Source organism: Ruegeria sp. YKSF070, from assembly GCF_059612725.1.
The window spans coordinates 56,719-167,105 of the sequence record NZ_JBXWRD010000001.1 but is presented as its reverse complement, the minus strand read 5'-3'; the positions used below and the strand labels follow the sequence as shown (position 1 = coordinate 167,105).

117 protein-coding genes, 1 tRNA gene and 1 pseudogene (2 of these 119 only partly in view) are annotated in these 110,387 nt (G+C 63.9%); 45 read left to right on the top strand and 74 right to left on the bottom strand.

All coding sequences use genetic code 11. The annotated features are described in order from the left end of the window. The 4 genes from AC2FL1_RS00870 to AC2FL1_RS00855 form a co-directional block, all read left to right on the top strand. Positions 1 to 255, top strand: partial view of a peroxiredoxin gene (locus AC2FL1_RS00870; RefSeq protein WP_496875683.1) — the 3' portion only. Its footprint begins 207 nt before the window's first position; the window shows 255 of its 462 coding nt (coding positions 208–462); its start codon lies beyond the left edge, outside the window; the stop codon is at positions 253 to 255. Positions 256 to 272: 17 nt separating this feature from the next. Continuing rightward, positions 273 to 1,088: a ferritin-like domain-containing protein gene (locus AC2FL1_RS00865; protein WP_496875711.1), complete on the top strand. Its 816-nt coding sequence runs from the start codon at positions 273 to 275 to the stop codon at positions 1,086 to 1,088. Positions 1,089 to 1,277: 189 nt separating this feature from the next. After that, positions 1,278 to 2,606 carry a DUF5930 domain-containing protein gene (locus AC2FL1_RS00860; RefSeq protein WP_234183357.1) on the top strand — a complete coding sequence of 443 codons (1,329 nt, stop codon included), beginning with the start codon at positions 1,278 to 1,280 and terminating at the stop codon, positions 2,604 to 2,606. Next, complete coding sequence (locus AC2FL1_RS00855; RefSeq protein WP_234143949.1) at positions 2,596 to 3,111, top strand: bactofilin family protein; 516 nt, start codon at positions 2,596 to 2,598, stop codon at positions 3,109 to 3,111. Before AC2FL1_RS00860 ends, AC2FL1_RS00855 begins: the two co-directional genes overlap by 11 nt. Before the next feature lie 133 nt (positions 3,112 to 3,244). Here AC2FL1_RS00855 and AC2FL1_RS00850 read toward each other — a convergent pair whose 3' ends face one another. The 3 genes from AC2FL1_RS00850 to AC2FL1_RS00840 form a co-directional block, all read right to left on the bottom strand. Beyond that, the gene (locus AC2FL1_RS00850; RefSeq protein WP_496875682.1) at positions 3,245 to 4,210 is read right to left on the bottom strand and encodes a DUF3179 domain-containing protein; all 966 of its coding nucleotides are present in this window, start codon (positions 4,208 to 4,210) and stop codon (positions 3,245 to 3,247) included. Positions 4,211 to 4,331: 121 nt separating this feature from the next. Then, the gene (locus AC2FL1_RS00845) at positions 4,332 to 4,877 is read right to left on the bottom strand and encodes a peptidylprolyl isomerase (protein WP_496826167.1); all 546 of its coding nucleotides are present in this window, start codon (positions 4,875 to 4,877) and stop codon (positions 4,332 to 4,334) included. Beyond that, complete coding sequence (locus AC2FL1_RS00840) at positions 4,870 to 5,376, bottom strand: peptidylprolyl isomerase (RefSeq protein ID WP_234136959.1); 507 nt, start codon at positions 5,374 to 5,376, stop codon at positions 4,870 to 4,872. Before AC2FL1_RS00840 ends, AC2FL1_RS00845 begins: the two co-directional genes overlap by 8 nt. 132 nt (positions 5,377 to 5,508) lie before the next feature. On the opposite strand from AC2FL1_RS00840, the gene AC2FL1_RS00835 reads away from it, so the two are divergent. Further along, positions 5,509 to 6,705 carry a phosphoglycerate kinase gene (locus AC2FL1_RS00835; RefSeq protein WP_496826169.1) on the top strand — a complete coding sequence of 399 codons (1,197 nt, stop codon included), beginning with the start codon at positions 5,509 to 5,511 and terminating at the stop codon, positions 6,703 to 6,705. 1 nt (position 6,706) lies between these two features. On the opposite strand, the gene AC2FL1_RS00830 is transcribed toward AC2FL1_RS00835, so the two are convergent. Further along, the gene (locus AC2FL1_RS00830) at positions 6,707 to 6,880 is read right to left on the bottom strand and encodes a hypothetical protein (protein WP_496826171.1); all 174 of its coding nucleotides are present in this window, start codon (positions 6,878 to 6,880) and stop codon (positions 6,707 to 6,709) included. Continuing rightward, positions 6,880 to 7,128, bottom strand: a complete 249-nt coding sequence (locus tag AC2FL1_RS00825; protein ID WP_496826173.1) for a DUF465 domain-containing protein — start codon at positions 7,126 to 7,128, stop codon at positions 6,880 to 6,882. The genes AC2FL1_RS00830 and AC2FL1_RS00825 overlap by 1 nt, the downstream gene beginning before the upstream one ends. 133 nt (positions 7,129 to 7,261) lie before the next feature. Between AC2FL1_RS00825 and AC2FL1_RS00820 the strand changes: the two genes are divergently transcribed. The 6 genes from AC2FL1_RS00820 (at position 7,262) to AC2FL1_RS00795 (ending at position 13,187) form a co-directional block, all read left to right on the top strand. Further along, on the top strand, positions 7,262 to 8,194 hold the full coding sequence (locus tag AC2FL1_RS00820; RefSeq protein ID WP_496875681.1) for a hydrogen peroxide-inducible genes activator: 933 nt from the start codon (positions 7,262 to 7,264) through the stop codon (positions 8,192 to 8,194). 123 nt (positions 8,195 to 8,317) lie between these two features. Continuing rightward, complete coding sequence (locus AC2FL1_RS00815; RefSeq protein WP_234136965.1) at positions 8,318 to 8,617, top strand: FtsB family cell division protein; 300 nt, start codon at positions 8,318 to 8,320, stop codon at positions 8,615 to 8,617. Positions 8,618 to 8,793: 176 nt separating this feature from the next. Beyond that, complete coding sequence (gene pdhA, locus AC2FL1_RS00810) at positions 8,794 to 9,786, top strand: pyruvate dehydrogenase (acetyl-transferring) E1 component subunit alpha (protein ID WP_496826177.1); 993 nt, start codon at positions 8,794 to 8,796, stop codon at positions 9,784 to 9,786. Between the two features lie 14 nt (positions 9,787 to 9,800). Continuing rightward, the gene (locus AC2FL1_RS00805) at positions 9,801 to 11,183 is read left to right on the top strand and encodes a pyruvate dehydrogenase complex E1 component subunit beta (protein WP_496875680.1); all 1,383 of its coding nucleotides are present in this window, start codon (positions 9,801 to 9,803) and stop codon (positions 11,181 to 11,183) included. A 12-nt stretch (positions 11,184 to 11,195) separates the two neighbouring features. Then, a complete protein-coding gene (locus AC2FL1_RS00800) occupies positions 11,196 to 12,515 on the top strand; it encodes a pyruvate dehydrogenase complex dihydrolipoamide acetyltransferase (RefSeq protein ID WP_496875679.1) in 1,320 nt (439 codons plus the stop codon). Between the two features lie 183 nt (positions 12,516 to 12,698). Further along, the gene (locus tag AC2FL1_RS00795) at positions 12,699 to 13,187 is read left to right on the top strand and encodes a GFA family protein (RefSeq protein WP_496875678.1); all 489 of its coding nucleotides are present in this window, start codon (positions 12,699 to 12,701) and stop codon (positions 13,185 to 13,187) included. A gap of 185 nt (positions 13,188 to 13,372) precedes the next feature. Here AC2FL1_RS00795 and cysK read toward each other — a convergent pair whose 3' ends face one another. Both cysK and cysE read right to left on the bottom strand, forming a co-directional pair. Next, complete coding sequence (cysK, locus tag AC2FL1_RS00790; protein ID WP_496875677.1) at positions 13,373 to 14,437, bottom strand: cysteine synthase A; 1,065 nt, start codon at positions 14,435 to 14,437, stop codon at positions 13,373 to 13,375. Positions 14,438 to 14,716: 279 nt separating this feature from the next. Then, positions 14,717 to 15,529: a serine O-acetyltransferase gene (gene cysE, locus AC2FL1_RS00785; protein WP_496875676.1), complete on the bottom strand. Its 813-nt coding sequence runs from the start codon at positions 15,527 to 15,529 to the stop codon at positions 14,717 to 14,719. A gap of 84 nt (positions 15,530 to 15,613) precedes the next feature. Between cysE and AC2FL1_RS00780 the strand changes: the two genes are divergently transcribed. Further along, the gene (locus AC2FL1_RS00780) at positions 15,614 to 15,952 is read left to right on the top strand and encodes a TraR/DksA family transcriptional regulator (protein WP_496875675.1); all 339 of its coding nucleotides are present in this window, start codon (positions 15,614 to 15,616) and stop codon (positions 15,950 to 15,952) included. Here AC2FL1_RS00780 and AC2FL1_RS00775 read toward each other — a convergent pair. The 18 genes from AC2FL1_RS00775 to AC2FL1_RS00690 all read right to left on the bottom strand — a co-directional run bounded on the left by AC2FL1_RS00775 (position 15,933) and on the right by AC2FL1_RS00690 (position 30,199). Further along, entirely contained in the window at positions 15,933 to 16,229 is a 297-nt protein-coding gene (locus AC2FL1_RS00775; protein WP_496826189.1) for a DUF7742 family protein, read from the bottom strand. The genes AC2FL1_RS00780 and AC2FL1_RS00775 overlap by 20 nt on opposite strands. A gap of 3 nt (positions 16,230 to 16,232) precedes the next feature. Then, positions 16,233 to 20,159 carry a baseplate multidomain protein megatron gene (locus AC2FL1_RS00770; RefSeq protein WP_496875674.1) on the bottom strand — a complete coding sequence of 1,309 codons (3,927 nt, stop codon included), beginning with the start codon at positions 20,157 to 20,159 and terminating at the stop codon, positions 16,233 to 16,235. Continuing rightward, the gene (locus AC2FL1_RS00765) at positions 20,159 to 20,605 is read right to left on the bottom strand and encodes a C40 family peptidase (protein ID WP_496875673.1); all 447 of its coding nucleotides are present in this window, start codon (positions 20,603 to 20,605) and stop codon (positions 20,159 to 20,161) included. The genes AC2FL1_RS00770 and AC2FL1_RS00765 overlap by 1 nt, the downstream gene beginning before the upstream one ends. Then, entirely contained in the window at positions 20,602 to 21,489 is an 888-nt protein-coding gene (locus AC2FL1_RS00760; protein ID WP_496875672.1) for a phage/gene transfer agent baseplate hub protein, read from the bottom strand. Before AC2FL1_RS00760 ends, AC2FL1_RS00765 begins: the two co-directional genes overlap by 4 nt. Next, entirely contained in the window at positions 21,489 to 22,121 is a 633-nt protein-coding gene (locus AC2FL1_RS00755) for a phage distal tail protein, Rcc01695 family (RefSeq protein WP_496875671.1), read from the bottom strand. The genes AC2FL1_RS00760 and AC2FL1_RS00755 overlap by 1 nt, the downstream gene beginning before the upstream one ends. Positions 22,122 to 22,137: 16 nt before the next feature. Then, a complete protein-coding gene (locus AC2FL1_RS00750) occupies positions 22,138 to 22,800 on the bottom strand; it encodes an RcGTA-type gene transfer agent tail tape measure protein (RefSeq protein ID WP_496875670.1) in 663 nt (220 codons plus the stop codon). Then, entirely contained in the window at positions 22,787 to 22,996 is a 210-nt protein-coding gene (locus AC2FL1_RS00745) for a rcc01693 family protein (protein WP_496875669.1), read from the bottom strand. The genes AC2FL1_RS00750 and AC2FL1_RS00745 overlap by 14 nt, the downstream gene beginning before the upstream one ends. Further along, on the bottom strand, positions 22,993 to 23,313 hold the full coding sequence (locus AC2FL1_RS00740) for a gene transfer agent family protein (protein WP_496875668.1): 321 nt from the start codon (positions 23,311 to 23,313) through the stop codon (positions 22,993 to 22,995). The genes AC2FL1_RS00745 and AC2FL1_RS00740 overlap by 4 nt, the downstream gene beginning before the upstream one ends. 2 nt (positions 23,314 to 23,315) lie before the next feature. Then, on the bottom strand, positions 23,316 to 23,729 hold the full coding sequence (locus AC2FL1_RS00735) for a phage major tail protein, TP901-1 family (RefSeq protein ID WP_011047978.1): 414 nt from the start codon (positions 23,727 to 23,729) through the stop codon (positions 23,316 to 23,318). A 24-nt stretch (positions 23,730 to 23,753) separates the two neighbouring features. Next, a complete protein-coding gene (locus AC2FL1_RS00730; protein ID WP_496826201.1) occupies positions 23,754 to 24,167 on the bottom strand; it encodes a DUF3168 domain-containing protein in 414 nt (137 codons plus the stop codon). Next, the gene (locus AC2FL1_RS00725) at positions 24,164 to 24,502 is read right to left on the bottom strand and encodes a phage head closure protein (protein ID WP_496875667.1); all 339 of its coding nucleotides are present in this window, start codon (positions 24,500 to 24,502) and stop codon (positions 24,164 to 24,166) included. Before AC2FL1_RS00725 ends, AC2FL1_RS00730 begins: the two co-directional genes overlap by 4 nt. Further along, on the bottom strand, positions 24,499 to 25,098 hold the full coding sequence (locus AC2FL1_RS00720) for a head-tail connector protein (protein WP_496826205.1): 600 nt from the start codon (positions 25,096 to 25,098) through the stop codon (positions 24,499 to 24,501). Before AC2FL1_RS00720 ends, AC2FL1_RS00725 begins: the two co-directional genes overlap by 4 nt. A gap of 164 nt (positions 25,099 to 25,262) precedes the next feature. Further along, entirely contained in the window at positions 25,263 to 26,441 is a 1,179-nt protein-coding gene (locus AC2FL1_RS00715; protein WP_496875666.1) for a phage major capsid protein, read from the bottom strand. Positions 26,442 to 26,474: 33 nt separating this feature from the next. Beyond that, the gene (locus AC2FL1_RS00710; protein WP_496875665.1) at positions 26,475 to 27,032 is read right to left on the bottom strand and encodes an HK97 family phage prohead protease; all 558 of its coding nucleotides are present in this window, start codon (positions 27,030 to 27,032) and stop codon (positions 26,475 to 26,477) included. 28 nt (positions 27,033 to 27,060) lie between these two features. Further along, positions 27,061 to 27,285: a GTA head formation protein, RCAP_rcc01685 family gene (locus AC2FL1_RS00705; RefSeq protein WP_044029238.1), complete on the bottom strand. Its 225-nt coding sequence runs from the start codon at positions 27,283 to 27,285 to the stop codon at positions 27,061 to 27,063. Continuing rightward, positions 27,278 to 28,450, bottom strand: a complete 1,173-nt coding sequence (locus AC2FL1_RS00700) for a phage portal protein (protein ID WP_011047985.1) — start codon at positions 28,448 to 28,450, stop codon at positions 27,278 to 27,280. Before AC2FL1_RS00700 ends, AC2FL1_RS00705 begins: the two co-directional genes overlap by 8 nt. Positions 28,451 to 28,575: 125 nt before the next feature. Next, positions 28,576 to 29,946 (bottom strand): DNA-packaging protein, encoded by a 1,371-nt coding sequence (locus AC2FL1_RS00695; protein WP_496875664.1) that lies wholly within the window; start codon positions 29,944 to 29,946, stop codon positions 28,576 to 28,578. Continuing rightward, positions 29,855 to 30,199, bottom strand: a complete 345-nt coding sequence (locus tag AC2FL1_RS00690) for a hypothetical protein (RefSeq protein WP_044028337.1) — start codon at positions 30,197 to 30,199, stop codon at positions 29,855 to 29,857. Before AC2FL1_RS00690 ends, AC2FL1_RS00695 begins: the two co-directional genes overlap by 92 nt. A 256-nt stretch (positions 30,200 to 30,455) precedes the next feature. Between AC2FL1_RS00690 and AC2FL1_RS00685 the strand changes: the two genes are divergently transcribed. Beyond that, entirely contained in the window at positions 30,456 to 30,842 is a 387-nt protein-coding gene (locus AC2FL1_RS00685; RefSeq protein ID WP_496826213.1) for a metallopeptidase family protein, read from the top strand. A 64-nt stretch (positions 30,843 to 30,906) separates the two neighbouring features. Here AC2FL1_RS00685 and mltG read toward each other — a convergent pair whose 3' ends face one another. The 7 genes from mltG to fabD form a co-directional block, all read right to left on the bottom strand. Then, entirely contained in the window at positions 30,907 to 32,061 is a 1,155-nt protein-coding gene (gene mltG, locus AC2FL1_RS00680) for an endolytic transglycosylase MltG (protein WP_496875663.1), read from the bottom strand. Beyond that, a complete protein-coding gene (gene fabF, locus AC2FL1_RS00675; RefSeq protein WP_496875662.1) occupies positions 32,061 to 33,326 on the bottom strand; it encodes a beta-ketoacyl-ACP synthase II in 1,266 nt (421 codons plus the stop codon). Before fabF ends, mltG begins: the two co-directional genes overlap by 1 nt. 135 nt (positions 33,327 to 33,461) lie before the next feature. Beyond that, positions 33,462 to 34,205 (bottom strand): 1-(5-phosphoribosyl)-5-[(5-phosphoribosylamino)methylideneamino] imidazole-4-carboxamide isomerase, encoded by a 744-nt coding sequence (locus AC2FL1_RS00670; RefSeq protein WP_496826219.1) that lies wholly within the window; start codon positions 34,203 to 34,205, stop codon positions 33,462 to 33,464. A 94-nt stretch (positions 34,206 to 34,299) separates the two neighbouring features. Beyond that, the gene (locus AC2FL1_RS00665; protein WP_496826221.1) at positions 34,300 to 34,839 is read right to left on the bottom strand and encodes a GNAT family N-acetyltransferase; all 540 of its coding nucleotides are present in this window, start codon (positions 34,837 to 34,839) and stop codon (positions 34,300 to 34,302) included. Between the two features lie 140 nt (positions 34,840 to 34,979). Beyond that, positions 34,980 to 35,213, bottom strand: coding sequence for an acyl carrier protein (locus AC2FL1_RS00660; RefSeq protein WP_005982462.1), 234 nt, complete (start codon positions 35,211 to 35,213; stop codon positions 34,980 to 34,982). A 211-nt stretch (positions 35,214 to 35,424) separates the two neighbouring features. Continuing rightward, entirely contained in the window at positions 35,425 to 36,162 is a 738-nt protein-coding gene (gene fabG / locus AC2FL1_RS00655) for a 3-oxoacyl-ACP reductase FabG (RefSeq protein ID WP_234137000.1), read from the bottom strand. Positions 36,163 to 36,219: 57 nt separating this feature from the next. Beyond that, positions 36,220 to 37,170, bottom strand: a complete 951-nt coding sequence (gene fabD, locus AC2FL1_RS00650; protein ID WP_496875661.1) for an ACP S-malonyltransferase — start codon at positions 37,168 to 37,170, stop codon at positions 36,220 to 36,222. A gap of 161 nt (positions 37,171 to 37,331) precedes the next feature. Between fabD and AC2FL1_RS00645 the strand changes: the two genes are divergently transcribed. Continuing rightward, positions 37,332 to 38,555, top strand: a complete 1,224-nt coding sequence (locus AC2FL1_RS00645; protein ID WP_496875660.1) for a cytochrome b/b6 domain-containing protein — start codon at positions 37,332 to 37,334, stop codon at positions 38,553 to 38,555. Positions 38,556 to 38,624: 69 nt separating this feature from the next. On the opposite strand, the gene AC2FL1_RS00640 is transcribed toward AC2FL1_RS00645, so the two are convergent. Both AC2FL1_RS00640 and AC2FL1_RS00635 read right to left on the bottom strand, forming a co-directional pair. Next, positions 38,625 to 39,215 (bottom strand): YceI family protein, encoded by a 591-nt coding sequence (locus tag AC2FL1_RS00640; RefSeq protein WP_234183331.1) that lies wholly within the window; start codon positions 39,213 to 39,215, stop codon positions 38,625 to 38,627. A gap of 137 nt (positions 39,216 to 39,352) precedes the next feature. Continuing rightward, complete coding sequence (locus AC2FL1_RS00635; protein ID WP_496826228.1) at positions 39,353 to 39,871, bottom strand: hypothetical protein; 519 nt, start codon at positions 39,869 to 39,871, stop codon at positions 39,353 to 39,355. A gap of 290 nt (positions 39,872 to 40,161) precedes the next feature. Here AC2FL1_RS00635 and rpsF point away from each other — a divergent pair, with 290 nt between their 5' ends. From rpsF to AC2FL1_RS00600, 7 genes are all read left to right on the top strand, one after another. After that, positions 40,162 to 40,515, top strand: a complete 354-nt coding sequence (rpsF, locus tag AC2FL1_RS00630; RefSeq protein ID WP_011048000.1) for a 30S ribosomal protein S6 — start codon at positions 40,162 to 40,164, stop codon at positions 40,513 to 40,515. A gap of 28 nt (positions 40,516 to 40,543) precedes the next feature. Continuing rightward, complete coding sequence (gene rpsR / locus AC2FL1_RS00625) at positions 40,544 to 40,771, top strand: 30S ribosomal protein S18 (protein WP_008328567.1); 228 nt, start codon at positions 40,544 to 40,546, stop codon at positions 40,769 to 40,771. A 12-nt stretch (positions 40,772 to 40,783) separates the two neighbouring features. Then, the gene (rplI, locus tag AC2FL1_RS00620) at positions 40,784 to 41,389 is read left to right on the top strand and encodes a 50S ribosomal protein L9 (protein ID WP_234218216.1); all 606 of its coding nucleotides are present in this window, start codon (positions 40,784 to 40,786) and stop codon (positions 41,387 to 41,389) included. Positions 41,390 to 41,576: 187 nt separating this feature from the next. Further along, positions 41,577 to 42,050: a lytic transglycosylase domain-containing protein gene (locus AC2FL1_RS00615; RefSeq protein WP_496826234.1), complete on the top strand. Its 474-nt coding sequence runs from the start codon at positions 41,577 to 41,579 to the stop codon at positions 42,048 to 42,050. Between the two features lie 354 nt (positions 42,051 to 42,404). Next, positions 42,405 to 42,848 (top strand): helix-turn-helix domain-containing protein, encoded by a 444-nt coding sequence (locus AC2FL1_RS00610; protein ID WP_496875659.1) that lies wholly within the window; start codon positions 42,405 to 42,407, stop codon positions 42,846 to 42,848. A gap of 39 nt (positions 42,849 to 42,887) precedes the next feature. Beyond that, on the top strand, positions 42,888 to 43,589 hold the full coding sequence (locus AC2FL1_RS00605) for a LuxR family transcriptional regulator (RefSeq protein WP_496826238.1): 702 nt from the start codon (positions 42,888 to 42,890) through the stop codon (positions 43,587 to 43,589). Positions 43,590 to 43,695: 106 nt separating this feature from the next. Further along, positions 43,696 to 44,538: an acyl-homoserine-lactone synthase gene (locus AC2FL1_RS00600; RefSeq protein ID WP_496875658.1), complete on the top strand. Its 843-nt coding sequence runs from the start codon at positions 43,696 to 43,698 to the stop codon at positions 44,536 to 44,538. 91 nt (positions 44,539 to 44,629) lie between these two features. Here the strand turns inward: AC2FL1_RS00600 and tig are convergent, their stop codons facing one another. From tig to AC2FL1_RS00580, 4 genes are all read right to left on the bottom strand, one after another. After that, a complete protein-coding gene (tig, locus tag AC2FL1_RS00595; protein ID WP_496826242.1) occupies positions 44,630 to 45,961 on the bottom strand; it encodes a trigger factor in 1,332 nt (443 codons plus the stop codon). A 190-nt stretch (positions 45,962 to 46,151) separates the two neighbouring features. Then, positions 46,152 to 47,345, bottom strand: coding sequence for a porin (locus AC2FL1_RS00590; protein WP_496875657.1), 1,194 nt, complete (start codon positions 47,343 to 47,345; stop codon positions 46,152 to 46,154). 255 nt (positions 47,346 to 47,600) lie between these two features. Further along, positions 47,601 to 48,707 (bottom strand): porin, encoded by a 1,107-nt coding sequence (locus AC2FL1_RS00585; RefSeq protein WP_496875656.1) that lies wholly within the window; start codon positions 48,705 to 48,707, stop codon positions 47,601 to 47,603. Positions 48,708 to 49,036: 329 nt separating this feature from the next. Next, positions 49,037 to 49,121, bottom strand: a tRNA-Leu gene (locus AC2FL1_RS00580). A gap of 209 nt (positions 49,122 to 49,330) precedes the next feature. Between AC2FL1_RS00580 and AC2FL1_RS00575 the strand changes: the two genes are divergently transcribed. After that, entirely contained in the window at positions 49,331 to 49,840 is a 510-nt protein-coding gene (locus AC2FL1_RS00575) for a Hint domain-containing protein (RefSeq protein WP_496875655.1), read from the top strand. On the opposite strand, the gene AC2FL1_RS00570 is transcribed toward AC2FL1_RS00575, so the two are convergent. Next, positions 49,837 to 51,480, bottom strand: coding sequence for an NAD(P)H-hydrate dehydratase (locus AC2FL1_RS00570; RefSeq protein ID WP_496875654.1), 1,644 nt, complete (start codon positions 51,478 to 51,480; stop codon positions 49,837 to 49,839). The two genes, AC2FL1_RS00575 and AC2FL1_RS00570, sit on opposite strands and share 4 nt — an antisense overlap. A 170-nt stretch (positions 51,481 to 51,650) precedes the next feature. Between AC2FL1_RS00570 and AC2FL1_RS00565 the strand changes: the two genes are divergently transcribed. Both AC2FL1_RS00565 and glnA read left to right on the top strand, forming a co-directional pair. Beyond that, positions 51,651 to 51,989, top strand: coding sequence for a P-II family nitrogen regulator (locus AC2FL1_RS00565; RefSeq protein WP_496826252.1), 339 nt, complete (start codon positions 51,651 to 51,653; stop codon positions 51,987 to 51,989). 32 nt (positions 51,990 to 52,021) lie between these two features. After that, the gene (gene glnA / locus AC2FL1_RS00560; protein WP_234140698.1) at positions 52,022 to 53,428 is read left to right on the top strand and encodes a type I glutamate--ammonia ligase; all 1,407 of its coding nucleotides are present in this window, start codon (positions 52,022 to 52,024) and stop codon (positions 53,426 to 53,428) included. 113 nt (positions 53,429 to 53,541) lie between these two features. Here the strand turns inward: glnA and AC2FL1_RS00555 are convergent, their stop codons facing one another. Together AC2FL1_RS00555 and AC2FL1_RS00550 are read right to left on the bottom strand one after the other, a co-directional pair. After that, the gene (locus AC2FL1_RS00555) at positions 53,542 to 54,780 is read right to left on the bottom strand and encodes an adenylate/guanylate cyclase domain-containing protein (protein WP_496826254.1); all 1,239 of its coding nucleotides are present in this window, start codon (positions 54,778 to 54,780) and stop codon (positions 53,542 to 53,544) included. 104 nt (positions 54,781 to 54,884) lie between these two features. Next, complete coding sequence (locus AC2FL1_RS00550) at positions 54,885 to 55,136, bottom strand: DUF4242 domain-containing protein (RefSeq protein WP_496875653.1); 252 nt, start codon at positions 55,134 to 55,136, stop codon at positions 54,885 to 54,887. Between the two features lie 564 nt (positions 55,137 to 55,700). Here AC2FL1_RS00550 and AC2FL1_RS00545 point away from each other — a divergent pair. The 3 genes from AC2FL1_RS00545 (at position 55,701) to AC2FL1_RS00535 (ending at position 58,479) form a co-directional block, all read left to right on the top strand. Then, positions 55,701 to 56,537 carry an amino acid ABC transporter substrate-binding protein gene (locus AC2FL1_RS00545; protein WP_496875652.1) on the top strand — a complete coding sequence of 279 codons (837 nt, stop codon included), beginning with the start codon at positions 55,701 to 55,703 and terminating at the stop codon, positions 56,535 to 56,537. A 19-nt stretch (positions 56,538 to 56,556) separates the two neighbouring features. After that, positions 56,557 to 57,360: a lytic murein transglycosylase gene (locus AC2FL1_RS00540; protein WP_496826259.1), complete on the top strand. Its 804-nt coding sequence runs from the start codon at positions 56,557 to 56,559 to the stop codon at positions 57,358 to 57,360. Positions 57,361 to 57,537: 177 nt separating this feature from the next. Further along, the gene (locus AC2FL1_RS00535; protein WP_496875651.1) at positions 57,538 to 58,479 is read left to right on the top strand and encodes a hypothetical protein; all 942 of its coding nucleotides are present in this window, start codon (positions 57,538 to 57,540) and stop codon (positions 58,477 to 58,479) included. A 50-nt stretch (positions 58,480 to 58,529) separates the two neighbouring features. On the opposite strand, the gene AC2FL1_RS00530 is transcribed toward AC2FL1_RS00535, so the two are convergent. After that, the gene (locus AC2FL1_RS00530; protein ID WP_496875650.1) at positions 58,530 to 59,267 is read right to left on the bottom strand and encodes a heme-dependent oxidative N-demethylase family protein; all 738 of its coding nucleotides are present in this window, start codon (positions 59,265 to 59,267) and stop codon (positions 58,530 to 58,532) included. 129 nt (positions 59,268 to 59,396) lie between these two features. Here AC2FL1_RS00530 and dddP point away from each other — a divergent pair, with 129 nt between their 5' ends. Further along, positions 59,397 to 60,740 carry a dimethylsulfonioproprionate lyase DddP gene (dddP, locus tag AC2FL1_RS00525; protein WP_496875649.1) on the top strand — a complete coding sequence of 448 codons (1,344 nt, stop codon included), beginning with the start codon at positions 59,397 to 59,399 and terminating at the stop codon, positions 60,738 to 60,740. A 188-nt stretch (positions 60,741 to 60,928) separates the two neighbouring features. Further along, positions 60,929 to 62,149 (top strand): bifunctional alpha/beta hydrolase/OsmC family protein, encoded by a 1,221-nt coding sequence (locus AC2FL1_RS00520; protein WP_496875648.1) that lies wholly within the window; start codon positions 60,929 to 60,931, stop codon positions 62,147 to 62,149. 9 nt (positions 62,150 to 62,158) lie between these two features. Here the strand turns inward: AC2FL1_RS00520 and AC2FL1_RS00515 are convergent, their stop codons facing one another. The 5 genes from AC2FL1_RS00515 to AC2FL1_RS00495 form a co-directional block, all read right to left on the bottom strand. Then, the gene (locus AC2FL1_RS00515) at positions 62,159 to 62,446 is read right to left on the bottom strand and encodes a hypothetical protein (RefSeq protein WP_234183321.1); all 288 of its coding nucleotides are present in this window, start codon (positions 62,444 to 62,446) and stop codon (positions 62,159 to 62,161) included. A gap of 10 nt (positions 62,447 to 62,456) precedes the next feature. Beyond that, positions 62,457 to 63,020, bottom strand: a complete 564-nt coding sequence (locus tag AC2FL1_RS00510) for a hypothetical protein (RefSeq protein ID WP_496875647.1) — start codon at positions 63,018 to 63,020, stop codon at positions 62,457 to 62,459. A 113-nt stretch (positions 63,021 to 63,133) separates the two neighbouring features. Further along, on the bottom strand, positions 63,134 to 63,721 hold the full coding sequence (locus AC2FL1_RS00505; protein ID WP_496875646.1) for a biotin transporter BioY: 588 nt from the start codon (positions 63,719 to 63,721) through the stop codon (positions 63,134 to 63,136). A gap of 76 nt (positions 63,722 to 63,797) precedes the next feature. Beyond that, a complete protein-coding gene (locus AC2FL1_RS00500) occupies positions 63,798 to 64,220 on the bottom strand; it encodes a DUF6314 family protein (RefSeq protein WP_496875645.1) in 423 nt (140 codons plus the stop codon). Next, a complete protein-coding gene (locus AC2FL1_RS00495; protein WP_496826273.1) occupies positions 64,217 to 64,549 on the bottom strand; it encodes a hypothetical protein in 333 nt (110 codons plus the stop codon). The genes AC2FL1_RS00500 and AC2FL1_RS00495 overlap by 4 nt, the downstream gene beginning before the upstream one ends. An 88-nt stretch (positions 64,550 to 64,637) precedes the next feature. Between AC2FL1_RS00495 and purB the strand changes: the two genes are divergently transcribed. The 6 genes from purB (at position 64,638) to AC2FL1_RS00465 (ending at position 70,012) form a co-directional block, all read left to right on the top strand. Continuing rightward, the gene (gene purB / locus AC2FL1_RS00490) at positions 64,638 to 65,942 is read left to right on the top strand and encodes an adenylosuccinate lyase (RefSeq protein WP_496875644.1); all 1,305 of its coding nucleotides are present in this window, start codon (positions 64,638 to 64,640) and stop codon (positions 65,940 to 65,942) included. Positions 65,943 to 66,044: 102 nt separating this feature from the next. Beyond that, on the top strand, positions 66,045 to 66,209 hold the full coding sequence (locus tag AC2FL1_RS00485) for a hypothetical protein (protein WP_496826276.1): 165 nt from the start codon (positions 66,045 to 66,047) through the stop codon (positions 66,207 to 66,209). 94 nt (positions 66,210 to 66,303) lie between these two features. Then, on the top strand, positions 66,304 to 66,858 hold the full coding sequence (locus tag AC2FL1_RS00480; RefSeq protein ID WP_496826278.1) for a tetratricopeptide repeat protein: 555 nt from the start codon (positions 66,304 to 66,306) through the stop codon (positions 66,856 to 66,858). A gap of 67 nt (positions 66,859 to 66,925) precedes the next feature. Beyond that, on the top strand, positions 66,926 to 68,050 hold the full coding sequence (locus tag AC2FL1_RS00475; RefSeq protein ID WP_496875643.1) for a flagellar motor switch protein FliG: 1,125 nt from the start codon (positions 66,926 to 66,928) through the stop codon (positions 68,048 to 68,050). Positions 68,051 to 68,221: 171 nt separating this feature from the next. Beyond that, entirely contained in the window at positions 68,222 to 69,076 is an 855-nt protein-coding gene (locus AC2FL1_RS00470; RefSeq protein WP_496875642.1) for a DMT family transporter, read from the top strand. Between the two features lie 9 nt (positions 69,077 to 69,085). Beyond that, positions 69,086 to 70,012 carry a lysophospholipid acyltransferase family protein gene (locus AC2FL1_RS00465; protein WP_496875641.1) on the top strand — a complete coding sequence of 309 codons (927 nt, stop codon included), beginning with the start codon at positions 69,086 to 69,088 and terminating at the stop codon, positions 70,010 to 70,012. On the opposite strand, the gene AC2FL1_RS00460 is transcribed toward AC2FL1_RS00465, so the two are convergent. Continuing rightward, entirely contained in the window at positions 70,013 to 70,711 is a 699-nt protein-coding gene (locus tag AC2FL1_RS00460; protein ID WP_496875640.1) for a DUF1223 domain-containing protein, read from the bottom strand. It lies immediately after the preceding gene. Between the two features lie 251 nt (positions 70,712 to 70,962). On the opposite strand from AC2FL1_RS00460, the gene acnA reads away from it, so the two are divergent. Continuing rightward, positions 70,963 to 73,653 carry an aconitate hydratase AcnA gene (gene acnA / locus AC2FL1_RS00455; RefSeq protein ID WP_496826288.1) on the top strand — a complete coding sequence of 897 codons (2,691 nt, stop codon included), beginning with the start codon at positions 70,963 to 70,965 and terminating at the stop codon, positions 73,651 to 73,653. Positions 73,654 to 73,883: 230 nt separating this feature from the next. On the opposite strand, the gene AC2FL1_RS00450 is transcribed toward acnA, so the two are convergent. The 10 genes from AC2FL1_RS00450 to yajC form a co-directional block, all read right to left on the bottom strand. Next, positions 73,884 to 74,423 (bottom strand): DsbE family thiol:disulfide interchange protein, encoded by a 540-nt coding sequence (locus tag AC2FL1_RS00450; RefSeq protein WP_496826290.1) that lies wholly within the window; start codon positions 74,421 to 74,423, stop codon positions 73,884 to 73,886. Next, positions 74,416 to 74,574 carry a heme exporter protein CcmD gene (gene ccmD / locus AC2FL1_RS00445; RefSeq protein ID WP_496875639.1) on the bottom strand — a complete coding sequence of 53 codons (159 nt, stop codon included), beginning with the start codon at positions 74,572 to 74,574 and terminating at the stop codon, positions 74,416 to 74,418. Before ccmD ends, AC2FL1_RS00450 begins: the two co-directional genes overlap by 8 nt. Beyond that, a complete protein-coding gene (ccmC, locus tag AC2FL1_RS00440) occupies positions 74,571 to 75,344 on the bottom strand; it encodes a heme ABC transporter permease CcmC (RefSeq protein ID WP_496826294.1) in 774 nt (257 codons plus the stop codon). The genes ccmD and ccmC overlap by 4 nt, the downstream gene beginning before the upstream one ends. A 45-nt stretch (positions 75,345 to 75,389) precedes the next feature. Beyond that, on the bottom strand, positions 75,390 to 76,046 hold the full coding sequence (gene ccmB, locus AC2FL1_RS00435; RefSeq protein WP_234168846.1) for a heme exporter protein CcmB: 657 nt from the start codon (positions 76,044 to 76,046) through the stop codon (positions 75,390 to 75,392). Continuing rightward, positions 76,043 to 76,657: a heme ABC exporter ATP-binding protein CcmA gene (gene ccmA, locus AC2FL1_RS00430; RefSeq protein WP_496875638.1), complete on the bottom strand. Its 615-nt coding sequence runs from the start codon at positions 76,655 to 76,657 to the stop codon at positions 76,043 to 76,045. The genes ccmB and ccmA overlap by 4 nt, the downstream gene beginning before the upstream one ends. Before the next feature lie 140 nt (positions 76,658 to 76,797). Continuing rightward, positions 76,798 to 77,151: an Mth938-like domain-containing protein gene (locus AC2FL1_RS00425; protein WP_496875637.1), complete on the bottom strand. Its 354-nt coding sequence runs from the start codon at positions 77,149 to 77,151 to the stop codon at positions 76,798 to 76,800. 2 nt (positions 77,152 to 77,153) lie between these two features. Continuing rightward, entirely contained in the window at positions 77,154 to 77,909 is a 756-nt protein-coding gene (locus AC2FL1_RS00420) for a sulfite exporter TauE/SafE family protein (RefSeq protein ID WP_234143855.1), read from the bottom strand. A gap of 69 nt (positions 77,910 to 77,978) precedes the next feature. Then, positions 77,979 to 78,947, bottom strand: a complete 969-nt coding sequence (secF, locus tag AC2FL1_RS00415; protein WP_496875636.1) for a protein translocase subunit SecF — start codon at positions 78,945 to 78,947, stop codon at positions 77,979 to 77,981. 1 nt (position 78,948) lies between these two features. After that, positions 78,949 to 80,610, bottom strand: coding sequence for a protein translocase subunit SecD (secD, locus tag AC2FL1_RS00410; protein WP_496875635.1), 1,662 nt, complete (start codon positions 80,608 to 80,610; stop codon positions 78,949 to 78,951). A 29-nt stretch (positions 80,611 to 80,639) separates the two neighbouring features. Next, positions 80,640 to 80,924, bottom strand: a complete 285-nt coding sequence (yajC, locus tag AC2FL1_RS00405) for a preprotein translocase subunit YajC (RefSeq protein ID WP_234136337.1) — start codon at positions 80,922 to 80,924, stop codon at positions 80,640 to 80,642. A gap of 177 nt (positions 80,925 to 81,101) precedes the next feature. Between yajC and AC2FL1_RS00400 the strand changes: the two are divergent. From AC2FL1_RS00400 to serS, 4 genes and pseudogenes are all read left to right on the top strand, one after another. Further along, positions 81,102 to 82,613: pseudogene (locus tag AC2FL1_RS00400) on the top strand (mechanosensitive ion channel family protein); the annotation flags it as partial. A 25-nt stretch (positions 82,614 to 82,638) separates the two neighbouring features. After that, positions 82,639 to 82,737, top strand: coding sequence for a hypothetical protein (locus AC2FL1_RS00395; RefSeq protein ID WP_496826303.1), 99 nt, complete (start codon positions 82,639 to 82,641; stop codon positions 82,735 to 82,737). Positions 82,738 to 82,972: 235 nt separating this feature from the next. After that, entirely contained in the window at positions 82,973 to 83,389 is a 417-nt protein-coding gene (locus tag AC2FL1_RS00390; protein WP_234136335.1) for an SET domain-containing protein, read from the top strand. A 140-nt stretch (positions 83,390 to 83,529) separates the two neighbouring features. After that, on the top strand, positions 83,530 to 84,822 hold the full coding sequence (gene serS / locus AC2FL1_RS00385; protein ID WP_496875634.1) for a serine--tRNA ligase: 1,293 nt from the start codon (positions 83,530 to 83,532) through the stop codon (positions 84,820 to 84,822). Positions 84,823 to 84,861: 39 nt separating this feature from the next. Here the strand turns inward: serS and AC2FL1_RS00380 are convergent, their stop codons facing one another. The 5 genes from AC2FL1_RS00380 to AC2FL1_RS00360 form a co-directional block, all read right to left on the bottom strand. Then, positions 84,862 to 85,503 (bottom strand): helix-hairpin-helix domain-containing protein, encoded by a 642-nt coding sequence (locus AC2FL1_RS00380; protein WP_496875633.1) that lies wholly within the window; start codon positions 85,501 to 85,503, stop codon positions 84,862 to 84,864. Between the two features lie 100 nt (positions 85,504 to 85,603). Beyond that, positions 85,604 to 86,587, bottom strand: coding sequence for a fatty acid desaturase (locus tag AC2FL1_RS00375; protein ID WP_496875632.1), 984 nt, complete (start codon positions 86,585 to 86,587; stop codon positions 85,604 to 85,606). Positions 86,588 to 86,787: 200 nt separating this feature from the next. After that, positions 86,788 to 88,260, bottom strand: a complete 1,473-nt coding sequence (der, locus tag AC2FL1_RS00370) for a ribosome biogenesis GTPase Der (RefSeq protein ID WP_496875631.1) — start codon at positions 88,258 to 88,260, stop codon at positions 86,788 to 86,790. Between the two features lie 49 nt (positions 88,261 to 88,309). Then, the gene (locus AC2FL1_RS00365) at positions 88,310 to 89,626 is read right to left on the bottom strand and encodes a PQQ-like beta-propeller repeat protein (RefSeq protein ID WP_496875630.1); all 1,317 of its coding nucleotides are present in this window, start codon (positions 89,624 to 89,626) and stop codon (positions 88,310 to 88,312) included. 64 nt (positions 89,627 to 89,690) lie between these two features. Then, positions 89,691 to 90,362, bottom strand: a complete 672-nt coding sequence (locus AC2FL1_RS00360) for a hypothetical protein (protein WP_496875629.1) — start codon at positions 90,360 to 90,362, stop codon at positions 89,691 to 89,693. 237 nt (positions 90,363 to 90,599) lie between these two features. Between AC2FL1_RS00360 and AC2FL1_RS00355 the strand changes: the two genes are divergently transcribed. The 3 genes from AC2FL1_RS00355 (at position 90,600) to AC2FL1_RS00345 (ending at position 96,097) form a co-directional block, all read left to right on the top strand. Then, a complete protein-coding gene (locus AC2FL1_RS00355; protein ID WP_496875628.1) occupies positions 90,600 to 91,841 on the top strand; it encodes an efflux RND transporter periplasmic adaptor subunit in 1,242 nt (413 codons plus the stop codon). Further along, the gene (locus AC2FL1_RS00350; RefSeq protein ID WP_496875627.1) at positions 91,838 to 95,629 is read left to right on the top strand and encodes an efflux RND transporter permease subunit; all 3,792 of its coding nucleotides are present in this window, start codon (positions 91,838 to 91,840) and stop codon (positions 95,627 to 95,629) included. The genes AC2FL1_RS00355 and AC2FL1_RS00350 overlap by 4 nt, the downstream gene beginning before the upstream one ends. Before the next feature lie 237 nt (positions 95,630 to 95,866). Beyond that, positions 95,867 to 96,097: a VPEID-CTERM sorting domain-containing protein gene (locus AC2FL1_RS00345; protein ID WP_496826321.1), complete on the top strand. Its 231-nt coding sequence runs from the start codon at positions 95,867 to 95,869 to the stop codon at positions 96,095 to 96,097. 9 nt (positions 96,098 to 96,106) lie between these two features. Here the strand turns inward: AC2FL1_RS00345 and xrtE are convergent, their stop codons facing one another. The 3 genes from xrtE to AC2FL1_RS00330 form a co-directional block, all read right to left on the bottom strand. Continuing rightward, positions 96,107 to 97,690 (bottom strand): exosortase E/protease, VPEID-CTERM system, encoded by a 1,584-nt coding sequence (gene xrtE, locus AC2FL1_RS00340; RefSeq protein ID WP_496875626.1) that lies wholly within the window; start codon positions 97,688 to 97,690, stop codon positions 96,107 to 96,109. A gap of 109 nt (positions 97,691 to 97,799) precedes the next feature. Beyond that, entirely contained in the window at positions 97,800 to 99,626 is a 1,827-nt protein-coding gene (locus AC2FL1_RS00335; protein ID WP_496875625.1) for an ABCB family ABC transporter ATP-binding protein/permease, read from the bottom strand. Positions 99,627 to 99,697: 71 nt separating this feature from the next. Next, the gene (locus AC2FL1_RS00330) at positions 99,698 to 101,446 is read right to left on the bottom strand and encodes a LysM peptidoglycan-binding domain-containing protein (protein WP_496875624.1); all 1,749 of its coding nucleotides are present in this window, start codon (positions 101,444 to 101,446) and stop codon (positions 99,698 to 99,700) included. 126 nt (positions 101,447 to 101,572) lie between these two features. Here AC2FL1_RS00330 and AC2FL1_RS00325 point away from each other — a divergent pair, with 126 nt between their 5' ends. Beyond that, on the top strand, positions 101,573 to 102,124 hold the full coding sequence (locus AC2FL1_RS00325; protein WP_496826329.1) for an LOG family protein: 552 nt from the start codon (positions 101,573 to 101,575) through the stop codon (positions 102,122 to 102,124). On the opposite strand, the gene rarD is transcribed toward AC2FL1_RS00325, so the two are convergent. The 3 genes from rarD to AC2FL1_RS00310 form a co-directional block, all read right to left on the bottom strand. Further along, complete coding sequence (gene rarD / locus AC2FL1_RS00320) at positions 102,061 to 102,981, bottom strand: EamA family transporter RarD (RefSeq protein ID WP_496875623.1); 921 nt, start codon at positions 102,979 to 102,981, stop codon at positions 102,061 to 102,063. The two genes, AC2FL1_RS00325 and rarD, sit on opposite strands and share 64 nt — an antisense overlap. 121 nt (positions 102,982 to 103,102) lie before the next feature. Continuing rightward, a complete protein-coding gene (locus AC2FL1_RS00315; protein WP_496875622.1) occupies positions 103,103 to 103,873 on the bottom strand; it encodes an enoyl-CoA hydratase-related protein in 771 nt (256 codons plus the stop codon). Between the two features lie 182 nt (positions 103,874 to 104,055). Further along, the gene (locus tag AC2FL1_RS00310) at positions 104,056 to 104,655 is read right to left on the bottom strand and encodes a superoxide dismutase (RefSeq protein WP_496875621.1); all 600 of its coding nucleotides are present in this window, start codon (positions 104,653 to 104,655) and stop codon (positions 104,056 to 104,058) included. Positions 104,656 to 104,756: 101 nt separating this feature from the next. Between AC2FL1_RS00310 and AC2FL1_RS00305 the strand changes: the two genes are divergently transcribed. Further along, on the top strand, positions 104,757 to 105,509 hold the full coding sequence (locus tag AC2FL1_RS00305) for an FkbM family methyltransferase (protein ID WP_496859835.1): 753 nt from the start codon (positions 104,757 to 104,759) through the stop codon (positions 105,507 to 105,509). 180 nt (positions 105,510 to 105,689) lie between these two features. Here AC2FL1_RS00305 and AC2FL1_RS00300 read toward each other — a convergent pair whose 3' ends face one another. The 5 genes from AC2FL1_RS00300 to AC2FL1_RS00280 form a co-directional block, all read right to left on the bottom strand. Beyond that, the gene (locus tag AC2FL1_RS00300) at positions 105,690 to 106,256 is read right to left on the bottom strand and encodes a sarcosine oxidase subunit gamma (RefSeq protein WP_496875620.1); all 567 of its coding nucleotides are present in this window, start codon (positions 106,254 to 106,256) and stop codon (positions 105,690 to 105,692) included. Then, the gene (locus AC2FL1_RS00295) at positions 106,249 to 109,281 is read right to left on the bottom strand and encodes a sarcosine oxidase subunit alpha family protein (RefSeq protein ID WP_496875619.1); all 3,033 of its coding nucleotides are present in this window, start codon (positions 109,279 to 109,281) and stop codon (positions 106,249 to 106,251) included. The genes AC2FL1_RS00300 and AC2FL1_RS00295 overlap by 8 nt, the downstream gene beginning before the upstream one ends. Before the next feature lie 45 nt (positions 109,282 to 109,326). Then, entirely contained in the window at positions 109,327 to 109,656 is a 330-nt protein-coding gene (locus AC2FL1_RS00290) for a sarcosine oxidase subunit delta (protein ID WP_496826343.1), read from the bottom strand. Between the two features lie 4 nt (positions 109,657 to 109,660). Continuing rightward, on the bottom strand, positions 109,661 to 109,990 hold the full coding sequence (locus AC2FL1_RS00285) for a TfoX/Sxy family protein (protein ID WP_496826345.1): 330 nt from the start codon (positions 109,988 to 109,990) through the stop codon (positions 109,661 to 109,663). 79 nt (positions 109,991 to 110,069) lie between these two features. Beyond that, positions 110,070 to 110,387 carry the final stretch of a sarcosine oxidase subunit beta family protein gene (locus tag AC2FL1_RS00280; protein WP_496875618.1) on the bottom strand. The gene runs 927 nt beyond the window's last position, so 318 of the gene's 1,245 nt are visible here — the last part of the coding sequence; its start codon lies off the right edge, out of view; the stop codon is at positions 110,070 to 110,072.

The window sequence follows — 110,387 nt, the reverse complement described above, 5'->3', positions numbered from 1 at the left end:
CGCGATACGGTGGCCAAACATGACAAATTCGTCGCCAAGCACGGGCTGACCACGCCGCTGCTGTCCGATGCCGAAAGCGATGTTTGCGAGCGCTACGGCGTTTGGGTGGAAAAGAACATGTATGGCAAGAAATCCATGGGGATCGAACGGTCGACCTTTCTGATCGACGCCGAGGGCCGGATCGCGCGCGTCTGGCGCAAGGTCAAGGTTGCCGGTCATGTGGACGAGGTGCTGGACGCGGTGCGCGCCCTGTGAGCCTGACCCTGACCGAAATGGCCGTCGAGGTGCTGACCACCGCCGACGGACGCGCCAAGACCGAGCTGTCGCGCCGCCACGCGAGCGCCTGGTTTGCCGCCCGTAAGGGTGAAGCCGACCCGATCGCGGTGGGCACTGCGCACCCGCCGCTGCATCCCGCCCGGCCCGAGCGGCCCGAACTGCTCAGCCCCCGCGACGTGCCCCGCAGGCGTCCGGGGTCCGAGGCCGGGCGCATCGCACTGTTGCATGCGGTCGCGCATATCGAACTGAACGCGGTCGACCTGCACTGGGACATCATCGCGCGCTTCGGCCATGTACCGATGCCGGTTGGGTTCTACGACGACTGGGTGAAATGCGCGGACGAGGAATCCAAGCATTTCAATATGGTCTGCGATGTTCTTGAGAATATCGGCAGCCATTATGGCGCCCTTCCGGCCCATGCCGGCATGTGGCGCGCCGCCGAAGATACCGCCGAAGACCTGATAGGCCGGTTGGCGGTGGTGCCCATGGTGCTCGAAGCGCGCGGGCTGGATGTGACCCCGGGGATGATCGACATTTTCCGCAAGGCCGGGCTGACACAGGCGGTCGCCGCGCTCGAGGTGATCTATGCCGAGGAAGTGGGCCATGTCGCCTATGGCTCGAAATGGTTCCACTTCCTGTGTGGGCGCGAGAATACCGATCCCAAGGACGCGTTCCACGCGCTTGTCCGGCGCTATTTCCACGGCGCGCTGAAGCCCCCCTTCAACGAGGAAAAACGCGCCGAGGCGGGGCTTCCGCCCGATTTCTACTGGCCGCTGGCCGAGGAAACACCGCAGCGCAATCGCGACATCTAGCCGGATGACCCCATGCAAACGCATGGTTTCGGCGGATTTTCGCCGAAACCGGACCGCGATGGGCGCGCTTTCCCCTCATCTGGTAAAGAAACTTGCCCGATCGGCACCACGCCGGTATTCACACGGGCCAAGGCCCCGGCACCACTCACATCCCGGGGACTTGCGAGGGGACAACACAGGGATGGGCGCGTGCGAACACGTCTGGCAATCAAAATCCACGCGTTTCTGGAAAGCAGGTTTCCCGAACGCCGTGTCTTTCTGAAATCCGACAGCGATACCCGGTTCATCCGGCTCCGGTCCGAAACACAGCTGATCGCCTTTGGGGGGGCGACATTGCTGGTTGCCTGGACCATCGTCGCCACCGCCATCCTGTTGATGGACAGCATCGGTGCCAGCAATTTCCGCGAACAGGCCAAGCGTGATCAGGCCACCTATCAGGAACGTCTGAACGCCCTCTCGCAAGAGCGCGACGCCCGCGCCGACGAGGCGGTCGCGGCACAGCAACGGTTCAACGCCGCCCTGACCCAGATTTCAGCGATGCAAACGGAACTGCTCGCCTCGGAGAACCGCCGGCGCGAGCTGGAAACCGGGGTCGAAGTGATCCAGACAACCCTGCGCGCCACCATGCGCCAGCGCGAAGTGGCACGCGCCGAGCTGGAACGGCTGCTGGACGAGAAGGGCGATACCGCCGCCGTCGAGCAGGTCGCCGCCGAGGTTCCCGCGCAGATGGATTTCATGGCCGCAGCACTGGAACGCACCGCCGAACAGCGCGACCAGATCCGCGCCGATGCGCAATCGGCGCTGGCAGCCCGCGCCGAGCTGGAGCTGGAAATCAAGCTGATGGAAGAGCGCAACGACCAGATCTTCCGCCAACTCGAAGAAGCAATGACCATTTCGCTGGAACCGCTGGACAAGATGTTCCGCAGCGCCGGCATGCCCACCGACCGTATCATCGAAGAGGTGCGGCGCGGCTATAGCGGCCAGGGCGGGCCGCTGACCCCTTTATCCTTCAGCACGCGCGGTGAAGAGCCCTCGGCCGACGAGTTGCGCGCGAACCAGCTGCTGCAACAGATGGATCAGCTGAACCTCTACCGGATTGCCGCCGAACAGGCGCCCTTTGCCTCTCCGGTGCGCGCGGCGGTGCGCTTTACCAGCGGCTACGGCTATCGGCGCGACCCCAAGACCGGCGGCAAGCGCATGCATAATGGGTCGGATTTCGCGGGCAAGCATGGAACCGACATCCATGCCACCGCCGATGGCGTGGTCACCCATGCGGGCTGGCAGTCGGGGTTTGGCAAGCTGATCAAGATCCGCCACGCCTTTGGGATCGAGACCTATTACGCCCATAACTCGCAACTCCGTGTAAAGGTCGGCCAAAGGGTCTCGCGCGGGGATCATATTGCTGATATGGGTAGCACCGGTCGGTCCACCGGGACGCATCTGCACTATGAGGTGCATGTCAACGGCAGACCCGTTAACCCCATGACTTACATCAAGGCTTCACGCAATGTTTTCTAAGAGCAAAATCAACGAGCCCGCCCCCAAGGCCCCCGAGGCGGCCAAACCCGCCGCGCCCGCGGCTCCTGCCGCGCCCGCTCCGAGCGATTACAAGGCAGCTGCGCCCAAGCCCAAGCCGCCGGCGTCGATCCTGTCCTCGGATCTGCATATCACCGGCAATATCAAGACCACCGGTGACATCCAGGTCGAAGGCTCGGTCGAGGGCGATATCCGCGCGCATCTGCTCACCATCGGCGAGACCGCCACCATCAAGGGCGAAGTGACCGCCGATGACGTGGTGATCAATGGCCGGATCGTGGGCCGGGTGCGGGGCCTCAAGGTGCGCCTGACCTCGACCGCGCGGGTCGAGGGCGATATCATCCACAAGACCATCGCGATCGAGAGCGGTGCCCATTTCGAAGGCTCGGTGCAGCGTCAGGACGACCCGCTGAACCCGGGCCGCGCCGCCAAGCCCGCCGCCAACCCGGCCGCGGCCGCACCCGCGCCCAAGCCTGAAAGCGCCTGAGGCCTCTCTCTTTCAGAGCAAACAAAGCGCCGTGGGCCGTCCGCGGCGCTTTTGATTTGGCGCAATGTCCGACCCGGGCGGCGCCAGATTTTTCGTCGAAAAATCTCGGCCCGCCCGGCCGCGCCGGATCGCGTCAATCCGCCCCCAGCATCCATTCGCCCCCGGGCCAGAACGCGTGAAAGGCAAAGGCGAACATCACGTCATGGGCAATGTCGCGCCCCTGCATGTCGCGGACCCGGATCGACCCCACATCGCGCCCCTCGCCAATTTGCGCCGTATCAAGGGCCGAGGCCTGGCCGGCGCGCCATTCGAACCGCACACCAGCCTCCTCCAGCACCCCGGCTTCGGCCACCCGCGTCAGCGGCCAGGCACGTTCACCCACCCGAACCACCCGCGCCAGTGCCGGGACGCCATGCGGTGGTGCCTCACCATCATAGAGAAAGGGGCGTCGGGCGCTGTCATAGCTCACATAGGGGTTGCGGCCATAGGCGCGGCGAAATGCCGGTTCGGCCATCACCTGCCCGTCGGGATAATGGGCGCGGAACTGGTCCCAGCTCTCCATCCAGCTGGGCAGCGGCGTCAGTTCGGTCCCCGTCAGCCTGCCCACGATCGCCAGCCCCTGCGCCTGCTGCCACCAGCTCTGGGTCTGGCGGTCATACATCACCATGTCTGAGTTGCGCAGCTTGCCGGTCACCCCGAACTCCAGCTCTCCCGCCGGGCTGCGCCGGTCGAAGGTCAGGCCCGAATTGCACAGCGGGCAGAAGGTCACCGCCACCGGCACCGTGCCGATGCGGTCATTGACGATCTCGTGCCACATCAGATAGCGCAGCGGATAGGCCCGCGCGACCTCTCCGGGGAGCGCAACGGTGATCACCGGCTCTCGCCCTTCCAGGCCCTTCGCTGCAGCGGAGCTCAGAAAGGCGGGATCGCTCAGCGCCGGGATACCGTCCTTGGGCGGCCCGCCCGACAGGATCTCGCCCCAATGCGCAACGCTTGTCTTGCCAAAATCGGTGTCGGGCCATTCATGGCGCCAGACCTCAGGACCGGCCAGGGCTGGCAAAGCCAGCCAGATCGCAAGAAAGAGGGGAAGAAGGCGCATGCCGGAGCCTCTCGGGTTCGCAAATCGACCCAAGGATCGCCGTCAAAACGGGATCGCGCCACCCCACACACGCAAACGTGAAACCGCCGGCGCCCCGATACCGGGCGCCGGCGGCATTGGATCAGTCGGTCACGGTGACCGACTTCATCTGATCGGGCTGGCCGATCACCGAGCCGTTGGGACCGGTGCCGCGCTTGATCGCGTCAACCACGTCCATGCCGCCAGTCACCTTGCCCACCACGGTATATTGACCATCCAGGAACGGGCCGGGGGCGAACATGATGAAGAACTGGCTGTTGGCGCTGTTGGGGTCCTGCGCGCGCGCCATGCCCACCACACCGCGTTCATAGGTGATATCCGAGAACTCGGCCGGCAGGTCAGGCCGGTCGGACCCGCCCCGCCCAGCAAGGCGCATGTCGCCTCCCATGCGGCCATATTGCACATCGCCAGTCTGGGCCATGAACCCGTCGATCACCCGGTGAAACACCACCCCGTCATAGGCGCCCGAAGCCGCCAGCGCGGTGATCTGTTCCACATGTTGGGGGGCCACATCCTCGAGCAGGTCGATGGTGACGGTGCCATTGGCCTCGCCCGCCACCTCGATCTTGAGGCCGGTCGCGCTCGCCGGAACGGCGAACAGCGCCAGAAGGGCCGCAAGCTTATACATCTGCGGCCACCTTGACGCTGATCATGCGATCGGGATTCGCGGGCGGCTCGCCGCGGGTGATGGCATCCACATGTTCCATGCCGGAAATCACCCGGCCATAAACGGTATACTGGCCGTTCAGGAAATGGTTGTCCTTGAAGTTGATGAAGAACTGGCTGTTGGCCGAGTTCGGATTGGCCGAGCGCGCGGCGCCCAGGGTGCCCCGGTCATGCGGCAGTTTCGAGAATTCGGCCGGCAGGTCAGGCAGCGAGGAACCACCGGTGCCCGCGCGACGGATGTTGAACCCGTCTTCCATGTCGCCATTGGCCACATCGCCGGTCTGCGCCATGAAGCCGTCGATCACACGGTGAAAGCAGACATTGTCATACTCGCCGGCGCGCGCCAACTCCTTCATCCGCTCGGAATGTTTGGGCGCCACGTCGGGCAGAAGTTCGATGACGACATTGCCGTCCTTCAGCTCGACGATGATCGTGTTTTCGGGATCCTTGATTTCGGCCATCGGGCCCTCCTGTCACTATGTTTGCCGGGAACCTAACCATCGCGCGCGGGATGGACAAGGCACGCCATTGACGGGGGCGCCCATTCGGGTAGAGAAACCGGCAAACGCATTGCAGCAAGGAGATTACGGCTGATGGGCTGGAAAACACTCGACGACATGGACCTGAACGGCAAGCGCGTGCTGGTGCGGGTCGATATCAACGTGCCGATCGTGGACGGGGTGGTGACCGACTCGACCCGCATCCGCCGCCTGATGCCCACCATCCGCGATATCCTTGCCGCCGGGGGCCGCCCCATCCTGCTGGCGCATTTCGGCCGCCCTGGCGGCGAGCGGCGCAAGAACCTGTCGCTGAGCCAGCTGGTGCCAACACTGGAACGCGCCTTTGAAACCAAGGTGCTGTTTGCCGATGATTGCGTCGGCCCCGCCGCCGAAGAGGCCGCCGAGGCCTTGCAGCCCGGCCAGGTGCTGCTTTTGGAGAACACCCGCTTTCACGCCAGCGAAACCAAGAACGATCCCGAACTGGCCGCCGGCATGGCGCGGCTGGGCGATATCTATTGCAACGACGCCTTTTCCGCCGCACACCGCGCCCACAGCTCGACCGAGGCAATCGCGCGCCTGCTGCCCTCTTGCGCCGGGCGGCTGATGCAAGCCGAACTTGAGGCGCTGGAAAAGGCCTTGGGCAAGCCCGAACGCCCGGTGACGGCAGTCGTGGGCGGGGCCAAGGTCTCGACCAAGCTGGAGTTGCTGGGCAACCTGATCGAAAAGGTCGATTACCTGGTGATCGGTGGCGGCATGGCCAACACCTTCCTGGTGGCAAAGGGGATGCCGGTGGGTAAATCGCTGGCCGAACGCATCATGAAAGATACCGCTGCCGAGATTCTGGCCAAGGCTGAGGCGGCGGGCTGCACCATCGTGCTGCCCAGCGATGTGGTGGTGGCCGAGAAATTCGAAAGCCATGCGCCGCATCAGATCCTGCCCGCCGACCGCTGCCCCGACGAGGGCATGATCCTCGATGCAGGCCCCGACAGCCTGGCGGCGATCAAGGCGATTTTCGAGAAGAGCCGGACCCTGATCTGGAACGGACCGCTGGGCGCATTCGAGCTGGAACCCTTTGACGCGGCAACCAATGCCGCCGCGCTGAAGGCGGCGGCATTGACCCGGGCAGGCAAGCTCATCTCGGTCGCCGGAGGCGGCGATACGGTGGCCGCGCTCAACGCCAGCGGCGCGGCGGGGGATTTCACCTATATCTCGACCGCAGGCGGCGCGTTTCTGGAGTGGATGGAGGGCAAGACCCTGCCCGGTGTCGCCGCCCTGATGCAGGCCGGCTGACTCAATTCACCGCAAGCCCGCGCGCCATTTGCACCCGCGCGCGGGATCCGGCGGGGCGGATGCCACCGCCATCCGGCCCGTCGTCATCCTCGGACAGGATGGCGTTGCGCATGTCGCCCAGATCCGGGCTGTGTAGCCAGCGCAGGCCCGTCGTCATGAAAACCAGTCGAAACATCACGCTCTCTCCATCGGCTGTTCACGTTGCGGACCCATCGCATCCAGCGTACGCAGCAGGCCCTCGTGGCGGGCCAACTCGTCTTTCAACGACAGCTTGCGCCGCTTGAGCATGCGCAGCGTCTGGGCGCAGGGCGCCGGGCGCTTGAGCTCGGTCAGGATACGCTGTTTCAACTCGGCCCGACGCTCGTTCAGCACCGCCATCCTCAGCTTCAACGAGAAAGCGCGAACTCTGCTTGTCGCGGTCATCTATGGTCTCCTCCGGTTGTGAACGCTGCCGCGACATATCGCGGCCTGTGCCAAAGATGGGGGGCGCTCATCTGGAAAGAACCCAATGCCCGCATAGATTAAGATAGGTTTTACCTATCAAAGAGAAATCCGTATGCCGCCCGACATCACCCTGCGCCAACTCACCTATTTCTCGACCCTGGTGGCGGCCGGACAATACCGGCGCGCCGCGCGCAGCCTGGGCATCAGCCAGCCTTCACTCAGCCTGCAAATCGCGGCGCTGGAAAAGGCGGTGGGCGCACGGTTGCTGGAGCGGCGGCGCAGTGGTCTGATCCTGACCCCCGAGGGCCGCGACGTATCCGAGATGGTGGCGCGTATCCTGCGCGAGGTCGAGGCGCTGACCCTCTATGCCAGCCCGATGCGGGACAACATGACCGGCACGCTGCGGCTGGGCTCGACCCCGACCATCGGCCCCTATCTGCTGCCACGGGTGCTGCGCCAGTTGCATCGCCAGTATCCAAGGTTGAAACTGGCGATCCGTGACGGCGCCCCCCGTGACCTGGTCGAGGATCTGGCCGCTGGCCGCTATGACCTGATCCTGACCCAGCTCCCCGTCGGGCGCGACGATATCCGCGTGGCGCCGCTGTTTCGCGAACCGCTGGAACTGGCGGTAGATCCTGCGCACCGGCTGGCAGGCGTGCCCCAGGTCCGGCAAACCGATCTGGCGGGCGAAACCATGCTGGGTCTCAGCCCCGGCTATGCGCTGCACGGACAGGTTCAGGGCCTGTGCGAAACCGCCGGGGCCCGGCTAAGCACGGAATTCGAGGGCACCAGCCTGGACGCCCTGCGGCAGATGGTGTCGCTGGGCATGGGGATCACCCTGCTGCCCGCGCTCTATGTCGCCTCGGAAGTCCGCGCGACCGGCGCCGATGTCACCACTCGGCCGCTGCGACCCGCGATGCACAGAACTGTCGGGCTGGCCTGGCGCACAGCCACCGGCACCCCGCCCGCGATCGACCGCTTCATCCAGCTGACCCGGCAGGTGATCCACGACGAGATGAGCGGCATCCTGCAACCTGTCAGATGACAAGGAAAAACCCTAAAAACACGTGGAGAAGGGGGATTCACAACGGGATCCGCCTGTGTCATACTAAGGTCACGTGCCCGCCAGAGGCGCGAGCAGAGGCAATCTAGACGGCAGGTATCCCGCGTGTCACGGACAACCAGACCCAGCATCGGCGCGATCGCGTTTTTCGCGGTCTCTTTCGCGCTGGCGATCTATTTCACCTTTGCCGCTGTGCAGGGCGATTTCGGCCTGTTCCGCCGGGTCGAGATTGCCGCGGAGCGCGAGGTGCTGTCGCGCGACCTCGCCAAGGTCGAAGAACAGATCGACCGGATGGAAAACCTGACCCGGCGCCTGTCCGACGATTACCTGGACCTTGACCTGCTGGACGAACAGGCCCGCTCGGTGCTGGGACTTCTGCGCGCCGACGAGATCGTGATCCGCTGAGGCGCAGCGCCCGGATCTTTCGTAGAAAAATCTTCCAGATTCGAAAATCTCCTGCGAAGATTTTCGCGGTTCCGCCCCGCCTTGCCGCCGCGTCATATTAGCACTCGTCAGGCGGCAAAAAATGCTTTATTAGATAGTTTAATGCTAAACTATTTCACCGACAGAGGAATGGCGCCGTGACCGCGACGAGAAAGACCTCAAGAAAATCAAATACTTCCGCCGAAGAACTGAAACACTATTATCGCGAGATGCTGCTGATCCGCCGATTCGAGGAAAAGGCCGGCCAACTCTACGGCATGGGTCTGATCGGTGGTTTCTGCCATCTCTATATCGGCCAGGAAGCGGTTGTCGTTGGGCTTGAGGCCGCCGCCGAGGAGGGTGACAAGCGCATCACTTCGTATCGCGATCACGGCCACATGCTGGCTTGTGGCATGGATCCGGGCGGCGTCATGGCCGAACTGACCGGGCGCGAGGGCGGCCTGTCCAAAGGCAAAGGCGGCTCGATGCACATGTTCTCGAAAGAGAAGCATTTCTATGGTGGGCATGGCATCGTCGGCGCCCAGGTGCCGCTGGGCGCGGGCCTGGCCTTTGCCGACAAGTACCAGGAGAACGGGCGCGTCACCTTCACCTATTTCGGCGATGGCGCCGCCAACCAGGGCCAGGTCTATGAGACCTTCAACATGGCCGCCCTGTGGAAACTACCGGTCGTCTTCGTGATCGAGAACAACCAATACGCCATGGGTACCGCCCAGAAACGCTCGACATCCTCGCCCGATATCTACACCCGGGGCGAGGCCTTCGGCATTCCCGGCGAGACCGTCGACGGCATGAACGTGCTCTCGGTCAAGGAAGCCGGCGAAAAGGCCGTGGCCCACTGCCGCGCCGGCAAGGGCCCCTATATCCTTGAGGTCAAGACCTATCGCTATCGCGGCCACTCGATGTCGGACCCGGCCAAGTACCGCACCCGCGAAGAGGTGCAGAAGGTGCGCGAGCAGAGCGACCCGATCGAGATGGTGCGCGAGATGCTGCTGAGCGGCAAGCACGCCACCGAAGATGACCTGAAGGCGATCGACAAGGAGATCAAGGAGATCGTCAACCAGGCCGCCGAATTCTCGAAAGAAAGCCCCGAGCCGTCAGTCGACGAGCTCTGGACAGACATCTACGCCTGAGAGGACCTCACGACATGGCAACCGAAATCCTGATGCCCGCCCTGTCCCCCACCATGGAGGAAGGCACCCTGGCGAAATGGCTGGTCAAGGAGGGCGACACCGTCTCGTCCGGCGATATCCTGGCCGAGATCGAAACCGACAAGGCCACGATGGAGTTCGAGGCGGTCGACGAAGGCATCGTCGGCAAGATCCTGATCGCCGAAGGCACCGAAGGGGTCAAGGTCAACACCCCTATCGCCGTCCTGGTGGAAGAAGGCGAAAGCGTCGATGCGGCGCTGTCGGCCGCACCAGTGGCCGACGCGGGCAACGAGGCGGCCCCCGTAGGGGGCTCCGAGGCGCCCGCAGCCCCTGCCCCGGTCACAGCCCCCGCCGCCCCCAAGGTGGACCTGTCGCCCGACTGGCCGGCGGATGCTCCGATGAAATCGCAGACCGTGCGCGAGGCGCTGCGCGACGCGATGGCCGAAGAGATGCGCGCTGACGAGGCTGTCTATCTGATGGGCGAGGAAGTCGCCGAGTATCAGGGCGCCTACAAGATCAGCCAGGGAATGCTGGACGAGTTCGGCTCCAAGCGGGTAATCGACACGCCGATCACCGAGCACGGGTTTGCCGGGATCGCCGTCGGTTCGGCTTTTGGCGGGCTCAAGCCCATCGTCGAATTCATGACCTTCAACTTCGCCATGCAGGCGATCGACCATATCATCAACTCGGCTGCCAAGACGCTCTACATGTCCGGCGGCCAGATGGGCTGTCCGATCGTGTTCCGTGGCCCCAACGGCGCCGCCGCCCGCGTCGCCGCCCAGCACAGCCAGGACTATGCCGCCTGGTACATGCAGATCCCCGGCCTCAAGGTGGCGATGCCCTATTCGGCCGCCGATTACAAAGGCCTGATGAAATCGGCGATCCGCGATCCGAACCCGGTAATCTTCCTGGAGAACGAGATCCTCTATGGCCGCAGCTTCGAGGTGCCGCAGGTCGATGACCTGGTGGTGCCCTTCGGCAAGGCGCGGATCTGGCGCGAGGGCACCGACGTGACTATCGTCAGCTTCGGCATCGGCATGCAATACGCGCTTGAGGCCGCCGAGCGGTTGGCCGGCGACGGCATCAGCGCCGAGGTCATCGACCTGCGCACCCTGCGCCCGATGGACCTGCCCACCGTGATCAACTCGGTGATGAAGACCAACCGTCTGGTCACTGTCGAGGAAGGCTGGCCGCAAGGTTCCGTCGGCAGCTATATCGCGTCCGAGGTGATGCAGCAGGCGTTCGATTATCTCGACGCGCCGATCATCACCTGCACGGGCAAGGACGTGCCGATGCCCTATGCCGCGAACCTGGAAAAACTGGCGCTGATCACCACCGACGAGGTGGTCGCAGCCGTCAAACAAGTGACCTATCGGTAAGGAGCGACAGAGATGCCCACCGAAATCCTGATGCCCGCCCTGTCTCCCACCATGGAGGAAGGCACCCTGGCGAAATGGCTGGTCAAGGAAGGCGATAGCGTCTCCTCGGGCGACCTGCTGGCCGAGATCGAGACCGACAAGGCGACGATGGAGTTCGAAGCCGTCGACGAAGGCATCGTCGGCAAGATCCTGGTGCCCGAGGGCACCGAAGGGGTCAAGGTGAACACCCCCATCGCGGTACTGCTGGAAGAGGGTGAAAGCGCGGGAGATATAGCCAGCGCGCCCAAGGCGGCCCCGGCCGCCGCCGCGGGCAACGAGGCCGCCCCTGCGGCGTCCGAGGCGCCCGCAGCAGCCCCCACCGCGGCCCCGGCTGCACCCAAGGGTGCTGATGGTGGCCGCGTCTTCGCCTCGCCATTGGCGCGCCGGATCGCCGCTGACAAGGGGCTTGATCTGTCGCAAGTCGCAGGCTCCGGCCCGCATGGCCGGATCGTCAAGGCAGACGTGGTTGGCGCCACCGCCCCGGCAGCGGCGCCTGCCCCCGCTGCTGCGGCCCCTGCCCCCGCAGCCGCAGCTGCCGCTCCTGCCGCAGCAGCCCCCAGCGGACCCAGCGCCGATATGGTTGCCCGCATGTACGAGGGTCGCGAGTACGAAGAGGTCAAGCTCGACGGCATGCGCAAGACCATCGCCGCGCGCCTGTCCGAGGCCAAGCAGACGATTCCGCATTTCTACCTGCGCCGCGATATCAAGCTGGATGCGCTGATGAAGTTCCGCGCCCAGCTGAACAAGCAGCTCGAAGGGCGCGGCGTCAAGCTGAGCGTCAACGACTTCATCATCAAGGCGGTCGCCAACGCGCTGCAACAGGTGCCCGACTGCAACGCGGTCTGGGCCGGTGACCGGGTGCTGAAGCTGAAACCCTCGGACGTGGCCGTTGCCGTCGCCATCGAGGGCGGGCTGTTCACGCCGGTGCTGAAGGACGCCGACATGAAGTCGCTCTCGGCACTGTCGACCGAGATGAAGGATCTCGCCACCCGCGCCCGCGACCGCAAGCTGGCACCGCAGGAATACCAGGGCGGCAGCTTTGCCATCTCGAACCTGGGCATGTTCGGCATCGACAATTTCGACGCCATCGTGAACCCGCCGCATGCGGGTATCCTGGCGGTCGGTTCCGGCGTCAAGAAACCGGTGGTCGGCGCCGATGGCGAGCTGACCGTGGCCACCGTGATGTCGGTGACCATGTCGGTCGATCACCGGGTGATCGACGGGGCGCTTGGAGCACAGCTGTTGCAGGCGATCGTCGACAACCTGGAAAACCCGATGGTGATGCTGGCCTGAGAGGCCATCATTGTTAAATAGACAAAGCCCCGGCCCCATCGCCGGGGCTTTGATTTTTATACAACCGCTGTTTTCTTATGCACGCAAAGAGCCCTGATCGGCCTGACCAAAAGAACACCGGTACCGCCGAGCCCTGGACATGCTAGAAGGGAGTATCTTTGGGCGATATGAAAGGGTTTAGATATGTCGGAAGGGCATATGGGCCGCTGCCTTTGCGGAAATATAGCATACAATACGGGCAGCGAACCCCTTTGGGTGACAATTTGCTACTGCCGTTTCTGCCAGCGCGCTACAGGTTCGGACCGAATGATCGAACCCATATTCGAATACGAAACCTTTGCTTTCACCCGAGGCAATCCGGCCGTGTACACACTCCCTTCAGAAGGTAGCGGAAAAGACGTAAACGTTCACTTCTGCTCAAAATGCGGGACCAAGCTTGCTTTGACTTTCGAGCGCTGGCCCAATCGGCTGGGCATCTATATTGGTACGCTTGATGATCCGAGATCGATTTCGACCACGCCCGAGAACAGCAAGCACATTTTTGTCTCAGAAGCACGCAGTGGAACGATCCTTCCGGCTGGCTTCAAGACTTTCGACCGCCATGCCACAGAAAACGATGGAACGTCGATTGAGCCAACTGTGCATACGTCGCCTTATCTAGTGAGGAGTTGAGGCGCTACACCACCCTAAACCCGATGTCTGTTTTGTCCCGCAAAATGTAGACTGAGGCAAGCCAGCCACAGCACAACCGAGAGTGCCATTGACACTCCAAACGGGAGATCTTGCCTTTCTTCCTTCTCGAGATATTCACCTGCATCACAGCCACCGCCAGCACCAAACCAGCGGCGGCGCGCTGATCAGTATTGATATCCGGGAGTAGAGGCCGACAGCGCCTGCTCGGCCTCGTCCATCTCGGCCGCAATATCCTCGAACAGCGGCGTCGACAGGTACCGTTCGCCGGTATCGGGCAGCATCGCCAGCAGAACCGAGCCTTCGGGCGCGGTCTCGGCGACCTTCATAGCCGCCGCCAGGCTGGCGCCGCCCGATATCCCGGTCAGGATGCCCTCCTCGGCCGCCAGGCGTTTGGACCAGGTGATGCTTTCCGGGCCGCTCACCGGCTCCAGCGCGTCGAAATAGCCCTGATCCAGCGCCTCTTGCAGCACCAGCGGGATGAAATCCGGGGTCCAGCCCTGGATCGGATGCGGGTTGAAGGCGGGATGGGTCGCGGCGGGTTCACCCTCGGCATTGCGCTCTTGCGCCACTCCCGACTGCACCAGCGCGGCATTGGCGGGCTCGCTCAGCGTGATCTTCAGATCGGGCCGCGCGGTTTTCAGCACCCGGCCCAAACCGGTGACGGTACCACCGGTGCCATAGCCCAGCACCACATGGTCCAACCGCTCGCCGTCGAAATCGCCGAGGATCTCTTGCGCGGTGGTGGCCTCGTGGATATCGGCATTGTCCTTGGTCTCGAACTGATGCGCCAGGAACCAGCCATTCGCCTCGGCCAGTTCCTTGGCTTTCACCACCATCCCGACCGCCTTGTCTTCCTTGCGGGTCAACACCACCTTGGCGCCCAGCATCCGCATCAGGCGACGGCGTTCGACCGAAAACCCGTCATGCATGGTGATCACCAGCGGATAGCCCTTGGCGGCGCAGACCATGGCGAGACCAATGCCGGTATTGCCGCTGGTCGCCTCGACCACGGTCTGGCCCGGCTGCAATCGGCCCTCGCGTTCGGCGGCCTCGATGATGTTCAGCGCCAGCCGGTCCTTGACCGATCCCGCCGGGTTGAACGCCTCGAATTTCACGTACATCGTAACATGTCCCGGCGCGATCCTGTTCAGCCGGATCACGGGCGTATTGCCCACCGTTTCCAGGATCGAGCCATATAGCCGCCCGCGGCCCTTGGTCGTGAAGATCATTTTATGCCCCCAAGTCAAACTGCGAAAAGTCTTACCGTTGCATCAGATACTGCGCCGCGCAGGGCGGTACCGCAAGGCGCTCCAACTCAGATAGGACCAACCTCTCTCCATAATGGTCCAAAGCCGGAAGATTCCATTCCCACAACCCGAAAATCAAGATTAACAGTCTCAGGTAAGAGGTTAATTCAAAATATTTTCGCATCGAAACATCAACAGAAGAAGGGGCGCAATGCGCCCCTTTTCACATTCAAGACAAATGAAGTCCCGGCGACACGCGCCTCAGTCCGACCCGTTCGGGAAACGCTGATCCATGTTGATCGAGGGCTGGTCGCAGCCCGCCTCGCCCACGATCTTGGCCGGGATGCCCGCGACGGTCTTGCAGGGCGGCACCTCGCTCAGCACCACCGAACCGGCAGCGATGCGGCTACAATGGCCGACCTTGATATTGCCCAGCACCTTGGCCCCCGCCCCGATCAGCACGCCATCGCCAATCTTGGGGTGGCGGTCCTCTTCTTCCTTGCCGGTCCCGCCCAGCGTCACCGAATGCAGCATAGAAACGTTATTGCCGACGACCGCGGTTTCTCCGATGACGATGGAATGAGCGTGGTCGATCATGATCCCCTTGCCGATCCGGGCCGCCGGGTGAATGTCGACGCCAAAGATCTCAGACACCCGCATCTGGAAGAAATAGGCCAGGTCATAGCGCTTGCGTGTCCACAGCCAATGTGCCACGCGATAGGCCTGCATCGCCTGATATCCCTTGAAATACAGGATCGGCTGCAACAGCCGGTGGCAGGCCGGGTCACGCTCGTAGACCGCCATCAGGTCGGCGCGGGCGGCCTCGACCAACTCGGGCGCGCTGTCATAGGCATCGTCCACAATCTCACGCAGCACCATCATCGACATTTCGTTCGAGCAGAGCTTGGCCGAAATGCGATAGGACAGCGCCCTGTCCAGATTCTTGTGGTGCAGGATACAGGCATGCACCAGCCCACCCATCAGGGGCTCTCTGTCCACAGCGTCCTGCGCTTCGGCGGTGATCCGGTCCCAGACCGGGTCCACGGGTGCAAGTTTCTTGCGCGTTTCCATCATGGCCTGTCATCCTTCTTTGCGACTAATCTAGTCAGTTAGGATCGATTTGACCAACCTCAATACGTGATGGGCGTGGTGACGGAAATGAATGAGACCCAGCTTGCCCGTTTCCGGGCGCTGATTCAGGAGCGCTTGCAGGAACTGGGCGACAGCAGTGCGGTGGGGCAATCGGCGCGGGCGGTGGTCGAGTTGGATCAACAGTCGGTGGGCCGCCTCAGCCGGATGGACGCGCTTCAGAATCAGGCCATTGCCAAGGCCCAGCAGGCAAGGCGCGAGGTCGAGGCCCGCCGCCTGAGGCTGGCGCTCGACCGGATTTCGGTCAGAGAATACGGCTATTGCGACGGTTGTGGCGACGATCTGCCAGAGGAGCGGCTGACCCTCGATCCCGCCGCCACTCTTTGTGTCAGTTGCGCGCGCGGCTGACCTGACGGTCAATCAGCGCGCTCAGCACGATCTCGAAGCACCGGCAATAGCCCGGATCGTCGAACCCGGGCTCATTCGCCAACACCCGCTTGCGCGCCGCAGACATCAAAGAACCATTGCCAAACAGCGGATGGATCCGCCCGGTCGCACGGACATGGGCATCGGCCATCTCCGCCTCGGACAGCATCCGACGGCAGAGCGACCGACGTGTACCGGCGGGAGCGTGCAGCAAGGCCCGCGCCGCCGCGCTGACATCGCCATGCAGAACCGGACGCATCGCTCAGGTCTCGACAGTCAAGCTACGGAACAGACCCGGACCGAACCGGGCCGAAATCTGCGCCACCGACAAATCGAAGGGCCGCGCCACCGCATCCGCCACCTGCGCCGCCGCGCCATAGGTCCAAGCTGCTGACGACACGGTTTCTTCTCGCAGCACGCCACCATCCTTGATCACCCGGACCAGATAGCTTTCGCTTTCTTCGCCCAGGGGCACCTCGGGCAGGCTCCAGTCGTCGCCGTCGATCCGGGTGCGCCGCACCCATGAGAGCTGAATGTCGGCACCGTTCTCGACCGCGCGCAGATGGGCCGGGGCATAGGGTCGAAACCCGATGCCGTCAAACGCCTCGACCCGGTGCACATAGGATGGATCGTCATAACTCCGACGAGACGGGCCGATCCGGTAGTGCCGCGCGATCCGCCGTTCCGAACTGGCCAGGTCAAGCTGTACCACGCGCGGGTCGATCAGCACGAATTGCGAGCCCGCCGGCCAGACGTCGGGCATCAAGGCATCGCTGCCCAACTGTCCCCTCAGCCGGTTGCGCAGCAGATAGGTATCGGGCGCGATCAACTCGGCATCGCGGAACTGGAACAGCTCCCAATTGCCGGTCGAGCCGTCCCCGATCGCCGCCAGATTCTCTCCACTCAGAATGGCCTCGCGCGGGCGCGATTCCAGCTCTCCGGCGACAAGCTTTACCTGGACCGCGTTGCCACGATCCCACAGCCCTGGGCGGGCACGCGCCAGCGGCGTTTCGGTTACCCCGATCACCGCCCGCGCAGCTACGATCTTGTCCAGCCTATAGGCCTCGTCACTTGCCGAGGAATAGATCGCCACCGAGCCCGGCCATGGCTGCGCGGTGATCGCCACATGCGGCGCATGCGGCACCTCGTCCCCGGTCATCAACGGCAGGTCCATCAGCATTGGCAGAACCGGAACCGGGGGTACGAATTCCTGCACCACCGGGCTATCATCCGCCATATCCGCGGTGAGATATACATTCGGCTCAATCCGCACCGCCTCGATCAGCTGCATATGCGCCTGCTCGACCCGGTCGATACGGTAAAGCCCGCCGATCTCGTCTCCGGCCTCAGGCAGACGAATGACATCACCCGCGCCCAGCGCCAGCCGCGAGGGCGGCAACGCAAAACGGATCGTATCGCGACCCAGACGGGCTTCGGCCAGCCAGCGTTCCACCGTCTGACGTCCTTCGGCACGAGTCAGCGCCAGCGGCATCTCGTTCGAGGATACGGCATGGGTGGCATCATCGGGCAGAACCGCCTCTTCGGCCACCACATCATGGTTGGCATCCGCCTGGACAAAGCGAAGCCTAACCCGCCCGCTCAACTCCAGATCAGACTCGCGCCGGTGTTCCAGCGCGCCATCGATCTCTTCGTGAACGGCCAGCAACGCGCGGTCCAGTTCGACCGGGCGCCCCCCGTCACGCAGGCGAAAGACCAGCTTGCCATCGCGTTCGATCGCATCGAACCCGTATCGCAGCATCAGCGGTTGCAGCGCTGATCGGGCATCGCTGACCTGATCGACAGTATAGCCCCGCACGATGCCCCACAGCGCTCCCAGATCCACGGCCTGCACCTTGGCGCGGGCACAGATCTCGCGCACGACCGAGGCCAGCGTCCGGTTGCCAGACCGCCCGTTCAGCCAGTGACCGCGCGCGTAATTCGCCCCATCGGCCCAGAGTTCGCGATTGTTGGGAAAGGCCGGATAAGGCCGCACATCCCAAGCCCAGACATAGGCATTGGCCATGTCGATCATCGGCGCCTGATACTCGACCGAGACCGGATTGTTCCCCGGATCGTTCCAATACCCCAGAACCGCGTTCAGATAGGCCAGCTGCATCAGGTCGTCGCGCGCGCCATTCGAGTATTTCGGCAGGCTCGATTCCGAGGATTTCGGATCGAGGAACTTGTTGGGCTGATTGGTGCCCTTGTCCACAGCCGCGCAGCCAAGCTCGGTAAACCAGATCGGTTTCGATTGCGGCACCCAATCGGTGGGCAAAGCCTGACGGTTGCCCCCGATCCGCTCGTGATGGGGGTTGGCCCACCAGTTGCGGATATCCTTGTAACGCCAGATCCAGGCCTCGCCATGGGCATCATCCGTGATCGGCGTGCGAATCTGCGCCGCCTCCGCCTCGGGCGAATGGTAATACCAGTGATAGCCCTCGCCGCCCTCGACATTGGCGCGCAGATAGTCCTGCTCATAGATGTGGCGGGTTCCGGCCCGGGCATCGGCATGGTCTTCGCCATCGCGCCAATCGGATAGCGGCATGTAGTTGTCGATACCGACAAAGTCGATCTCGGGATCGGCCCAAAGCGGGTCGAGATGGAAATAGCGGTCCCCGCTGCCATCCTGCGGCTGATAGCCGAAATACTCGCTCCAGTCGGCGGCATAGCCCAGCTTGGTTTCCGGCCCCAGAATGGTCCGTACCTCTGCCGCCAGAGCGCGCAAGGCCTGAACGGCCGGAAACCCGGCGGCGCCCCGGATCTGGGTCAGGCCGCGCATCTCGGAACTGATGCAAAAGGCCGACACCCCGCCCGCCGCCTTGCACAACGCCGCATAGTGCAGGATGAACCGACGCAGCCCCCAATCTTCGCCACCGGTATAGGTCACCACCCCGTCGCCGATCACGAAATCCGTGGCCGAGGCCGCGCCAAAGAACGCCGCCACTTCGGCATCCGCTGCCGCGGTACCGTCCGGAGTGCCCGGCTGGGTCGGCGCCAGGCTCAGCGTGATCCGCCCCCGCCAGGGCAGATGCGGCTGCCCCTCCTCGCCCGTCCAAGGGTTGGTCAGCATATTGCCCGCCAGCTGATCCATCAGGATGAACGGATAGAACATCACCCGCTGCCCAGCATCGTTCATGTGCCGGATCGCCTCGACCACCGCCGCGTCGGCCGGAGTCCCACCATAGATCGGGCGGTCTTCGATCCGGGCGATCTCGTCCACCGTGGCCCGGGTCAGGCCCGAGACCCGCCAGGGCATGTTGCTGCCGTCGATATTCTTGCGCTCGACCTTCGGCTTGATCTCACACTCGCCACAGCGCAGATCGCCACCGAACCAAGACACCACCAGCGAGGCGGCGCCAACCCCCGGCAACTCGTCCTCCATCGCCTCCAGCGAGGTGACCAGATCGGTCTGCCCGGACGGAGAGTTGCTGTTGGCCGCCCAATAGCTGCCCGGCCCGTTGGAATAGTTCACCTGAGTGGTGGCCAGCCCGTACTCACCGGTCCCCGGAATCAGCGCGACACCCTTGACCAGCCCCGCCAGCCCCAGCTCGCCAGGATCGGCATCGGGCTGGTCGCCTCGCACCACCTCGAACGAGAATTGCGGCACCCGGTTGCCGAACCGGTCCAAGTCCAGATCCTCGAACACCACATAGGCGGTACCGCGATAGGCAGGCACCAGACCCGCGCCCTCGACCACTTCCATCACCGGGTCAGGCAGTTGATCCGCAGTGCCGCGATAGACGCGCATGTTCAACTCGTCCGGCGCGATCTCGTCCCCATCCGCCCAGACGCGGCGCACTCCGGCAATCTCGCCCTCGCAGAGCGCAACCGCCAGCGACACCGAATAGCTGTACTGCGTGGTTCTCGGTTGTGGGCGCGAGCCCTTGCCCCCGCCACTCGTCGTCGTGGTCTCGACGAAATCCGAGGCCCATATCACCTGACCGCCCACCCGCATCCGGCCATAGACCTGCGCGATGGCATGCCCCTCGCCGGAATTGGTCAGCCGGAACCGGTCGACCTTGCCGGTTTCCACCGCTTCGGCGCCCGAGCCCAGCAACCGCTGGTCCAGAACCCGTCCTACGGTCGCGCCTACGGCTCGCCCCAGCACTGCCGTAGACAGCCCCGCAACGGTGCCGCCGACAGAGCCACCAATCGCCGCACCCGCAGCGGAAAGAAGTATCGTCGCCATCAACTCACCTCCTGAGGAAATTCGAACCGGGACACCACACGCCGCAGCCACGGCGCGCTCAGGGGGCTCTCGACCACGCCATGCCCGGAATAAGCGTGGATGAACCGGGGGCAGGTCCCGATCTCGGACACGATGCCCAGATGTTTGGCGACGCTGCCGCCAAGCATCCGGAACAACAGCACCTCTCCGGGCACCACAGGCCCGGGCGCGGTTTCGATCAGATGTCGACGCGCGGCCAGCCACAGGCGTTCCTCGCCCTGAGGTTCGGACCAGTCCATCGAATAGGCCGGCACGGCTTCAGGCTCACGCCCATAAAGCCCACGCCAGATGCCCCGGATCAGACCCAGGCAATCACTGCCCGCCCCCGGGGTCGAGGCCTGATGCCGATAGGGCGTGCCAAGCCATTTGCGGGCAATGGCAACCGCGTCACAGCCACGCCCGGTCATCTCAGGCTCCCGCCACTATTGGCCCCGGTCCGCTTGGGGCTGGCCATGACCCAATCCTCGCGCGGCAAATCTGGGAAGCCCTGAAAATTCAGCAGGTTGTTGAACTTCAGGCGGCAGGTTTCCATTCGCTTGTCGCAGCCCGCCGTCAACCGCAGCCCGTCGCCCGGGCGCAGCACGGCCCGGATCGGCTCCCACAGCTCGATTTCGCGACCCGCTGCCGTCACCTTGTCCGACTTGATCAGCGCCCACAGTCCCACCGCCGCACCGCCGGTCACATCGAGCCGCCCACGCTGGAACCAGCCCGGCTCAAACCCGGACAGATCGGCCCAGCGAAACACCCGACCCTCGTCGACCTGCTCCACCGTGATCTCTGCCCGGTATCCGGGCTGATCCAGGTCGAACCGGCAGGTGCCATCACCCAGAACCGCCGTACAAGGTTTCTGAAACACTCGGCCCAGCGGCTGGTTCAGCGCATCGGTCAACCCGCGCAACTCTGCCTGAAACGCACCGCCGCCACGACGCAACTCACCGATCGAGCCGCGAAACTGCAACCAGCGCTGCTCCGGCTCGGCCCAGTTGACCAGCCAAGACAGTACCTCGGCCCCGTCGAACCGGCCCGCCTCGATATCCTCCTCGCGCACCGCCGCGTCGCTGAGCGCGCCCAGCGCCTCGGAATTGTCCACCGACAGGCCGGTGCTCTGCTCCAGCGCAGCCGCCGTCAGACCGCTATCGGCCTTGAAGGTGAACCCGTCGAACTCCAGCATGCAGTCGTGATCAGTGAACCCGAACCGCACCCCGTCCTTGCGCAGGATCGCCCAACAGCGACACAACGTGGTCACCCCACTGGCCAGATGCGCCTGCATTGCCTCGCTCGGCCCGCCCATCACACACGCACCTCGACCACCGGTACATTGGGCACGTCGCCCGCGCGGAAACTGGCCACGCTGGTCTGGATCCGGTCGGTGTCGAAGCGCACCGGCACATCGAACTCAAACCCGGCACTGATCTGCACACCAACCGGAGGCGGCGCCTCGAAACGCACAAGACCGGTGGTCACGTCCACCTCGTAATCCACCGCTTCTTTCATCTCGTCCTGATCCAGACCGATCCGGACCGTACCCAATACCGGTTTGCTGATCGGGCGGGCATAGCTGACGGTGCCGGACCGATATGTCTTGACCAGCGGAAAGGCGGTCTCGACCCCGTCGCCCACTGCGATCACCTGATCGTCATAGCGCGGCTCGACCGAGGCGCGGCTCGACTTGAAGTCGGACCAGTCCTTCCACCGGAACCCGTAAACCTGCCCCTGGCGCGCCTCGAAGAACGCGATCAGCGTCTCGATATCGTCCAGCGAGCGCATGCCCACCCCCGCGTCATAGCGCCGGCGCGCATGTGCCCAAGGAGAGTTGCGCTCCTCGAACCCGTTCACCAGCGTCACGATGTCGGTGCGCCGCTCGGGGCCCCCGATCGAGCCAAAGCTCAGATTGGCGGGAAATCTCACCTCGTGGAAATTCATGATCCGCTCCCTCTTGTTACCGATTGCGATTGCCGCGGCCCAGCGCGCGGCCCATCTGGGCGGCGATCTGACCCTGGCTGCGGCGGAACCCCTGCACATCGGGGGTGGTGATGTTCATCACCACGTTCACTGCGCGACCGCCGCCACTGTTGCGCACGCCCAGCTTGCCATCGGCGCCGCGCGCAAGCGGCATGATCGCCTCCGGCCCCGCCTCGCCCATCAACCCCATGCCGCTCCGCATGGGAAAGGCCACCGGCCCGCTCACCACGCCACCGCTGGCAAAGGGCATCACCCGGCCCTGGCTGAACGAACCGCCCTTGGCAAAAGGCAACAGCCCCTCGAACAGTGAGCCCACACCATCCGCGATCAGCCCGCCGAAATGATCGGTCACCGGCTTGATCGCAGCCGAATAGGTGGTCTGGATCATCGACCGGGCCACCGTTTCCAGCGCGTCGGACAGTTTCATGCCGTCCAGCACGACGCCATCGAAGGCGCGGCGCAGCCCCTTGGACAGGCCCCGCTCCAGCGTCTGCACATCCTGCCCGGTGGCTGCCAGCGCGCTGCGCACCCGGCGCAGCTCTGCGTCAAAGCCCGCAGCCATGACGGCGGCATCGCCCAGCGTATCGCCCAGGCTTTCGCCCGTGGCTTCCAGTTCCGAAAACCCGTCAGTCTCCGCCATGATCCTCTCCTTCTGTCTGGTCCGGCCACGCCGCCAGCAGCGCATCAAGTCCGGCGCGGCCCATCGGCGCGGTTCCGGCACCCTGACCCAGCATCAGCCGCAACTCGGCCGGGGTCAGGCGCCAGAACGCCTCGGGCGTCAGCCGCAATCCCAACATCCCGGCCCGCATCAACGCGGGCCAGTCGAACCCGTTCATGTTTCCCCCGGCAGCATGAAGGCGCGCGCCAGAAGTTCCGCCGCCGCCCGCGCCGCCGCGAGCGGCCCACCGGCAATCTCGGCCCGCAGAAGCTGGGCGCGGGTCACATCCGCGCCCCCGCCCCTGAGCCCGGCAACCACCAGCGCCAACAGGTCACGGCTGGAAAACGCTCCCCCCTCGAACCGCTGCACCAGTTCCACCAGCGAGCCGCTCTCCAGCTCGGCCTCAAGCTCGGCCAACGCGCCCAGCGTCAGCTTCAGCACCCGTTGCTGCCCATCGATGACCAGGGCCACCTCTCCCGTCCACGGATTGGCCATGATCAGATCGCGGTAAAGCTGAGGGCACCGGCGCTGGCCAGGCTCACCTCATAGGTCGCCTCGCCATTGTGGCTGCCCGCATAGTCGATGCCGGTCACCTGGAACGGCCCCTCAACAATGCCGAAATCAGGGATGATCACCTGGAAATCAGGCGTCTCGCCGTCAAAGAACAGCTGCCGCGCCCGCTCGTCCGTGCCCGCATCCTTGAACACGCCCGAGCCCGAGATCGAGGCCGATTTGACCCCCGCCCCCGACAAGAGTTCGCGCCAGCCCCCCTGGCTCTCAAGGCTGGTGACATCCACGCTCTCGGCGTTAAAGCTCACGCGGGTGGCACGCAGCCCCGCGATGGTTTCGAACAGGCCCGTGCCGTTCATGTCCACTTTGACCAGCAGGTCCTTGCCGTTCTGGGCACCCATGATGTTACTCCACGTTCAGGTTGATCAATTGTCTTCGACGCGGGCGCGAAACCGCAGGTCGATCTGCCGGACCGCGCCCCCTGTTCCGGTGCGCCGGGCCGAGGCCCGGTCGAACCACAGCCCCACCAGACGCCCACGCGCCAGGCTCAGCGCCGCATCGTCCAGCGCATCGCTCACCGCGCCCGCCAGCGTCTTGGCCCCGGCGAACCCTGCTGCCTCCGAGATCACCGAGACGGTGAGCCGGTGCTCGGCCCCCACGCCGCTCTGGTCCGAGGCGTCGCGCACCTCTTCCGGACCCAGCAGCACATAGGTCTGCGGCAGCGTGCCCGGTGGCAGCGCATCGTAAATGTCCGTCCCCACCAGGGCCGCCACCCCGGTATCCGCCAGCAGGTGCTGATAGACCGCCGTCTGCAACGCCGCCGCCACGCCATAGCTCATGCCGCTACCTCCTCATCCGCAAAACAGGTCAGAAACCGCCCGGCCGGGTCATGCTCGGCCACCGCCCGGATCACGAAAACACGGGCGCCATCGGTGAACCGCTGTTCGGGCGCGGGCCGCATCGAAGACCCTTCGGGCGCCGCGTGCACAGTGATCCGATAGCTCACCCGCGAGCGCGAAGCGCCCGCCTCGAACCGCTCGGCCCCGCTGCGCGCACTGACATCGGCCCAGACCGTGCCAAGGGCCGTCCAGCTCTCGGCATAGCCCCCCGCGCCGTCAGCCACCCGCGCGGGCGTCTCCAGCACCAGGCGCCGGTTCAGATGCGGCGCCCTCATTGCACCACCCCCGAACCGAAACGCACGGTGCGATAGCGCTGAATCAGGCTGGTGACGCCAAAGGGCATGCAGCCATCGCCCAGCGCGGTCTCGTGCCGGTATTCATAGTAATGCGCCGCCAAGAGCAGCACCGCCTGGCCCAGATCGGCCGGCAGCCCGCCCCAATCGGCGGCCATCCCGGCCACCAGCGCGACAACCGCCGCGCCACCGGTGGCCACGGTCGGCAACAGCGCGCCCGCAGGGCGCAACCGCGGCCGCTGGCTGTCGCGCTCCAACCGATAGGCGGCCGGGTCCAGCACCGTGTCCTGCCCGCCCCCATCGCGCAGCGTCACCGAGGTGACCATCTGCACCGGCACCACCGGCAACACTTCACCCGTGGCATCGCGCCAGTTGTAGACGGTCCAGGAAAACTGACGCGAGATCAGGATCTTGCCCGTTCGCGCCTCGATTGCGGCGATGGCTGCGCGCAGGAAACTGCGTAACACCTCGTCCTGCACGTCATCCTCTGCAAACCCGGTGCCCAGCCGCAAATGCGCCTTGAACTGTGCCACCGGCAGCGCGGCGTCCGCAACGGCGGTCTCTTCGATCAACATCATCAATTCACTCCGCAAGCTCGGGCCCCTCCGGGCCGTTCGTCTCAGGTCATGCGGGCCCGCGCCGCCTCACGTTGCTCGGACGGAGGGGAGCAGCTAGACAACGCCAGGAAAACCGGCGCGCGCCCGCACCCGAGGCCGGTTCCCCGGCCCCGGACCCGGCCCCGTTAGACGGTGCCGAATTTCAGCAGCTTGATCGCGGCAAAGTCGCTCACGTCGCCGCCCACGCGCTTCGTGGCATAGAACAGCACGTGCGGCTTGGCGCTGAACGGGTCGCGCAGCACGCGCAGATCCGGGCGCTCGGCCACGGTATAGCCGGCGTTGAAGTCGCCAAACGCGATGGAGTAGCTGTCGGTCGCCGGGTCGGGCATGTCCTCGGCGATCACCACCGGATAGCCCATCAGCCGCGCGGGCTCGCCCGCCGCCAGACCGTCCGACCACAGGAAGCGGCCATCGGCATCCTTCAGCTTGCGGATGGTGCCCGCGGTCTTCGAGTTCATCACAAAGGCGCCGTTGGCCCGGTACTGCGCACCCAGCGCATAGACCAGATCGACGATATCGTCGGCGTCCACGCCACCGGCCACACCCGAGGCGACATAGCCGATATTGCCCCAGGTCCAGCTGTCATTGTCGACCGCGGCATGGTTCAGGAAACCGCGCGGCTTGTTGACCCCGTCCCCGTTGATAAAGCTCTGCGCCTCGGCGCGGGCGAACTTGTTGGCGATACGGTCGGCCAGCCAGCCCTCGATATCGAACGCGCTGTCATCCAGCAGGCGCTGGCTTGCCTTGGGCAGGGCGCTCAGCTCGTGCAGCGGGATCGAGATACGGTCGATCGACGGCGTCCCGGTCTCGCTGGCCGCCGCGGTCTCGTCCGCCCAGCCGGCACCGATATCGGTGTGGTCGATCAGAACGTCGAACGAGTTCGCCTCCACATGCACCACCGAGGCGATCGCGCGGATCGAGGCCGTCGCATGCAGCACCGACTTGATGCGCTCGGCGGTCTGCGGATCGACCAGATAGCCGCCATCGCTGTTGATCGCGGTCGACATCGCCTTGCCTTCCAGGGTCAGACCCCGCAGCGCGTCGTCATCGCCCGAGCGCAGATAGGCGTCAAACGCCTTCTGATGCGGGGCGCCGTCCTCGACGGCGGCGGCCAGATGCGGACGCGCCGCGGTGAGTGATTTACGATCCAGCATGGTCATACGCTCTTCTGTCTGTTTCAGTTTGGTTTCAACTTCGGTGCGAAACCCATTGAATTCATTCACGAAGCCAGTCATCGCCTGCTTCACCTCCTGAACCAGGGGCACACCCTCTCCGGCCAAGGCCGGGATCTCGGTCTTGCTCATCGGCACGTCCTTTTCGGGTGGGTTGCGGCGCGCTTACCTTCGCGCCAGTTCCTGCCGGGCGCTGTCGAACAGCTCGGCAATGCTGCGCCAGGTCTGCTCGACCTCGGGGGATGTCCCCTTGGCTGCGACCCGGGCACTGGGCAGCATGGGAAAGGTCACCAGTGACACTTCCCACAGCTCCAGTTCGGTCAAGAGCCGCTGGCCCTTGTCATTCTTGCTGGCCCGGCGGGTGCGATAGCCGATCGACAGCCCGTCGATGGCGCCCGCACGGATCAGCGCCGCCGCCTCGCGCCCTTTCTGGGTGCTTTCCAGCAGCCGGCCCTTGACCCACAGGCCTCGGCCATCCTCGCGCACCTCGTCCCAGACCCCGATCGGCTGGGCCGGATCGTGCTGCCACAGCATCTTGACCCGCTGTCCCCCGGCCTCCAGCGTCTTCAGCGAGGCCGCATAGGCCCCCGCCTGCACATTGTCGCCGCCCTGATCGGTCTGGCCGAACAGGCTGGCATAACCCTCGATCACCGCATCCTCGCTGACGGTCAGACCATCGCCGAAGCGGGCGAATTTATGTTCAAGTCCGGTGTCCATATCCATGAAACACTCCTTGTAAACCATTGTCATCTCAGGGAGAAATCACCAGGAACGATTGAAAGACCTGGGCCAGGATCGCACCCGCGACACCGTAAACCGTCAGCCACAGCCGCCGTTCCATCCGCTCGATCGCCTCGTCCAGCTGATCCAGCCGGCGGCACAGATGCTCATGCTGCAACGCGGCCACCCGCTCATGCGCTTCCAGCCGCAGCCCCGGCGCGCAGTCAAAGGGCGCATAGCCCGGACCCTCAGCCATCGGCATCCTCCGCCAGCGCCGGCAGGCCCAGCAGCATCCGCTTTTCCGCCCCGGTCAGGAAATCGGCGCGGCTGACCCGCGCCCATTGCGCATCGCGCTCGGCGGCCAGCGCCGGCACCTGGTCCAGGTCGGGCTTCAACAGCACCTCCTCGCCCGACAGGCCCGACAGCCAGTCCGACAGGTTGGCCGCCACCCGCGTCACCAGGGGCAGAACCGTCAGGCGGTAAAACGCCCGATTGGCCTCCTGATAGTTCGAATAGGTCGCGTCGCCCTGGATGCCCAGCAGCATCGGCGGCACGCCAAAGGCCAGCGCGATCTCGCGGGCGGCGGCTTCCTTGGTCTTCTGAAACTCCATGTCCGAGGGCGAAAAACCCATCGGCTTCCAGTCCAGCCCGCCTTCCAGCACCATCGGCCGGCCAGCATTGCGGGCGCCCTGGAAATTCGCCTCGATCTCGTCCGACAGTCGGCGGAACTGGTCCTCGGCCATCACGCCCTGCCCGTCGCTGCCGGTCCAGACCAGCGCGCCCGAGGGCCGCGCCGCATTGTCGAGCAGCGATTTCGACCAGCGCGAGGCCGCGTTATGCACATCCACCGCCATCGCTGCCGCCTGCATCGGCGAAAAGCCGTAGTGATCGTCCTGCGGGTGGAAAGACTTGATATGGCAGATGCTCGCGGCATCGAAACGATGCGACTTGCCGCCTACCGTGTATTCATAGGCCACCGGCCAGCCATCGGCGCCGGGCACCACCCGCATCCGGTCCGAGCGCAGCACATGCAGCTCGATCGGCAGGTCATCGGCGCCGCGCACCGCCTCGACATAGGCATCCCCCGACAACAGCAACTGCCCGAACAGCGCCTCCATCAGCTCGGCCCGGCCCTGCGCGCCATTGGGGCGGCGGATCAGGCTCAGCATCGGGTGCGTCTCATAGCGCTGCATCCGGTCCTGCAACACCAGCGGCAACGCCGCCGCCGCCTCGGAAATCAGCTTGACCGAGCGGAACCCCACCGGATTGCCCGCAAACCCCGTCCGCGTCAGCGAGGCGGTGTCACGCGGGCTCCAGGCGACCCGGCCCGCATTGTGCCAGGCCACCACCGGCCCCGCCGCGCTGGCCTTGGCCTCGGGCGCTTCCGCTCCGGCCCCACGACGCAGGAAATCAAAGATCATGGCAATGCTCCTATCTTCTCGCCCGGCGCCGGATGCGCTGCGGCCTTGTTGATGAGAGTTATCGTCGAAGATTGTTCAGGACCCGGAAACAGACCGTTCGCAGCTAGTGCAACGGCCCGCGCGGCTCACAGCACCCGCACCCGCGGGCGCCTGTAGGCCGCCGCAGGCGCGATCATCAGCTCGTGCAGCGCCCAGACCAGCGCGTCCACCCGGTCGGGCGATCCATGCCCCTCGTAGCCGCGCGCAGTCATCTGGCCCATCTGCTCTTCCAGCGCGGTCAGCCCCGCCACATGGCGCACCCGCTCCTGTTCATAAAGCGCCGCCACCGGCTCGGCCCGCGCCACCTTGCCCCGCGCCGCATGCACCGCCTTGAAGGGCACCAACGGATCCACCTGGCGCAGCACCTCCTCGACCAGCTGGCCGCCCTGATTGACCTCGGCCACCAGCCGCTCGGCGCCAAACGCATCCATCGCGGAAATCGCCGTCTTGGCCCAGGTGGTCGGCCCGGCGCCCTGCACCGTGCGATCCGCCAGCACCCAGGCGCGCCAGTCCTGCGGCGGCCCCTGCATCTGCGCGCCCACAACCACGATGCCGCAGGCATCGCTGCTGGCTCCGCCGCTGACCGACGGGTCCAGTGCCACCACCACCCGATCGAGTTCAGGCACGCTCGACGTGCGCGCGCGGTCCAGCATCTCGGCGGTCCACAACGCCCCCTCGGCATCGGCCAGCAACACCCCGTCCAGCTCCTGCCGCCCCAGCCGCGTGCCCGCATAGCGCGCCCGCACCTCCTCCAGAAAGCTCTCGGCCAGATTGGCCCGGTTCGCCTCGGTCGGCGCATGGGTCTGTACCGTGCTGGGCGCAGCCAGCAGGTCCTTCAGCAGCTTCACGTTGCGCGGCGTCGTGGTCACGCAAACCTGTGGCCGCTCCCCCAACCGCAGCGCAAATTGCAGCATGTCCCAGGTTTCGCCCGCCTTTTTCCACTTGGCCAGCTCATCCACCCAGGCCGCGTCGAATTGCGGCCCGCGTAACCCCTCGGGGTCCTGCGCAGAAAAGGCCTGCGCCTCGGCGCCGTTGGGCCAGATCAGCTTGCGCTCGCTGGCCTTCCAGTGGGGGCGGCGGTCGGGCGGCGAACAGGCCAGGATACCGCTGTCGCCAAACACCATCACATCGCGCACCTGATCATAGGTCTCGCCCACCAGCGCCACCCGCCGCGCGCGCCCCGCATCCAGCGGTCGGGACCCTTCGACCTGGGCGCGCACCCATTCGGCCCCGGCCCGGGTCTTGCCCGCGCCGCGCCCGCCCAGGATCACCCAGGCGCGCCAATCGCCCTCGGGCGGCAGCTGATGCGCCATCGCCCAGAAGTCGAAAAGAAAAGGGAGGGCACATAGCCCCCCCTCCCCGATTTCATTCAGAAACCGCTCCCTCTCGGCAACACTTGCGCAGGCGAGCAAGGCGGCACCCGATCTCAGATCGGGCGCGGTCAAGGTCCAGGGCATATCCGCCCTGGGCAATGCCTGCTTCTCGTCGGACTTGTTCGGCAAAACTGGCCTCCACTTTCTGACACTCACGGATCAGGCTGGCCGCCTGACCCATCTGCTTGCCATATCCGGCAAGATCACCATCCTCCCCGGCTCGGATCCGTTTCTGCAGGTCTTCCGCCGCATTACGCAGATCGCGAATGGAATTTTCCAACGACTGAAGCAGTTCAGCCGTCCGGGAAATCCGCTCCTCCGGGGTAATCAAAGTCATATGTGCTCGTGACCTCATGCGAGAGTGAACTCCGCACGAGAGAGACGAAAAAACGGCCACCGGGGTCACCCCCGGGGCCGTTCGCGCATCTCTTCTAGCATGACACAACCTATACTCGAAACCGCTCTCTGAGTCAAGCGTTTCGCGCAACAGAGCAACAGGCAACGCACTGAAATCGTTAACAAAACCTTATCTGCGTCGAGGCCGCACCCGAAATGGGGTTTTCACCCACCGCAACCACCGCCATATCACGGACATGCGCACCGATCTTGATCATTTCGAAACCGTCGCCCGCCAGACCGTCGACACGATGCCAACCGCCTTTCGCAGCCATGCGCAGGCGGTGCTGCTGCGGGTGGCGGACTGGCCGGATGCCGACATGCTGGATGCGCTTGGCATGGACGACCCGCTTGAATTGACCGGCCTCTACGAGGGCATTCCGATGACCGAGAAATCGGTTGGCGATTTCGCCGCTCCTCCCGACACGGTCTGGCTGTTCCGGGAACCGATCCTGGACGAGTGGCGCGCACGCGGCGATATCGTATTGGACATGCTGATTGCCCATGTGGTGGTACATGAATTCGCGCATCATTTTGGCTGGTCGGACGAGGATATCGCCACCATCGACGCCTGGTGGCTCTGAGCGCCCTGCCCCTCACCCAATGACAAAAACCAAACGCCCGGACCCGAGGGTCCGGGCGCGATCGTCAATTGCCCTGTTGCTGGGCCTCGATCTCGCGCCATTTGGCGACGTTGCGGTTATGCTCTTCCAACGTCTCGGCAAAGGCGTGGCCACCACTGCCGTCGGCAACGAAAAAGACATAATCAGTCGTGTCGGGATTGACCGCAGCCTCTAGGCTCGCCAATCCGGGATTGGCAATCGGCGTCGGAGGCAATCCTTCGATCACATAAGTATTCCAGGGCGTTACGCCACGAAGCTCACTTTGACGCAGCCCCCGGCCCAGCACGCCCTTACCCTTGGTGATGCCATAGATCACGGTCGGGTCCGTCTGCAAACGCATGCCTCGGTCCAGGCGATTGACAAAGACGCTGGCCACCTGGCGGCGCTCTTCGGGCACACCGGTTTCCTTCTCGATGATGGAGGCCAGGATCAGCATTTCCTCGCGGCTCTGCAGCGGCAGGCCGTCTACGCGTGCCTCCCAGGCGGCGTTGATCCGCAGCTCCTGCTTCTCCTGCATCTGGGCCAGCAGCGCGGCACGCTCCATCCCCACCGTCACGTCATAGCTGTCGGGGGCCAGCAGTCCCTCGCGCGGCAGCTCGTCCACCTCACCCGCCAGCACGTCCCAGGCCTTCAGCCCTTCGACCACCTGCCAGCTGGTGACGCCCTCGGCCATGGCCAACCGGTACCGGGTGTCACGCTCGGCGCGTTTCTCGCCATAGACCGCGGGCGCCTCGCCCTCGCTGGGATCAAACTCGACCAGTTCCACGAATTGCTCGGTGGCCGGATCCAGCTCGCGCACTTCCAGCAACAGGCGATTCACGCCGATACGATAGACGATCTCGGTGCCGCAGCTGCTGGCGCCGCCACGGGTGATCTGGTCGATGATCTCCTCCATCGAAGCGCCTTCCTTGACCAGATAGCTGCCCGCCTTCAGTTGTGTCGCCTTTTCGGAGTAGCGCGCACTGATACGGAACATGGCGCCACTGCTGACCGCGCCCGAGGCCTCAAGATCGCGGCTGACGCGAGTCATGTTCGACCCGCTCTTGACCTGAAGACAGATCGCCTCTTCCAGCGGGCCCTGCGCGGTGTATTGCGACTTGCCCCACAGGATCACCCCGGCCAGCAGAAACAGGCCAACCGCCAGCACGGTCAGCATGTTCGACGCGAGAGCACGCCACATCAGTCGACCTTTCCGAAGATCACGCTCGCATTGGTCCCGCCAAAGCCGAAGGAGTTCGACAGCGCCACGTCGATCTTGCGCGCCCGCTTGGCGTTGGGCGCCAGATCAACCGGGGTGTCCACCGCAGGGTTGTCCAGGTTGATCGTCGGCGGCGCCACCTGATCGCGGATCGCCAGGATCGAAAAGATCGCCTCGATCGCGCCGGCAGCGCCCAACAGGTGCCCGGTGGACGATTTGGTCGAGGACATGGTGACATTGGCCGCATGGTTGCCCAACAGCCGCTCCACCGCGCCCAGCTCGATCGTATCGGCCATGGTCGAGGTGCCATGCGCGTTGATGTAATCCAGATCCGACGGCTCCAGCCCGGCGCTGCGCAGCGCGGCGCGCATCGAGCGTTCGGCCCCGTCGCCGGTCTCGGACGGCGCGGTGATGTGATAGGCATCGCCCGACATGCCATAGCCCAAGACTTCGGCATAAATCTTGGCACCGCGCGCCTTGGCGTGCTCGTAATCCTCAAGCACCACGATGCCCGCACCCTCGCCCATCACGAACCCGTCGCGATCGGTGTCATAGGGGCGGCTGGCCGCCTTGGGGTTGTCGGCATATTTGGTCGACAGCGCCTTGCAGGCGTTGAACCCGGCAATACCGATCTCACAGATACAGGCCTCGCCGCCGCCGGCGATCATCACATCTGCGTCACCGGCCCGGATGATCCGGCTGGCATCGCCAATCGCATGTGCGCCGGTCGAACAGGCGGTCACCACAGAATGATTGGGTCCCTTGAACCCGTGGCGGATCGACACCTGCCCCGAGGCCAGGTTGATCAACGCGCCGGGGATAAAGAAGGGCGACACCCGGCGCGGCCCCTTCTCCTTGATCAGGTTCGCGGTATCGGCGATCGAGCCCAACCCGCCGATGCCCGACCCGATCAGAACGCCGGTGCGCAGCCGGTCCTCTTCGTCCTCGGGCAGCCAGTTGGCGTCCTTGCAGGCCATCTCGGCGGCCGCGATCGAATAGAGGATGAAGTCCTCGATCTTGCGCTGCTCTTTCGGCGGCATCCAATCATCGGGATTGAAGGTGCCATCGCTGCCGTCGCCGCGTGGGACCTCGCAGGCATAGGTCGTGGTGACGCCCGACGCCACCGCATCGAACCGCGTGATCGGACCCGCGCCCGATTGTCCGTCCAGCAGGCGGGACCATGTTTCCTCGACCCCGCTGGCCAAAGGAGTGATCAGTCCCAGTCCGGTTACAACGACTCTGCGCATGAATTGCCTCTTGCCTTCTTGGTGTTCGAGAACCGCTCTTACCCTGCCCGGCCCCATATGGGCAAGAGCAAGGGTGCAGGCAAGGCCGGCGGAGCCTTGCCTGCCCGTCTCGATATCCCGAGAGGCCGCGCGGGCCTACTGGAACTGCGCGACCCGTTCATGCGCGCCAGCAGCCAGTTTCAATGCATCGCCCAAAGACAGGGTCTTGCGGAACAGCGCCCGTCCCACCAGCGCGCCTGCGATATTGGGCATATAGGCCAGCCGCGAGATATCGTCGGCCGCACGTACGACACCGCTGGCGATGATCGGTGTGCGAGCATGTACCGCCAGCCCCGAGATCAGGCCCAGTTTGGCCTCGACCTCTTCGACATCGCTGTCGATATCGGTAACCACGATCGCGGCAAAGGGCGTGTCGCTGAACGCGTCGATAAAGGCCTCGGGCGTATAGGCGCTCTGACTGCGCCAGCCATCGGTCATCACATAGCCCTGCCAGACATCGACGCTCAGCACGATCTGGTCAGGGTGCCGCTTGGCCAGTTCCTTGACCAGCGCGGGGTCGCGCGCCGCAAGTGTGCCCACGACAATGCGCCCGGCGCCCTTGTCGATCCAATGCTCGATCCGCTCGCGCGAGCGCATGCCGCCCGCCAGTTGCACCGGGATCTCGGCTTTGCGGATGATCTGCTCGACCAGTTCCGCATTGCCGTCACCGCCTTCGACCGCGTCCAGATCGGTCAGGTGCATCCATTCGGCACCGGCGGATGCCCAGCCGGAAACCGTTTCAAACGGGTCCACATGCCAAAGCATGGGCGCATCCAGCCGCCCCCTTTCCAGGGTCACGCACCGTCCGTTCTGCAACTCCATCGTCGGGTAGATGATCATGGCCGCTCCTCCGCTGAAACATGTCCAGATGACTCTATCGCAGGATGCGTCCCGCCACACTGACCTGAAAGCGGAGTGTCGGATCCCGATTGCGTCACCGGCGCGCGGGCGGGCCATCGCGGCGGAGCAGTGTGACCGGGCGGCCATCGAATTCGGCGTCGCGCATCGGGCGGTATCCCAGCGACTGCGCCAGCCCCAGCGAGGGCGCGTTGTCGGGCGCGATCATCGCCACCAGACGGCCGGGAATCACCCGGTCGAACCAGTCATGCGCCGCCGTCACCGCCTCGCGCCCCAGCCCCTGTCCTTGCGCCTCAGGTGCCAGCACCCAGCCCGCCTCGGGATAAGCGTCGAAATCAGGACCCATGTCGCGGCTCTTGTAGAAAAAACCGGCCTGCCCCACCAAGCGGCGGGTTTTCTGCATCACGACGCCCCACTGACCAAAGCCGGTCATGTGCCAATGGCCTTCGTTGCGCAGGAACGCGTCCCAGCAATCCCCGCGACTGCGGGGCTGGCCGCCGATGTGGCGCACCACCTGCGGATCCGCCCAGATCTCGGCAAACCGGTCGAAATCCTCGTACCGCATCCCGGCCAGACGCAATCTGCCTGTGTTCAAAATAGGAATGGATCGGATCATTTGGCGCCCGTCCTGACTCTGCCTCAACCCCAAGGTGCAAAGCCACGGGGATTCTGGCAACCGGATTCGGGGACACGCACAAAAAAAGGCGCCTCCCGGCGGGAAGGCGCCTGTTTGACCTTTCAGGTCTCAGCGAAGGCTCAGGAGGCTTCGCTGATGAACTTGACGGCGTCGCCGAAGGTCTGGATGGTTTCGGCCGCGTCGTCCGGGATCTCGATGCCGAACTCTTCTTCGAAGGCCATGACCAGCTCGACGGTGTCGAGGCTGTCAGCGCCCAGGTCGTCGATGAACGAGGCGTTCTCGGTCACTTTGTCTTCTTCGACACCCAGGTGCTCCACAACGATCTTCTTAACGCGATCTGCGACGTCGCTCATGTCAGTTCCTCATTCATACGGGGCCGCTGGCCCATTTCTGCCCTTGCCCGCTCGGGGTGGCTTGGTTTTGCCCTGTCCGGGCGGTTCAGGTTCCGGGGTGTCCCGGGTAACGCAGAAGGCCGACCCCATCGACCGGCCTTCCTCAGGATGCGCCGCCTATAACACAGACGCACGCATTGGCAAACGCTTTCGCGTCCGGCCTCAGCGCCGCTCACAACATGGCCATACCGCCATTCACATGCAAGGTGGAACCGGTCACATAAGCGGCCTCGGGGCTGGCGAGATACAGGACCGCAGCCGCGATTTCCTCGGGCGAGCCCATGCGCCCGGCGGGTACCTGCGCCAACAGGCCGGATTTCTGATCGTCTGTCAGCTTGTCGGTCATCGCCGTGGTGATAAAGCCCGGCGCCACCGCATTGACGGTGATTCCCCGGCTGGCGACCTCATAGGCCAGCGATTTGGACATGCCGATGACCCCGGCCTTGGAGGCGGCATAGTTGCCCTGTCCGGGGTTGCCGATGGCGCCCACCACCGACGAGATGTTCACGATCCGGCCCCAGCGCGCCTTCATCATGCCGCGCAGCACGCCCTTGCACAGTTTCATGGTGGCGGTCAGGTTGACGTCGATCACGCTCTGCCATTCATCATCCGACATGCGCATGAACAGGTTGTCACGCGTGATCCCGGCATTGTTCACCAGGATATCGACCGAACCCAGCACTTCGGCGGCCTGTTTCGGCAATGCCTCGACCGCGGCCATGTCGCTCAGATTGCAGGTCAGAACATGGGCGCGCTCGCCCAACTCATCGGCCAGCGCCTGAAGCGGCTCGATCCGGGTGCCCGACAGCACGACCGAGGCACCGGCTGCATGCAACGCGCGCGCGATGGCGCCGCCGATACCACCCGAAGCGCCGGTAATCAGGGCGTTCTTTCCGGTCAGATCAAACATAGACATATTCCTCTCATCCCCGACCTGACAGATCGGGCCTTGCAAATTTAGGTGGGTTCAGGCGTCGCCAGCAAGGATTTTCTGCACATCTTCAGGTGTGCCAGCGGGTTTGCAGGCGATGTCGCGGTTGATCTTGCGCACCATGCCCGATAACGCCTTGCCCGCGCCGATCTCCCAGATCTCGGTCACGCCTTGCGCGGCCATGTATTCGACGCTTTCACGCCAGCGGACCGAGCCGGTGACCTGCTCGACCAGCAGTTGACGGATCAGGTCAGGATCGCTCACCGCCTCCGCGCGCACATTGGCCACCAGCGGAACCGCGGGGGCCTTGATCTCGACCCCGGCCAGCGCCTCGGCCATGGCATCGGCTGCGGGCTGCATCAGGGCACAATGGAACGGGGCGCTGACCGGCAGCATGACGGCGCGCTTGGCACCCCTGGCCTTGGCGATCTCGGCGGCGCGTTCCACCGCCGCCTTGGAACCCGAGACAACCACCTGGGTGGGATCGTTGTCATTGGCGGCCTGGCAGACTTCGCCCTGCGCGGCCTCGGCGGCCACTTCGCGCACTGCCGCCAGGTCAAGGCCAAGGATCGCGGCCATGGCGCCCTGCCCAACCGGCACCGCGCTTTGCATCGCCAGACCACGGGTCCGCAGCAGCCGCGCGGTATCTCCGACGCTCAGCGCACCGGCAGCGGCCAGTGCCGAGTACTCGCCCAGCGAGTGACCGGCGACAAAGGCGGCTTGGGTGATGGCCACACCCTCGGCCACACCCTCGGCCTCAAGCGCGCGCATCGCCGCCATCGAGGTCGCCATCAGCGCCGGTTGCGCATTCTGCGTCAGCGTCAGGGTCTCGATATCGCCTTCCCAGATCAGCGCGCTCAGCTTCTCGCCCAGTGCGGCGTCGACCTCGTCGAACACGGCCTGCGCGGCCGGATAGGCCTCGGCCAGTGCCTTGCCCATGCCGATGGTCTGGGCGCCCTGCCCGGGAAACACGAATGCGGTCGTCATCTCTGTCCCTTCGCTTTCTGCAACGTTAACGCCGGGTGTAGCCGCCCCGCCCGCGCCGCACAAGCTCTGCATCCCGACACGAGAGCTGTGCGAAGGCGCATATTGTACACCGGCGACACAGACAGCAGGTTGCGGAAATCCAAGACCATTCGGAGAGCGCGATGACCCTGACCAACACCCGAAGAAGCTATGGTGGAGTGACCAAAAGCCTCCACTGGCTGACCGCGCTTTTGATCCTGACCCTGCTGCCGCTGGGGTGGATCGCCGATCAGGCGGCAGAACGGGCCACAGCCGGGGGCGCCGGCGCCGAAGAGATCGCGCGCGCCGCCTGGCTGTTCTCGGCGCATAAGACATTGGGGATCGCGCTGTTCGGGATCGCCTTGCTGCGCATGCTCTGGGCACTGACACAAAAACGCCCCGGCCTGCTGAACGCCGACCACCGGGCCGAGGCGCTGGCGGCGGAAACCGTGCACTGGCTGCTTTATGGCGCGCTGGTGCTGGTGCCCCTCAGCGGCTGGATCCATCATGCCGCGACCGAGGGCTTTGCGCCGATCTGGTGGCCCTTTGGCCAATCGCTGCCGATGGTCCCCAAAAGCGCCGCCCTGGCCGAGCTGACCGCCATGCTGCACCGCACCTTTCTGCTCGTGCTGCTGGGCGCATTGGCGCTGCATGTGGCGGGGGCACTGAAACACCACCTGATCGACCGCGACGCGACCCTGCGTCGGATGCTGCCGGGCAGGATCGACCTGCCCACGCCGCCCAAACAGGCCCACAGCGTCGCACCGCTGGTGCTGGCGCTGATGGTCTGGCTGGGCGCCCTTGGCGCGGGTACATGGGTGAACAGTCAATCCACCCCGCACGCACCATCAGGGTTGCAAAGCACGGCGTTGGAAGCGGTTGCGTCCGACTGGAAGGTGAGCGAAGGCACGTTGGCGATCTCCGTCACCCAGCTGGGCAGCGCGGTCAGCGGCAGCTTTGCCGACTGGACCGCCGCCATCCAGTATGATCCGCGCGAGACACCCGGCCCGGCAGGCGAGGTCACCGTCACCATCGCCATCCCCTCGCTGGCGCTGGGATCGGTCACCGCACAGGCGATGGGGGCCGATTTCTTCGACGCGGCACAATTTCCCACCGCAGATTTCACCGCCACGCTGCACCGTACCGAAACCGGCCACGAGGCGCGGGGCATGCTGAACCTGCGCGGTGCCAGCGTCCCGGTCACCCTGCCCTTTGACCTGGAACTTGACGGCGATACCGCTCGCATGCACGGCACCGTCACCCTCGACCGCCGCGATTTCGGGATCGGCGCCAACATGCCGGATGAAAGCTCGCTCAGGTTTCCGGTCACGGTGACGGTCGCCCTCGAAGCGATGCGCGCTCCCTGACCCCGAGGTATGCCAAACAGAAAACGGGCCCGATTTCGGGCCCGTTCGTTCGCCTGATGGTGAACCGGATCAGGTGTTGTCGGCTCCGGCCTTCATGGCCTCGATCGAAATGCGGACCTCGACTTCGTCGCTGACATAGGGTGCAAACATGCCCAGGTTGAAGTCGGAGCGCACCACGGTGGTGGTTGCATCGAACCCGGCCCATGGCTTGTTCGCCATCGGGTGATCGCCCATCTGGTTCAGCACCGCGTCCAGCACCACCGACTTGGTCACGCCGTTCATGGTCAGGTCGCCGGTAATCTTGGCGGTGTTGTCCCCGGTCACCTCGATGCCGGTCGAGACAAAGGTGATCATGTCGCCTTCCTTGGCGCCAAAGAAGTCACCCGAGAAGAAGTGATCTTCGCGCGCTTCCCAACCGGTGAACATCGACAGGACCGGCATCGAAACGGTCACCGACGACGCGGCGGGGTCTTCTTTGTCGAACAGAATCTCGCCCTCGAAGCCCGAGAACATGCCGGTGGTGGTGGAATAGCCCAGGTGGTTGTAGCTGAACACGACCTGGCTGTGGCTGGCATCCAGCAGGTATGTCTCGGGCGCGGCGGTGGCGGCGCCGGCGAGGCCGGCCAGGATCAGCGCTGCGGCAAGGCGGGTGGTCTTCATTCTGTCGCTCCATGTCTTGTCTTGTGGGTTCAGGCGGACGGTTGTCCTGACCTTGACCGAGACATGGGGTATGCAGATTGTGCGGGCAATCTGACAGAACTCCACAGACTCTGTGGAAGAATGAACAGTGGCGGGTGTCAGGCCGAAATGGTCACGAAGCCGCTCAGCTGGCTGCGCAGGGCCTGGCGTATATCGGCCGAAGGGATCGGCAGGCGCATCAGGATCGACCCGTCCACGTCGCAGATCTCCAGGTAGTGCTCGTTGAACCGGGCCGCGCCCAGGCTGTCATAGCTGCGGCGCAGGATGGTCTGGGGACGGCCGCGATTGTTCTTTTGCAGCACCCGAACCTCGCGCCGGATCGGATCGAAATAGGCGTCGGGCTGGTTGTCCTGATGATGGATCATCAAAAGCGCCAGACCACAGAAGAAGAAGAACAGCGACACGCCCAGCTTCATCAGCGCCGCATCGGCACTGTTCTCCGAACCGGGCAGCAACCACATGGCGGCGGCGCCGATCACCAAAGCCGTGCCGATCACCCGAAAGATCACGGTGCGCAGCGGCCAGTTCGGGGCGAAAGTGATCATCAGCGGCACCGTCTCTTCAAAGGACGGAAGCGGCATACGGTTGCGAAGCGTCTGTTGCTGTGCCACGTGCATTTCCTGTCGCGCTCCCTGCGCCAGTTTCTCCGCCGGGTTGTGTCCGACAGGGTTAACGATCGATAAACAATGCGACGGGAATGCGGCAGGCTCGGGGTAATTGAGCGGCATGCCCCCTTGTACAACCCACAAGTGCGTCGCAGCCAAGCCCCTTGCCCCCGGCGCGCAGGCGTGTATATGGGGCCATCCTTTCACAGAATTCGTGAACCGCGCAGTCTCTCGTGGCAGGGCCGTGAAAGGATCAAGGGCCCCGCCTATGAAATGCGCCTAGATAGAAAACAGGAGATCGCATGCCTCTCTACGAGCATGTCATGATTGCGCGTCAGGACCTGTCCAACACGCAAGCCGAAGGCCTCATCGAACATTTCGGTGCCGTACTCAGCGACAATGGCGGCAGCCTGGTCGACCACGAGTACTGGGGCGTCAAGACGATGGCCTACAAGATCAACAAGAACCGCAAGGGCCACTATGCCTTCCTGCGCACCGACGCGCCCGCGTCCGCCGTGCAGGAAATGGAACGCCTGATGCGCCTGCATGACGACGTGATGCGCGTTCTGACCATCAAGGTCGACGAGCACGCCGAAGGACCCTCGGTCCAGATGCAGAAGCGCGACGAGCGCGACAGCCGTCGCGAACGTCGCTGAGCCCCGCATTAGGAAAGGACATCAAGTAATGGCCGCTAAACCGTTTTTCCGCCGTCGCAAGGTGTGCCCCTTCTCGGGCGACAACGCACCCAAGATCGACTACAAGGACACCAAGCTGCTGCAGCGCTATATCAGCGAACGCGGCAAGATCGTGCCCTCGCGCATCACCGCCGTCTCGGCCAAGAAGCAGCGCGAACTGGCCCGTGCCATCAAGCGCGCGCGCTTTCTCGCCCTGCTGCCCTACGCCGTGAAGTAAGGAGATAGGCACATGCAAGTTATCCTTCTCGAACGCGTGGCGAAGCTGGGCCAGATGGGCGACGTCGTCGACGTCAAGCCGGGCTACGCTCGCAACTTCCTGCTGCCTCAGAGCAAGGCGCTGGTCGCATCGGATGCGAATATCGCCCAGTTCGAAGCGCAGAAAGCCCAGCTCGAAGCGCGTAACCTGGAGACCAAGCAGGAAGCCGAGGCCCTGGCCGAAAAGCTCGACGGTCAGCAGTTCATCGTGATTCGCTCGGCATCGGATGCCGGCGCGCTCTATGGCTCGGTCACCCCGCGTGACGCCGCAGACGCCGCCACCGAGGCAGGCTTCTCGGTCGACAAGAAACAGATCGCCCTGATCGCTCCGATCAAGGAACTGGGTCTGCACAGCGTCACCGTCCGTCTGCACCCCGAGGTCGAAGTCGCGATCAACCTGAACGTTGCCCGCTCGCCCGAAGAGGCCGAGCTGCAGGCATCGGGCAAGTCGATCCAGGAACTGGCCGCCGAGGAAGAGGCCGCCGCTGAATTCGAGATCGCCGAACTTTTCGACGATATCGGCAGCGCCGCCTCGGACGACGACGATCAGGCCCCCGTCTCCAGCGACGAAACCGCCTGACGGACAGCCCGCAAGGGACAGGAACAAGATCGAAAGGCCGCGCCATCCGCGCGGCCTTTTTTCTAGGCCGACGCCACGGCACTGGCTGTAATCCGCCCATATGGGCAGGGCCGGTCGAATTCTCTCTTCGCAGACCGCCCCCGAGCGGGTATTTGCCTCGGGGACTGACGCGACCAAGGAGCCCTCGATGCCGCTGACCCGCCGCGCCCTCTTGCTGACCGGCCTCGCCCTTCCCATTGCCGCCTGCGGGCGCGAACCGGAACCGGCAGCGGCCTTCAACCCGCCTCTCTTTCCCAACGAGACGCCCGAGCTGCGTGCCTCGATCAACCGCTGGGCCGATCACTATGAACTTCCGCGCAACCTGGTACACAAGCTGGCGATCCGCGAAAGCACCCACCGGCCCTGGGCGGTAAACCGGCCCTATTACGGGTTGCTTCAGATCCTGCCCGCCACCGCCCGCACCATGGGGTATCGCGGCGCCCCCGATGGGTTGCTGGATGCCGATACCAACCTGAAATATGCCGGCAAATACCTGCGCGGCGCCTGGCTTTTGGCCGACGGTGACCAGGACCGGGCGATCCGCTTCTATGCTTCGGGCTATTACTACGAGGCAAAGCGGCGCGGCATGCTGGTAGAGACCGGACTGCGCCCAGCCTCTTGACGCCACGTCAACAGTTTTCGAATTTTGCAATCCGGACCGAGTGGCGCAAGGATAGCTCTCCGGCCCGCACCGTTGGGCGTCTCGATACCTGAAGGCCAACAAATCCCTTCGCTTCCAGACAGTTCCAACCGGTCGTGGACAAATGCAAACACTGGAAGCTGATCAATTTTCGGCGCGGCCAAGCTGTTGATACCAAATTATTAGTAGAACCGGACACTTCGAAAAACCGCCTCAACGTCACCGCAACTATAACATGAAAACCGTTGCATCCATGCTCGCGTTCGGGCAATCTCGCCGTGAAAGGGGCGAGTGCGATCCAAGCTTGCCGGTGCAATACCTGCCGGAACCGGAATATTGGCACTCGTAAAAAGTATGAACGCAACAGGTGAAGGTATGGATACAGTCGATACCGTAGTAGGGCGCCGCATCCGCGCCAGACGTTCGGCGCTTGGCCTCAGCCAGGCCGAGCTTGGTCGCGCGATCGGTGTGCGGTTTCAGCAAGTTCAGAAATACGAATCCGGTGCGAACAGGGTCAGCGCATCGCGGCTTTGGTCGATTGCCGAAGTGCTCGATGTACATATCAGTCATTTCTTCGAGGGCATTCAGGCACCGGATTCCGGCGTGATCGACGGCAGCGATGCGCCCGTCGACCGGCTGATGTTCCTCAAGGATCGCGACTCTGTCGAAATGGTCGAGATCTATAGCAGCTTGCCTCCGGCGCAAAAGCGTGCTGTTCTTGCCTTTGTCAGAACGATGGCGGTTGATACCCAAGCGTCCGAGGAGAAGGTCCCCGGATAGAATATCGTCCGCCCTGTTCAGACTGAACAGGTGCAGTGTATGGATATTGTCGATCTCGGAACTCTGCCCAAGTCGGAAGCCGTCTATTCGGACTTCCTTCTACAAGTGCGCGAAAAGCTCGAGATGGACCACGCCGCCTATGCCGGGTTGAACCCGGCTGCAGGTGCGATCCACGGCTATGTCACCTATAGTGACGAGTGGAAGCTCCATTATCAGGAGCAGGGCTTTCACATGATCGACCCGACGCTGCACATGAGCCAGCGCAGCATCGCCCCCGTCGACTGGAGCCGCCTTGAGCGAAGCAACGATTTTCGCCGTGTCTTTCGTGATGCCCATGACTTCGGTATCGGCGATCAGGGTCTGACAATACCGGTTCGTGGCCCCTATGGCGATGTAGGCCTGCTCAGCGTCACCCGCGAATGCTCGACCGAGGAATGGCACAAGCTGGTGCGCCACGTGATAGGTGATCTGCAATCGCTGGCCGTGCACATGCACGACACGGTGATGAGTTCGGACATGCTGGGCCGCATCCTCTATCACCCGTCGCTCTCGACGCGCGAGGTCGAGATCCTGCAATGGGTGGCTGCTGGCAAATCGCAACAGGATATCGGTGACATTCTTTCGATCTCGCACCGCACCGTCGAGGTGCATCTGCGCTCGTCCCGCGAGAAACTCTGCGCCTTAACGACCGCACAGGCTGTCGGGCGGGCCGTTGGGCTGGGTCTGATCTACCCCGGCTGAACCATCCAGTACCTTTTTTTCCGCCTCTACGGGAAACCCCCAATAGTCCTGAGCCCCAACTTGGGTAACGATTGGTTCACCGAAATCCACTCGTAGGGGGAAACAAATGATCATCGTGATCGACGCTTTGAACAAGCATCTTTTCGATGGAGTTCTGGATGACATGTTTCGGTTGCGTGCCCGAGTGTTTGGTGATCGTCTGGGATGGGATGTAACGATCGAGGATGGCAAGGAGATCGACCGTTTCGATCACCTTGATCCCGCCTATGTCGTCGGGCTTGACGACGACGGAAATGTGGTGGCGGCGGTCAGGGCGCTTCAGACCACCGGCCCGCACATGCTGGCGGATGTGTTTTCCGACATCCTGTGTGGCGAGCCGCCGATCCGCAGTTCGACAATGTGGGAATCGACCCGTTTCTGTGTCGACACTCAGCGCCTGAACCGAGGCAAGGACCGCAACTCGGTCTCATATGCCACCTGCGAACTGATGATCGGCTCTCTGGAATATGCCCGCCGCGCCGGGATCAGCGACATTGTCACCGTCATCGACCCGGTGATGGACCGGGTGCTCAAGCGGTCGGACAACGCGCCATACGACTATGTCGGCAAGACCGTTCCGATGGGCAAGGTACCGGCGCTGGCCGCCCTTCTTGATACCGGGGAAGAGCGCGTCGAACGCGTTCGCCAGTTCGCGGGGATCGCCCATGACGTGTTTCTGAGCGATGACGAAGCACTGGCCCTGTACAACCGTGCCCATGCCAGGGACGACGAGGACGCGGCCACCGCCACTCCGCTGGAACGCTATCTGAAGGAGCAGATCCAGGCCGCCGTGGGCGAGGAGGAGCTGAAGGCCGTACAGAGCCTGATTGAAGCGCTGGCAGGCTCGCTTGACCCGCGTCGCAAGCAGGGGCTGCTGGACACGCCGAAGCTGGTCGCGCGCGAAGCCTGAGCCACTCCGAACACCAACCATATGCGCGACAAAAAAAGGCCGCCCGAAATCTCGGGCGGCTTTTTGATTTTTCGAGCCGGGAGGATGCGGTTTATTCCGCGTCCAGCTCTTCCAGGGCCTTTTGCAGATCTTCCTTGCTGATCTCTTTCTCGGTCACTTTGGCCTGGGCCACAATGTGGTCGACCACCTTGTCCTCGAAGATCGGCGCGCGCAGCTGCTGCTGCATCTGCGGGTTCTTCTGCACGAATTCAAAGAACTGGCGCTCCTGCCCCGGATACTGGCGGGCCTGGCCCAGGATCGCCTGGGTCATCTCGGCATCGGTCACCTCGACCTCGGCCTTCTGACCCAGTTCGGCCAGCAGCAGTCCCAGGCGCACGCGACGCTCGGCCAGTTTGGTGTGCTCTTCGGTCGCTTCGATCTCACCGTGGTTGTGGTCGTGAACCTCGGGGTTTTCCTCGTGCCACAGCTGATGCGCGATCTGCTTGGCCTCGGCGTCAACCAGGCTCGGCGGCAGATCGAACGAGACCTTGACGTCCAGCGCGTCCAGCAGGCCACGCTTCATCACCGCGCGCGAAGCACCGGCATATTCGGCTTCCAGACGCTCGGCAATCTGGGCCTTCAGCGCCGCCAGATCCTCGGCGCCGAATTTCTTGGCCAGTTCGTCGTTAATCTCGGCAGCAACCGGTTCCTTCACCTCTTTGATGGTGCAGGTGAATACGGCTTCCTTGCCGGCCAGATGCTCGGCGCCGTACTCCTCGGGGAAGGTGACGGTGACGTCTTTTTCCTCTTCGGCCTTCACGCCCACCAGCTGCTCTTCGAAGCCGGGGATGAAGCTGTTGGAGCCCAGAACCAGCGGGTAATCCTCGGCCGAGCCGCCTTCAAACGCCTCGCCGTCGACCTTGCCGACGAAATCCATCACGACCTGGTCGCCGTCCTTGGCCTTGGAACCCTTGCGGCGCGCTTTGAAATCCTGCGCGGTCTCGGCCAGGTTGCCCAGCGCCTCTTCGATGGCGGCGTCGTCTGCCTTGACCACCAGTTTCTCCAGCGCGATGTCGCTCATGTCGATCTCGGGGATCGCGGGCAGCGCCTCATAGGACATCTCGACATGCACGTCGTCGCCCTCTTTCCAGTCCTCGTTGGTCATCTTGACCTCGGGCTGGAGCGCGGGGCGGTCACCGCTGTCCTCGAAATGCTTGTTCATGGCGCCGTCGATGGTTTCCTGCATCGCCTCGCCCAGCAGACGCTGGCCGAACTGCTTTTTCAGCAGCGCCATGGGCACCTTGCCCTTGCGAAAGCCCTTCATCTCGATCTCGGGCTGCGCCTCGACCAGCTTTTCGTTGACCTTGGCGTCCAGCTCAGCCGCGCTCACAACGATGTTGTAGCCGCGTTTCAGACCTTCGTTCAGCGTCTCGGTAACCTGCATATGGTAGTCCCCATAGGATTCTGGGCGCACGCACCGAGGCGCGCGCCATGCACAATTTGTGGCCTTCTATTTGTCCCGAGAGGCCGGTGCAAGGGGGTAGTGCCGCACGGGCCCTTCAATTGGGGGTATGAGACAAAAAACACGCCCCGGGCCAGCCGGGGCGTGTCGATGTCAGACGGTCACGAACCGATCAGAAGCGCCAGCGCGCGCCCAGCACGATGGTGCTGAGGTCCTGATAGCTGTTGGCCGCGTCGTCATATTCATAGTCCTGATAGGTGAAATAGACGTCGGTGTTATAGGCCTCGACCCGCTGCGCGATACCCACGCCCCAGCCCTTGGTCTCTGAGCCAGCGACATTGAAGTCCGACCCGTCATAATAGTGCACGCCGACGCCGGTCTTGCCGAACGAGAACCAGTCGGCGTCATAGGCGACCTTGAAATACAGGTAATCGGGATCGCTGGCGCCTGCGGCGTCGTTGTCGCGGGTGCCGCCCGCAAAGGTGAAGCTGAGCCCGTTCTGAAGCAGGACCGAGGCCGAACCCACCACATCGGAACGATCAACGCCATTGTTGTCGCGCACCTGATAGGCCAGGCCCGCATCCAGCTGCACGCCACCGGCGAACTCGCCCGAATAACGCACCGCTGCGTCGTAGTAATCCGACTGGTCGGCGGTGTTCAGGACGTTCTCGCCATACGCGGCCGAGAAGGTGAACCCGGCGATCTCGGGACTGTCATAGCGGATACGGCCGCGGCGCGAGCCGTCGAACGTGTCGAGCGTATCGCCCACCGCCGGACCGGACAGAACCCCGGCCGTATCGCGGAACAGGAAGGCCGCGTTGGCATCGGCAAGGTAGGAATACAGCGCCACGCCCACATAGGACAGGTCGGATTCGGCGATGCCATCGGCCGCCATGCTGCCCTGACCCAGCGAGACCTTGCCCCAGTCACCTTCGAGCGAGAAATCGATATGGCGCAGGTCGTCCCGGGTCCAGCCGCTGAAATTATCGCCCAGCTGGTTGGTCTCAGTCGAGTTGGGCAGGCCCAACCCGGTCTCGAACCGGAACCGAAAGGTGTTGTCGCCAAAGGGCTGCGTCAGGCGCAGACCCAGACGGCTGCGCGACAGGTCGTTGTCGCGGATCTGGGTTTCGGTCTGCTGGCCGTCATCGACCGAGATCAGGGCCGGGTTGAACTGGCCATACAGCCGGATCGAACCGCCGGACTGGTTTTCATAAAGCAGCTGGGCCGATGCCGGCGCGGCCAGAGCCGCCGCCGCCAGGGCCAGAGCCGAAGTGGTTCTGAGTGTGGTGATCATCTTCTTTCCCATCAGATGGATGAAACGCGGTTGCGTGCCCTCTGATGTGGTGGGGAGGGGTGACGGTTCCATATGCGCGCCCCGGCCCGTGGCCCGCGCGTTGCATCGCTGCTACGCGGCGCGACTCGAGAAAAAGAAAAAACTATTTTATTACATATAGATAAGAAAGTAACGCGAATGCGAACAGCACGTGAAATTCAAAAAAGCGCCCTGCGACATGCCAGCTTTCTGCAAATGCGATGTGCGTTTTTGCACCCATCTCACGCAAGAGTGACGCCCGCCCGCCCCTTGACGGGGACGGGCGGGCGCAAACCCATCGACACCGGATCAGAATTTCCAGCGAGCGCCGAACAGGAACGCGTCCACATCCTGATAGGCAGTACCTGGATCGGACAGTTCGTGATTGCGGTAGCCCAGATAGACTTGGGTGTTGATGCTGTCGAAATTCTGGTTGATGCCCAACCCCAAGGACTTCGACTCGCGGCCGGCCAGCCCGAAATCGTTCCCGTTGTAGTAATCGATCGCAAACGAGGTCATGCCGACCGAAAGGAACCGCGTCTCGTACCCGGCCAGAACATAGGTATAGTCACCGCTGTTCTCGCGGCTGCCGCCAGCCACGGCAAAGTTCAGACCCGAGCGGAACTTGACAGCGACCGAGCCGAACGTGTCGTCGCGGTCGACGCCACCGCTGTCACGACGGGAAAATCCGATGCCGCCCTTGACCTTTGTACCGTCGAACTCGCCCGCATATTTCAGCGCGATGTCGTAATACTTGTCGCTGTTGCCCGGGGTCAGCACGTCGGTACCGGCCGCGACCGAAACAGTGAAGCCATTAAAACTGGGCGTGTCGTACCGCACGCGTCCCTGGCGCCCGCCATCCAGGCTGGGATTGACCGACCCGATGGTGACGCCCGACAGCGCCCCGGCAGCGGTGCGGAACTGGAAACTCCCGGCAAAATCGCCGATGCCGTTATAGGTGGTCATGCCGTTGTTGTTCAGCGTGATGTCCGCGACGCCGTCGCTTGCCATCGACCCCTGTCCCACATAGATCGTACCCCAGCTCTCGCTGGCATAGGAAAAGTCGATCTTGCGCAGGTCGGTCCGGTCCCAATCTGCCCCCTTGGGTGTGTTGGTCTGGCTCACCCCACCCGACGAACGCAGGCCAAGCGCGGTTTCCAGATTGAACTTGAACGTGCCCTGATACATGGGCTGCACCACCCACAGGCCGACGCGGGTGTTGGAATGGGCGTTGTCGACAAAGGTATCCTTGCTCTGCACCCCGTCATCGACCGACTGCCAGGCGGGCGAGACCTGCCCGTAGATCTGAACATATCCACCAGAGGCATTATCCCATTTCAGTTCTGCCGCGGCCGGAACCGCGGTGATCGCGGCCAGCAGCGCCGCACCAGTCGCTGTTTTGATCTGTCTCGTCATATCGTGTCTCCGTTGAGGAGGTTGCTCATTATCCCTCTTCAAATGGAAAAAAGGGGCTCCCACTTCCAGAGAACCCGCCGACACGCGCACCGAGACTGATATTTTCGCAACACGGAATCGTGACGTTCTGTGATGATCCGGTGTAACCACAAGCGCTTATCGCGGAACGCCCCAGCGGCGAAATCACGCGCAAAGCAAAAAACTCCTCGTGGCCATGCAGCCCCTGCATGGCACGCCCCCGCTTGGCGCGACACTCGAAAACCCATGAAATCCAGGGGTGCAATCGCCAGACGGCGATGGGCGCGACATCATTTCTGAAAAAGAGAAGGTGGTGCGGGTGAAGGGACTTGAACCCCCACGCCTTGCGGCGCCAGAACCTAAATCTGGTGCGTCTACCAATTCCGCCACACCCGCAGTCACGATCCGCCGCAGCGGCACCGTGACGCGCTGAATAGCAAAGCTTTCAGCCGAGCGCGAGAGGCAATCTGAATGCTTCCGTCACGATGCCGCAAAGGCACGCTTTCCGGGATTTATCTAAAATCGGCAGCAAATCGCCGCGACAAGTTCACGGTTTTGCCATATTCTGACCAGCAAAAATAACGAGCAGACCAAGGTGATCCATCATGAACGCAAAAGCGGCAGTCCGTGCCGCGGGCAGAGGCTCGCATTTCAATCCCGATATCGCACCCGCGCCCGAGGCCGGATTCCTGGCCGGCACCGTCCTGCTGACACAGGATGGCGAAATGCCGGTGGAATTCCTGTCCCCCGGTGACCGGATCATTACCCGCGACCGGGGCTTTGTTCCGCTGCGTCATCTAACCCACGCATGCCAGACCGTGCGCGCGATCCGCTTTGCCGCCGGATCGCTTGGCGACACGCGCCCGGACTGCGACCTGATCCTGCCCGCTGGCCAACCGGTGCTGATCCGTGACTGGCGGGCGCAGGCCCTGTTCGGGACATCTCAAGCCATGGTACGGGCCGATGCGCTGGTGGATGGAGAGTTCATCCGCGACCTGGGTCCGCGTGAGATGCCGTTGTTCCAGCTGCATTTCGACGCCGCCCATGTGCTCTATGCCGGCGGGCTGGAAGTGGCGGGCCAATGCCTGCCCGCCGCGGGCCGCCTCGCCGCTTAGACGCCCAGTTTACGGAATACTGCCGGCAATTGTTCCGGCAGGTCCTCGGCGATCAGGCCGGGGCCGAATTCCAGCGCGCATTCCACATGCAACCAGGCGGCGGCCTCGGCCGCCCGCATCGGGTCATACCTGCGGGCCAGCAGCCCGGTGATGAAACCCGCCAGCACATCGCCCGATCCGGCGGTCGCCAGCCATGGCGCCGAGCGCTCGTAATGGGCCGAGTTCACCGAACAGCGCCCATCCGGTGCCGCGATCACCGTATCGGGACCTTTGAACAGCACCACACAGCCCGCGCGCTTGGCGGCCTCGCGGGTGGCATCGACCTTGGAATAGGCCGGGCCGCTTTTCGGCTCCTCGCGGAGCCTCTTCGCGATATCCGGGAACAGCCGCGCAAACTCGCCGCCATGCGGGGTGAGGACGCAAGCCTCATGCAACTTGGCAAACAACGCGGCCGGGTCGTCGGCAAAAGCCGTCAGCGCATCCGCATCCAGCACAGTGGCGCGCCGTGCAGCCAGCGCCACCGGCACCAGATCACGCGCCCGCTCGACGCCCATACCGGGCCCCAAGCAGAGCGCGTTGAGGCGGGTATCCTCCAACACCGCCGCAAACCCTTCGACATTCTCGACCCGCGCCAGCATCAGCGCGGTGATCTGGCAGGCAACCTCCTGCTGCGCGCTGGTTGGCACCCCCAGCGTCACCAGACCCGCCCCGATCCGGAGCGCGCCGCGCGCTGCCAACCGCGCCGCGCCGGTCTTGCCGGACCCACCGGAGAGGATCAGGGCATGGCCGTGAGTGTACTTGTGGGACACCGCCGCCTTGTCTGACAGCCTTGGTTGCGCCAGGCGCACAATTTCGCTGGCAAGCTCCCTTGTGGCAGCGCGACTGGATGGCAAGTCATCCAAGCCGATGCTTTTCACCACTGTTTTTCCGCAAAAAGCCGGTCCATCTGAAATTCGATGCCCGACTTTCTCGCGATGAAAGCTCACAGACAGTTCAAATTCCAGCTTACCACGCCCTATCTGTTCCTGGGTATCAATGAGAGGCTTTCCGCTGTCGGCACATAATCCAGAAGGAAGATCAATCGCCACGCGACGTGCGTTGACCACCTGAGTTTTGAGCACACCGATCTTCTCATGCAGCCCCATCTCGCTGCCGAGCGGGCGAACCAACCCAGTGCCAAAAACCGCATCTACTATGAGATCAACCTCTCCGACCTCTCCGGTTTGCCAGTTCCAGTTTTCTGGCTCAAACTTCGCAGAAGCCTTAACCTTCCCCAGCCCCCCCCACCGCTCATAATTAACCCGCGCATCCGGCGGCAGCTTCTCAGGATCGCCGTAGAGAAACACCTCCACCTCCCAACCGCGCTCGTGCAACAGCCGCGCCACCACAAAGCCGTCGCCGCCATTGTTGCCGGGCCCGCAGAGGACCACAGCCCGCCATGCCTCTTCCTCTTGCTGCAAATATCCCGGGGGTGCGGGGGCTGGCCCCCGCTCTTCCGCCAGTTCGGGCCATTCCTCGAAAATCGCCTCGACTACGCCGCGCCCGGCGCGCTCCATTAACTCCAGCCCGGTCACCTCGCCCGAGGCGATTGCCGCCTGTTCAATGGCCCGCATCTGCGCCGCGGTCAGCAGTTCGGTCATGCCCTGCCCCTTCACCGATTCACTTCTGCACAATTCTTGTGCATTTTGCACAAATTTTCACCTGTCGCCCAAAATTGCCGCAGCGCGGCCCGGCCGGTTTCGCATTCGCGTTGAGCCTCTAGCTTAGACGTGATCTGACGCGGGCTGACAAGCTTGCAAGGAGCACCGCGATGAAGAAGATCGAAGCGATCATCAAACCGTTCAAGCTGGACGAGGTCAAAGAGGCGCTGCAGGATATCGGCGTCCAGGGCCTCAGCGTGGTCGAGGTCAAGGGCTTTGGCCGTCAGAAAGGCCATACCGAGCTCTATCGCGGTGCGGAATATGTGGTCGACTTCCTGCCCAAGGTGAAACTCGAAGTGGTGCTGGACGACGACCAGGTCGACGCCGCAATCGAGGCCATCGTGAGCGCCGCCAAGACCGACAAAATCGGCGACGGCAAGATTTTTGTTTCGACCATCGAACAAGCCATCCGCATCCGTACCGGCGAGACCGGTTCGGACGCGCTTTGACCCGAACACACTCTAGCAGAGGACAAGAGAGTATGAGCAAGGACGCAGTTCTTCAGCTGATCAAGGACGAGGGTGCCGAATATGTCGACATCCGCTTCACCGACCCGCGCGGCAAGCTTCAGCACGTGACGATCATCGCCGATCTGGTCGACGAGGACTTTCTGGAAGAAGGCTTCATGTTCGACGGCTCGTCGATTGCCGGCTGGAAATCGATCGAAGCTTCGGACATGAAACTGATGCCCGACACCGAGAGCGCCTATGTCGATCCGTTCTACGCGGAAAAGACCATCTGCATTCACTGCTCGGTTGTCGAGCCCGACACCGGCGAGGCCTATGACCGCGACCCGCGCGGCACCGCCGTCAAGGCCGAGGCCTATCTGAAGGCATCGGGCATCGGCGATGTGGCCTATATGGGCCCCGAGGCCGAATTCTTCCTTTTCGACGACGTGCGCTATTCGAACACCATCAACAAGGTCTCCTACGAGGTCGACGCAACCGACGCGTCCTGGAACACCGATGCCGAGTTCGAGACCGGCAACATGGGTCACCGCCCCGGTCTGAAGGGCGGCTATTTCCCGGTCAACCCGACCGACGAGGCGCAGGACCTGCGGTCTGAGATGCTCTCGACCATGAAGCGCATGGGCATGAAGGTGGACAAGCACCACCACGAAGTGGCCTCGTGCCAGCACGAACTGGGCCTGATCTTCGGCACGCTGACCAAGCAGGCCGACGAGATCCAGAAGTACAAATACGTGATCCACAACGTCGCCCACGCCTATGGCAAGTCGGCCACCTTCATGCCGAAGCCGATCTATGGCGACAACGGCTCGGGCATGCACGTGAACATGTCGATCTGGAAAGACGGCAAGCCGCTGTTTGCCGGTGACAAATATGCCGATCTGAGCCAGGAAGCGTTGTATTTCATCGGCGGCATCCTCAAGCACGCCAAGACGCTGAACGCCTTCACCAACCCGGGCACCAACAGCTACAAGCGCCTGATCCCCGGTTTCGAGGCCCCCGTTCTGCGCGCCTATTCGGCCCGCAACCGCTCGGGCTGCGTCCGTATTCCGTGGACCGAAAGCCCCAAGGCCAAGCGCGTCGAGGCCCGCTTCCCCGATCCGTCGGCAAACCCCTACCTGTGCTTTGCCGCCCTGCTGATGGCCGGTCTCGACGGCATCAAGAACAAGATCGATCCGGGCGAGGCGATGGACAAGAACCTCTACGACCTGCCCGCCGAGGAACTGGCCGACATCCCCACCGTCTGCGGCTCGCTGCGTGAGGCGCTGGAATGCCTGGCCGCCGATCACGACTTCCTGCTGCAGGGCGACGTGTTCACCAAGGACCAGATCGAAGGCTATATCGAGCTGAAGATGGAAGAGGTCCACAAGTACGAGCACACCCCGCACCCGGTGGAATTCGGCATGTACTACAGCTGCTGATCGCAGTCAGTATCTCAGATCGGGGGCGTCCTTCTGGGCGCCCTCTTTCTTTGGTTGGTTGATCGTCCAGCGAACTCAGGGCTGGAAGCGGCAATTGCTCAATCGTCAAGCACTCAAAGCAACTGAGGAGCTTCCGGACTGTCTTCCAGCCTGAAAACCTCGATCGGCTCCCGTATTCCTTTCAGATGCAGGGTACCACGTGAAACCACCCTGAATTCATCTTCGACCGCGATAGCCGCTCTCGGACTCAGAAGGATCTCGCCGTCTTCGGCTTCGTCGCACAGCCTGGAACCGAGGTTTATTGCCGTCCCGGACGCGGTGTAATCAAACCGCCCTTCGGATCCCACCATTCCGACAGTGGCATACCCCAGTGATACGCCGACACCAAATCCCAAACGGTACCCCAGCCGCTTCCACTGCCGGCCAAGGTCCGCCATCCGTTCGTGCATCGCAATGGCCAACCGCACGGCTTGGCCAGCCGGGTTATCGCAGGGTATAGGATCATTGAACAAAACCATGATGCCATCCCCCATCCTGTGATCGACGCCCGCCCCATGGGCATTGATCAGCTTGCCCATCTCCTCGTGATAGGTCTGTAGAACCTCGATGGTCTCTTCGGGTTCGGCGGTTTCGCAAAAGGCGGTAAATCCGCGAATGTCGCAAAACAGCACCCCCAGTAGGGCGCGGTGGCTGGATAACATCCTGTCCGATCCAGAGGAGACGATGGTATTGGCCACCGCCGGCGGCAGGAACCGCTTGAGCCGCCCCATGCGTTCGATCTCGGCAACTTGCGTGTCGACCCGATCTTGCAGCGATTGGTTGAGCGTCTCCACCTCTTCGGTCTTCTCCTTCAGCGCACAAAACTGCCGGACATTCTCGACGGCGATCATTGCGTGGTCGGCAAACAGCTGGATGAGTTCGATATCGGCGCCTGAAAAAGCCTCGGGAACGCGTCCGGCAAGGCTCAGAACGCCGTGACACCGATCACGGGCCAGCAAGGGAACGTGCAACAGACTTCTTGCCGCGCCGGTCTCCTGGTTTGTGTCGACATTCTCGGTATCGGGAATATGAACAACCGTTCTCGATACTGCTGCACGCACCAGCGGATTGCCGACGTCGTCCAATCGGGGCGGTTTCTGGAAATGCAATGCAACCAGCCATTCGTCTTCGCCCTGATAGGCGGCCAGTTGCAGTTCCTGCCCGTCATCCGACAAAAGAAAAAACCCCGCGTGCAGGCTGTCACACAACCGGCGCGCATGGGCCAGGATCACATCGAATACCGGGAGGCTGTCTTCGCGAGAGCGGGTAATGACCTGAAGAATGTCACGCGATGCCGCCTCACGTTCCCGCATGGCTTGAAACGTTGGCACATCGACTTTCGGTTCCGTGTCTGAATTCAACCTTGGGCCCTTGGTCAGGAGATCAAATGAACGTCTTCAAGGCCAATCGTCAAAGACTATGGTGTCAGATCCATCGCCGTAACGATACCGCTATAGGGCAAGCCCGCCTGGTCGTTCAGGGCGCGCACGTCGTCGGCTGTCTCTGCCTCGAAAAGACACATGCAACGTCCGTCCTGTGGCGCAAACGTCGACCGGATGTATCGGATTTCGGTTCCCGCGGCGCGCATTTCCGCCGCCTTCGAAATCGCGGCCTTCTGCGCCCCTGCCAGGTCTTCCATAGCGATCCCCTTGAGATCGCGCTCTACCATGAATACCGGCATCTGCCCCCCATTCCTCGGTTCCTTCGATACCAAATCATACAACAAAGCCTTTGTTGGAAGAACGAGCAATTGAGCATCCTCTCAGTCCCACCAATTGCCGGACGCCCGGTTGCCGCAGCTTAGCGCCGCCGACACCTTCGGCTCTGGTCAGCCAGGTTCAGAACAAAGTGAGAAACTCAGGTCTCCGAACCAAGAGACGGTTCAATGAAAACCAAAATTGCAGTCGGGCACAAGAAGGTGCCTTTGGTCGTGGATGGCCAACCAAACAGGCGAACACCCTCTATGCGCAAAGCTCCGTGTCAGTCCAGGTCGCCGCAGTTGCAGCCACCTATACCATGTCTTCCGGATTGGAGCGGAAATCGTAGGTGATGTCGCTCAAGTGCCGCTGATCCGTGCGATATGAGCGGCCCCTACCCCAAGCCCACCCAATGGCGTGGCGAGGCAACGCAGAGTTCAGCCGAGCCTTTTGACCCGAATAGGGCCCATATTCCCCTTTGAGCCAAAGCCCTGCCCGGCTAGTCTGGCTTCACATTGCTGGCAAAGGACTATTTCATGCGGCTTCTTGCTTTGACCTTGGCTCTCGCCCTGACGACCGGCGCCGTTGCCGCCCAGACGATCGAACGCATTCGCGACACCGGACAGATCAATATCGGTTTCCGCATCGACGCGGCTCCTCTCTCCTTTGCTGATGCCGAGGGCAGGCCTGCGGGCTATGCGCCCCAGTTGTGCGGTCGGCTGGCACAGGCCATGGCCAACAGGCTTGATCTGGGAGAATTGAAAGCCGGCTTTGTCCCGGTCTCTGCATCGGACCGTTTCGAACGGCTTGCCAAGGGTGATATCGACATGCTCTGTGGCGCCGCCACGGTGACACTGGAGCGCCAGAAGTCAGTCGATTTCTCGATCCCGATCTACGTCGACGGCACGTCCGTCATTACCCGCCGCGGTGAAGGTGCCCACCTGTCTGATCTGGCGGGCAAGACCATAGGCTTTCGTGCCGACACAACGACCGAACAAGCCGTGCTGAACTCTTTCGAGGCCGCCGGACTCGAGGCCCGGTTCGAGCGCTTCGCCAATCACAATGCCGGGTTCAAGGCGCTGAACGACGGTGCGCTTGACGCCTATTTCGCCGATCAGTCCATCCTGATCTACAACTACGTCTCCGGCAATATGGGCGAGAAATTCCAGCTTCTGGACGAGATCCTGACGATCGAGAAACAGGCGCTGGCCCTGCCCCGCGGCGACAGCGATTTCCGGCTTCTGGTCGATACGCTGCTGTCCGAGATGTATGCCGACGGCACCATCGACCGTGTTTTCCGTGAGACCCTGCCCGGTGTAGAACCGGGTGCTGCGCTGAAAGCGATGTTCCTTCTCGCACCGACCGTGCCTTGACCCTATGCAGAGCGATATCATGGTTCCCAATATCCGCCCGATCCTTTTGACTTTGCTGCTGTCGCAGCTCCCCTCGGCAGGCGCTGCCCTGAACTGTGGTAACACCGGCGCCGGGTTCGAGGCCTGGAAGTCGGAGTTTGCACAGATTGCGCGCCGCCAGGGTGTCGGCAAGCGCGGGCTCGAGGCGCTGGCCCAGGCCCGCTACGCCACCCGCACCATCGCTGCCGACCGAAATCAGAAAAGCTTCAAATACTCGCTCGAGAAGTTCATGCAGGTGCGCGGCGCCGATACGATTGTCGCCCAGGGCCGCAAGCGCAAGGCGCGCAATCCCGAATTCTACGCCGCGCTGGAACGGCAATATGGCGTGCCCGCCGGCATCCTGATCGCACTGCACGGGATGGAGACCGCCTTTGGCTCCTTCATGGGCGACAGCGCGGTCGTCTCGGCCATTACCACGCTGGCCTATGATTGCCGCCGGTCCGATTTCTTTATCCCGCATGCGCTGGCGGCGCTGGAACTGGTGGACCGCCGCGCCATCAACGGCGCGACCAAAGGCGCAAAGCATGGAGAGTTGGGCCATACCCAGTTTCTGCCGGGCAATGCGCTGGCATATGGGGTGGATGCCACCGGCGACGGGCGGATCGATTTCTATGACATGACCGACGCACTCGCCTCGACAGCGAACTTCCTGCGACAGAAGGGGTGGCGCCCCGGTCAGGGCTACCAGCCGGGAGAGCCGAACTTTGCCGTGATAAAACAGTGGAATGCCGCCTCGGTCTATCAGCAGGCAATTGCGATCATGGCCCGGCGAATCGACAGCTAGAAGTTGCATCGCGTCACCGCGATGCCATCGGACGGACAGAAAGTCGCCATTTTTAGTGATTTTTTAGGGGTATTCTTAGTTTCCGGGCGCTGATCAATGGCGGAAAATTTGTCGAATTGCCCCGTGATGATGCTTTTTCGGCCCCATTTTTTCCACCATACGCCACTAGATTGATCCTTGGCACAACTTGCAATGGAGGAAGTCGCTGTGGCACAAACAGGCACGTATCACGGTGGACTGGTGTTCCTGGGTAACGAGGATGGCGCGATGGACCGGTTCAGCCGGATCGTAACCGCCACGCTAGAAGATTACGGCCATGCGGTCGAACGGCAGTCGCTGTTGAGCGCGCATGAAGCGCGCATTCTGTCCAGTCAGTACATGGTCAGATTGTCGATGGAATCCGCGGTCGAGGATGGCTCTCGCGCCCGTCGGGTCGATGCGGTGGCGGGCTTGAACCGCCGCCTGCACGAGAGCAAGGAGCAGGTCCGCAACCGTCTGGTGATTTCGGTCACGCCGGTTTCCGAGCAGACCGACGACCGCGACGTGACCGAGCTGATGTTGGTGGTGATGCTCTACCGGATGGTGGATCTCTATACCAGCGAACTGATCGAGTGGCTCGACCCCGATGTCCGTCTGACGATAGACCAGTTCCTGGGCGCGTTTTCCAATGTCTCGCCCCGCCGGGTGCGCGGCCGCCAGCAAATCCTGTATCATCAGGGTGAACGGTTCGCACCGATCGACGACACCGCGCCGGACCTGGCAAGTCGCTATGATCGGATCATGGGGCAATACGCCCATCAGGGCGAAACCGGGCTGGTCGCGCTCACCGACCAAGAGGCGCTGGCGCTGGCCTTCCGCAGCGATCCGCGACCCGACGAGCTGGACGGGCTCAGCCCCGAGGAACGGGCACAGACCGATATCCGGCGGCTCGCCAGCTGGGGCATGACCGGCTGTCTGGCCTTCGTCTCGGCGCCGGTCGCGGCCTCGCTTGCCGCTGTCAACCTGATCCGAGGCGAGGATTTCCGCCTGAACACGCAGGTCCTTTCGCTGACCGCGGCGCTGGTGTTCATGCAAAGCTCGGGCGTCATGGCCAGCGTGCTGTCGCTGCTGCCGGTCTGAACACTTCCCGACGACGACATGCCCCGCCCAAGCGGCGGGGCTTTGTCCTCTCAGGCGGGCACCGCCGGTACGTCGCGGCGTGCCAGCACATAGGTATGGATCGAAAAGACCACCGCGCGCGTTTCCGGCAAGCGCAGGATGCATTGCCGCTCGCTGCGCAGATACCCCGCATCCGCCGGTACCGGCGCGCTGCGGCGGTCATGGATGCTGCGCGGCTGGTGCAGCTCGGCATCTGCATACCAGAGCGCGTTGAACCGCCACAGTGGCCGCCCCACCTGCACCCCGTCGAACAGCCGCTGCACCCGCCGCGCGATCCCCGCGTCATAGCTGCCCACAGGCTCGTGGATGGCGATCAACGGGTTCAAGAACTTCTCGGCCAGGGTCCAGCTGGCGGGAAAGCACAGGACAGCCCCTGTCAGCACATGTTCGTCGCCGCGCTTTTCGAGGATGCAGAAATCCTCTTGCACCAGCTGGCCCAGGCTGCGCAGAGGATCGGCACGATCAACCGGGACAGTTGCGCCATCGGGCCGGGTGACCCGATTGCCCGAGCCGGGATAGGCCAGCCCCTGCACCAGGTCGAGCAATTCGACCGCCGCCGGTCGGGCCCCCTCGTCCAGCGCCAGCACCGCGCCCGGCCTCTCGGCCAGCAATGCCGCGCGCCGGGCCATCTGCCCGGCAAAGGCCTCGTCCCGGTGTAACCAGTCCTCCATTTGCAGCGGCGCGATGCCCGGCAATGGCCGGGGGCTGTGGATGTCATATGGCAGGTGGGTTTGCAGGATCTCGGTCATGTGCCCGGCCTAGCATCGCCGAGACGACGGAAACAGGCCAAAAACGACACGAACACCCGTCGCGAAAGGATGCGACTCGCCCCCTTGGCCCCGGTCACAGTTGGGATCAGCATGACAAGGGAGGCCCCGATGACCCAGCATTACCGCGATACCCGCAAGATCGACCCCAGTCGGGGCGCCACGCTGGGTGACGGCAGTCCCAATGACAACGACCGGATCGAGATCGGGCCGACCCAGCTAGCCTTTGCCGAATGGGAACAAGCCGGGCTGGATCTGCCCGACCTGACCCGGATGCGCGAACATCGCTGGAAACGCCTGACCCGCGCCATTGTCGAGCGGGGCTATGGCGGCCTGTTGATGTTCGACCCGCTCAACATCCGCTATGCGACCGACTCGACCAACATGCAGCTGTGGAACACCCACAACCCGTTCCGCGCGGTGCTGCTCTGCGCCGATGGCTACATGGTGATCTGGGACTACAAGAACTCGCCTTTCCTCAGCACGTTCAACCCGCTGGTGCGCGAGCAGCGCTCGGGCGCGGACCTGTTCTATTTCGACCGCGGCGACAAGGTGGATGTGGCGGCGGATGTGTTCAGCAACGAGGTGCGGGTGCTGATCGAGGAGCATTCCGGTGGCAACAAACGACTGGCGGTCGACAAGATCATGCTGCACGGGCTGCGCGCGCTCGAGGCGCAGGGGTTCGAGATCATGGAGGGCGAGGAGGTCACCGAAAAGACCCGCGCCATCAAGGGGCCCGACGAGATCCGCGCCATGCGCTGCGCCCATCACGCCTGTGAAAGCGCCATCGCCGAGATGGAGCGGTTCGCGCGCGCCAATGTCGGTGACGGCAAGACCACTGAGGATGATATCTGGGCGGTGCTGCATGCCGAAAACATCCGGCGTGGTGGCGAGTGGATCGAGACCCGGCTGCTGGCCTCGGGCCAGCGTACCAACCCCTGGTTCCAGGAATGCGGCCCGCGCATCACGCAGAAAAACGAGATCATCGCCTTTGATACCGATCTGATCGGATCCTACGGCATCTGCATCGACATCAGCCGCACGTGGTGGATCGGCGATCGCGCGCCGCGCCCCGACATGATCTATGCCATGCGGCACGCGCATGAGCATATCATGACCAACATGGAAATGCTGAAACCCGGGGTGATGATCCCCGAGCTGACCGCCAATTGCCACCGGCTGGACGACAGATATCAGGCGCAGAAATACGGCTGCCTGATGCATGGGGTGGGCCTGTGTGACGAGTGGCCGCTGGTCTCCTATCCCGACAAGGCTGTGGCGGGTGCCTATGACTATCCGCTGGAGCCGGGCATGGTCCTGTGTGTCGAGGCCTGTGTCGGCGAGGTGGGCAGCGATTTCTCGATCAAGCTGGAAGATCAGGTTCTGATCACCGAGGACGGGTATGAGAACCTGACCACCTATCCGTTCGATCCCGCCCTCATGGGCGCGGACTGACAAGGGATTTCGCCGCGCCTACGGCACGGCGACCGATGCGAGGGGCGCTGCCCCTCGCGCTCCCCGAGGTATTTCAGAACAGAAGAAGCCCATGTCGGCGCGTCACCTCCGCGTGAGGCGTTTGACATGAGGGTTGTAGCCTTAGCCTGTCCTGACCACTCTGGGGGAAACCCATCAGGAGTGACCCCATGCCCACCGAACGGATCACCTTTGCCGGTCATGACGGCAGTCAACTGGCCGCCCGGCTGGACCTGCCGGAGGGGCCGGTGCTGGCCACGGCGCTGTTTGCCCATTGCTTTACCTGTTCCAAGGACATTCCCGCCGCCCGCCGGATCGCGGCGCGGCTGGCGGCGATGGGGATCGCGGTGCTGCGCTTCGACTTTACCGGTCTGGGCCATTCAGAGGGCGAGTTTGCCAACACGACATTCACCTCGAATGTCGATGATCTGGTGGCCGCCGCCACCTATCTGGCCGGGCGCGACATGGCGCCAGCGCTGCTGATCGGGCATTCGCTGGGCGGGGCGGCCGTGCTGCGTGCCCGCGCGCGCATCGCCTCGGTCCGCGCCGTGGTGACCATTGGCGCGCCCGCCGATCCGGGCCATGTGGCGCATCATTTCGAAGCCGCCCTGCCCCGCATCCGGGCCGAGGGCGCGGCCGAGGTCTGTCTGGGCGGGCGGCCGTTCCGGATCGGACGGCAGTTTGTCGAGGATATCGCGGAGAGCGCGCTGCAACCGGCCATTGCCGAGCTGCGGGCGGCGCTTCTGGTGCTGCACGCACCGCGCGACGAGACGGTGAGCATAGACAATGCCGCCCGGATCTTCATGACTGCGAAACATCCCAAGAGCTTTGTCACGCTGGACGATGCCGATCACCTGATCAGCCGCGCGCAGGATGCCGAATATGCCGCCGATGTCATTGCGGCCTGGGTCGGTCGCTATGTGAACCTGTCGCCGCCGGCGCCACCGCCTGGCGCCCCCGAGGGCGTGGTACGCGTCACCGAAGTCTCCGCGAGCGGATTCCTGCAGGATGTACAGTCCGGTCCCGATCACCACACCCAGGCGGACGAACCGCTGTCCTATGGCGGCACCAATCGGGGCATGTCGCCCTATGGTTTCGTCTCGGCGGGCCTTGGCGCCTGTACCTCGATGACCATCCGCATGTATGCGCAGCGCAAGGAGTGGCCCCTGACCGGGATCAATGTCGATGTCTGCCATGACAAGGTGCATGCCCAGGACGCCGACACCGGTGCCAGCGGCAAGATCGACGCCTTCACCCGGGTTATCACGCTTGAGGGCTCGTTGAGTGAAACGCAACGGGCCAAGCTGCTGGAGATCGCCGACAAATGCCCGGTTCACCGCACCCTCGAAGGCGCGGCACGCATCGTCACACGCCTGACCTCCGGGTCCTGACGCGCCTCACTAAAGGCGGGCGGGCATCGGGCGGGCCACGGGCGGCCGGTGGATCGGCGGTCGTGCCACGGGCGGCCGGGCGATCGGCGGAACCGGTTTTGCCGGTGGGCGCGCGATCGGGTGTTCGGGGCGCGGACGGTCGGGCCGGGGCGGACGCGGATAGCCGTAGTAGTAGTCGTTCCAGAGCATCGAGTCGTAATAGACCGAATTGCTGCCGGTCGCGGTCGGATCACACCCCGCAAGGCCCAGAACCGCGACAACGAGACCGGCCGAGAGGGTGAGTTTTGCAAAGCGCATGGCCAACCTCCTAGTTTGCCGCCCGGAACGAGGCGTAGATTGAATTGATATCCTCGACCAGTTCGGGCCGGGCGCCCATCTCGACCACGGCCAGGGAAATCGCCACGCGGCTGCCGGGCAGATCGACCAGAACCGCGGTGAACGTGACGGCATTTCCGTCGCGTCGCCCGGTGCCGACATAACGCGCCGCCGGCAACCCGCCGATGCGGATGCGGCTTTGTTCCCGCAACTCGGGGTCGCTGACCACCGATTTGCCGATGTTGCGCAGGTAGTCTTCGGCCTGGGCAAAGGTCGACACCCCGTTGGGCGACATGAAACCGACCCAGACGCCAGGTTCGGCCTCAGGCTCGAACCCGATCACGCGGTTGATCAGCCGCGCCTCGTCCGACCCCGGCGGGGTCAGCGCCCGCGGACCACCGCTGCGGACCTGCCAGAAATCCGGTGCGCTGAGGTGAAACAACGCCCTGCCGTCAGAAACATAGGTGAGCGGCATGTCAGCTATGGCTGGCAAGGGCAGCAGGCTTGCCGCCAGCGCCGACGCCAGCGCGCGCAAGGGGGCGAAACTCTTTGGCATGGCAAACATCTTTCCTGATCGCGATGGTTTCAGTGTCTTTACCATATCCCGCAAAGGCAACGAAGAAGGCCCGGACAATGTGTCCGGGCCTTTGTCAAAGGTATCGAGCGGGATCAGCCGCGGGCGTTGCCCACCAGTTTCCACAGGCCAGGGACCAGCACGGCGGCCAGCACCAGTTTCAGCGCGTCGCCCACCAGGAACGGGGTCAGACCCCACTGCAGGATCGGCTTGTCCCAGCCATAGAGCTGGCCCAGCCACAACAGGCCCGGCACGTAGATCAGCACATTGGCCAGCACCAGCGCCAGCGCCATCTTGCCAAAGGAGCGGTCCCAACCGCGGGCCGCCAGAGCGCCCAGCATCACGGTGGCCATCAGGTAGCCCACCAGATAGCCGCCGGTGCCGCCCATCATGTAGGTCAGCCCGAATTTCTCGGCCGAGGAGGTGGCGAAGACGTCAAAGCCCAGCGCGCCCACAAGCAGATAACCCAGCATGGTCACCAGACCCAGCCGCGCGCCATAAGCGGTGCCCAGCGTCAGCACGGCAAAGGTGCCCATGGTGATCGGCACCGGCCACATCGGCACCTTGATCTTGGCGGCGATGGCCAGCGCTGCGATGCCCAGCACCACCAGAACCGCTTGCTTTGCCAGACGCGCGGTGCCTTCGCGCGGGCCGATTGCGTCGGCCAGAACAGTCATGCTCATTCGGTTGTCTCCCAGTTCAGACAGGTATTGGCACACAGAAATGCCCTGTCCGCGCGCGCGCCGCAAGACGTTTACGCTATCGCCGCCGAAAATCGGTCACCATCTCGTAATCCTTGCGCGGTCCCTTGACCGTCCAGCGCACCCGCCACAGCGGCCAGCGCGCAAAGTCATATCCCGCATCATAACTGTCGGGCGGGCAGTCATGGTGATCTCCTGGCGCCACTTGACCCAGCGTTAAGTGGTGGAAAAACCTGCCATCTTCAAAATGAATGGCGATGCCGCCCGGACCAGGGCGCCAAAGATAGCGTCGGGTGCCTTTAAAAGGCGGCTGGCCCGGCATGAACAGCGTTACCTGCTCGTCATAGGTCAGCCCGCTCTCGCTGCGGCGCAGCGTCGCGGCCCCTTCGGCGCGCAGTTTTTGCCCCGTCAGACGGTCGTCAATGACGCGATCCAGCAGCCAATCGCCCTCGAATGCTGCAATGTCCTGCGGCAGGGTCATTCGGCATAGGTCCCGTCGGTAATATCGCCGCCCTGCCCGACAAAGCGGACCCTCTCGCCGTCGCTGGCCACCGTGTAACAGGCCCAGAGTTCCGAGGGCGGCCAGATCGAACAGTAAAGATCGCCGCGAAGGCTCCAGCGTCCCTGACTGGACCGGTCGGTCACATAGACCGTCCCGCCCGAGGCGTCAAAACTCTGGCGTGCGCCACCTTCATAGACCAGCTCCCTGCCCGTCAGCGCCGCGCGGATCTCGTCTCCGGCCAGCGGCATGAACCCATCCGCCATCGCCCAGGTGGGCACAGCCGCCAAAATCAGGGCAAACCGTCTCATATTTCCGCTCCTGCCTTGTCCCGCGATGCGGCTGGGTCTATGACCCGCGCCAACAGGTCCTGCCAATCACAAAAAGGTGTCGCTGCCAATGATCCCCCGCTACTCCCGCCCCGAGATGGTTGCAATCTGGTCGCCCGAGACCAAGTTCAAGATCTGGTACGAGATCGAGGCGCATGCCTGTGACGCGATGGCTGATCTGGGCGTGATCCCGCGGGAAAATGCCGAGGCGGTGTGGAAAGCCAAGGATGTGGAATTCGACGTGGCCCGCATCGACGAGATCGAAGCGGTCACCAAACATGACGTCATCGCCTTCCTCACCCATCTGGCCGAACATGTGGGCAGCGAAGAGGCGCGGTTCGTGCATCAGGGCATGACCAGTTCGGACGTGCTGGACACCTGCCTGAACGTACAGCTGGTGCGGGCCGCCGACATCCTGCTGGAGGGCGTCGACAAGGTGCTCGCCGCGCTGAAGAAGCGCGCCTATGAGCACAAGGACACCGTGCGCGTGGGCCGCAGCCATGGCATCCATGCCGAACCCACGACCATGGGCCTGACCTTCGCCCGCTTCTATGCCGAGATGGACCGCAACAAGGCCCGCCTGCAAGGCGCGCGCGACGAGGTCGCCACCGGCGCCATCTCGGGCGCGGTCGGCACGTTTGCCAATATCGACCCGGCGGTCGAAGAGCATGTCTGCGCCAAGCTGGGCCTGCGCCCCGAGCCGATCAGCACCCAGGTCATCCCGCGCGACCGTCACGCGATGTACTTTGCCACGCTGGGCGTGATTGCGTCCTCGATCGAGAATATCGCCATCGAGATCCGCCACATGCAGCGCACCGAGGTGCTGGAAGGCGCCGAATTCTTCTCGATGGGGCAAAAAGGCTCGTCGGCAATGCCGCACAAGAAGAACCCGGTCCTGACCGAGAATCTGACCGGTCTGGCGCGACTGGTTCGTATGGCTGTGATCCCGGCGATGGAGAACGTGGCGCTCTGGCATGAACGCGACATCTCGCATTCCTCGGTCGAGCGCGGCATCGGCCCCGACGCCACCGTGACGCTGGATTTCGCCCTGCATCGTCTCGCCGGCGTGGTCGACAAGATGCTGATCTTTCCCGAGAACATGCTGGAAAACATGAACAAGTTCCCCGGTCTGGTGATGTCCCAGCGTGTCCTCTTGGCGCTGACCCAGGCCGGTGTCAGCCGCGAGGACGCCTATGTCATGGTGCAGCGCAATGCCCTCAAGGTCTGGGAAGACCGGGTCGATTTCCGCGAGCAGCTCTTGGCCGATGCCGATGTTGTCGCCGCCCTGGGCACCGACGGCATCAACGAGAAGTTCGACATGGGTTATCACACCAAGCATGTCGACACGATCTTTGCCCGTGTCTTTGGCGACTGACCGCCGAAACGGACATAACGAGAGACAAATCGGCGTGAGTCCCCTTTGCGCAAGTGGGGCTCTGCGCTACACTCCTTTCCAGTATCAACGGGAGGAGAGATCATGACCCTCAGGACGATATGCTGCGCCACTGCGTTGGCCCTGCTGCCAGTGGCTTCGCTGGCGATGGGCTGTTCCAGCCGTGGCCATGAACAGACCCAATCCTGCGCCCCGGGCATGCAGTGGGACGCCGCCTCGCAAACCTGTGTCGAGGTGATCAACAGCTGAGCCCGCGCCGATCCGGCCGGTTTTCCGGGGGTCTATTACGGCGCCCGAGAAAATTTTGCGTCCCTTACATTAAGCTGATACCGGAGTTCCCCTCATGCGATTGCCTTCCCTTCTTGCCTTGGGTCTGACCCTGCCGCTTGGCGCCTTTGCCGCCGGCGGCGACAGTACAGGTGGCAGCACCTGGACCAACCCGCCCAAGGAAACCCAGACCACCAAGGAATGCAAAGGGGTCAAGGTCTGGGACGAGAAGAAAAAGCGCTGCGTGGCGCCGAAGAATTCCGGCCTGGATGCCGATACGCTGTATAAGGCCGTGCGCGAACTGGCCTATGCCGGGCGTCCCGCCGATGCGCAGGGCGTGCTGGCGGCCATGCCCGACCAGAGCGACGACCGCGTGCTGACCTATTGGGGGTTCACCCATCGCAAGCTGGGCGATCTGGACCGCGCGACCTTCTACTATCAGGCGGCGATCGCGACCAATCCCGACAATATCCTGGCACGCAGCTATATGGGGCAAGGGTTTGTCGAGGCCGGCAAGACCGATCTGGCCATCGCCCAGTGGCGTGAGATCACCGCGCGCGGCGGCGAAGGCAGCTGGGCCGAGGTGTCGCTGCGCGAGGCCATCCGGACGGGCTTGACCTACAACTACTGAGTTCAGCCTTTCTTTACCGCCCGACCGCTAATCTGCCTGCGACTCTGATGACGGATGACGAAGGCAGATGCAGGACGACAATGCGTTGATGCCCCTTGAAGCCGAGATGTTCGATTTCGTCGACGCTCCGGCGGTGACAAGGATGGGCGGCCAGCCGCTGGCCGACGCGCCCCGGCGCGTGCCCCGGCAATTGAGCAATCTGGAAAAGGCTGCTGTGGTCGTGCGGCTTCTGCTGAATGCAGGCGCGCAAATCCCGTTGGAGGAACTGCCAGAGGAGTTGCAGGCCCGGCTGACCAAGCAGATGGGGCGGATGGGGCTGGTCGACCGGATCACGCTGGACGCGGTGGCCGAGGAATTTGCCGAGGCGCTCGACGGGATCGGGCTCAGCTTTCCGCATGGGCTGGCCGGGGCGCTGAGCGCAATGGATGGCAAGATCGCCGCAACCACCGCCGCGCGTCTGCGGCGCGAGGCCGGTGTTCGGCAGATGGGTGATCCCTGGCAGCGGCTGCGCGCCCTGCCGCCCGAGGAACTGGCCGAGATCGCCCAGGCCGAAAGCACCGAGGTCGCCGCCGTGCTGCTGTCGAAACTTGATACCGCCAAGGCGGCGGCGCTGCTTGGGCAATTGCCCGGCCCGGTGGCGCGGCGCATCACCTATGCCATCTCGCAGACCGGCCGGGTGACGCCCGAGGCAGTGGATCGGATCGGCTGGTCGCTGGCCGCGCAGCTGGATGCGCGGCCGATCCTGGCCTTTGCCGACCGGCCCGAGAAACGGGTGGGCAATATCCTGAACCAGTCGGCGCCCGCAACGCGCGACCAGATGATGTCGGCGCTGGACGAAGAGGATGCAACCTTTGCCTCTTCGGTGCGCAAGGTCCTGTTCACCTTCTCCGACATCCCTGCCCGCCTGTCGCCGCGCGACGTGCCCGCCGTGGTGCGCGTGGCCGATCAGGATCAACTGATCCAGGCCCTCGCCGCCGCTACCGAGGGGGACGAGGCCGTGGTGGCGGAGTTCCTGCTCGGCAACATGTCCTCGCGGATGTCCGACAACCTGCGCGACGAGATCCGCGACAAGGGCAAGGTCAAGCGCAGCGAGGGCGAGGCGGCGATGACAACCCTTGTGGGTGTTATCCGTAGCCTGGAGGACGAAGGCGCCCTACGGCTCATCGACCCCGAGGAGGATAGTGACGCTTGATCCCGGCAGGCCGTTTTCCGGCACGGAAAACGGGTCGGAAAGCGGTCGCTTTCCGGGCCGAAATTTTTTCAAAATTCCGGCACCAGGCCGCTGGCTGATGGACAGAACCGAAGCTGGGCGCTATCAGCTTCACATGTTCAACATCCTACTCCAGTCGCGGGCCCAAGCGTAATGGCATCAACGGCGCGTCGGGCCATCGGCTTCATGGTTCTCGCCATCCTGTGCTTTTCGCTCATGGATGCTACGGTCAAGGCGCTGGCGCCGCAGATCGGCGTGATTCCAGCGCTCTGGGCACGCTATGCCGGACAGATGCTATTGGTGCTACTTCTCGTCCTGCCACGCCTGCGAAAGGTCATCCGCACTGCTTATCCGCGCCTGCAACTCCTGCGTTCGCTGATGCTGATGGGGGCGACCGCCTTCTTCTTTCTCGGCATCAGCCGGATCCCGCTGACTGACGCCACCGCCCTTATGTCGGTCAACCCGGTTTTCATCACGCTGGGTGCCGCATTGTTTCTGGGTGAGCGTCTGGGCCCGCGCAGGTTGCTGGGCATCGCCGTGGCCCTGACCGGCGCGCTGATCGTATTGCGCCCGGGGTCGGACGTGTTCCAGCCTGCCGCGCTTTTCCCGCTCGGTGCCGCCGCCTGCTATTCCACTTATGCTCTGCTCACACGCCGCGTCGGCCCGGACGAGGACGTCTGGACCTCGCTCTTCTATACCGGCCTCGTCGGCACCACGTTGCTGAGCCTCATCGTTCCCGGCTATTGGCAGTCGCCCAGCCCCACGGCATGGGGTCTTATTGCGCTGGTCGTTCTTTTCGGCACGCTGGGCCAGCTCTTCCTGATCCGCGCCTTTTCACAAGGAGAGGCGGCCATGCTCGCGCCCTATGCCTATTGCGGACTTGGATTCTCCGCAATCTGGAGCACGGCCTTCTTTGGTGAATATCCCGACATCTGGACTGTCCTCGGTGCGCTTGTGATCGCCGGGGCGGGTCTGTATGTCTGGCATCGCGAGATGCACAGCCGCTAAGAGACCCTGATGCCCGTTGAAAAATCCGAACTCGGCCGAGGTGCGCGCGCCTCTTACTATGCGCAATATCTGCTGCTGCGCGGGCTGATCGGAGGGATGCGGCTTCTGCCCTACGATCGCCGGATCGCGGCGATGGGTCGGCTGATGAGCGCGATTGGCCCGCTGGTGGGGTTCAGCAAGCGCATTCGCGCCAATCTGGCGCTGACCTGTCCAGACCTGCCCGAGGCCGAGATCGCGCGCCTGTGCCGCGCAGTGCCCGATAATGCAGGCCGCGCCATCATGGAACATTTCTCGCCCGACGAATTCACCCGTCGGCAACAGGGGGCACGGGTCAGCGGGCCGGGCGCGGCCGCCTTTGACGCGGCTATTGCCGAGGGCAAGCCGGTGATGCTGATCACCGCCCATTTCGGCCATTACCTGGCCACCCGCGCCGCATTGCAGGCCCGAGGCGGCAAGCCGATCGGCTGTCTCTACCGCCGCATGGCCAACCCCTATTTCAACGAAATCTATGTCGATGCCTTCCTGCGCACCGGCAAACCGATGTTCGAACAAGGCCGGCGCGGCATGATGGAGATGGTGCGCAGCCTGAAACAGGGCGGCATCATCGCCATCGTCTCGGACCTGCATGCCCATGGCGGTGCCGAGCTGAGCTTTTTCGGCAAGCCTGCGGTGACCTCGGTGCTGAACGCGGAACTGGCGCTGAAATATGATGCGGTGATGATCCCCTGCTATTCGGTACGGCAGGACAACGGGCTGGATTTCGAGATCGTGATGCACGATCCGGTCGCCCATAGCGATCCGGTCACCATGACCCAGTTCCTGAACGATGATCTGGAAAAGATGGTGCGCCAGCATATGGGGCAATGGTTCTGGATCCACCGGCGCTGGAAACCCTGGCTCGACCTCGGCGAGCGGCCCGAGGACACGCTGAGCTGATCACTCGACCCGGGCCGCCGCCAGGATCGGCCCAGGTCCCGCCTGCTGTACCAGCACGACCGCCGGCAAATCGCCCTCGGTGGTGACGCTCAGGCGTTTCTCGCTCTGTCCATCCCACTGCCCCACCACCTGCCAGCTGTCGACCACGTTGGCATAATCCAGGTCATGACCGGCAAGCTCGCCACGCTTGATCGAGGCATGGCGCAGTGGCGTATATCGCACCAGTTGCACCGCATAGGAACCACCGGGCGTCCCCGTGCCCGGGGTCAAAGTGACGGTGATGTCATCGCCCACGCGGCGCGCGGTAATGCCGACCGGCGCCGGGCGTGCCTTGTGCGCCTCGATCAGCGCCAGCACCTCTTCCTCGCGCGCGCCGACCACATCCTCGACCCCCTGGATGATCATCTGCGGGGTATAGATCATCGAGCGCCCACCGGCGCGGGCATAGGCCTGTTGGCGCAGGGTATGGGCAGGGTCGGCAAATTCGTCGACCCAGCCGATATAGTCCCAGTAATCGACATGCAGCGCCAGTCCGATCACATCGTCCCGGCGCGCCAGCCGATGCATGATCGCATCCGCAGGCGGACACGAGGAACACCCTTGCGAGGTAAAGAGCTCCACAACCACCGGCCCCTCGGCTCGGGCGGCGATGGGCAGTGCCGATGCGGCAAGGGCAAGGCAGAGCGTCAGGGCTTTCATCCGGGTCCGGTCCGTCGCTGGGCAAGGGGATGATCCAGCTTTACCGCCCCGCCGATCACAGCGCCAATCAAGGTTTCTTGAACCTGCGGAAACAAATGTATACCATTGCATACCGCATCTTGCGCCCCCATGTGTGCAATGGTATACAAAAATTGACGCACCCCCCGTCTTGGTGCTTGAACCCAAGGCGGGCGTGATGCAGATAACCCGCAGCGAATCCCATTTCCACGCTCCAAGAGAGGGAGGCCACGATGCCCATCAAGGTTGGACAGGACACCGCCAAGACGCGCCGCACGCTCAGCGTCAATGGCAAATCCATTTCCTATTACTCGATCCCCGCCGCCACCGAGGCCGGTCTGGGGGATTTCTCGAAACTGCCCGCCGCGCTGAAGGTGGTTCTGGAAAACATGCTGCGGTTCGAGGATGGCGGCTTTTCCGTGTCGGTCGACGACATCAAGGCCTTTGCCGAATGGGGCGCCAAGGGCGGCCAGAACCCGCGCGAAATCGCCTATCGCCCGGCCCGCGTGCTGATGCAGGATTTCACCGGCGTTCCCGCCGTTGTCGACCTGGCCGCGATGCGCGACGGCATCAAGGCGTTGGGTGGTGACGCGCAGAAGATCAACCCGCTCAACCCGGTTGACCTGGTCATCGACCACTCGGTCATGATCGACGAATTCGGCAATCCGCGCGCCTTCCAGATGAACGTGGACCGTGAATACGAGCGCAACATGGAGCGTTACCAGTTCCTGAAATGGGGCCAGGGCGCGTTCAACAACTTCCGCGTGGTGCCGCCGGGCACCGGCATCTGCCACCAGGTGAACCTGGAATATCTGGCCCAGACCGTCTGGACCGATACCGATCAGGACGGGGTCGAGGTTGCCTATCCCGATACGCTGGTGGGCACCGACAGCCACACCACCATGGTCAACGGCATGGCCGTTCTGGGCTGGGGCGTTGGCGGGATCGAGGCCGAGGCCGCGATGCTGGGCCAGCCGATCTCGATGCTGATCCCCGAGGTGATCGGTTTCGAACTGACCGGCCAGATGGTCGAGGGCACCACCGGCACCGACCTGGTTCTGAAGGTCGTCGAGATGCTGCGTGCCAAGGGCGTGGTGGGCAAATTCGTCGAATTCTACGGCGAAGGCCTGGACCGTCTGCCGTTGGCCGACCGCGCAACCATCGCCAACATGGCGCCGGAATACGGCGCCACCTGCGGCTTCTTCCCGATCGACGGCGAGACCCTGCGCTATCTGCGCAATACCGGCCGAGACGAGGACCGGATCGCGCTGGTCGAAGCCTATGCCAAGGAAAACGGCTTCTGGCGTGATGCCGATTACGCCCCGGTCTATACCGACACGCTGAGCCTGGACATGGGCACCATCGTGCCCGCCATTTCCGGCCCCAAGCGTCCGCAGGACTATGTGGCGCTGACCGATGCCAAGACCGCATTCACCCGCGAGATGGCCGAGACCTTCAAGCGCCCGATGGGCAAGGAAGTCGCGGTCAAGGGCGAAGACTATACCATGGAATCGGGCAAGGTCGTGATCGCCTCGATCACGTCCTGCACCAACACCTCGAACCCCTATGTGATGATCGGCGCCGGTCTGGTGGCGCGCAAGGCCGCCGCACTGGGCCTGAACCGCAAGCCCTGGGTCAAGACCTCGCTGGCACCGGGTTCGCAGGTGGTCAGCGCCTATCTGGAGGCCGCCGGCCTGCAAGAGGATCTGGACAAGATCGGCTTCAACCTCGTCGGCTATGGCTGCACCACCTGTATCGGCAACTCGGGCCCGATCCAGAAGGAAATCAGCGAGGCGATTGCCGAGGGCGATCTGGTCGCCACCTCGGTGCTGTCAGGCAACCGCAACTTCGAAGGGCGCATCTCGCCCGACGTGCGCGCCAACTACCTGGCCTCGCCGCCGCTGGTGGTGGTCTATGCGCTGGCCGGCACGCTGGATATCGACCTGACCTCCGAGCCGATCGGCACCGACAAGGACGGCAACGATGTCTATATGAAAGACATCTGGCCCACCACCCAGGAAGTGGCCGAGCTGGTCGAGCAGACCGTGACGCGCGAGGCGTTCCAGTCGAAATATGCCGACGTGTTCAAGGGTGACGAGAAATGGCAGGCGGTGGAAACCACCGATGCGGAAACCTATGATTGGCCCGCGACCTCGACCTATATCCAGAACCCGCCCTACTTCCAAGGCATGGGCACCGAGCCGGGCACCATCTCGAACATCTCGGGCGCCAAGGTGCTGGCGATCCTGGGTGACATGGTCACCACCGACCATATCTCGCCCGCAGGCTCCTTTGCCACCACCACCCCCGCCGGCAAGTATCTGACCGAGCGTCAGGTGGCCCCGCGCGAGTTCAACTCCTATGGCTCGCGCCGTGGCAACCACGAGATCATGATGCGCGGCACTTTCGCCAATATCCGCATCAAGAACGAGATGCTGGACGGCGTCGAAGGCGGCTATACCAAAGGACCCGATGGGCAGCAGACCTCGATCTACGAGGCCTCGATGGCCTATCAGGAGCAGGGCACCCCGCTGGTGGTGTTCGGCGGCGAACAATATGGCGCCGGCTCTTCGCGCGACTGGGCAGCCAAGGGTACAGCACTGCTGGGCGTCAAAGCGGTCATCGCCGAAAGCTTCGAGCGTATCCACCGCTCGAACCTGGTCGGCATGGGCGTCATCCCGTTCGAGTTCACCGGCGGCGACAATCGCAAGTCGCTGGGCCTGAAGGGCGATGAAACCGTCGCGATCAGCGGACTGGACACCATCCAGCCGCTGCAAGAGGTGCCCTGCACCATCACCTATGGCGACGGGTCCGAAAAGACCATCACCCTGAAATGCCGGATCGATACCGCACCCGAGATCGAATATATCGAGAACGGCGGCGTGCTGCATTACGTGCTGCGCAACCTGGCCAAGGCCAGCTGAGCGTCTGCGAACCGACCAATGAGAGGGCGCCTTGCGGCGCCCTTTTCTTTTGCGAGGCGCTGCCTCGCGCTCCGGAGTATTTTGGGCGGAATGAAATCAGGGCCTCTCACCCAGAGGTCCCATTCCGGCCGCTCCAGCGACCGCCCCCTGACAGGAACGACCCGCGCCCCTTCACTTTGCTTGAAATACTCCGGGGGGCCGCCCGGAACGGGCGGTGGGGGCAGCGCCCCCTATTTCGCCGCGGCCTTTTCCAGCGCCGGGCGGATGGTGCTGTCGATCACCCGTTCGGTAATCGGCCCGGCAAAGCGCAGCATGATGGTGCCGTCACCCGCGATCACATAGGTCTCGGGCACGCCATAGACACCCCAGTCAAGGGCGGTGCGCCCCTGCTCGTCACGACCCAGCGCAACAAAGGGATTGCCCAGTTCGTCCAGAAAGCCCTGCGCGTTTTCCACCTTGTCCTTGTAGTTGATGCCGTAGATCGGGATGCCCTCGCCTGCGAGCTTTTCAAGGCTGGGATGTTCGGCCCGACAAGGCGCGCACCAGCTGGCCCAGTAGTTGACCAGTTTCACCTGACCGTCGCGCAGGGTGGCATCGTGAAAGCCCGGCGCCGCGGGAAAGGCGGTCAGCGCCAGCGGCGGCGCGGGTTGCCCCTCGCGCGCCGAGGGCAGGGCCTCGGGATCGTCGCGGAACATGCCGACGGCTGCCAGCAGAACGAAGGCGCCGAAAATCAGCGGCGGCGCCACCATCAGCGGCGAAATCCTAGCCATTGCGCGAAATCCTTTGTTCGATCTTTTCCATCTCGGCGCGCAGCTTGCGACCGCGCCGCAGGCTGAGCACCAGCAGACCGATCAACAGCACCAGAGTGGCGCCATAGGCGCTCAGCACCGTGGCGGCATATTTGCCCAGATCGGGAATCATCCGTTTGCCCTTTCCCGTGCGATCAGCGCCTTGATCCGGCGGGCCCGGATCTCGGTTCCGGTGCGGTAAAAGACCAGCGTCACGAACAACAGCCCAAAGCCCAGCAGGCACAGAAGCAGCGGATAGGCGTAGACATTGCTCACCTTCTCCTCGGTATCGGTGCCACTGACAGCGCCTGCGCGCAGCACCGAGGCCCCCTGATGCAGCCCCTGGTTCCAGAAATAAACCGCATAGCGGCTGAGCACCGCAAAGACCGATCCCACCAGGCACAGCACCGAGGTCAGGTCGGCGGCGGTGTCGGCATCCTCGATCGCCTCCCACAGGGCCATGTAACCGAGGTAGAACAGGAACAGCACCAGGAACGAGGTCAGGCGCGGATCCCATTCCCACCAGGTGCCCCACATCGGCTGGCCCCAGATTGCCCCGGTGATCAGCGCGATCAGCGTCATGACCGTGCCCACGGGCGCCGCCGCACGCGCGGCCAGCGCGCTGACATGGTGGCGCCGGATCAGCCAGACCAGCGAGGTCACCAACATCATGAACCAGACGCTGGTGGCCAGAAAGGCCGAGGGCACGTGGATATAGATGATCTTGACAGTAGAACCCTGCTTGTAATCGTCAGGCGTGAAGAAGAAGCCCCAGACCAGTCCACCCACAAGGGTGATCGCGGTCAGCACCCACAGCGCGGGCAGCACCCGCTCGGTCAGGGCCAGGAACTTGCGCGGGTTGGCATATTCCCAGAGCGCGTTGAGTCTCGTCGATATCGTCATGGGTCCTATCTAGTGCGAAGCGGGACTGTTCTCAATTGACTTGCGTCAACGCAGATTGACGCGGAGCACCGCGGCGCTGGCAAAGGGTAACAAAGCGATCACGGCGGCGGTTATCCCTGCCAGCATCAGAAGCGGTGTGGCCACCTCCATCCCTGCGGCCCCACGCCGCGCCACCTCGGCGCCAAAGATCAGCGTGGGCACGTAAAGCGGCAGCACCAGGAGCGACAGCAGCAGCCCGCCGCGCTTCAACCCCACGGTCAGCGCGGCGCCGAATGTGCCCACCACGCTCAGCGCCGGCGTGCCCAGCAAGAGCGAGACCACCAGCCAGACAAAGCCGGGGGTGGGCAGGTTCAGAAGCACCCCCAGCACCGGCGCGGCCAGCACCAGCGGCAGACCGGTGGTCAGCCAATGGGCCAGCGCCTTCATCGTCACCACCGATTCCAGCGGCAGCGGCGCGGTGGCCAGCAGGTCGAGCGTGCCGTCCTCCCAATCAAGCGCCAACAGGCGGTCAAGCGACAGCAGGCAGGCCAGAAGCGCGCCCAGCCACAGCACCCCTGGCGCGATCGACGACAAGAGCGCTGATTGCGGCCCCACCGAAAACGGCACCAGAACCGTGACGATCAGGAAAAAGGCCAGCCCCAGGCCAAAGCCGCCCCCGGCCCGAAAGGCCAGTACCAGGTCGCGTTTCAGAAGGGCGATCACAGGAAATCTCCATCCGGGTCGTCAAGCGGCGCCGGGCGGGCGCGATAGGGACCGACATCCAGCACCTCGCCATCCAGCCCCAGGTCGATATGGGTGGCGATCAGGGCCGACCCGCCCTGCCCCAGATGCGCGCGCACCGCATCGGCGAACATCGCCACCGCGTCGCGATCGAGCGAGACGGTGGGCTCGTCCAGCATCCAGACGGGGCGCCCCGTCACCAGAAGCCGCGCCAGACCCAGCCGCCGCTTTTGCCCCGCCGACAGGTTGCCCGCGTGACGCTCGGCCAGGTCGCCCAGCGCAAAGGCATCGAGCGCCGGGGCAATATCGCGCCCGCCAAAGACGGAAGCCCAGAACCTCAGGTTCTCGGTGACGCTGAGTGTGGGTTTCAACCCGTCGGAATGGCCGGCATAGGCGATCCGATCCTCGGCGCCCTCGATCCGTCCCGCCAGCGGCGGTTGCAGTCCGGCCATAGTACGCAGCAGCGTGGTCTTGCCCGCGCCGTTGGGACCGCGCAGGATCAGCGCGCGGCCGGGGGCGAGCGCGAAGTTCAGCCCCTCGAGCACGGGAATGCCGCCGCGGGCAATGGCAAGATCGGTGACGGTGAGTGTCATGCTCCTCGCTTATCCCATTGGCGCGGGGGGCAAAAGGCGGGATTTGCCGCATCGCCCGCAATGCGAGGCCTTGCAGGCGGGAGCGAGGGGCGCTGCCCCTCGCGCTCCCCGGAGTATTTGTGGCGAAATGAAGAGCAGGATCAGACCGGGAGCGCGGCCAGCGCGATGCGGCGGCCCTCGCCCAGGAGCACGTTATAGGTGCGACAGGCGGCAGGCGAGGTCATCGCCTCGACCCCCAATCCGGCCTGTTCGAGGCTTTGGCGCAGGGCCTGCGGGATATGGGCCACCTCGGCGCCGGTGCCGATGAAGAGCACATCGACCTGCCCCGCCAGCGCCAGCAGCGGGGCGGTGTCATGATAGCCTGCCCAGGGTGCGGGGCCGTCAGGGCCGGTCAGCAGCGCGCCCTGATGAACCTCGCCGCCGATGCGGAAGAAACCCGGCCCGTAGCCATCGACCGGACGGGCACCGGAATAGGTCACTTCGGTCAGGCGCATGATCACTCTCCCAAGGTCCAGAATGGCAGCCCCGCCAGCGCCGCGCCCAGGATCAGCCCATAGGCGGCAAGGCGATAGGCGCGCTCGTATCCCGGCACAAATAGCGCCGCGCCCAGCATCGTGCCAAGCATATTCGGCACGATCAGCGCCAGACCGGTGACGATCCAGGCCGGATCGAGCCGCCCGGCCAGGCCCATCATCGCCAGCACCATCCAGTCATAGCCGAAGAGGTAGAAAGTGATATTGGCCCGGATCGCCGCCGCCGGTTTGGGGCTGGCCATATAGACAAATATCACCGGCGGGCCGGGCAGGCCCGCCACCCCGCCCAGAAAGCCCGAGGCGGCGCCGGTGGCGGTCACGGCACCGGGTCGCAGCGCGCCGTGATAGCGCCAGCCCAGCACCAGCCCGGCCAGCATGGTCAGCGACACGCCCGAGACCAGCAGGCGGAACAGGCCCGGTTCGAGCAGGAACAGCATGTAGAGCCCCAAAGGCAGGGCCACCGCCGCCCCGAGCAATAGCCGCGCCAGATCGCCCCTGTCCACATGCCGGGCGGCACGCGGCAGCATCGGCAGCGGACCGACGATATCGGTCAGCACCAACGTGGTGATCGCGGCCACCGGCCCCAGCACGATCCCCGCAAGCGGCAGATAGATCAGCGCAGTACCGAAACCCGCAAAACCGCGGGTGCAACCGGCCAGAAAGGCCGCACCGATCAGCAGGGCGATTTCAGGAGTGGAAAGGGCGAGGAGCGGTTCCATTGCGGGCAGCCTGCCCCGATCCCGACCGCGCCTCTAGCGCCAAGACGGGACCGGGAATGGCGCCAGTTCTCAGGCGTCGATATCGGCGAACTGATTACCCGAGGTGTTGGTGGGCTTGGACCAGTCGCGCTTGACCCCCAGCCACAACAGGATGGTCGAGGCCACGAAGATCGAGGAATAGGTCCCGACCACGATACCCCAGATCATCGCAAAGACAAAGCCGCGGATCACGTCGCCGCCCAGCACGTAGAGCGAGATCAGCGCCAGCAGGGTGGTGATCGAGGTCATCAGGGTCCGGCTCATCGTCTCGTTGATCGAGAGGTTGAGCACCTCTTTCAGGTCCTTCTGCTTGTACTTGCGCAGGTTCTCGCGGACCCGGTCGAACACCACCACGGTATCGTTCAACGAATAGCCGACGATGGTCAGCAGCGCTGCGATGATGGCCAGGTCAAAGCGGATCTGAAGTTCGGAGAAGATGCCGATGGTCAGCACCACGTCATGCACCAGCGCGGCCACGGCGCCCAGGGCGAACTGCCATTCGAAGCGCAGCCAGATATAGACTAGCACCGCCAGGATGGCGAGGCCGACCGCCAGGATCGCGGTCTGAATCAGCTCTCCCGACACCTTGGGGCCGACCGATTCGACCGAAACGAACTTGATGTCCGGGGCGACGCCGCGCAGGGCCTCTTGCACCTTGGCAATGGTTTCGGCCTTCACCGCCTCGGCCTCGTCCTGAGCCTGGATGCGGATCATGGCCACGTTCTCGTCAGGGCCAAAGGTGGGGTCGAACACCTCGGTGATCGAGACATCACCCAGCCCGAGCGGGTCGAGCGCGCCGCGATAGGCGCCCACATCGACGGCCTGGGTGCTTTCGGTGCGCACCGTGGTGCCACCGCGAAAGTCGATGCCGAAATTCAGGCCCTGGATCAGGAACGAGGCAAAGCCGATCACGACCATCAGGGCCGAGATGCCCAGCCAGACCCGCCAGCGCTTGAAGAAATCGAACGTCGTATCGTCGGCAATGAGTTTCAGGCGCATGTCAGACCTCGATCGTCTTGGGACGGCGGCGTTCGAACCAGGTCACCACCAGCAGGCGGGTGACAAAGATCGCGGTGAAAACCGAGGTGAGAATGCCCAGCCCCAGCGTGATGGCAAAGCCCCGGACCGGCCCCGAGCCCATGGCGAACAGGATCACCGCCGTGATGAAGGTGGTGATGTTGGCATCCAGAATGGCGCTCAGCGCCTTTTCATAGCCCAGTTCGATGGCCCGCGCCGGGCCCTTGGCGGTCTTCAGCTCTTCGCGGATCCGCTCGAAGATCAACACATTGGCGTCCACCGCCATGCCGACCGTCAGCACGATGCCCGCAATACCCGGCAGGGTCAGCGTGGCGCCGATCACCGACAACAGGCCAAACAGAAGACCCACGTTTATGATCAGCGCAATATTGGCGAAGATGCCGAACAGGCCATAGCTGGCGAACATGAAGCCCAGAACCGCCACAAATGCGACCACGGTCGCGACCTTGCCCGCGTCGATGCTGTCCTGCCCCAGTTCCGGGCCGATGGTCCGTTCCTCAAGGAATTCCAGCCCCGCAGGCAGGGCGCCGGCGCGCAGGAGTACGGCCAGATTGGTGCTTTCCTCGACTGTGAAATTGCCGGTGATGATACCCGAGCCGCCAGGAATGTGGCTCTGGATCACCGGGGCACTGATCACCTCGCCATCCAGCGTGATGGCAAAGGGCGCGCCGACATTGTCGCGGGTGTAATCGCCGAACTTGCGCGCGCCAGAGGTGTTGAAGCGGAAGTTGACCGCCGGGCGGCCGTTCTGGTCAAAGGCGGGCTGGGCGTCGACCAGTTCCTCGCCGGTGACCACGGGGGCGGATTCGATGGTGTAGAACACGCCCTCTTGATCCAGCGACGGCGCCAGTTTCTCGCCCACGCCGACACGGGCATTGGCATCGGTGCCGCGCGAGACCACCGGGTTGAAGGTCAGCTGTGCGGTGGTGCCGATGATCTCTTTCAGTTCCGAGGCGCTGCCGATGCCCGGCACCTGAATCAGGATGCGGTCGGCGCCCTGACGCTGGATGGTGGGTTCGCGGGTACCGACCTCGTCGATGCGGCGGCGCACGATTTCCAGCGCCTGGCGCACGGTGCGGTCATCGGTGGCAAGGCGTTCGGCCTCGCTGAGGGTCACGACGATCTCGTCACCCTCGCCGCGCACCTCGATATCGTTCGATCCGGCCCCGGTCAGGGTCTGGATCGGGCGGGCCAGCCCGCGCACCAGTTCCAGCGCGCGGGTCATGCCCTCGGGCTGGCTGATCTTGACCCGGATCTCGTCCGGTTTCGACGGCTGCTTGCGGATGGTCCCAACAGTTGCCCGCGCGTCGCGCAGAGCGTTGCGGATTTCCGGCCACATGGCGTCCATCCGGGCGGCATAGACGTCAGAGACCCGCACCTCGGCCAACAGATGCGCACCGCCGCGCAGGTCCAGACCCAGATTGACCAGAGAGGACGGCATGAAGCCGGGCCACTGGCCCGCCGCCGCCGTCAGCTCGGGCGTTTCGCCACGCAGCTCGATCGCGGCGCGGGCATCGTTGCTCTGCTCAACGCGGGTATAGAATGCGTTCGGCAGGGCCAGAACCAGCCCGCCAATACAGACAAGCCAGATCAGGACCCGTTTCCAGGTATCTATTTGCAGCATGACCCTGCCTTTGTTCCGACGGGTTCGGCTTACTTCGCCGGTTCGGTCTTGTTCAGCACCTGCGCGATGGTCGACTTGACCACGCGCACCTTGACGCCTTCGGCGATCTCGACCTCGAGCTCACCGTCTTCCTTGACCTTGGCGACTTTGCCGATCAACCCGCCCTGGGTGATCACCTGATCGCCGCGACGCAGGGCGCTGACCATGGCCTGATGTTCCTTGACCTTCTTCTGCTGCGGCCGGATCAACAGGAAATACATGATCGCGAAGATCAGGATAAGCGGGAGAAACTGGGCGATTGCGCCACCATCCATGGGACATTCCTTTGTGCTGAGTGACGGGGTGCGGCCCCGCGAAATTTCCGGGAACCTATGCGCAGAACCGCCGCTTTGCAAGTCGAGCGCGAAAGCGGATCTTTTGCCGATACTGCCCACTGGTCAGGTTGTCTCATGCGAGTATAGTCGAACCAGAAGCAACGAGGAAAACCAACCATGTCTCGTCTGTTGGTGATAGCTGTACTTGTTATCCAGTACCTCTGCACATCCTTGGTTTCAGCGCAGGAAACACCGGCACCGTCTCAATCCTCGCAGGGGATTTTTCAGGCCCCAGTGATCCTTGACGGGTCCCAACTGTTCCTGCTGCGCGGCGTGACTGGTTTGCCTGCTGAACGGCGCGCGCTCAGGGTTCATGAGCGACTTGTACAGGTCGCCACGGCATCCGATTCCGCAACCGTCGACATTGAAAAGAGAAAAGAGCGCTTTGGTTATGTCATCTATGCCGATGGCGTCGAAATCCTGACTGTTACGCAAGCCGACGCCTCTCTTGAAAAGATCGACATAGAACTGTTGACCGATGTTCAAGCCAAGGTCATCAACGACGCGATCTTGACCTACAGGGCCGAGCGATCAGACGAAGCGAGGCTCGAAGGGGCGATCTATGCCATGGGCTGGACGCTGGCCTTTGCGCTTTTCACCTTTCTGGGTGTCCTTTTACGTCGCTTCCTCAACACTCGGGTCACCAAGCTGGTTCACCGAAACCTGGCCGAAGTCGAATCCGCCACCAAGGCACATGTCCGCGCTGATGCCATCGCCGCACTGATCCGGTTCGGGATCAGCTTTATCCTGTTGGTGATCTTTTTCCTGGGTGTTTACTACTATCTTTCGTTCGTTCTGCTGTCGTTTGCCGAAACGCGCTATGTCGCCCAGTTGCTGCTGACCTATGTGACGAGGCCGGTTCTGAACATCGTCCTCGGGTTCATTAACTATCTTCCCAATCTCGTCACGCTTCTGATCATCGCGGCAGTCACCCAGTATATCATTCGCGGCCTGCGTATCTTCTTCGAAGCGGTCGAGGCGGGAAGTTTCGTAATCGGAAACTTCGAACGCCACTGGGTCATTCCCACTTTCAACCTCATAAGAGCGGCCTTGATCCTGATCGCGTTGGTGTTTTCGTTTCCTTACATTCCAGGGTCCGAATCCGCCGCGTTTCAGGGGCTGACCATTCTCGTAGGCGCGATGCTGTCGCTTGGATCGAACTCGGTGATGAACAATCTGATCTCTGGACTTTTCGTGATCTACCGACGGTCCACGTCGATCGGAGATCGCATTCAGATCGGAGATCACCTTGGGGATGTCGTCGAAATAAAGCTGATGGAAACGCATCTGCGCTCGACAAAGAACGAGCTGATCTCGATTCCCAACGCCCAGCTGCTGAATTCCGAGGTCGTCAACTACACCAAGCACTCGGAGAGCAGCGGAGTGATTCTGCATACGACTGTTGGAATCGGCTACGAGGAACCTGCGGAAAAGGTCGAGGCGATGTTGATCGAAGCGGCGCGACGCACCGACGGCCTAAGGATGCGCCCGGAACCATTTGTGCTCTGGACGGCGTTGGCGGATTACGCAGTCAACTATGAGATCAACGCCCATACGACTCGGGGCTCGAACATTCCACGCATCAGGTCGGAACTGCATCGTAATATCTTTGAGGTATTTACCGAAAACGGCGTCCAGATCATGACTCCATCTTATGAAGCGGATCCCGAGGTGCCAAAGATTCCGACTGAAAAATGGAGCGGAAAACTGGCCCACGAGGCGTCGAAAGCTGAACAAGCCTGACCGTCGGTGATGGTTTGGAAGCCGGCTGGTGGGCCCGTTTCAAACCGATGACGGACATGATTTTGACCAGGGCCTGAACGGCTACCTGCCTTTCTCGAGGGCAGATATGAAATTCGTTGCAACAGTCATCGAATCGGTGCCTTGTTGCGTTGCGCGCGCCGCGGCGCGCGGGGAGGCAGGGAGTACGCCCCCCTTATCCCAGACCGGAACGCGGCCCGGCCATCCTTTACAGAAGGAACAGGCGCATGATGATGGTGCGCTGCTATCTCGCCCCCTCCGAAATCGAAGGACTGGGGGTATTCTGCCATGACGACATCGCCCGGGGCGACAAGGTATGGCGCCATGACAAGATGCTCGACATCACCTTTCCCGAAAGCAAGCTCGACAATGTCGAACCGCATGTGAAGGAATTTCTGGAGCGTTACAGCTATCCCGATATCAACCGGCCCGGATACCTGATCCTGGAAAGCGATGAGGGACGGTTCATGAACCATTCGATGTATCCCAATCTCGATTTCTCGGACGGAATCTGGGGGGTGGCATTGACCGATATTCCGGCGGGCACCGAGCTGACCTGCGATTATGCCGATTTCCTGACTGGCGTAATCCACATGCAGCCGCCACGCCACAAGATCGCGGCACCCCGCGTCGCCTTCAGCTGAGCCGGGCCGCAAGGTCAACCGGGGGCCGGGTGCAACACCCGGCCCCTTTCTCTTTCCACAAGCTGGCGGCGGCGCTACACCCCGGCGCGCGGATGGTGCATAACCGGGCCAGTGAATCACCCAGTCCAAGGACCAGACCCATGCACGACATCCGCGCCATCCGCGAGAACCCAGCCGCCTTCGACGCCGCGCTTTCGCGCCGTGGGAGCGCGCCGGTGTCGTCGGACATCCTGGCCCTGGACGAAGCACGCCGGGGCAAGATCCTGGCCGCCGAGACTGCCCAGGCCGAGCAGAACAAGGCCAGCAAGGAAGTCGGCGCCGCCAAGGCACGCGGCGACGAGGCCGAATTCGAGCGCCTGCGCGCGCTGGTAGCCGAGAAAAAGGCCGAGATCGCCGCGATGCAGGCCGAGGCCAAGGAGCTGGACACCCAGTTGACCGAACTGCTCGCGGGCCTGCCCAACCTGCCCGCCGAGGACGTCCCGCAAGGGGCGGACGAGGCCGACAATGTGGAACTGCACCGCTGGGGCACCCCGCGCCAGATGGATTTCGCGCCCAAGGAACATTTCGACCTTGCTTCGGTTCAGGACGGCATGGATTTCGAAACCGCCGCCAAGCTGTCGGGCGCACGGTTCGTGCTGCTTTCGGGCGCGGTGGCCCGTATCCACCGGGCGCTGGCGCAGTTCATGCTCGACACCCACAGCGAACAGAACGGGTTGACCGAGGTGAACGGCCCGGTGCTGGTCCTGTCCGAGATGATGTATGGCACCGGCCAGTTGCCAAAATTCGGCGAAGACAGCTATCAGACCCGCGAGGGCTGGTGGCTGATCCCCACCTCCGAAGTATCGCTGACCAATATCGTCAATGGCTCGACCATTGCCGAGGATTATCTGCCGCGCCGCTATACCGCCCATTCGCTGTGCTTCCGCTCCGAGGCGGGCTCGGCCGGCAAGGACACCCGCGGCATGCTGCGCCAGCACCAGTTCGAAAAGGTCGAAATGGTCTCGGTCACCCATCCCGATCATTCGGATGAAGAGCAGAAACGCATGTTGCGCTGCGCCGAGGGCATTCTCGAGGCATTGGGCATCCCCTATCGCACCATCGTCCTGTGCACCGGCGACATGGGGTTCGGCGCCCGGCGCACCTATGACATCGAAGCCTGGCTGCCCGGCCAGAACACCTATCGCGAGATCAGCTCGGTCTCGACCTGTGGTGATTTCCAGGCCCGCCGCATGAATGCGCGGTTCAAGCCCGCCGATGGTGGCAAGCCGCAATTCGTGCATACGCTGAACGGCTCGGGCCTGGCGGTGGGCCGCTGCCTGATCGCGGTGCTGGAGAACGGCCAGAACGCGGACGGTTCGGTCACCCTGCCCCAGGCGCTGGCTCCCTATCTGGGCGGCAAGCTGACGCTGAACACGGACGGCACCCTGAGCTGATCTCAGGGAACCACACCAGACCGGAACGAGGCGAAGAAGTTACTTCTTCGCCTTTTTCTTTGCCTTCTTCTTGTCCTTGTCGTCCTTTTTCTTGCCGGACTTCTTCTTGCCGGACTTCTTCTTGTCCGACTTCTTCTTGACCTTGGCTTCGGCCTTGCGGATTTTCTCTTCGAAATCCTTTTTCTTCTGCTTGGCCTTCTCTGCCTTTGCCGCTGCCTTGGCCTTTTTGCGGGCCTTGGCGTCGGCCTCGGCCTGTTCGGCCAGGGCCGCTGCCTCGCCCTCCCGGACCTCGGCCTCGCTTGCCTCGTCACGGGGCGACGCGGGTTTGGCGGGTGCCGATTGCGGGGGGGGCGTGGCGGCGGGTTTGGCCCGGACAGGGTCGGACTTCTTTGCCGTTGCGCCGCGCCCTGCTACCGGGCGGCGCGTGCGAGAGTTTCGCCCTGCCGGTTTGCGGGCCTGTGCGGGGCTGGCAACCGGTGCGGCGGTTTTCGACGGCGGCGCCGCTACCAGCGCCTGCGCCGCGGCATGAATGGCCTTGGCCCTGAGCGCGCCGATGCGCGGCAGGTTCATCAACCGTTCGATGCTGGCGGCGGCAACCGCCTCGGCACTGTCAAACCCGTTCTCGGCCAGCATTCTTGCCAATGCCGGGCCAACGCCCTCGATTTTCTTGACAGGGGTCATGTCAAACTTCCTTTGCCTCCCTTTTGTCAAAGATTACGCGTTCGTATACACAATCTTTCTTTCCTCCGTGCCCCTTTTTGCGGAACACGGAATACATGGTTTAGCCGGTTACCGTCTCGACCGCGCCCGCGCGTTTCGGAAAGGGCACCAGGCAACGGGCGTCCTCATCCCAGAGCTTGAGGTTCAGCGCCGTCACCGCCTCGGCAAAGCCTATGCGGCGCGGCGCGTATTCGGGCGGCAGGTTGTAATGGCAGGCCCGCAGCCGATAGGACGGGATGCGCGCGTTGAAATGATGGATGTCGTGCAGGGTGATACAGGCCACGGCCATGTCGAACCACCAGCCGAAATCCAGCGCCGACGACCCCTGCAACGCTGCCAGTTGCGGGTCCAGATCGGGGCGGCGGTCCCAATAGGTATCCTCGAAATTATGCTGGAGATAGACGAGGAACACCCCGATCATCCCGCCCAGAAAGGAAAAGCCCAGCCAGACCAGCAAGCCGGTCATGCCCGCCAGCGCCCAGAGCAGGACCAGAAAGACGACAATGGAAAGATTGTGCAGCAGCACCCCGCGCGCCCCGAACCGGGTCGCGTTCTTGGGCCAGCGGTAGCGGATGAAATAGGTGAACGCCGCCCCCAGCGGGATCAGGATGAACGGGTTGCGATAGAGCCGATAGGCCAGCCGCGTGCGCCAGTCGGCCCCCCGCCATTCCCGCAGGGTCATGGTGTGGATCTCGCCGGTCTCGCGGTGTTCCAGATTGCCCACCCCCGCATGATGCAGGTTGTGGTTCTGCTTCATTACCTCGAAGGGCGCAAATGTGAAGGGCGAGAGGACGTGACCGGCCAGTTCGTTCTGCGTGCGCGTCTCGAACAGGGAGTGGTGGCCGCAATCATGTTGCAGCACGTAAAGCCGCACAGCCGCAAAGGCAAAGACCACCCCGGCGGGCACCAGCACATACCAGCGATCCACATGGGTGATCGCCAGAGAGAGCGCGGTGAAATAAACCGCGAATGTCCCGAAATAGCTCAAAGCGGCAAGGCGGTTGTCCTGCACCGCGTATTGACGTGTGTATGCTCTCAGATCCATCTCCGCACCGCTCCCTCGGATGGCCGGGTTCTCTTGCAACAGACGACTTGGGTGCGCGACGCAGGAATGACAAGCGCGCCGCGACAAAGAAACCTTTGCGTACATAGTGATAGCGCCGCAAGCGGGTAATTGTCACCCGCTGCGACAATAAGCATCGCAATCCGGCACGATTGCGCGCCGGCTGATCTGACGCGCGCCGCCTAGCCGCGCGATTTGAGGTGTTTGGCCAGGGCGCCGGCATTCTTCTTGCGCCGGCCCTTGTAGGGGTTCTTGTCCCCCTGCCCGCGCAGGGTAAGGCGGATCGGCGTGCCCGGCATGTCGAAATCGGCGCGCAACCCGTTGACCAGATAGCGCGAATAGCTTTCGGGCATCTTGTCGGGATGGCTGCACATCACCACGAATCCCGGCGGCCGGGTCTTGGCTTGGGTCATGTAGCGCAGCTTGATCCGCTTGCCCTGTGGTGCGGGCGGCGGGTGCTGTTCCAGCATGCCGATCAGCCAGCGATTCAGCGCAGCGGTTGGAATGCGGCGGTTCCAGACCGCATGGGCGCGCAGGATCGCGTCATGCAGACGGTCGAGCCCACGCCCGGTCTTGGCAGAGACGGTGACCAGCGGCGCACCCCGCAGCTGCGGCAAGAGCCGTTCAAAGCTTTCCTTCAAATCGCGCAGCTTGTCCTGCTTGTTCTCTTCGACATCCCATTTGTTGACTGCGATCACCACGGCGCGGCCTTCGCGTTCGGCCAGGTCGGCGATGCGCAGATCCTGCTGTTCAAAGGGGATGGCCGCGTCGAGCAGCACCACCACGACCTCGGCGAACTTGACCGCGCGCAGCCCGTCCGAGACCGAGAGCTTTTCCAGCTTTTCCTGCACCTTGGCCTTTTTGCGCATACCTGCGGTGTCGAAAATCCGCATCGGCGTGCCGTCCCAGTCGATCTGGAGCGAGATGGCATCACGGGTAATCCCCGCCTCGGGACCCGTCAGCAGACGCTCTTCGCCCAGGATGCGGTTGATCAGGGTCGACTTACCCGCATTGGGGCGGCCCACCACCGCGACCTGAAGCGGCTTGTCTGCGGTGATGACCGGAGCCTCCTGCACGGCACCCTCGGCGTCATCCTCTTCGTCCTCGGGGTCGAGATCGACATCGGTTTCCGGCGCCTGCTCCTCGGCGGCCTTCTCCATCTTGTCGGCCAGCGGCATCAGTATGGCGTAAAGATCGTTCAGCCCCTCGCCGTGTTCGGCGCTAAGCCGGATCGGCTCACCCAGCCCCAGCCCATAGGCTTCGATCACCCCGGCATCGGCGGCGGCGCCCTCGGCCTTGTTGGCGGCCAGGATCACATGCGCCGAGCGGCGGCGCAGGATATCGGCGAAAATCTCGTCATTGGGGGTTACACCCGCGCGGGCGTCGATCATGAACAGGCAGATATCGGCCATGTCCACCGCCCGCTCGGTCAGCCGCCGCATCCGGCCCTGCAGACTGTCGTCGGTGGCGTTTTCCAGCCCCGCGGTGTCGATCACCGTAAAGCGCAGGTCGCCCAGCCGCGCCTGCCCTTCGCGCAGGTCGCGGGTCACGCCCGGCTGGTCATCGACCAGCGCCAGCCGTTTGCCGACCAGACGGTTGAACAGGGTGGATTTGCCCACATTGGGCCGCCCCACGATGGCGAGGGTCAGAGACATGGCACTCTACTTTTCTAGACTCAGACGCGCCCTATAGCGCGTCCGAGCGTCAACGGAAAGCGTGCAGTTGGCCCGTGGCCCCCACGACATAAAGGGTATTGCCCGCCACCACCGGCCCGGTGGTGGCCCCGCCCGGCACCTCGACCCGGCTGATCATGGCCCCATCCTCGGGGTTGTAGAGCCGCAGATAACCGTCATTCGAGGCGACGATTACCCGCCCACCGGCCAGAACCGGGCCATAATGGGCATAGCTGGCGCCGCGCTTCTTGGGCTTGTCCTTGACGAAACCGGGCAGGTCCTGCGCCCAGATCACGCTTCCGTCGCTGGCGTCGAGCCGGACGATCTGGCTGCGGTCGCTGACCAGGAACACGCTGTCACCCGCCGGCCAGACTGGCCCCAGCGCGCCTTCGGTCGCGGTCCACAGCCGCTCGCCATTGTCGGCGCGAAACGCCACGGTGCGGCCCGAATGGTTGCCCGCGTAAACGGTCGACCCCTGAATCACCGGACTGCCGGTCACATCGCCGATCCGGGCCGCCGCGCGGCCCTTGCGTTGACCCGAGACCGATGCCGCCCAGCGGCGCACCCCGCCATTGCGGAAACTGCCGATCAGGTCTCCCGAGCCAAAGGCAAAGATCACCAGATCCGAGGTCATCGCAGGTGCGGGTGCGCCCAGAACGTTGCCGACGCTGGGCGTGGCCTGAACCTGCCAGGCGATGCGCCCGTCCTTGATATTGATGGCCCAGCCGGTATCGTCTCCGGCCACCAGATAGAGCAGCCCGTCGCGGATGGTGGGCGTGCCCGAACCGGTCGCGTTCAGCTTTTGCTGCCAGCGCACCGCGCCAGATTTGGCGTCGAGTGCGGTCAACAGACCATAGCCGGACGAGACATAGAGAATACCATCGGCATAGGCCATGCCACCGCCTGTGGCCTGTCCTTCGTCCTCGCCCGGCGGCACCAGATTGGTTTGCCAGGCCAGTCCGCCACCCGGAGTCACCCCCGAGACGCGGGCGGCGCTGTCGAGCGTATAGATCAGCCCACCCGCCACCACCGGATCGGCGGTGATGCGCTGACGCTTTTCATCGCCCGATCCGATCGGGGTCGACCAGATCCGTTGCGGCGTGCTGCGCAGGGCGGGATGAGCGGTGCGGAACGCCTCGGTACCCGGCGCCTGCGCCCAGGTGCTGTTGGCCTGTTGCGACGGCAGCCGGATGGCGCGGCCTTGATTGACCACCGCGTCGGTGGCACCGGGGCGGATATCCTCGCGCTCACCGGGCAGGATCACCTCGGGTTCGGCACAGGCCGAGAGCAGCAGCAGCGCGCTGCCCATCAGGGATGCCCCGATCCGGGAGAAAGAGCTGGTCACCATGGTCGAACTCGCCTGTCTTTCGTTTTCTCTTTGCGGCCGCGCGGCGCTGTCCGTGTCCCGGGGCTCAGCCCTGACGGGTGGGCAGCGGTGCGGGGTCGGCCCCCAGCGCCACCATCAACTGAGTTGCGCGCTGTTGCAAGTCCGTGCTGACCTCGGCGTCCTCGCGGATGGATTGCAGCCGGGCCAGCGCGGCCTCGGTCTCGCCCTCGGCGATGTCGATCAACGCCAGCTGCTCCTGCGCCAGCAGACGCAGCGGCGCGCCGGGTTGGGCCAAAGCCTCGTACCGCTGCCGGCGGTCGGCGACAGGCAGCGTTTCCGCCTGCAACAGCAGCGCCTTGAAGGCGGCGATCTCGCGATAGATCTGCGGCAGTTCCCCCTGCGACGCCAGCGCGTCAAGCCGGGTGACTGCCGCCACATTGTCCCCGTTGCCGGATTCGGCCGCCGCCGTCAGCAGCGCCAAGACCGCGTCGCCGCCGGTGCTGGCGGGTTCGATCCCGGCCAGCGCCTCGGCCCGCGAAGCGGCATCGTTGGAGGAAAGCGCCGCGATCACCGCATCGCCCAGCGCCTCGGCGCGGGCGGTGGCCTGCGCCTTGGAATATTCGTTCCAGGCCGCGCCGCCGACGATGGCCAGCACCGCAAGCCCGCCGATCCAGCCCCAGCGCTTGAGCAGCAGGAACATTCGGTCGCGGCGAACCTCTTCGGTGACCTCGTCAATGAAACTGTCGGTGTCGCTCATTCCTGGCCCCTGCCCTGTTATCCTGACCTTTTCGGTTCCGGCCTCTCATACCGCGCGCCACCGGGCAAGCCAAGAGGTGCCGAACCTGCATTTTTCTTGCGCATTTGCCAAAATGGGGCGAAAAATGAACTGAACTGGACAGTTCAGTATGGACAAGACGCGACGGAAACCCCATGTCTCTGCGCAAATAGCCCGGACCCCGTATTTTGACCGGGTTGGATTGAAGAAAGGTACTTCATGCGACTGGTTCCCTTCCTCACCGCGATCCTCGTGACCGTCACGCTTTACATGATGGTTTTCGAACGCCAGGCGCTGATGGCCTTTGCCAAGGCGGAAACCGCCAGCCGGGCCGAGGCGGACGCCGCGCCCGTCTCCGATCCCGTCGGTGCCGCCATTGCCGAGACCGCCGCCGTGGGCGTGGTGGTGTTGCGCTCGCAGGCAACCGAGATCGACAGCGCGGTGGTGCTGCGTGGCCAGACTCGCGCCATCCGGCAGGTCGAAGTGCGGGCCGAGACCACCGGAGCCGTAATTTCCGAACCCAAGCGCAAGGGCGCCTTCGTCGAGGCCGGCGATCTGCTGTGCGAACTCGATCCGGGCACTCGTCCCGCCAGCCTGGCCGAGGCGCGCGCGCGCAAGGCACAGGCCGAAAGCTCGATGCCCGAGGCCGAGGCGCGTCTGGACGAGGCCGAGGCGCGGCTGAAGGAGGCCCGCATCAACGACAACGCCGCGCAGAAACTAGCCGAGACCGGGTATGCTTCAGAAACCCGCCGCGTATCGACCGAAGCTGCGGTCCGGTCAGCCGAGGCCGGGATCAAGGCCGCAGAGGCGGGACTGGAAACCAGCCGCGCCAGCATCGAGGCCGCCACCGCCGCCGTGGCCGCTGCCCAGCGCGAGATTGACCGGCTCACCATCGAGGCGCCGTTCCAGGGCCTGCTGGAAAGCGATACCGCCGAGTTGGGCAGCCTGCTGCAACCCGGCGCACTCTGCGCCACCATCATCCAGCTCGACCCGATGAAGGTGGTTGGCTTCATCCCCGAGACCGAGGTGAACCGGGTGCAGGTGGGCGCGCTGGCCGGGGCCGAACTGGCCACCGGGCTTCAGGTGCAGGGCCGGGTCACCTTTCTCAGCCGTTCGGCGGACCAGACCACCCGCACCTTCGAGGTCGAGATCACCGTGGCCAACCCCGAACTGCTGATCCGCGACGGCCAGACAGCAACCATCGCGATCTCGTCCGACGGGGCCAAGGCGCACCGGCTGCCGCAATCGGCGCTGACGCTGAACAACGAGGGCGAGTTGGGCGTGCGTACCGTCGAAGAGGGCAACAAGGTGGGCTTTGTCCCGATCGAGCTTGTCCGCGACACGCCGACCGGCATCTGGGTGACCGGGCTGCCCGAACAGGCCAATGTGATCGTGGTCGGTCAGGATTTCGTGACCGAGGGCGTCACCGTGGAACCGACCTGGCGGGAGGCTTCTGAATGACCGGTATCGTCGACTGGGCCGCATCCCGGGCGCGGATGGTTCTGGCCTTCATCGCGATCTCGCTGATGATCGGCGGGGTGGCCTATGTGAACCTGCCCAAGGAGGGTGAGCCGGATATTGAGATTCCGGCTCTGTTCGTGTCGGTCAGCTTCCCCGGCATTTCCGCCGAGGACAGCGAAAGCCTGCTGGTCAAGCCGATGGAGAACGAGCTGGCGGATCTGGACGGGCTGAAGAAGATGTCCTCCACCGCCGCCGAGAACTATGCAGGCGTGGCACTCGAGTTCGAATTCGGATGGGACAAGACCGCGATCACTGCCGATGTGCGCGACGCGATGAACACCGCCCAGGCCAGTTTCCCAGACGGGGCCGAGCAATATACGCTGACCGAGATCAACTTTTCCGAGTTCCCGATCGTCATCGTCAACCTGACCGGCGCCGTCCCCGAACGCACCATGGCGCGCATCGCCAAGGATTTGCAGGACGACCTGGAATCGCTCGACGCGGTGCTCGAGGCAGGGATCGCGGGCAACCGCGACGAGATGCTCGAAGTGATCATCGACCCGCTGCGGCTCGAAGCCTATAACGTTACCGCGCTGGAACTGATCAATGTGGTGCAGAACAACAACCAGCTGATCGCGGCGGGCGAGATCGAGAGTGAACAGGGCTCGTTCGCGGTCAAGATCCCCTCGTCCTTCAAGACCGCGCGCGATGTCTATGACCTGCCGATCAAGGTCAATGGCGACCGGGTGGTGCGGCTGGGTGAGCTGGCGCAGATCAACTATACTTTCGAGGACCGCAAGGGCACCGCGCGTTTTGACGGCGAGAACACCGTCGCGCTGCAAGTGGTCAAGCGCAAGGGTTTCAACCTGATCGACACGGTCGAACAGGTAAAGGAGACCGTGGCCAAGTCGCGCGCCGCCTGGCCGCCCGAATTGCAGGCCGCCGTTCAGATGGGTACCTCGAACGACCAGAGCCGGGTCGTGGGCTCGATGGTCAGCCAGCTCGAAGGCTCGGTGCTGACCGCGATCGCGCTGGTGATGATCGTGGTGCTGGCAAGCCTGGGCAGCCGCGCGGCGCTGCTGGTGGGCTTTGCCATCCCGACCTCGTTCCTGCTGTGTTTTGCCTTTCTGGCGGCGATGGGCGTGTCGATCTCGAACATCGTGATGTTCGGTCTGATCCTGGCGGTGGGGATGCTGGTCGACGGCGCCATCGTGGTGGTGGAATATGCCGACAAGCGGATCAAGGACGGCATCGGCCCGATGCATGCCTATGTCGAGGCGGCGCAGCGGATGTTCTGGCCTGTGGTCTCGTCCACGGCGACGACGCTCTGCGCCTTTCTGCCGATGCTGTTCTGGCCGGGAGTTCCGGGCGAGTTCATGGGGATGCTGCCGGTCACGCTGATCTTCGTGCTTTCGGCCTCACTGGTGGTGGCACTGATCTATCTGCCGGTCATGGGCGGTGTGTCGGGCCGCATCAGCCGCGTGTTCAACCGCATGTCCGAATGGCTGCGCGCGCGCACGCCCTGGGTGGTGCGCGCGGCCCTGGTGCCGCCCGCGCTCTACGGCATGTTCCTGGGTGCGATGCAGCTGTTGAACCCCGCCTATCTGCTGCCGCCCGGTGCGCCGGGCGGGACGCTTGTCGGTGCGGTGCTGTTCCTCCTGTCGGCCTTTGCCGCCTCGGTCACGCTGGGCGCCGCCCGGATCGAGATGCCTCAGCGCCGTGTCGCCGCCCCTGGCGGGCACACGCCCTTTGGCCATGTGATCAAGTTCATCGCCGGCAATCCGGTGATGCCCATCGTCTCGATCTTTGCGGTGATCTTTGCCGTCTATCAGGTGGTTTTCGTGATCTTCCCCGAGCGCTCGCTGGGGGTGGAATTCTTTGTCGAGAGTGAACCGGAACAGGCCACCACCTATGTCCGCGCGCGGGGCAACCTGTCGCTGGCGGAAAAGGATGTGCTGGTGCGCCAGGCCGAAGAGGTGATCGCCGCCCACCCGGCGGTGGTCAACGTGTTCTCCTTTGCCGGCGAGGGCGGGCTGGATCAGAACAACGGCGGCGCCCAGGCGCCCGCCGACACGGTGGGCCAGATCCAGTTCGAGATCATCCCGTGGGAGGACCGCCCCACCGAAACCCACCCGCTGACGGGCTGGCTGGGCAGCCGCATGAGCGCCTGGCTGGGGTTCGAGGAAGAGGTGGTCGCCGCCGAATATGACGGCGATTTCGTGCTGGAACAGCTAAGCAACGAACTGGCCAAACTGCCCGGCATGGTGGCCGAGATCGAGGCATTGGGCCGTGGCCCGGCCTCGGCCAAGCCCGTGCATCTGCGTATCAAGGGTGACGATTGGAACACGCTGCTGGCCACCACCGCTCAGGCGCGCGCCACATTCGATGAGACGGCGGGCCTGATCAAGATCGAGGACAACCTGCCCCTGCCCGGCATCGACTGGCAGATCGACGTGGACGTGGCCAAGGCGGGCCGCTTCGGGGCCGATGTGGCCACCGTCGGCGCCATGGTGCAGCTGGTCACGCGCGGCGTGTTGCTGGGCGAATACCGCCCAGCCGATGCCGATGACGAGATCGAGATCCGCGTTCGCCTGCCGGAAAAGGACCGGGTGCTGAGCACGCTCGACACGCTCAAGGTACGCACGCCCGAGGGGCTGGTGCCGCTGTCGAACTTCATCAGCCGCAAACCGGTCGAGAAACTGGCCAAGATCAACCGTGTCGACCAGCAACGCTATTTCGACGTCAAGGCGGATGTGGAGCCGGGCCTGTTCAAACTCGTCTCGGCCGATGATCCGCAGGCGGAACTGGCTGTGCTGCGCGCCCTGCCTCAAGGTGTGACGCCAACAGGCGAGGTGTTGACCCGCCCTGCCGATGGCGCACTGTTCCAGATCGTGAGCATTGCCGGCTTCGAAACTGCCGCCTCCGCGCAAGATGCCGTCGACGCGGGCAGCGCGCGCTTTGCCCCGATCAATGCCAACGAGCGCATCGCCACGCTGACCCAATGGTTGGAATCCGACCCTTTCGGCCCGGCGGTGGAATGGGAATGGACCGGCGATCAGGAGGACGAAAAGGAAAGCCAGGAATTCCTGTCCAAGGCCTTTGCCGCGGCGCTGGGGCTGATGTTCATCATCCTGCTGGCGCAGTTCAACAGCTTCTACAACTCGGTACTGGTGCTGCTCGCCGTGATCCTCAGCACCACCGGCGTGCTGATCGGCATGATGGTGATGGGGCAACCCTTCTCGGTCATCATGACCGGCACCGGTATCGTGGCGCTGGCCGGGATCGTTGTGAACAACAATATCGTGCTGATCGACACCTATCAGGAATACAGCCGCTACATGCCCCGGATCGAGGCCATCGTGCGCACCGCCGAGGCGCGGATCCGGCCTGTGTTGCTGACCACGATCACCACCATGGCCGGCCTGACACCGATGATGTTCGGGCTCAGCCTCGATTTCATCAATGGTGGCTATTCGATCGACAGCCCCACGGCTCTGTGGTGGAAACAGCTGGCCACGGCGGTGGTGTTCGGCCTGGGCATCGCAACCATTCTGACGCTTGTGGTGACGCCGTCTCTGCTGGCGCTCAGGGTTTGGACCTCGACTTATCTTCTGATGATCGGACGTGGATTGGCACGGATCACCGCGGGACGATCCAGCCGCATCGCCCGCGATATGATCCTGCGCCGCTCGGCCAAGCGACTGAAGGCAACCGAGATCATCTGGGATCCGATGCAGGCCGAACCACCTCGGATCGTGCCCGATCAGCCGCTGAAGGCCGCCGAATAAAGCCCTTGGCCAGCGCGGCGCCATTCCCGCCCGAGTCGCGCGGATAAGCAGCAACGGCAGGCCCACATCGGGCCTGTCGGGCCTGTGATTGACAATGGAAAGGACGCAATCGCCCTTGGGCTGCGGCCATCGTTTCCAGAGTTGATCCGAAGTGTGGCAAAACCTTGAAAAGATCAAGGCAACAGGTCATGCTGTCCGGCAAGGAAAAAAGGGAGCTGCACCATGCTCAACAAGGCTATGACCACGACAAGTGCCGCAATCTCGGCCCTGGTTCTGACGGCCACATCCGCAACAGCGCAGATCTCTGACTACTACTTCTGGTGGTGGGGTGGCTGGAGCTATGGCGGCGGTGGCGGAACCCGTTCCTCGGTGCCCGAGATCGACGCTTCGACCGGGGCTCTGGCGCTGGCTGCGGTGGCAGCGGGGCTGTTGCTGGCACGCGAGATGCACCGCCGTAAAAGCCGCTGAGCCTGCGCGTCAGATCAGGGTCCAGTCACCGGTGAGCAGCGCGGTCAGCGCGACCAGCCCGTTGGCGACCGCATGCGCCAGAACTGCGTCTCCCAGACGCCCCCGGCGCAGCGCAACGCCCGCAAAAACGAGGCCGGCCAGACCAGCCTCGATCACGCGTCCGTGAAGGAACGCAAAGGCAAGGCTGGTCACAGCGACTGACAGGGCCGTTTGCCAGGCCGCAGGGCCAGACAACAGTTGCAGCAGATAGCCACGGAAAAACCCCTCTTCGATCATCGGCACCAACAGCGTCGTGCCAAGGATGCGGCAGAGGATCCATCCTGCCAGCGCCGCTCCGGTCAGTTCTGACAGCCCCACGGGCGCGACATCGCCGCGAAAGAACAGGATCCAGCCCGCGCCCACCACGAGACCGGCCATCAGGGCCAGCGGGTCCAGCCGCCAGTCAAGCGCCAGCAGCGGTTTGCGAAACATCCACAACGCCGCCGCCATCAACCCTGCCTGAAGGGGATACCCCAGGCCGGGGGATTGCCACAGGCTTTGCACCAGCAGGCCCGACAGCATGAACACGATGAAGGGCGCGATCAATGCCGCATTCAGGTCCTCGCGCAGCGGCTCACGCGCCCCGGTTCCGCGCCTCGTGACCGGAGCCCGGTGCAGCGAGGGTCGCGCCTGCACCACCCAGATCACGCCCAGCGCCAAGAGGGTAAAGAACAGCCAGCCCGCAAAGCTGTGAAATCCGTTCACCGCCAGTTCCGGCGACAGCCGCGCTCCGATCGCGATCAGGGCCGCGATACGTAGAATATTGAACACCCAGCTGACCAGCAGCGCCAGCGGGAACACGATCAGCCAGAAACGACCCAACCGCAGCGTGTCGCGCATCAGCACCGAATAGATGACAAAGAACCCGGCAGTCAGGGCAAAACCCTCGATCCCCGAGCATGTACCAGCCATCTCGACAAAGAAGCCCTCGGTGCCGATGGTGGCCGTCTCGGGGCTGAGCACCACGTGAAAACCCAGCGCCGCCAGCACCACCGCCACCCCGTAGAAGGTGGTCAGGATCAGGCCATGAAACGCCCACCAGAGCGGCGCAAGCGCATCGGCCAGATCGGGGATCAGCAGTGCCACCAGCACCACCAGCGCCAGCCCGGCGCCACCCTCGCGCAGCAGGCCCGGCAGGTCGCGGCGCGGCAGCAGCAGGAACAGGGCACCGATCGCGGTCAGGACCGCCCCCGCCAGCAATGTGGCCAGATGTGCCTGGAAATCGGCGTTCAGACTGGCCGGATCCGCCCTGAGCCAGGGCACGAAGATCAGGCCCAACCCGATCAGATGCACTGCCCACCAGCGCCGCGCCTCGGCATCGGGATTGTCTGCGGCGGCAACCAACCGGCGCCGCAGATGCGGCCGGAACCAGATGAACAGACCCAGACCAATCCCGACACACAGGATGCGGATGGTCGCACCGCGCAAGGCCCGGCAAGCGGTTTCGCTATCGGTAAGGCTGCATTCAACCGACGAAAACACCTGAAAGACCAAGATGATGGCCAGCATCTCCAGGGCAAATAAGACGGTCAGTTTCTGAAACTGGTGCCGCAACACCGCGTTGATCCTCGTAACGCGCCCGCAACCCACGGGCGCGTTTCAGCTATCGCGCGAAAAGGGCATGACTGTGAAGGGTAAATGACGGTTCCAAGGCGCGCGCGTATCAGGCCGCCTCGTCCTCGCCCGCCTGCTGGCGCGTCCAGAGCTGGGCATAGCGCCCACCGCGCGACAAGAGCGTATCATGGGTACCCTGCTCGACGATCTCGCCCTTTTCCAGCACCACAATCTTGTCGGCCTCGGCAATGGTGCTGAGGCGATGGGCGATGGTGATCACCGTGCGCCCCTCGCCCGCAAGGGCCAATGCCTCTTTGATCTCCTGCTCGGTCTCGGTGTCCAGCGCGCTGGTCGCCTCATCCAGCAGCAGGATCGGGGGGTTCTTGAGCAAGGTACGCGCGATGCCCACCCGCTGCTTCTCGCCACCCGACAGTTTCAGTCCGCGCTCGCCCACCTTGGTGTCATAGCCTTCGGGCAGCGAGGCGATGAAATCGTGGATCTGGGCCGCGCGCGCCACCGCCTCGACATCGGCCTGCGTGGCGTTCTCGCGGCCATAGGCGATGTTGTAACGGATGGTGTCGTTGAACAGCACGGTATCCTGCGGCACCACGCCGATGGCGTCATGCAGGCTGGTCTGCGTAACATCCCGGATGTCCTGCCCGTCGATCTTCAGCGCGCCGCCGGTCACATCGTAGAACCGGAACAAGAGCCGCCCGATGGTCGACTTGCCCGAGCCGGTGGCGCCGACGATGGCCACGGTCTGTCCCGCCGGTACGTCGAGTGTCACGCCCTTGAGGATCTCGCGATCCGCCTCGTAGCCGAAGCGCACATCCGTCAACGTGATCTCGCCGCCGCTGACCTTGAGCGGCGCGGCATCCGGCTTGTCGCTGACCTCGGCGGGCTGTTCCAGCAGATCGAACATCTCGCCCATATCGACCAGCGCCTGCCGGATCTCACGATAGACAGTGCCCAGAAAGTTGAGCGGAACGGTGATCTGGATCATATAGGCGTTGACCATGACGAAATCGCCCACGGTCAGTTGCCCCGCCTGTACACCCAGCGCCGCCAGCACCATGACCCCGATGAGGCCGCAGGTGATCAGCAAAGATTGGCCAAAGTTGAGAAACGCCAATGAATACGAGGTCTTGAGCGCCGCGCGCGCATAGGCCTGCATCGACTGGTCATAGCGGTTCGCCTCGCGTTCCTCGGCGCCGAAATACTTGACCGTCTCGAAATTCAGCAGGCTGTCGATGGCGCGCTGATTGGCCTCGGTATCCTGGTCGTTCATCTCGCGGCGCAGTTTCACCCGCCATTCGGTCACCGCGAAGGTGAACCAGATATAAAGCGCGATGGTCCCCACCACCACGACCAGATACCAGACATCGAACAGGTACATCAGGATCGCCGCCACCAGAACCAGTTCCAGGATCAGCGGGCCGATGGAAAACAGCATGAAGCGCAAGAGGAACTCGACCCCCTTGACCCCGCGCTCGATGATGCGGCTCAGCCCGCCGGTCTTGCGGGTGATGTGATAGCGCATCGACAGACGGTGGATATGGCGAAAGGTCTCCAGCGCCAGCGCCCTGAGCGCCCGCTGCCCGACCGGGGCAAACAGCGCATCGCGCAGCTGTTGGAAGCCCACCGTCAGCATCCGCGCCACGCCATAGGCCACGGTCAACCCGACCGCGCCCAGCGCCAAGGGCGGCACGCCCTCTCCCGCCAGCGCATCGACCGCGCCCTTGTAGAGGATGGGGGTATAGACCGCGATCAGCTTAGCCAGCACCAGCATCGCCATGGCCGCCAGTACCCGGCGTTTCACCCATCCCTCGCCCTTGGGCCAGAGATAGGGCGCCACCCGGCGCAGGGTGCGCAGGCCCGAGCGGCGCTCGGCGGATGCTGTCTGATCCGCCGGGGCGGTGTGTGCCAGTCGTCTCATCACGTACCCTCGTTGCGGTCAGAGCGTCGGTTCGGGGTAACCCCTGGAGCGTGGCGGCACAAGGCTGCCGCTTACTCGGGCACGGTAAAGACCTGGCCGGGATAGATCAGGTCGGGGTCGCGGATGGCGTCTCGATTGGCCTCGAACACCTTGACGTAGAGCACGCCATCGCCATAGCGCTCGCGCGAGATGGCCCAGAGCGTATCGCCCTTCTGCACGGTGACCGCGCGCACCGGCGGCTGCTGGGGCGCGGCGGGGTCGGCCTCGGGCTGGGCCGGGCGCAGCACCTCTGGCGCCTCGCGCTTGAACGGAGTTTCCAGCCGGCTCAGCACCGCGCCCTGCGCGTCCAGCTCGTCCAGCCGCAGCGTATAGACGCCGGGCGCGATATCCACGATCTCGCCGCGCCATTTGCCCAGCGCATCGGCGGTCATGTCGGCCACCGCGCGATTGTCGAAATAGGCCCGGATCAGCGAGCCGACATTGGCGCGGCCCGCAAGGCGCACATTGCCCACATCGTTATAGCCGATCGTATCCAGCGCGACGCGCTGCGGTTCCACGGTCTCGGGCTGTTCGACAGGCTGGACCAGTTCCACCCCGCTCTCATCCGAGCGCAACACCGCCACGCGGGCGGGCGCTTCGGGCGTGACCGCGGGTTGCGGAGCTTCGGTGATCTCCTCCTGTGCCGACTGTTCGGGTGCGGCCACTTGCGCTGTCGCCTCGATGACCGGGCCGGTGCTTTCTTCCGGCTTGGACGCCGGCTGTTCGGGCGCGGGCTGCGATACTTCGGCCGTTTCCACCGGTTCAGGTTGCGGCGCCGGCGCGGAACTTTCGGGCGTCGCCTTCGCAACCACTTCGGCGCCCTCGTCAACGGGATCCGCAGCCGTTTCAGCCTCGGGGATCGCAGCGGCCAGCTGCTCGCTGACGGGCGCGGGTTCGGCGTCACCGGCCACCGGCGCGGTTTCGGCGGTTTCGACAGGTTCCGGAGCGGCGTCGGTTTCAGGCTCCGGTTGCGCCGCCGAGGCGACTGGGGCGGGTTCCGGCTGCGGCACGGGTGCCGCCTTGGTCGTCTCGATCGGCTCCGCGGCCGCTTCCGCGATCTCGGTCGGCTCCCCCGCATCGACCGGTTCTGGCTGCGGTTCGGGCTTTGCCTCGGCAACCGCGACCGGCTGCGGTTCGGGCAGCGCGGCAAGGATGTAGTCGCCAGACAGCGCCTCTTGCCCATCGCGGGCGGCGCGAAGGGTCAGAACGCGAGCGGCGGCGCTGAACGGCACCGTCAGGAACTCGGCGAATTTGCCGTCGCCGGGCACCTCGAAATCATGCAGAGCCGCACCGTCCAGCAACACCGCGATTCGCGCCCCGGCGGGGGCACTGCCCGAGAGCAGCGCGGTGCCGTCGGGCTCGACAAAGATCTGATCCAGGACGGGCGCACCAAGCACGGCCGGCTGTTCCGCTGTCTCAACCGGAGCGGCGTCGGGCGCTTCGGGCGCGGCCTCGCTCTCTGCTTCGGCGGCAGCCTCCGGTTCCGGCGTGGCGGCCTCGGCTGTGGCCTCGGGCTCGGAAGCCGGAGCGGCTGCGCCCTCGGGCGCGGGATCGGGTTTGGTTTCGGTCGTTGGCTCGACCGCTGCAACCGCGGGATTTTCCTCTTTTTTCTCAGAATCTTGTGGGACATTCGCCACAACGGGAACCGGCGCTGCCGGATCCTGCCTGCCGCCGATCACGCCTCCGAAATAGAGCCCGGCCACCCCGGCCACCAGAACGCCTCCCGCAACGACCGCCCAGCCAAAAGCGCCAAGCCCCCCGGTTCCGGTTTCTCCTGCCATGTCCGTCCTTCCCCATTCACGGACAAGGCACTTGGCCCGATCCGTCCCATCACGGTTGAGCCGCCCCGCCGTTCCCGATATCAGAGCCCCATCTCTCTGCTCTCGATGACCCCGGAAAGGCCGCCCATGACCGTCAAATCCGTTTGTATCTATTGCGGATCGCGCGCCGGAGCAATGCCCGCCTATGCCGAGGCGGCCCGCCGGATGGGCGCCCTGCTGGCCGAGGCTGGCTGGCGGCTGGTCTATGGCGCCGGCGATGTGGGCCTGATGGGAGAGGTCGCGCGCGCGGCCCAGGCTGCGGGCGGCGAGACCTTTGGCGTGATCCCGGTGCACCTGTTGCGCCGCGAGGTCGGCAAGACCGACCTGAGCACCTTTGTCGTGACCGAGACCATGCATGAACGCAAGAAGGTGATGATCATGAACGCTGACGCGGTTGTGGTCCTTCCCGGCGGCCCCGGATCCCTCGATGAACTCTTCGAGGCGCTCACTTGGCGGCAGCTCGGCCTGCATGACAAACCGATCCTGGTGATGAATGTGGACGGCTACTGGGACCCGCTGCGCAGCCTGATCGACCGCACGGTGGATCAGGGCTTTGCCGATGCCTCGCTTGCGGATTACCTGACCTGGGTCGACAGGCCCGAAACCGCCATGGCGGCCCTGCGCGCCGCCCTGTCCTGACGGACCAGCGACAGCGAGAACACCGCCACCGCCCCCCAGATCAACGCAAAGGCGATGCCGTGCCAGCGTGTGAAGGGCTCGCCAAAGATCACCACTGCGCACATGAATTGCAGGGTCGGGTTGATATATTGCAGCACGCCCACCGTCGACAGCGGCACCCGGCGCGCGGCATAGCTGAACAGGATCAGCGGGATCGCCGTCAGCGGCCCCGACCCGATCAACAGGAGAGAAGTGGTCAGATCGCCGCCAAACGCCCCCTGCCCGCGCAGATGAAACCAGGCCAGCACCGACAGGAACAATGGCATCATGATCACGATCTCGGCCGTGACCGAGATCACCGGCCCCAGCGGCAGGAACTTCTTGACCGCGCCATAGAGCGCAAAGCTGCATGACAGGATCAGCGCCACCCAGGGTGCTACGCCCAGCCCCCAGGTCAGCAGGGCAACCGCCAGCGCCGCCAGCACCACCGCCAACCATTGCCCGCCGCTCAGCCGCTCGGCAAACCAGAACCGTCCGATCAGCACCGCGATCAGCGGAAAGATGTAATAGCCCATCGAGGCCTCGGTAGCATGGCCAAGCTGGATCGACAGGATAAAGACGAACCAGTTGAGCGAGATCATCACCGCCGCCAGCGCGATCAGCGCGGTCTGGCGCGGGCCGGCATAGGCGCGGCGCAGCTCTCCCAGTCGCCCCTGCATCGCCAGATAGACACCGAACAGCAGGACGGACCAGAACGTGCGGTGGGACAGCACCTCGGGCGGGGGCACATGCGCGAGCAACTTGTAGTAGAGCGGCGAGAGACCCCAGACCAGACAGGTCCCGATCATCGCCAGAATACCGCGCCCGCGCTCGTCCATACCCTGCCCTCGCCCGTTGCCGGGCGGGAATGCCCCTACCCGTTGCCGGGCGGCAATACCCCTGCCCGTTACCGCGCGGTGATGCCCCGCGCGGCACCGCTTGGCAAGCGCGAGTTGTCGCTCACTCGGTCCAGTCCTGATGGCGACGACCCGGATCCATGAAATGCTCGATCATCACCGGGGTCGCCAGCGCATAGGCATCCTCAAGCGGCAGGCCCCGATGCCGGTCGAGCGTCGCGATCCCGCGTCTGAGCGGACCCTGATTGCACGCGGCCAGGTCACGGGCCAGCGCGCCCACATGCGCCGCCAGTGTCTCGTCGGGCAGGATGCGGTTGATCAGACCCGCCGCCAGTGCCCAGTCGGCGCCATAGGTGGCGCTGGTCATCGCCATTTCCTTGACTGCGCGCGGCCCGATCAGACGCGACACCGCCACCGCGGGCGTGGTACAGAAGCCGCCATTCTTCACCCCCGGCAGACAGAACCGCGCAGCGGGACCGGCATAGGCCAGATCGCAGGAGGCCATCAATTGCAGGCCGGCGGCGGTGGCAATCCCCTCGACCATGGCGATTGTGGGTTTGGGGCAGCGCGCCAGGTCCAGCATCAGCGCAGCGCAGGCCGCGAAAAGATCGGTGACAAAGGCCTTGCCCTCGTCGGGGTCGGCCCGGTGGCGCGCAATCTCCTTGAGGTCATGCCCGGCGCAGAAGATGCGCCCCGGCCCATGGATCACCAGCACATGCACCCGGTCATCGGCCATCGCTCGCGAAAGCGCGTCGTGCAGCGCCGCGATCATCGCCCGCGACAGCGGATGCGCGGGCGCCCGGCCCAGGGTCAGGGTCAACACAGCCTCGCTCAGTTCCTCGCCCAGCAGCGGTTCCTGGGGCATGTCTGTCATGCGATCGTCCTCCCGGCGGCAGAATGCCCTCTGCCACCCCGCCTGGCCAGCCCCTTCATTTCGCAAAAAATACTCCGGGGGAGTCGCCTTCAGGCGGCGGGGGCAGCGCCCCCTCCTCTGCCAAAGAAAAAACCCGGCCCCCGAAACAGGGACCGGGTCGAAAGCCTGCCAGCCTGCGGCGCTTACATGCGCGAGGCGACGTTTTCCCAGTTGACCAGATTGTCGAGGAAGTTGGTCAGGTAGGCCGGGCGCTTGTTGCGGAAGTCGATGTAATAGGAATGCTCCCACACGTCACAGCCCAAGAGAGCGGTCTGACCAAAGCAGAGCGGGTTCACACCGTTCTCGGTCTTGGTCACGGCCAGCGAACCGTCGGCATTCTTGACCAGCCAGCACCAGCCCGAGCCGAACTGCCCGGCACCGGCGGCCGAAAACTGCGATTTGAACTCGTCGACCGAGCCAAAGCTCTCGGCAATCGCCTTTTCCAGTTCGCCCGGCATCTTGCTATCGCCCGGGCCCATCATTTCCCAGAACTGGTTGTGGTTCCACAGCTGGCTAATGTTGTTGAAGATGCCATTCTGCGCCACGGCGGTCTTGTTGTAGGTGCCGGTGATGATCTCTTCCATCGACTTCGATTCCCACTCGGTCCCGGCGATCAGCTTGTTGCCGTTGTCGACATAGGCCTTGTGGTGCAGGTCGTGGTGATATTCCAGCGTCTCGGCGCTCATGCCCTTGGAAGCCAGCGCATCATGTGCATAAGGAAGGTCGGGAAGTTCAAAAGCCATCTTGGCCCCCTGTTGAAATTTCTGTTGCGGTCCCATGGTTACATGCTTCCCGGGCGGGCAGAGGTCAAGGGCCGAGACGGCAAAAGCGGGGTATGGGGCACATGTTCACCGGATTGCGCAAGATGGCCTACCGGGCGCGCGGTTATTATGCGGGCGCGCTGAATGGCGAGCCCTTCCGGCTCGACCCCTATCATTCCAAATTCTGGCGCAAGGCCACGGCCGGCGGCTGGGAGCCTGAAACCTTTGCCGTGCTCGACCAGCACCTGTCGCCCGATCGCGACTATGTCGATATCGGCGCCTGGATCGGGCCGACCGTGCTTTATGCCGCGCGCCGGGCGCGCCATGTCTGGTGTTTCGAGCCCGATCCGGTGGCGCTGCGCCATCTCTTGTGGAACCTGGAGCTGAACGACATCCGCAATGTCTCGGCCTTTGGCGTGGCACTGTCGGACGGGTTCGGGCTGGCGCGCATGGCCTCGTTCGGGGGCGAGGCCGGGGATTCGATGACCTCGCTGCTGGCGTCGGGGGCGCATGGCACCGAGGCGCTGACCATCGGCTGGGACCAGTTCGCCCAAACCGGCGACCTGTCCGGCGTCTCGCTGGTCAAGATGGATGTCGAAGGGGCCGAGTTTGGCGTGGTGCCGACGCTGGCCAACTGGCTGCGCGCCCATCGCCCCGCCTTTTACCTGTCGACGCACGCCCCGTTTCTGGAGGAAGCGGCGCGGCCCGAGGCGATGGCAGGCCTTGCAGGCGCGCTGGACTTCTACGCCTCGGCCACCGACGAGGCCGGCGCCGCCGCCGACCTGACCGCGCCCGAGGCCCAAAGCCGCTTTCGCAGTTTCCTGTTCAGCGGCTGAGGGAGCGGACCCAACGGTACTTCGACCACTCAACGGATCGTGCAGAACACGCCGTCGCGCTAGGATATCTCTGACGCAAGTCCTCTCCTTTCGCGGCAAATGATCATCCCGAAACATAAAAGCCCGGCCCCCATCAGGGACCGGGCAATTCAATCGCTGGCGACAAAGCCGCCGAAGCGCTCAAAACACGCCGACAGCGCTTCCCGGTTGTGCAGCCACTTTCAGCAGCTTGAACACGTAATCGGCGACCGACCGGAAGCAGATGATGCAGAAGCTGCCATCCTCCTCCATCCAGAAGGCACCGGCCACCTGCGCCAGGCGCGAGCGGCGGAAATCGCCGGGGCCGAACGCGCCCGGGGCGAAATCGACCGGGGCGAGCTTGGCCATCACTTCGCGCGCGTTTGCGCCCGAGACACGGAACATGGCGCGGGCATCCGACACATCCACCGCCAGGCTATGGGCATCTCCCAAGGCCTTGGTCATGGCGGCCAGCTTGTCGCCTACCTCGGCATGGGGCACCAGCACCAGCAGCTCGTCCGGCGACATCCAGCACAGAGCGCTTTGGCCCGCCACATTGGCGCGGCGCTGGCCGGGCATGTCCTGCCCGGTGGCGCCGGTGGCCGCTGCGATGACCGGTTTCGAAGCCAGATCGCCCCGCAGGGTGATCATGCCTTGCAGGCCGCATTCCTCGACCCGCACGATGCCGTCATAGGCGGCACCCATCAATGCGCTGACAGGTTTAGACATTCTGTTTCGCCCCTTCCTTGTCATAGAAAACCGGGTCCACGATCTTGGCCTTGTAGGTCCTGCCGTCGGTGCCGGGGAATTCGACGATCTCGCCCATCCTGTCCGGCCCGTGCTGGATCAGGCCCATGGCGATGCCACGGCCCAGGTTCGCCGAGTAATAGGTCGAGGTGACCCGCCCGATCATGTTGCGCTGACCATTGGCGTTGACGCCCTCGCCCACCGCATAGGCGCCATCCGGCAGAACCGAGCCGTCGACCGTTTCCAGACCCACCAGTTTCCAGCGGTCGCGATCGGCCATGTGGCTGCGTTCCTGCGCGCGCTTGCCCAGGTAATCGTCCTTTTTCTTGGACAGAGCCCAGTGCAGCCCCAGATCCTGCGGGATCACGGTGCCGTCGGTCTCGTCCCCGATCATGATGAAGCCCTTTTCGGCGCGCAGGATGTGCAGGCACTCGGTGCCATAGGGCATGACGCCGAATTCCTTGCCCGCATCCACCAGCGCCTCCCAGAAGGCCAGACCCTGGCTTGCCGGGACCGCGATCTCATAGCTCAACTCGCCCGAGAACGAGATGCGATAGGCCCGCGCGTCGAACTCACCGATCCGCCCGTCGCGCCATTCCATGAAGGGCAGCGCCTCGGCCGACAGATCCATGCCGCCGCCCGCCTTGGCGTTCAGCTTTTCCAGCACCTTGCGGGCCTTGGGGCCGACCACGGCGATCTGGGCATATTGCTCGGTCACGTTGGCGACATAGACTTTCCAGTCCCACCATTCGGTTTGCAGCCATTCTTCCATGTGGCCATGGATACGCTCGGCGCCGCCGGTGGTGGTGTGACACAGGAACGTGTCCTCGTCGATCCGCGCAACCACGCCGTCATCGATAAGAAACCCGTTTTCCGAACACATCAGGCCATAGCGGCATTTGCCCGGTTTCAGCGTGCTCATCATGTTGGTGTAGAGCATGTCGAGGAACTTGCCCGCATCCGGCCCCTTGACGATGAGCTTGCCCAGCGTCGAGGCATCGAGCAGGCCGAGGTTCTCGCGGGTGTTCTTGACCTCGCGATTGACCGCGTCATGCACGCTTTCGCCCGGACGTACATAGGCAAAGGGACGGCGCCACTGGCCGACCGGTTCCCAGTCGGCACCATTGGCGTTGCTCCAGTCATAGATCGGCGTCTTGCGCACCGGCTGGAACACCTCGCCGCGCGCCTCGCCGCCGATGGCGCCCATCGAGATCGGCGTATAGGGCGGGCGGAAGGTGGTGGTGCCGACCTGCGGGATATCTGAATTCAACGCATCAGCAAGGATAGCCAAGCCGTTGATATTGCTCAACTTACCCTGATCCGTTGCCATGCCCAGCGTGGTATAGCGCTTGGTATGCTCGACGCTTTCATAGCCCTCGCGCGCCGCCAGCTGCACGTCCGAAACCTTGACGTCGTTCTGGAAGTCGAGCCAGGATTTCATCCGCAGCTGGATTTCTGCATTGGCGGGCATCAGCCAGACCGCCTCCATTGCGTTCTCACCCGTGGCCGCGCCCTCGGGCGCCTTGGTGCGCTTGGGGGTAAAGCCGGCGGCTTTGGCCGCGGCCTTGCCAGCGGCATCGGCGTCGGCCATCACCTGATCCAGTGCCAAGGGCCCGTTTGCGGAACCGGCTGCCACCACATAACCCTTGCCATCCGCGCCCAGCGGCGGGCGGTCGGGATCGGGGCGGAAATGCGCATTGGCGCGGTCCCAGATCAGCTTGCCGCCGCAATGGGACCACATATGCACCACCGGCGACCAGCCGCCCGACATCGCGACCGCATCGGCCTCGACCTCTTCACGCGCGCCGCCGACACCGTCCTGGTTACAGATCGAGACCTTCTTGACCCGCTTGCCGCCCTTGACCTTGGCAATCGCCTTGCCGGGATCGACCCGGATGCCCAGCGCGCGCGCCTCGTCAGCCAGCGCACCGCCGCCCTCCTTGCGGGCATCGAGAATACGCAGCACGTCGACACCGGCCTGTTTCAGGATGATGGCGGTGCGATAGGCGTCATCATTGTTGGTGGCGACCACCACGCGCTGACCCAGGGTCACACCCCAGTTCACCACATAGTCGCGCATCGCACCCGCCAGCATCACGCCGGGCACATCGTTGCCTGCAAAGGACAGCGGGCGTTCGATGGCGCCGGTGGCGCTGACGATCTGCTTGGCGCGGATCCGCCACAAGCGATGGCGCGGCCCCGGCACGCCGGGAGTATGGTCGGCCACCCGCTCGTATCCCAGCGCATAGCCGTGATCATAGACACCGGCGCCCATGGTGCGGGCCCGCAGGGTGACATTCTCCATCGCTTCCAGCTCGGCCACGGTGCGGCTCACCCATTCGTCGGGCGACAAGCCGTCGATGGTGCCACCATCGACCGGCGCGCGGCCACCCCAATGGGCGGTCTGCTCGATCAGCAGCACCCGCGCGCCCGAGCTTGCTGCCACCTTGGCCGCCTGCAACCCGGCCACGCCGCCGCCGATCACCAGGATATCGGTATGGACATGGAAATGCTCATAGGTATCGGCATCCACCAGCTCCTTGTCGGGCGCCTTGCCCAGACCGGCCGAGCGGCGGATGATCGGCTCGTAGACATGTTTCCAGAACGGCGCCGGGTGGATGAACATCTTGTAATAGAACCCCGCCGGCAGAAAGCGCGACAGATAGGTGTTCACCGCTCCGATATCGAAATCGAGGTTCGGCCAATGGTTCTGGCTGGCGGCCTTGAGACCATCGAACAGCTCGGTCGTGGTGGCGCGCTGGTTCGGCTCGAACCGCGCCCCCTCGCCCAGACCGACCAGTGCGTTGGGCTCTTCTGCGCCGCTGGCCACCACCCCACGCGGGCGGTGATACTTGAACGAGCGGCCCATCATCATCTGGTCGTTGGCCAGAAGCGCCGAGGCGAGCGTATCGCCCTCGAACCCACGCATGGTGGTGCCATTGAAGGTAAAGGTCACCTGCTTCGAACGGTCGATCAGGCGGCCCTGTTTTGCGAGACGGGTGCTCATCTTACGTGAACCTTTCGCAAGAGAAGAACGGGAAGAAGGTGGACATCAGGAGAATTCCCTCCAGCTCCAGCCGGGGCGGCGGGCCGAGATCGCGTCGCGGATTTCCTGCGGCGGGCCGCTGACCTGCGCCTTGTAGGTGCCGAATACTTCCAGCGTGGCGGTACAGCGGGCGGCATGGAACCACTTACCGCAGCCCGAGGCATGCCGCCAGCGTTCCAGATGCACACCCTTGGGGTTTTCGCGGGTGAACAGATAGCCGTGAAGCTCGTCATCGCTCGAGCCCGGGCCGAAACGCTTCAGATGCGCTTCGCCGCCTGCGGCGAGTTCGGTTTCATCGGCCTCGACCCCGCAATAGGGACAGGTAAGGATCAGCATGTCTTCATCCTTTCGGCGGCAGGCCAGCCGCATGGGCCAGCGAGAATTCGGTCAGTTTCGCGCGGAGCGCGTCGTCTTCAAAGGCGCCGGCGTCCAACTCCACCATTCCGCCCATCGGGCGGCCGGTGAACGAGAGAGGTTGCGCGCCCAGTTCCAGCGCCGCGCCCTCTTGCGCCTTGCCGGGGCGGTACATGGCGCCGTCGCGGGTGACGCCGCAGACCATGTTGCCATGCAACAGAAAGCAGAGCCCGCCGAACATCTTCTTTTCGGACAAGCCCGGCTCCACGCCCAGATCGGCGCGCATCGTCTCGGCCAAGGCTTCGGAATAGGCCATCACGCCCCCCTCGCGTCTGCGCGGCGAGCAGAGTTTTCGACGAAAACTCTGCACAAGATTTTTCGGAGAAAAATCTTGGTCAATGCGCCACCCCTGCAGCCACGCTTTCGTCGATGAAGCGGCCTTCCTTGAAGCGGTCCAGCGAGAAGGCCTCGGCCAGCGGCGAATGGCCAGTTGCCATCAACTGTGCCATGGCCCAGCCGGATCCGGGGATCGCCTTGAACCCGCCGGTACCCCAGCCGCAGTTGATGAAACAGCCGCCCAGCGGCGTTTTCGAGATGATGGGCGAGCGGTCGCCGGTCATATCCACGATGCCGCCCCATTGGCGCAGCATCTTGAGCCGGCTGATCATCGGGAAGGTCTCGACCAGGGCGCGCACGGTCTCCTCGATATGGTG

Coding starts and splice junctions, on each gene's coding strand:
- AC2FL1_RS00865 (WP_496875711.1), top strand. CDS start 273: ATGGCCGTCGAGGTGCTGACCACCGCCGACGGACGCGCCAAGACCGAG.
- AC2FL1_RS00855 (WP_234143949.1), top strand. CDS start 2,596: ATGTTTTCTAAGAGCAAAATCAACGAGCCCGCCCCCAAGGCCCCCGAG.
- AC2FL1_RS00850 (WP_496875682.1), bottom strand. CDS start 4,210: ATGCGCCTTCTTCCCCTCTTTCTTGCGATCTGGCTGGCTTTGCCAGCC.
- AC2FL1_RS00845 (WP_496826167.1), bottom strand. CDS start 4,877: ATGTATAAGCTTGCGGCCCTTCTGGCGCTGTTCGCCGTTCCGGCGAGC.
- AC2FL1_RS00840 (WP_234136959.1), bottom strand. CDS start 5,376: ATGGCCGAAATCAAGGATCCCGAAAACACGATCATCGTCGAGCTGAAG.
- AC2FL1_RS00835 (WP_496826169.1), top strand. CDS start 5,509: ATGGGCTGGAAAACACTCGACGACATGGACCTGAACGGCAAGCGCGTG.
- AC2FL1_RS00830 (WP_496826171.1), bottom strand. CDS start 6,880: ATGTTTCGACTGGTTTTCATGACGACGGGCCTGCGCTGGCTACACAGC.
- AC2FL1_RS00825 (WP_496826173.1), bottom strand. CDS start 7,128: ATGACCGCGACAAGCAGAGTTCGCGCTTTCTCGTTGAAGCTGAGGATG.
- AC2FL1_RS00820 (WP_496875681.1), top strand. CDS start 7,262: ATGCCGCCCGACATCACCCTGCGCCAACTCACCTATTTCTCGACCCTG.
- AC2FL1_RS00805 (WP_496875680.1), top strand. CDS start 9,801: ATGGCAACCGAAATCCTGATGCCCGCCCTGTCCCCCACCATGGAGGAA.
- AC2FL1_RS00800 (WP_496875679.1), top strand. CDS start 11,196: ATGCCCACCGAAATCCTGATGCCCGCCCTGTCTCCCACCATGGAGGAA.
- AC2FL1_RS00795 (WP_496875678.1), top strand. CDS start 12,699: ATGTCGGAAGGGCATATGGGCCGCTGCCTTTGCGGAAATATAGCATAC.
- cysK (WP_496875677.1), bottom strand. CDS start 14,437: ATGATCTTCACGACCAAGGGCCGCGGGCGGCTATATGGCTCGATCCTG.
- cysE (WP_496875676.1), bottom strand. CDS start 15,529: ATGATGGAAACGCGCAAGAAACTTGCACCCGTGGACCCGGTCTGGGAC.
- AC2FL1_RS00780 (WP_496875675.1), top strand. CDS start 15,614: ATGAATGAGACCCAGCTTGCCCGTTTCCGGGCGCTGATTCAGGAGCGC.
- AC2FL1_RS00775 (WP_496826189.1), bottom strand. CDS start 16,229: ATGCGTCCGGTTCTGCATGGCGATGTCAGCGCGGCGGCGCGGGCCTTG.
- AC2FL1_RS00770 (WP_496875674.1), bottom strand. CDS start 20,159: ATGGCGACGATACTTCTTTCCGCTGCGGGTGCGGCGATTGGTGGCTCT.
- AC2FL1_RS00765 (WP_496875673.1), bottom strand. CDS start 20,605: ATGACCGGGCGTGGCTGTGACGCGGTTGCCATTGCCCGCAAATGGCTT.
- AC2FL1_RS00760 (WP_496875672.1), bottom strand. CDS start 21,489: ATGGGCGGGCCGAGCGAGGCAATGCAGGCGCATCTGGCCAGTGGGGTG.
- AC2FL1_RS00755 (WP_496875671.1), bottom strand. CDS start 22,121: ATGAATTTCCACGAGGTGAGATTTCCCGCCAATCTGAGCTTTGGCTCG.
- AC2FL1_RS00750 (WP_496875670.1), bottom strand. CDS start 22,800: ATGGCGGAGACTGACGGGTTTTCGGAACTGGAAGCCACGGGCGAAAGC.
- AC2FL1_RS00745 (WP_496875669.1), bottom strand. CDS start 22,996: ATGAACGGGTTCGACTGGCCCGCGTTGATGCGGGCCGGGATGTTGGGA.
- AC2FL1_RS00740 (WP_496875668.1), bottom strand. CDS start 23,313: ATGGCCAATCCGTGGACGGGAGAGGTGGCCCTGGTCATCGATGGGCAG.
- AC2FL1_RS00735 (WP_011047978.1), bottom strand. CDS start 23,729: ATGGGTGCCCAGAACGGCAAGGACCTGCTGGTCAAAGTGGACATGAAC.
- AC2FL1_RS00730 (WP_496826201.1), bottom strand. CDS start 24,167: ATGAGCTATGGCGTGGCGGCGGCGTTGCAGACGGCGGTCTATCAGCAC.
- AC2FL1_RS00725 (WP_496875667.1), bottom strand. CDS start 24,502: ATGAGGGCGCCGCATCTGAACCGGCGCCTGGTGCTGGAGACGCCCGCG.
- AC2FL1_RS00720 (WP_496826205.1), bottom strand. CDS start 25,098: ATGATGTTGATCGAAGAGACCGCCGTTGCGGACGCCGCGCTGCCGGTG.
- AC2FL1_RS00715 (WP_496875666.1), bottom strand. CDS start 26,441: ATGAGCAAGACCGAGATCCCGGCCTTGGCCGGAGAGGGTGTGCCCCTG.
- AC2FL1_RS00710 (WP_496875665.1), bottom strand. CDS start 27,032: ATGGATATGGACACCGGACTTGAACATAAATTCGCCCGCTTCGGCGAT.
- AC2FL1_RS00705 (WP_044029238.1), bottom strand. CDS start 27,285: ATGGCTGAGGGTCCGGGCTATGCGCCCTTTGACTGCGCGCCGGGGCTG.
- AC2FL1_RS00700 (WP_011047985.1), bottom strand. CDS start 28,450: ATGATCTTTGATTTCCTGCGTCGTGGGGCCGGAGCGGAAGCGCCCGAG.
- AC2FL1_RS00695 (WP_496875664.1), bottom strand. CDS start 29,946: ATGCCCTGGACCTTGACCGCGCCCGATCTGAGATCGGGTGCCGCCTTG.
- AC2FL1_RS00690 (WP_044028337.1), bottom strand. CDS start 30,199: ATGACTTTGATTACCCCGGAGGAGCGGATTTCCCGGACGGCTGAACTG.
- AC2FL1_RS00685 (WP_496826213.1), top strand. CDS start 30,456: ATGCGCACCGATCTTGATCATTTCGAAACCGTCGCCCGCCAGACCGTC.
- mltG (WP_496875663.1), bottom strand. CDS start 32,061: ATGTGGCGTGCTCTCGCGTCGAACATGCTGACCGTGCTGGCGGTTGGC.
- fabF (WP_496875662.1), bottom strand. CDS start 33,326: ATGCGCAGAGTCGTTGTAACCGGACTGGGACTGATCACTCCTTTGGCC.
- AC2FL1_RS00670 (WP_496826219.1), bottom strand. CDS start 34,205: ATGATCATCTACCCGACGATGGAGTTGCAGAACGGACGGTGCGTGACC.
- AC2FL1_RS00665 (WP_496826221.1), bottom strand. CDS start 34,839: ATGATCCGATCCATTCCTATTTTGAACACAGGCAGATTGCGTCTGGCC.
- AC2FL1_RS00660 (WP_005982462.1), bottom strand. CDS start 35,213: ATGAGCGACGTCGCAGATCGCGTTAAGAAGATCGTTGTGGAGCACCTG.
- fabG (WP_234137000.1), bottom strand. CDS start 36,162: ATGTTTGATCTGACCGGAAAGAACGCCCTGATTACCGGCGCTTCGGGT.
- fabD (WP_496875661.1), bottom strand. CDS start 37,170: ATGACGACCGCATTCGTGTTTCCCGGGCAGGGCGCCCAGACCATCGGC.
- AC2FL1_RS00645 (WP_496875660.1), top strand. CDS start 37,332: ATGACCCTGACCAACACCCGAAGAAGCTATGGTGGAGTGACCAAAAGC.
- AC2FL1_RS00640 (WP_234183331.1), bottom strand. CDS start 39,215: ATGAAGACCACCCGCCTTGCCGCAGCGCTGATCCTGGCCGGCCTCGCC.
- AC2FL1_RS00635 (WP_496826228.1), bottom strand. CDS start 39,871: ATGCACGTGGCACAGCAACAGACGCTTCGCAACCGTATGCCGCTTCCG.
- rpsF (WP_011048000.1), top strand. CDS start 40,162: ATGCCTCTCTACGAGCATGTCATGATTGCGCGTCAGGACCTGTCCAAC.
- rpsR (WP_008328567.1), top strand. CDS start 40,544: ATGGCCGCTAAACCGTTTTTCCGCCGTCGCAAGGTGTGCCCCTTCTCG.
- rplI (WP_234218216.1), top strand. CDS start 40,784: ATGCAAGTTATCCTTCTCGAACGCGTGGCGAAGCTGGGCCAGATGGGC.
- AC2FL1_RS00615 (WP_496826234.1), top strand. CDS start 41,577: ATGCCGCTGACCCGCCGCGCCCTCTTGCTGACCGGCCTCGCCCTTCCC.
- AC2FL1_RS00605 (WP_496826238.1), top strand. CDS start 42,888: ATGGATATTGTCGATCTCGGAACTCTGCCCAAGTCGGAAGCCGTCTAT.
- AC2FL1_RS00600 (WP_496875658.1), top strand. CDS start 43,696: ATGATCATCGTGATCGACGCTTTGAACAAGCATCTTTTCGATGGAGTT.
- tig (WP_496826242.1), bottom strand. CDS start 45,961: ATGCAGGTTACCGAGACGCTGAACGAAGGTCTGAAACGCGGCTACAAC.
- AC2FL1_RS00590 (WP_496875657.1), bottom strand. CDS start 47,345: ATGGAACCGTCACCCCTCCCCACCACATCAGAGGGCACGCAACCGCGT.
- AC2FL1_RS00585 (WP_496875656.1), bottom strand. CDS start 48,707: ATGACGAGACAGATCAAAACAGCGACTGGTGCGGCGCTGCTGGCCGCG.
- AC2FL1_RS00575 (WP_496875655.1), top strand. CDS start 49,331: ATGAACGCAAAAGCGGCAGTCCGTGCCGCGGGCAGAGGCTCGCATTTC.
- AC2FL1_RS00570 (WP_496875654.1), bottom strand. CDS start 51,480: ATGACCGAACTGCTGACCGCGGCGCAGATGCGGGCCATTGAACAGGCG.
- AC2FL1_RS00565 (WP_496826252.1), top strand. CDS start 51,651: ATGAAGAAGATCGAAGCGATCATCAAACCGTTCAAGCTGGACGAGGTC.
- glnA (WP_234140698.1), top strand. CDS start 52,022: ATGAGCAAGGACGCAGTTCTTCAGCTGATCAAGGACGAGGGTGCCGAA.
- AC2FL1_RS00555 (WP_496826254.1), bottom strand. CDS start 54,780: ATGCGGGAACGTGAGGCGGCATCGCGTGACATTCTTCAGGTCATTACC.
- AC2FL1_RS00550 (WP_496875653.1), bottom strand. CDS start 55,136: ATGGTAGAGCGCGATCTCAAGGGGATCGCTATGGAAGACCTGGCAGGG.
- AC2FL1_RS00545 (WP_496875652.1), top strand. CDS start 55,701: ATGCGGCTTCTTGCTTTGACCTTGGCTCTCGCCCTGACGACCGGCGCC.
- AC2FL1_RS00540 (WP_496826259.1), top strand. CDS start 56,557: ATGGTTCCCAATATCCGCCCGATCCTTTTGACTTTGCTGCTGTCGCAG.
- AC2FL1_RS00530 (WP_496875650.1), bottom strand. CDS start 59,267: ATGACCGAGATCCTGCAAACCCACCTGCCATATGACATCCACAGCCCC.
- dddP (WP_496875649.1), top strand. CDS start 59,397: ATGACCCAGCATTACCGCGATACCCGCAAGATCGACCCCAGTCGGGGC.
- AC2FL1_RS00520 (WP_496875648.1), top strand. CDS start 60,929: ATGCCCACCGAACGGATCACCTTTGCCGGTCATGACGGCAGTCAACTG.
- AC2FL1_RS00515 (WP_234183321.1), bottom strand. CDS start 62,446: ATGCGCTTTGCAAAACTCACCCTCTCGGCCGGTCTCGTTGTCGCGGTT.
- AC2FL1_RS00510 (WP_496875647.1), bottom strand. CDS start 63,020: ATGCCAAAGAGTTTCGCCCCCTTGCGCGCGCTGGCGTCGGCGCTGGCG.
- AC2FL1_RS00505 (WP_496875646.1), bottom strand. CDS start 63,721: ATGAGCATGACTGTTCTGGCCGACGCAATCGGCCCGCGCGAAGGCACC.
- AC2FL1_RS00500 (WP_496875645.1), bottom strand. CDS start 64,220: ATGACCCTGCCGCAGGACATTGCAGCATTCGAGGGCGATTGGCTGCTG.
- AC2FL1_RS00495 (WP_496826273.1), bottom strand. CDS start 64,549: ATGAGACGGTTTGCCCTGATTTTGGCGGCTGTGCCCACCTGGGCGATG.
- purB (WP_496875644.1), top strand. CDS start 64,638: ATGATCCCCCGCTACTCCCGCCCCGAGATGGTTGCAATCTGGTCGCCC.
- AC2FL1_RS00485 (WP_496826276.1), top strand. CDS start 66,045: ATGACCCTCAGGACGATATGCTGCGCCACTGCGTTGGCCCTGCTGCCA.
- AC2FL1_RS00480 (WP_496826278.1), top strand. CDS start 66,304: ATGCGATTGCCTTCCCTTCTTGCCTTGGGTCTGACCCTGCCGCTTGGC.
- AC2FL1_RS00475 (WP_496875643.1), top strand. CDS start 66,926: ATGCAGGACGACAATGCGTTGATGCCCCTTGAAGCCGAGATGTTCGAT.
- AC2FL1_RS00470 (WP_496875642.1), top strand. CDS start 68,222: ATGGCATCAACGGCGCGTCGGGCCATCGGCTTCATGGTTCTCGCCATC.
- AC2FL1_RS00465 (WP_496875641.1), top strand. CDS start 69,086: ATGCCCGTTGAAAAATCCGAACTCGGCCGAGGTGCGCGCGCCTCTTAC.
- AC2FL1_RS00460 (WP_496875640.1), bottom strand. CDS start 70,711: ATGAAAGCCCTGACGCTCTGCCTTGCCCTTGCCGCATCGGCACTGCCC.
- acnA (WP_496826288.1), top strand. CDS start 70,963: ATGCCCATCAAGGTTGGACAGGACACCGCCAAGACGCGCCGCACGCTC.
- AC2FL1_RS00450 (WP_496826290.1), bottom strand. CDS start 74,423: ATGGCTAGGATTTCGCCGCTGATGGTGGCGCCGCCGCTGATTTTCGGC.
- ccmD (WP_496875639.1), bottom strand. CDS start 74,574: ATGATTCCCGATCTGGGCAAATATGCCGCCACGGTGCTGAGCGCCTAT.
- ccmC (WP_496826294.1), bottom strand. CDS start 75,344: ATGACGATATCGACGAGACTCAACGCGCTCTGGGAATATGCCAACCCG.
- ccmA (WP_496875638.1), bottom strand. CDS start 76,657: ATGACACTCACCGTCACCGATCTTGCCATTGCCCGCGGCGGCATTCCC.
- AC2FL1_RS00425 (WP_496875637.1), bottom strand. CDS start 77,151: ATGCGCCTGACCGAAGTGACCTATTCCGGTGCCCGTCCGGTCGATGGC.
- AC2FL1_RS00420 (WP_234143855.1), bottom strand. CDS start 77,909: ATGGAACCGCTCCTCGCCCTTTCCACTCCTGAAATCGCCCTGCTGATC.
- secF (WP_496875636.1), bottom strand. CDS start 78,947: ATGCGCCTGAAACTCATTGCCGACGATACGACGTTCGATTTCTTCAAG.
- secD (WP_496875635.1), bottom strand. CDS start 80,610: ATGCTGCAAATAGATACCTGGAAACGGGTCCTGATCTGGCTTGTCTGT.
- yajC (WP_234136337.1), bottom strand. CDS start 80,924: ATGGATGGTGGCGCAATCGCCCAGTTTCTCCCGCTTATCCTGATCTTC.
- AC2FL1_RS00395 (WP_496826303.1), top strand. CDS start 82,639: ATGAAGCGGATCCCGAGGTGCCAAAGATTCCGACTGAAAAATGGAGCG.
- AC2FL1_RS00390 (WP_234136335.1), top strand. CDS start 82,973: ATGATGATGGTGCGCTGCTATCTCGCCCCCTCCGAAATCGAAGGACTG.
- serS (WP_496875634.1), top strand. CDS start 83,530: ATGCACGACATCCGCGCCATCCGCGAGAACCCAGCCGCCTTCGACGCC.
- AC2FL1_RS00380 (WP_496875633.1), bottom strand. CDS start 85,503: ATGACCCCTGTCAAGAAAATCGAGGGCGTTGGCCCGGCATTGGCAAGA.
- AC2FL1_RS00375 (WP_496875632.1), bottom strand. CDS start 86,587: ATGGATCTGAGAGCATACACACGTCAATACGCGGTGCAGGACAACCGC.
- der (WP_496875631.1), bottom strand. CDS start 88,260: ATGTCTCTGACCCTCGCCATCGTGGGGCGGCCCAATGTGGGCAAATCC.
- AC2FL1_RS00365 (WP_496875630.1), bottom strand. CDS start 89,626: ATGGTGACCAGCTCTTTCTCCCGGATCGGGGCATCCCTGATGGGCAGC.
- AC2FL1_RS00360 (WP_496875629.1), bottom strand. CDS start 90,362: ATGAGCGACACCGACAGTTTCATTGACGAGGTCACCGAAGAGGTTCGC.
- AC2FL1_RS00355 (WP_496875628.1), top strand. CDS start 90,600: ATGCGACTGGTTCCCTTCCTCACCGCGATCCTCGTGACCGTCACGCTT.
- AC2FL1_RS00350 (WP_496875627.1), top strand. CDS start 91,838: ATGACCGGTATCGTCGACTGGGCCGCATCCCGGGCGCGGATGGTTCTG.
- AC2FL1_RS00345 (WP_496826321.1), top strand. CDS start 95,867: ATGACCACGACAAGTGCCGCAATCTCGGCCCTGGTTCTGACGGCCACA.
- AC2FL1_RS00335 (WP_496875625.1), bottom strand. CDS start 99,626: ATGAGACGACTGGCACACACCGCCCCGGCGGATCAGACAGCATCCGCC.
- AC2FL1_RS00330 (WP_496875624.1), bottom strand. CDS start 101,446: ATGGCAGGAGAAACCGGAACCGGGGGGCTTGGCGCTTTTGGCTGGGCG.
- AC2FL1_RS00325 (WP_496826329.1), top strand. CDS start 101,573: ATGACCGTCAAATCCGTTTGTATCTATTGCGGATCGCGCGCCGGAGCA.
- rarD (WP_496875623.1), bottom strand. CDS start 102,981: ATGGACGAGCGCGGGCGCGGTATTCTGGCGATGATCGGGACCTGTCTG.
- AC2FL1_RS00315 (WP_496875622.1), bottom strand. CDS start 103,873: ATGACAGACATGCCCCAGGAACCGCTGCTGGGCGAGGAACTGAGCGAG.
- AC2FL1_RS00310 (WP_496875621.1), bottom strand. CDS start 104,655: ATGGCTTTTGAACTTCCCGACCTTCCTTATGCACATGATGCGCTGGCT.
- AC2FL1_RS00305 (WP_496859835.1), top strand. CDS start 104,757: ATGTTCACCGGATTGCGCAAGATGGCCTACCGGGCGCGCGGTTATTAT.
- AC2FL1_RS00300 (WP_496875620.1), bottom strand. CDS start 106,256: ATGTCTAAACCTGTCAGCGCATTGATGGGTGCCGCCTATGACGGCATC.
- AC2FL1_RS00295 (WP_496875619.1), bottom strand. CDS start 109,281: ATGAGCACCCGTCTCGCAAAACAGGGCCGCCTGATCGACCGTTCGAAG.
- AC2FL1_RS00290 (WP_496826343.1), bottom strand. CDS start 109,656: ATGCTGATCCTTACCTGTCCCTATTGCGGGGTCGAGGCCGATGAAACC.
- AC2FL1_RS00285 (WP_496826345.1), bottom strand. CDS start 109,990: ATGGCCTATTCCGAAGCCTTGGCCGAGACGATGCGCGCCGATCTGGGC.